Consider the following 114271-nt stretch of genomic DNA (forward strand, 5'->3'; position numbering starts at 1 on the left):
CTGGCCAGGTGGCTGTGCCAGGAGAGCCTTGCCTCTCTCTGCATACTCCTTCTTTGGCCGCTACATGACCCAAACCCGGCGTATGCTTGACGCATAGCCGGCTTTCTCGACAAGCTGAGCTGGGCAACCCTGTTATGGGTTGCCCAGCTTTTTTGTTTTCTGGCAGATTACCTAGGAGAGGCTGGATTACCGGCCGTGAATCTGACGACAGAATTCGACAAAATACGCACAAATTATATGATACATTCGAAAAAGGGACAAACTCTACATTTTTTCCTCAATATTCCGATTATCAATAATTGTATCAATAATGGATGCAATTAGATTTTGTTCAAGTGGCGTACAGGTCATAATCAGACGGGCTAAGCGTGCATATTCCACTTCGTTGTGGGGCTGCAATGGATAAACAATACGATCCGCAGAAATTCCAATAGATTGAATGATCCGGATAAGGACATCTGCTTTCGGGATTTTCTCACCGAGTTCGATTGCAGCCAAATAGCGCGTAGAAATATTTGCGCGCTCAGCAATTGTCTCTCTTATATATCCATGCCGCTGCCGCTCTTCCCGTATAATTTTGCCACAGCTGGCAAATTCATCTTTTGTTACCACCAATGGTTCACCTCCAAGTGACATTCTAGTTTTCGATTCATTTGGATTGAATGCTCCGTTAGTGTAAATAAAATTACTCAATTAGTTCAAATGAGCAAAGAGGGGGATTCCACGTGACTTCGCACTAATTTCTGATTTCATGCCAGAATACATAAATCAATGCGAATTCACTTTACATTTTCACGAAGTATGTTCCTACAATGAACTGTTGGTTCAGAAATATCGACACCAGTCTGCACAGCAAGATATTTGCTGTGCAGTTTTTTGTGCTGCGGATTGGGCAAATTCTTAGACCGCTTTCGGGGAAAGGAGCGAAAGGGGAAAAAACCGCCTCCGCGGGCATGGAGGGAGGTGACATTATGGCATCCCCTCAAACCAAGGTGCGGTATCAATTTGAGGCTTTCTGTAAGAAAGTGATTAACGGTGAGCGGTGCGATTACCTTCGAGAACTCATGCGCCGTTCTTCGTGGGAGTCTTCATTTTCTGATTTGCCGCCGGCTATCCTGGACAGGCTCTATTCAGAAAACGATGATCCAGCGGAATACTATATTTTTCGCATCTGCGGACATGTTATCCCTATCCGAAATGATCGACTGGCAGATGCATTGCTGACATTCGGTGATGAACAATACAGCATTTTGCTGCTCTACTACTCTCTCCAACTCAAGGATCGTGAGATTGCTCCGCTGCTGGGTATTTCACGCTCCAAAGTACAGCGCGACAGAAAGACGCTGTTTGAAGAACTGAAATCCAAGATGGGGGAGTGATACCATGCGGAAAAGTAAAATACCCGAAGATAGACTGCTGCCCTATGAGATCATCTGTGCCGCAACAGAAGGTGACCCGGACGCAATGGCCGAGGTACTCCGGCACTTTGATGGTTACATATCATACCAGGCTACTCGTATCTTCTACGATGAATACGGGCGCTCCTACCGTGGAGTCGATGCAGAGCTGAAACAACGTATCCAGGACAAACTGGCCGCCCGCATTATGGAGCGGTTCAGTCTTGAGTGAAATATCCCCAAAGGCCCAGGGTGGGTATGTGGCATCCCCTCCATTTGCCCGCCCTGGGCATATTACACTCCATAATGTAAATTATGTTGCAAAACCGGCCGGCAATCCGTGTAGTAAGGTAGGTGGATGCAACATAATTGATGTGTCCTCCGAGAAATCTTAATGCGACATAATTTATGGGTTCAGGAGGATCGAATGATGTTGGATGAATTTTGTGAGTACCTGCGTCAGCAGGGAAAGTCAGAGAACACGGTCAAGGCATACTGCCAAGGTATGAAGGAGTATATGCGGTGGCATGAGGAAACCTTTGGAAAAGAGATGAAGGTGCTGCTTCGAGCCAACGTGCTGGACTATATCTCTTACCTGCGTACGGTGAAGGGCTTGAGCAATCGCTCGGTCAACGCCAAGCTGGCCAGCCTTCACAGTTTCAATCTCTATCAGATTTTTGCTGGCTATGTAAAAGAGGTGATCCTGAGTAAGCAGGATTACTTGAAGGTACAACTGGCCTACGCCAGCCCCAGTACTGTGGACCGCGGGGAGGTAGAGCGATTCCGACAGGAGATCCTGGAGAGCAACGGCGCCCGGGATTATGCTATCGTCACCATACTGGCCTACGCTGGATTGCGGATCAGCGAGTGTCTGGAACTTAAAATGGAGGATGTCTCACTGCAGGCCCGGGAAATCACAGTACGTCACGGAAAAGGTGACAAGTTGAGGGTAGTGTACTTCGGTGACAAGGTGGTGAATGCGGTACGTGAGTATCTCAGGAGTCGAACGAAGACAGATAACCCCTATCTGTTCCCAGGACGCGGTAATGGCCATCTGACCCGCGGACAAGTCAATCGGATCTTCAACGCACACTCCAATGCGATTACGCCCCACACCCTCCGGCATTTCTTCTGCTCTAATGCACTGGAAAATGGGTATAGCATCGGTGAACTAGCAAATCAAGCGGGGCATTCCAATGTTCATACCACACTGCTCTATACCAACCCTACCCGTGAAAAGATGAAGGAGAAGGCCAATCTTTTATAATAACTTGTAACATGAATTATTGAATTGTAACTTATATGATGTTACAATGTCAATAATAATGTTACAAGGAGGGGCGGTTATGGAACTGAGTGTTCTGGAGAAATTCCTGCATATCCCATGTTTGGTAGCTGGCTATGATAAGGAGGAAAATCTGCCACTCTATCTACGGGGGCTGTACCGCCTGCAGGTTGTGGAGGTGGCTGGCATTTCCTTTTTGGCAGCGGCGCCAGAAGATATGGTATCCGCTGCTGCCCTGAAAAATCATCGCAAGCAGCTGATGGAGCATACTGGCATGGAGTGCGCCTTCGTACTGGAGGGGAGATCCACTTATCTGCGCGACAGGTTGCTGGAGAGCGGTGTGCCGTTCATCTGCCCGGGAAAAGAGATATACCTGCCTTTCTTGGGAATCGCGCTTGAGCATGAACGTCGGAAGAAGAGGGAGGCACCAGAGAAGATCTCCTTCCTCACTCAAAAGATGTTACTCACTATTTTATATGAGGGAGTGGAGAACGGCAGTGCCGCAGAAATGGCGGCCCGGCTCGGTGTCAGCCGCATGACAGGGACACGATGCTTTGATGAAGTTGAGGCGATGATTCCCCAACTGATTCAGAGAAAAGGCCGTCGTCGGGTTATCAGTTGGACGGGAACAAAGCGGAAGTATATTGAGCTGGTTCGTCCGGTGTTGAGGACGCCTGTGTTGCGGGAATACCGCTTGGCAACGCAAGTGGGGGAGACACTGCCCGTTTCTGGTCTTAGTGCGCTGTGCTGCTGCACCATGCTTAATGACGATCCGTACCCCACCTGTATGGCAACCAGGGATGTGGCGTCCAAACTGGGTTTGGGAAAGTTACCTCAGATGCCGCGGGCGGAGATGCCTGCCCAGTGTATTCAAGTGGTGGCCTACCAATATCCCTTTTCTGCCGGCGGCCAGGCTGTCATGGACCCGGTGTCCGTGTCTCTGGCCATCCCAGACGCTCTCCGGAAGGAGCCTCGGGTGGAGCAGGCCATAGAAGAAATGATGGAGGAATATGTGTACCATGAAGGGTCTTGATGTGTTTCGCAGTTACTTCAGTGCCTACCAGGATCAGTACGTGCTGATTGGGGGTGCTGCCTGCGATATTCTGTTTGAACAGGCAAACGCACCTTTCCGAGCAACCAAGGATTTGGATATGGTACTGGTTGTGGAGGCGCTGACCCCGGAGTTTGGACGGCAGTTTTGGCGCTTTATCCGGGATGGTGGCTATGAGCATAGAGCAAAGAGCAACGGCAGCCCCCAGTTCTATCGGTTTGACAAACCTAAGGCAGTAGGATTTCCTTTTATGATTGAGTTGTTCTCACGCATACCCGGCGTATTCCGTGGAGAATTGGAGGGGCCGTGTACCCCGATGCCGCTGGGTGAAGAGATTTCCAGCCTGTCTGCCATTTTGCTGGATGCGGACTACTATGAACTTTTGCTGCAGGGCAGGGTGGAGGTAGACAGCCTGATGGTTCTGTCACCGCCCTGCCTCATTCTTTTCAAGGCCAAGGCCTTTCTGGAACTTCGGGCCAGGCGCGCAGAGGGGGCACATGTGGATCAGAGCAGTATCCAAAAGCACAAGAATGATATTGTCCGTCTGGCAACGATCCTGACCGGTCGGGAGCGATGCGAACTCCCAGGTGCAATCCAACAGGATCTGGAGCGGTTTCTCACAATACTGGCTGAGGAACCGGTTGATCTGAAATCTATGCGTTTAGGGCGTCTGCAGATGGTCGATGTCATCACACGGCTGCGGCAGGTATTTGTGAGTCAAGCCACAGTGGCTGGGGTGAAATGACACTACATTATATATAAGGTAGTAAAAAAGGAAAACGGCCCAGCTGAGGACAGAAGACAAGATGGGTAAATTGGTATCAAAAGGACTGATTGGAGGGAATGCAATGTCTCGCAAAGTCTTACAAATTGGCTATGTGCCTGAGCGTGATCGTCTGACCTGGGATGGTTGGGATATTCATTGTGGTCAGAGTCTGGATGTGCTGCTCCCGGACAGACTAAGCGGAGGCACATGGCAGACAGTCTCCTTTGAATATAATGACGATGGATGGTATATGACCAAGCTTCCGGGTGTGTCCCCGGTGGGCTTGTGGGCGTGCGAGAGTGGGGAGAGTCGATATGAATAGCCATTATACCGTTGAACAGCTGAAGGAAGATGTGGAGCAGACCATCGGTATCAGAGCAAAGGACATAGAGAAGATTCAATTCTGTGGTTTATGGCATATCCGGTTTCGAGCCTTTGGTACAGACTTTTATTATTATCGTGCAGATTCAGATGACACAGTACATTTAGTTGAGTCGCCCTGGCAATGGGAGTGAAGATAATAGAAAGAAGCCCGCCTGAAAAGGCTGGCTTCTTCTTTTTAGTATGTGTATATTGCTATATAAATTTAATAAAAATTTGTTGTAAGGAATCAGCGATCTCGTGCATTTAGTATATAGGTGCGAAGAGCCACTGTCCAAATATGAGAGGAGGTGTCGTAAATGGGAAAGCGGCTTGGAGTGGTAATACTTATGGTACTGATGTTCGTTTCCACAAGTGCACAAGCGATGGAGACACGTGCCGTGAGCGACAAAGTCTCACTTCTCTATGATGGATCAACAGCTATTTGCAGTGCTACTTGTAAAGGAGCGAACACGAGCGACAAGGTTGAGGCAACATTGACACTTGTATGCAAAGGAGAAACAGTGGCATCGTGGAGCAAATCAGGAGTTTACAGTATTGCTCTATCTGAGAAATGCAAAGTAGTTCCAGGCAGGACATACACTCTGAAACTGAATTACACTATCAATGGAGTAGCAAAACCCGAAAAGTCGGTGACGAAGGTATGCCAATAGGAGTCAATTGAAGAAAACAGTTTCAGAAATGCAGAAGTTTTGGTGGAAGTAGGCAGCAATGATTGAATGGTTGTAGGTACAATATGAGCAAAAAGTTTCCAATCAAGGCTATTGTAAGCATATTCTGTGTCGCCATCCCTACTCTTGTTGGAATTGTTTTGGTAGTGAACGATTCCTTTAAGCCAGAGAACACCCATGAAAGGAATTTATCTGAGCTTGCATTTGATGATCTGGATATGAACACCTCCGTGGGGGTTGGATTCAACCTTGCGTATGAAAATGATGATTTTATCATTTTTTACGGGACTGATGGCCTGTTTTGCTATGATTTATCAGAGAAAGAAATCATTTTCAGCGTCGATTTTATTAAAGTATCCGGGACAACTGGTGCAGTTCAGGGGACTGCTGGGACAGATGTAAGCGTTTCTCAGGATGGTCAAAGAATGATTCTCGTTTATTCTGATATGGATACGCCCGATGCCGTATATGATGCCTATTATATTTCAATTCCGACTTTGACATATCATTGCGGTGAATACTATCCAATGGAGGACGCTTTTAATCCTGAAAATGCAGTCGGATATGTTTTGCCGGGGGCTGTTTATTCCCATACCCGATACATTCGTGGCGATTCGTCTTGGGATGTCTTTGATGGATATAAAGTTGGATAATGTACCGTATGCCTCGCCCCCTCCACATCAGCGGAGGGGGCGATTATTTACTCTTGATGTATGCAGGGAAAGAAGATATACTAAATGCGTAATAGTTGCGTAAATGGCTCCCGCACGAGTATTACGGGTAACCGGCAAACCTTTAGACGCAAAAAAGGCCGTCATCTCAGTGCACAAGCAATGAGATGGCGGCCTGTATTTTCACTATGGTTTAGGCCTGTTACATTCCTGGGAGGTGCTCACCGGAAGGAGAAATTCTGAGCAGATGTCATTCGTATGGCTCAACCAGGTGTGTTGTGCAGGAACCAAACCAAGTAGCGGAAGGGATCCAGACCGTTCTGCTTTGCGGTCTCAATAATGTTGCAGATCAAAGCACTGGAAGGAATGCCAGTCGGGGGGTGGAAAAAACGCCAGTTCTTCCGGCCCATGATAAAGGGCTTTATGCTGCGTTCGGCGCAGTCATTGGAGAACTCCAGCCTGCCGTCCTCCAAATAGCGCGTCAGGTAGGGCCACGGTTCCAGAAGTGAGCGAAGCGCCTTGTCCAGAGCGTCTTGGCCTAAAGCTATCGACCAGGGTTTTAGGAATAAACGACTTAGTTGCCCTTTTCCGTGTCCAATATGTAGGTAATGCTAAAGCGTGTTAGCCGATTGACGAGTTTCTGATTGGAATCGGCATGAGGGAACTTTTCTTGAACAATTTGAATGGTATTTGTCTATAAATATATTTATAGTTAATATGAGTTTGGCAGGTGACTTAATTGCTGGTGTTTCTATTATCTGCAATAGAGACGGACGAAGACCGCGCTTTATTTGTAGATTTATATGAGAAGTATCATGACAGAATGGAGCAGGCGGCGCTTCGCATAGTTAAAAATTCACACGACGCAGAGGATGCAGTACAAAATGCGTATTTGCAGATTATCCGTAATCTTGATAAAGTTTCAGAGATTCCATGTAAGAATCGGGGGTTCTGGTGCATCTCTATAGTAAAGAACGAAGCGCTTACCATTTTGCGAAAGAAGAAAAAGCTCGTATTGAGTGAGGAGTTAGAAGAGAAGCCGATAGCTGTTTCCGAAGAAACACTCAGCTATAAGGAAATCGTTCAACTATTCGCTAAATTGCCAGAGACCTATCGCGCCGTACTAGAAATGAGATTGATTCTGGGGTACAGCGGGAAAGAGATCGCAGATCGCATGGGTCTTACAGAAAATGCAGTTAATGTACGAATCAATCGTGGTCGTGCAATACTCCGCAAAATTGCTGAGAAGGAGGGAATACATCCATGACAGACAAGGAATTGGACAGTGTGATGCGACAGATACTGTTGGATGCGATTGCATTGGACGAGGAAAGCTGCGAGGACAGAATTCCCTTTGAGCCATCGCTTAAATATCAGCACCAGACTGCGTTAATGCTCAAAGATCCTATACGTTGGGAGAAGAATAGGAGCCGGCCTGTATGGAAAAAATATGGGCAACGAGTTGCGGCCATTCTGCTTGTGGCCTTTATCAGTTTTGGTAGTGTGATGGTGGCCAGTCCGACTGCGAGGGCGATGGTGCTTCAGTGGTTTAGGGAATGGTATGAAACATATATTAGCTATCGCTACACACAAGAAGGCTCAGTACCAGAAACAATGCCGGAATATGAGATTACAGCATTACCGGAAGGATATAAAGAAAATATCAGTGAACGTGTTGAATGGTCGAATTTCGTACAATATAGATATGAAAATGCGGATGGATCACCTATTATCTTTGACTATATTTACATGGAGACTGGTGCTATAAGTAATATTGAAACGGAAGGTACGGAAACTATTGAAGTGATGGTTAATGGTTGCGAGGGCGTAATTTTCCTTCCGGCGAGTCCTGAGAAGAAAGATTGTACGCTTACATGGATCAATGCAGAAGAAAATCTTCAATTTACAATTCATGCATCCATGAACCAGAGTGAAATATTGCACATGGCCGAGAGTGTGAAATTGATTCAGAAGGCGAAATAGATAATAGAATTAAATATGTTGTAAGAATTTAGCCCCCTCTTGCATCTATTGGGTAGAAGCGCAGCTACTTTGCCCAAATGTGAGAGGGGGTGACTTATATAGGAAACGGCTTGGAGCGGTAAATATTTTTGCTGTATGATGAAAGGAGACTATTATGAAAAGGTCATTAGCTATGGTACTCGCCGTTCTCACGCTTCTTACAGTATTGTATGTTCCTGCATCTGCTAAGGAGACTGTCATTGATGATGATACCCTCCGTGTCGAGGCAACGGCGCTGCTGTCTGATTTGCTGGAACAACAGTATAAGGCAAATGAAACAGGAACTCTCATTGATACGAGCGAGATCCTGTCCAATACTCCTGGAACAGAATTATATAAGCAGTATCTGTATTGGTATAGCGGTTTGACCGCTGCAACACAGGAGTATTGGACAGAGTATGATTATGATCTGAGATTTGACTCCATTGAGAATGGCACGGCCGTGTTCACTGCTGACTTGTCTTATGGGCGGGCAGGTACAATTGGCCGGAGCGAAGGATATGGCTTTGAGTACCGTGTCCAAATCGAAGAACAAGATGGCAAATATTATATTTCCTACATTGATAGTGGGGAAATGAACTTTGATGGATTCAAGACTCTGATTTCGAGAGGTCGCAACGAGGAAGGAATTGCCTTGGCATCTGAAGATATTAACACAGTATCAGTTAATACATTAGACGCGCTGATTGCCGATTATGTAGAGTTAACGGAGAAAGATGCAGCGGCAGTTATCGATCCAGATGATGTGGTGGATATGGACGCACAGCACGCAGAGTATCTTGCGAGTCTTGAGAATGGCGTGACCATTGAGCCGGCCTCAACATCTTATTCGTATGATGGTGAGCGTGGTCGTAGGTATGCAGACCTTTACTATACAACAGGTAACGATGCTTGTTTCTACAAAGCCAAGGCGAACTGCACAAACTGGGTGTCGCAGTGTGTATGGGCGGCATATGGTGGATGGACCGATGGGGACACTGTTTCCACTATGCAGGCAAATATTGCCAATAGGAAGAGGATGCAGCCCAGTACGACGATGGATAACTGGTTTGGGCACAAAAACGGGATCAGTAATCCTTGGGGAAATGTAAGCAATTTCTATAATTTCGTGACTGGGTCTCCGGCAACTGGTCCGAAGGCCACTGGAAAAAATGACGGCAAGAAGTGGTCTGGGAACTTCGTGTCTACTGAGATTGTGACTGGACAGGTCTTACAGGTTAGGAATGGAAGTTCCGGGAAATACGCTCATTCTGTCTATGTCACAGGGGGAAGGAATGACTCCATCAAGAACATTTATATTACTCAGAACTCCCCGTATAGCAAAATTAAGCTTGATGAGCTCATTCGAAACTGGGGCGCAGATTCTTCCTGCTACTTACGGCAGCTCAAGTTCACATCTGCAAATTTCGACAAGTAAGTGAAGGTAATAGATAACTGGGAATGGCTGCGCCATTCCCAGTATCTTCAAGTTTAATGGGAGAGTATTGAAATGAGAGATATTAAGGTTGCAGCAGTTTTTCTGGTGCTTTTGATACTATTATCTGGATGTCAGAATGGTGATAAACCTGGAAAAACATCAGATATAGATGACGTAAAAACATGGTTTGAGGGGTATGCTTCGGACTATGAGATTGTAGATGTGCAGACTCATGAAAGCGGGAAGTATATATTGTTAACGACATTTACCCCGCCTGGAGAGACGGAGCACTATACAATGGTGCGGGCTTATGTGGTGAGTAAAGATAAGAATAGCTATGCTGTAGATGCGATAAAAGATGCATATGAAGCAGGAAGCGTAGGATTTTCAGCAGAGCTGCTAGGTGTAGAGGATGTTGCAGTGATTTTTGGCGATATAGGCAATTCACTGTATGACTTTAAGACTGATACAGTACAAGAGGTTTCCTTCACTGAAGTTGTTGTAAAAACTTCTGATGGAGAGGAAAAGACTATCTCTGTTACCAATGATAAACCATACATCGGGATTATTGGTGCAGACACTGAAATTACAGACATTATCTTTAAGACGGATATAGGAGACATCCTTTTTTCCGATTATTACAGCGAACCACTAGACTCTAGCCCCGAAAATGCATAACAATTTATAATCATGAAAAAGAAGGTGTTTGAGTCATGCGCAATATGAGAAAGGCAGTCGCGGCAGCTATTTTAGTATTTGCGATGTCCTTAACCCTAGTCCCTGCGGCATTTGCCTTGGAGCCCCAGGAGCAGAAGAAAGAGATTGTTACCTCTCATAGTGAGAATTGGATGGGGCCAAATAAATGGGTTGAGATCACTGAATACGATTTGGGAGATGGATTTACGGCAATAAAGACAGTTGTTGATGAATATTCTGTTGGCCTAGAGAGAGCTTCCGGAACAAAAGAACAGACCTCTACATATGAATTGAAACATAAGAAAGAGTTAGTAGCTACAGTTACAGCAAGAGGAAAATTCTCCTATGATGGAAAGACTGCAAAAGTTGTTAGTAGCAGCTACAGTAGATCTATAGAGCCCGGTTATACAGAAACGCAGTGGAGTACGTCAAAGCAAGATTCCAGTCTTTTAACGGGATATGCTCGTGTAACTGCTATTTTGATGGTGGAAAATGATGATACCGGGAGGAGCTTTACTGGTGTTGCTGAGGTAACCTGCAGCAAAGACGGAAAGTGAGGAACCATGTGATGCTCTCCATTACAAAAGGTAAGCGAATTGTTACTATACTACTGATTTGTGTTTTCGCAATTCTCAGTGCTCTCAGTCTGAACCACAAATATCGAGGAGAGGTGCTGCATCATAATCTGGAGCAGATTACGCCATTTCATACGATCGAAACAACGGTATATGACTTGGGGGGTAATGTTACTGCAACAGAAACTGTTGAAACCCAAAATACGGTTATTAGTGTTCGGCATTCTGATAGGCACCTCTTTTCTGAAGAACAATGGAATGTAATTTTATCTGGCATTGAAGATGGCAGCATTTTCTGGGAAGACTAACATACATAGGAGATTTAGATATGGGTAGAATGAAAAAACGCATGATAGCAACAGCTATGGTGGCGATTATGTCCATAAGCTTGGTGCCTGCGGCCTTTGCAGCAGATCCTCAGGAGCAGAAACTGGAGAGTGTCATTTCTCATAGTGAGCGTTGGGTGGATTCAAACAAAAAGGTCGAGATTACCGAATACGATCTGGGAGATGGCTTTACAGCAATAGAAACGGTTCTTGATGAATACAATGTGGGCCTAACGAGAAACTCTGGGACTAAAACGCAGGAAAAAACCGTAGAGATAAAAAATGGAACAAGTGTTGCCGCGACAATTACAGTTTCTGGAACCTTCACGTATGACGGGAAAAAAGCAACAGTTACAAGTTATAGCCATAGTAGAACTGTAAAACCCGGTTATACTGAAACGGGCTGGGGAGCGTCTAAGGGTAACTCTGGCCTCCTCAATGATGCGTATGTGAGTGCGAAATTGACCGTTAAGCAAACAAGTACGTCCAAGTCGTTTTCAAAAACTGCAGAAATTACTTGTAGCAAGAATGGCGATTGACTCCGCCGACCAATAGTGACGAAAGGGCACTGACTTATAGTGCCCTTTCGCTTTTTATGGTGTGCTGAAAAATATGAATAATGGCAGCAGATTGAGCATAATCTTTGCTATTCGTTGATCAAGAAGAAGGGCGGGGTAGGTTGTTCTACTTGCATTCGTGACTTCAATCCGGTATAATGCAAGAGTAAAGTATCCGCAATTTGCCACTGGCAAATACAGTTACCGTGTTTCAGAGCATCCGGAGACCAACTTGGTCTTTGGGTGCATTTTTGTTTTCCAGAAATAAACAACTTCATATACCAGGAGTGTGACACTCACAAGGCACATGTGGCTTTTTAGCCCATGTGCCTTTTTATATATATGCCCGAGCAGCGGAGCTGCAAATTACAAGAAGTAGCTGAAAAGGAATGTCAAAAACAATCAAAATGGAGGTAATGAAGCATGAGTAATCAGAAAATGAACAAACCGTATGGGGGCAATATGGGAATAGCAGCCCTAACTTCCGACAAAACAAGAGACTTGGCAAGGGAAAGCCAACTTGCGCAGCTGCTGGAGGATGACAAGTTAGTCTGTGCCCATGTGTATGACGATGACGGGTATACTGAGTATCTGTTCCATGGGAGTCCTGAAAACATTGCCAATTTTATTGGGGCCCGGCCGCTGGTCCATCAGATTGTGCTGACGGATCGGGAAGAGAGTCCATTCTTGTGGACGATTGGCTATTTTATCGACCGGTGCCCGGATAAAGTTCTGCTGGAGGAGGTCAAAAAGGCGCTGATCCCTATCCAAATGTGTGAAGTGGAAGCGCAGCCCGTTTTCAGCCCGAGCATTGGAGAAGTTGTGGGATATATGATGCGCCAGCAGTTGCCTGAGGCACAAGGAGGTGTAGCCTGTGATCCCTAAGATTACGCAGGAGCGCCCTAATATCTCAGAGCGTTTTTGGTGTTCAGTCTGCGGCCGGGCACTACCCGCCCCAGGGCAAGGAACTGCGGCGTATCCCAAAGATCCGTGGAAGTTTTGCCCTGGCTGTGGTGAGCCGATTGAATACGAGAAGGCTGAGCATATCCAATGGCGCGAACAGAACTGCGTGAGATGTGGCCAGGCTTTGGTTTACCAGGTACAGTGTAATAGTCCGTATTTCGTGGCTACCTCGGCGTATGTAGGGGCACCCCTTTGCAATAACTGCCTGGAGGAGCATTGTATGCAAACCAACTGTCTGCAGTGTGACATAGGTGAGTGGCCAAACTGCCGCTATTCTAACATCAAGCGCCAGGGGATGCAGAAAGCAAGAGAGGAGGGCGCCACCAATGTCTGGACAGAGTAGAGAGATCATTGATCGCTTCGCAGGTCCTTACGCATTCTTGAGCAATTTTCACCCCTGCCGTGTGACATTCTATGGTTTATCGTTTCCATCGGTGGAGGCAGCATTCCAGGCGGCTAAGTGTGCTAACGCTCAGGATCGGGCGCAGTTTCAGGATATGACACCCGCTCAGGCAAAGCGACGTGGCCGCCAGATTCAGATGCGAGATGATTGGGATGCTCGAAAGCTGACCATCATGCACAACTTGCTTGTCCACAAGTTCAATGAGAATCCTGAACTGATCTCCAAGTTACTAGCCACCGGCGGAGCTGTCTTGGTAGAGGGCAATACCTGGCACGATAACTATTGGGGCTGCTGTACCTGTTCTCGTTGTGCGGGCAGGCGTGGACGGAACAATCTAGGGCGCCTACTCATGAAACTGCGTGCAGAATATATGGCAGTATGGCAGAGGGGGCCAGTAGAATAATGAAGTATTGCATTACCATGGAGCAAACCAGACGCATTGCAGTCTATTTTGAAGCTGATTGTAATGAGGATGCGGAGGTAAAAGCTATTCAGATCAATCGAAGCACGTCTTCCGAAGATTTTGAAAGTGGTGATGAAGAGAGAGATTATGCGCTCTACAACCAAGATACTGGTCAAACGATTGTAGAATGGGATTGATTTGGAAAAAATCGATCCCAATGGGTGCATAGTAAACTGGTACTGAAAAGGAAATTAAAGATGGATCTGATTCAGAAGAGTATCCAAAACTGTGACAGCGCATTTTTATATCAACTTCTTGATCGTATGAAATCTGACTGCCAATACTATTTTGGAAGTGGGAGGATTTATGGATCACATCTGTGGGGACGTGAGGAAAAGCGGCATATCGCCTACATGAAAGAAATCTGGGAATCCTTCTCACCGAGTGAAAAACCAGAATGGCTTACATACGAAGATATTCTTGCATATGAGCGCCGTCTTGACTCGCGGTATAAACTGCAGCAGGATGTACTCGATGAAATTGCCTCGGAACTTGGCTTATGTGCATGGCGCCCTTGCTACCATTCCGATGCGAGAGACAAGAATACAGTTCTGTTCTATTCGGTAGATGACTTTAGGAGTAATCAAGAGAGGAGTCTTACATTAGCAACAGGACGTGAATTCTATATGGATCCCAGAAGACGGGAGTTCAAACAACCAACATTTGTTTTCGAGAACTCAGATGTTAAAGGTAACCTAAATTACGATTATGCTTGTATGGGTGCAATATGCCTGTGCTCATCCCGATGGAGTCAGGTGCTGAAGGACAGGATTCGTATGAGCATTTTTGAAGAGAAGGGCCATCAGGCACACGATGAAGATGTGCGGCGGTTAAAGTCAGGCAGCGTCCGTGACATTGATAATGGAGGAACGAGCAGATGAACAAATACAATATGATCCTTCGGATTACCAGCGAGATACTGGATCGCTACCGCAATTCAATCCCGAGAAAGGCTTTTATCCAGTCAATGGAGCAAGTGAACGAACTGGTGCTGGGCCCCGCGGAGAGGTTGCCACAAGCAGTGAATCCTGGCCTGCAGTTGATTCGAGCCTCAGAGCTGGAAGCTGATCAGATTTCCCAACTCATTAGTGGAGCCTGCCCACCCTTTTCTCTGGATCATAGCGATTTCGTATGTCAGGAGCATGATTGTCAAGAGTGCTGGAAGGCTTGGTTATTGACTGGGATGCCGCCCAAGGGGGAGGTGTAACCGGTGAAGCCATTCAACAGCAGTACTCTGCTCCGGCCTCTGACTGATGCAGAGCTGCAGCTGGAAGCTCCAGAATGGGAAGATGATGATACCATCACCTTCTATATCCCTTGTTGGTTCGACGTAGATGACGTTTTCTCTGGACTCCATGTGGTTACGGATGAAAATGACGACTACATTAACCTCTACTGTGCCTGCGATATTAAGAAGCGGGTTGTTCGCCTGTTCTTTGTTTATGCCAACAACAGTGGAGCAGCGGCTGGTGAGCAGGATTTTGAGGTTGATGTATCGATGGATCCGGAAACAGCAGATATTTTGCTGAACAAGGTGTTTACCGCACTGAGAATTGAGCGGGAATAGACATTCGGTTAGAGCATGAGGCGGGAAAAGTATCGCTTTTTCCCCCCCAATTTGCATGGATTCCATAATTGATCAGGCTAGGAGTGTGAAAATGTTTGAAAGAAACAGCGTAGGACAACTGGCGGTACCGGCGACAAAGACGAGAAAATATGCTTTCTTCAGGTTCAAAACGGGAAGGCGACTTGCTGGTGAATGCGGTTATTGTTCTGGCCAGGTCGATCAACGGACGGGTGAGATCTTGGCGACCATTTCTTATGGGCCATTCCAATACCGTGAAGTATTCAAGTTGAGCCTATCTGCCTCTGTCAACTCGTTTCCCAACACAATAGAGGACAAAATCATTTGTGCGGCAAAAAAGGCTGCGCGGTTAGGAGGTCGCATGACTCGGAGAAGAGTCGTCTTCGTTCGAAAGGACGGACGCAGGTACATCACAGAGGAATTCAACGGCGATAAATCAGAATACGACGCTCGGGAAGACTGCTTGGACAGCTGTGATTTGGACTGGCCGGAGATCCGTGCGCTTTTCATCGCAGCAGATACCTACCCGAAATTTATCAAGGCCAATCTGAAAGCACAAGCTGCCTACCACTCATTCTTGACTGGCGAAGGTACTTCTGGTGTGGTGCGAAACCTTCGTAAAGGCAGAGAAGTGCCGCCGGCCGACAGCGTTCTGTTTATTTATGAGAGACCCACTGCGGACGGCGTCCGGTTTAAGGAACAGGAGATGATGGGGACATGAGTACAGAGTATATCCGAGAGGTCAATATCCGGGAGGGAAAGGTCTATCTGACCTCGAAGAGCAGTAACGACGATATTCCTTATCATGCTTGGTGCTGCGAGAGTCTGACCCGTATTTATAGCGAGGAGGGGCAACAAGGGCTGGATCGGGAAATTCTGAGGATGCTTTGCGAATATGCAACATTGAATGGTACCCATCCGAGCATCACCCGATACCGTCACGCCCTCAAGGCGCCCCAGAAGAGGATTATCTGCCAAGAGATTAACAAGGCAATCCAGGCTGCGTATGAACTGCTCCCGCCAGAGGATCAGGCGCACCCGCTCACAGCTCAGTCCGAGGCGGCAAAGGCATACAGGATGATGGAAAGGCAACTGCTTGATCAGAAGTATACGGCACTGGCCAAGCTATGCGGAATGTCCAAGGATTAGGCTCTTGAAATCTCTATCTGAATTCGTTATAATGCCAGTGTAAAGTATCCGTTGTTTGCCACTTGCAGACACAGTAACCGTGTTTCACAGCTCCCAGAGGTTTGCATAACCTTTGGGAGCTTTTTTATTATATGTGGGCTTACTGGTTCCAAAACTAAATACTGAGCCGAGAAAGGCACCAAGCGCATGGGTCACATTGGATCCATGCGCTTGTTTTTATATAGATAGTATCAAAAGATTGAAAGATGTAAGGAGGTGCATTATTCAATGCAAAGAAACCCGCATACAAATGATTCTTTGCGATCCATCGTAAAAAAACATCAGCTGTCATTGGAGCAGGCTATCTGCAGATTAGCGCAGGCCGTTGGAAATCGACCGCCAGAGCGGGAGGATATTTCCGCCTTTTTTCAGGCGCTTATTTCTGGAGACTGGGATGCCTATGAGGAAGCGACAGCCCATGAAAGCGCAGAACTGAGAAAACAAGATCGGGAAATTTTGCAGTTGCAGGAGAAGCTCAGAGAGCAGTTGGATGAAGACGGTCAAGATTTGTTTGTTCGGTATGAAGCTATGTTGAACAGCCGGATGACATCTGAACTGGATCATGCCTACCTGGTCGGTTATCAAACCGCTATCAGATTCCTCCTGATGGGAATTCTGCCGACGGAAGCGGTGCTCACTCACAACTCACAGAATGCTTCAGAGGAAGGAGAAGACAACTATGAAACCTGATTGGATCATCCATTATATTCTGGATGCCTGGCCCAGCAGCCATACGCATGGACTATCCCGGTATGGTGGCCTGGAGTTAGAGCTGAACTTGCCTGTGTCTCAGGAAAAAGCCATGATGATACTTAATTTACTTGGAATGGAGATCGCGGAAAAAGGCAAGCATTATCGTTCCGGTGACCGCGAAAGCGATGTTTTTTTGCTTCCGGTCTACTTTTTTGAGACGGCCCCTGCAGTCCCAGATGCTTATTTTACCAGAGTGCTGCGAGTGCTGCTTTGTGATCCTGATGGAAAATACCCCTGGGAACCGGACTGCGCACCCGGCTATGCAGAGCAACTGAGTATGGGTGAAAAGCGCGAAATGACACAGCTTGTCCGGCAGCGGTATGATGCTACACATCCATGAGCAGCATTGCTGAAGAAAGTATTGATTCTTGCAAAGGAGCTAAATGAAGTGCATTTTACCGTGTTGACGTCCATATTATTGTCGGAGAATGCTGGACAGGACTGCAAACTCCCAGCATCTTTACCGCTTAATACCCTCGTTGCAGCAATGCGTCGTTCCAGAAATGGAGACAAGGCGCTTCTGGACACCTTGGATAGTACCATTGTGAACGAGCAGGTCCAGTTTGAAAATAATGTCGAAAGTATAGTGCTGGAACAGCTGTACCCATATTGGGCGAACATTGAAGATACTGCCTATCTGGAGTTCAATGACTGCACAGAGCAGTGTAAAGAGGAGTATGCTACCGGCGGAGAGGACAAGGTTCAGTTAGTCAATGGCCAGTGGGTATCCGTATATGATTCCAGGTTCTCCGACACGTATGAAGTGTTTGAGGGGAAGATCTACAAGCGTGCTTTTGGCCCGCTGCACCATCGTAAGCGGACTAAAAAAGCAAAGCGGATGAAATTGGCGAACATTCCCTTCCGCGTGCAGTATTCCGATTACAGAGAATATGCTGAAGAATACTGGGGCTTTAAGAGGAAGGAAGGAGCGGATGCCTATGGCTTCTACACGAACCCCAATACTGAGTTTGACTGGTTTCAGATCGGCGGTCGCTGGCCGGACAGATTCCTTGTCAAGGCAGATTGCCGCGACGTTTTTTCGGGCGACTTGAGTTTTTTCCTTGGAGACGAACCTGCTGAGGCAGCCCCTGACGGGTACTGTTGGGTCACAGGAGCACGAAAAAAGGATATCGCATGGGATCTTATGAAGGAACTGTTCATTCAGAGAGAGCGTGAGACTTTTTTGTCATGCGAGAAGTGGTACCAGTCTGGTAAACTCCCGTCAGACCGACATGATTTGTCTATCACGGAAAAAGGCATTACATCTTGGGGGAAATTGATCTATGACAAGGGCCAAACGCTGGAGGAGCATCTGCGTAGCAAGGCTCTGTCTGAAGAGTACCGATATCCATTGACAACGTATGCAGTGCTGGACGATGGTGTGTGGAACGACCTCTATGAGATGAAATGCGTCAGTGAGGACAACGGCAACGGAAATAATCAGCTATGGCATCAGGTGGTGGAAAAGTATATCGCATCGCTGCCTGAAGAGGCAATGCTGGTATCTCTGGACTGCCATATTTGAGGCACCATAAAAAAACATATAGGGCTGGGAGTGCAGAAGAGCATCCCGGCCCTATTGCTTTCAATTTGGAGGAACTTATGAAGTACAAGAAGGATCTCGATGATCCAGTTTTGAAAATAGCCGATGTTACCCGCGGACGTATCAGTAGGCGCGAGGTGTTTCGTGATTTCATCGCTTACTGCGCACATCGAATCAGCGTCATGACTGACCCCGTCCATTTGGAGCGCATCAAATACCTCAATGAGCTAATCGAGAGGTATACCACGCCTGAGAGGGAAGTGTTCGAGCAAACGCTTCATCACCTTATCCATACGGTAATGCAGAATATTGAGCACTGCGCCTATAAAGATCTGCTGAGTATTCCATTCTTCGAATGCAGTGCGGAAAACCGCGCGCTCAAGCAGGATTTCACGCCCCCGGATATTGCAGAACTGTTGTCTCAGCTTATCTATGGAGAAACTCCTGAGCTTCCAAACGAAGGCTATTATACGCTGAATGATCCGACCTGTGGCAGTGGCAGCCTGTTGCTTGCTTCAGTGGATTGTTTGGCCAGAAAAGGTATCAATCCGAGTGAACAGCTCGTCATCCAGGCATCCGATTTGGATATCACTTGCGTGCAGATGACTTACATCCAGCTTGCGCTCTATGGAGTTCCTGCGGTCGTAATTCGTGGCGATGTGTTGACACTCCGGGAATACGACCGCTGGTACACACCGGCTTATCTTCTCGGAAAATGGGTTTGGCGAGCGCCGCAGCCCTTTGGCGCCAGAATGAACGAAAGCGATGAACGCCTCAAAATGTTGGAGGAACCAATGTATGCTGCTTTCCGGTTGGCAGAACAGTTTATGAGGAAAGGAAAAGAATGTTGATGAAACAATGTGATCTTATGAGAGTCCAACATTATAAAGAGGAGTTTCCGGCAGGAACACGCGTTCTGTTGGTTCACATGAACAAGGACCCGCGGCCAGTTCCGGACAACACAAAGGGAACAGTGTGTTTGGTGGATGATATCGGCCAAATCCATTGCTTCTTCGAGAATGGAACAAGCCACACTCTGATCCCTGGCGTGGATATTTTCCGTAAGTTGTAAGAGGGTAGGGGAGAGTGACATGAAAAATGCTGCTTTGATTCGTGAGGTGCGCGGTGTGATGACAAAGTTTGAACCTCTTACAGAGGAAATTGTTGCCGTATGCACACAAGATGGCCTGACTTATGAGGAGCTATCCGATGCTCTTTACTCCTACGGTTTGCGTATTGACAAGGTCGTACATGATTCTACGAGAAAGATTTTCAACACCTTCTATGCTGACTATGATATGGGCCTGTATGCGGAGGTCATTCTGCAAAGACAATATATTTTCGGGGCTGGCCAGGCGGAGTTTGAAAAACTGGCCGAACATGGTGGGAAGTGCCGCTCATTGGCCAAACAGGACTGGAAGGGGTACTATCTGAAGGATGTCCCGTTGGCAATGCTGATCTATGACTTCCAGCTGCGGTATAAATCCATCCCTCGTGAAACCGTTTTTTCGGTGTGGCACAGCATCTACAAGCGGATTGACTACTCAAATGGGATGTGGCCACTGCCAGTGCTACGAGAAGTGTTCCAGTGTGCGCCGGCGCCTCAACTGCCTGCTCTGGAATCGGATGGTCTAATAACGGTCTACCGTGGTATGGGCGCATTGTCGCTGCCGCCGGATCAGGCAGTTTCCTGGAGCACTCACCCTGGAAATGCACTGTGGTTTGCCGTCCACTCCGGACGGGGTACCAAGATTGCAGTGGCTCGGGTGAGGCCTGATCAGATCGTGGCTCACTACCCCTCCTATGCGGAGGAGAATGAAGTTATTGTCCTACCAGGAGCCATAACTGAGTATCGGTATGAGGATATGATCCCAGCTGTAGAAGAAACGGTGCCGAGGCTGATGGCGCCGGCACTGCAGTCCTACTTGGAATTTGGAAAGCAGGTGCGTACCCTTGGCTACGAACGGGAGGTACTATTTGAAGTCCATGGGCTGCTCCATATCTTGAGGGTTCTATTCCTATCTCTCATCTATATTTACAATTCTGGTGATGCTCTTTCTGAGTCGGATCGTCAGATCCTGATTTACTTCAGTTTGCTCCATGATCTGGGCCGAGTGACTGAGGATGTGGACGATGTCCATGGAGAGCGGTCTGTCGAACAGATCCATAAGCGAGGCATCCGATTGCGTGGGATTCGGTTGAGTCGGAAGGAGTATAGGATTGCCGAACTCATCATTGCCCAGCACTGTCGTGATGACGACACCGGCATTGCGGCAATCATGGCTGAGCCTGGGTTGTCCAGGAAAGAAAAAGAACACACAATTCATCTATATCACATCTGTAAGGATATGGATGGCCTGGACCGGGTGAGGTTCAATGGCCTTGACTATCGCATACTGCGCACACGATATGCGCGCCGGCTCCCTCTGGTGGCCGGCTGCCTTCTGGAGGAAGATCTCCTGACACCGCTGGATATGGAAAACCCATGGGCATGAAAAACGGGGTAGAGATCCTTTGTTGGTCTCTACCCCGTTTTGTCCTGTCACGCTGAAAACTACTCCACATAGGCACTGATGATATTGCGCAGAAGCTCAGTACGATTGATGCGACCAGCCAGACGACTGTTTTCAATACTATGACTTCAAGTAGAAAACTCAAATGGGGGACTATTGACAAAATAATGAAGGTTTACTATCATTGAGGATCATATGAATACTTGCTTGTTTGAAGGGCGGATTATCCCACTTTGAGGTTGTTGTGAAAAACATTTGTGAGGAGAAATAATGGATGCATTTTTTAGAAGTGAATGTTGAAAAATTCAGTTGTCTCCATTTCGAATTACCAGTCCATTTCATAGGCTTAGACGGTGACCAGATCCTTCAGATAGTTGTTGAGCATGGGGACCCCGTGAACGGAAGATTGCCATTTAATGTCTGGTGTAGTTTTCGTGGAAGCAGAATCAGAGGCTTTTTGATGGCGGCAACTGTTGCAGAGACGGACTCGCAGATAGACACAATCATGGAGTATTTGCAAAACTCATATGAGTTCGCTGAGATGGCAAAGAAGTTTGTAGAACATTTTTCAAGATAAATTGAAAGCCTGCTGCACCAGAGTGCAGCAGGCTTTCAATTTGCTGGTATAGATAAGTTTTGCCAAGATTTTTTCTGTAGTCTGCAACTTCTTCATATCTCATCTGTGAGGCGTCCTTATAAAGTGCCACCAGAAATCACACTTACAGAACCACATTGGATGCTCGACGCGCTTATCTTCGGCTCGTTTGATGACTGCGATTCTTGCCCTTGGTTCTTCGAACTTCCCTATGCTGCAGCACCTTGTCGGAAAAGGAGCCTGGCGAAATAGGGCGGAGATAGAAAGCTCAGTTATTCCTGGCCTTTTTTCTCCCACTTGGAAAGCAGCTGGCGCATGAATGGTGAGGTGTATCCCGCTTTTGCAAGGACACATCACAACATGGAGAGCCTGATCGAGGAGATACGCCGGCAGGTGATTCATGATGACCGCCGGTATGAAGATAAGGCGCGAGCCCTTCTGAAAGCCTTTGAAGAGCATGACCCGGACGGCGTACTGTGTGCCTTGAGTGGTCGGGGTCTTCATGAGAATGGCGTCGCTGCTGGCATTTGGCCGGATGGTGAGATAGGCAAACAACCTGACGAGAGAGCGTAAATCATGCAGCAAAAAATGCGGCCTGGGCTGATTCACAGCCCGGGCCGCGTCCGCAATGATAGAAATTGCATCAAAAACAATAAGAATGGAGGATGCTCGTATGGCGAGCGAAAATGTGACGAAAACTGTGTCGCTGAAGGACTACATCATCGACATGGGGAACGTGGCTGTGAAGGGAATAGCCCAATACGAAGTCGTATTGGAAAACAACACCGACTTCATCATCAAGCGGCGTACAGCAACAACGGATCGGGAACTGGTGATTCTGGTAAGCAAGGGCCTCTACTACATCAAGGACTGCAAAACCGGACACATTGAAGAACTGAAGGAGCAAAGTCTGAACTCATTCCTCAGGGATCTGAAGGATGGGATGATTGTATTACATCAGGTACACTGGCTGAGTAATCTCTACCGTGAATCTGTTGGCCTGATCATGCAGGTTATCAATGACGAATGCCTGACAGACATGTGCCGCCATAATGTCCTGGTCAAAAGCTTTGACCCCAGCTGGTACACACGGTACTGGAAGCAGAACAGCAAGCTCTTTACCCGCATCTACAATATGTTTCCCAGTATGGTGGACCGAAAAAAATACCAGGCGTGTATTCCCGTCATCTTTTGGATAGAGGAGCAGTACGGGGCCAATGAAGCAGTGTACTTTGCAGAAAAGCTGGTGCAGTCTGGCATTATGGAACTGGATTTCAATGACTATGGGAGGTACTTCAATGAACATGAGGTGTCGTATGACCCTGGGTGTTTTCTCAAGGTTATGGTATCGCCCTTCCGTATCAATTTGCGCCGGTTCATCGACTATATCCTGTTTGACCTGTATGCCCAGGGCTATGCGAAAGTGACCAAGAGTTTCTTCAACGAATACCTGGATTACCTGCAGATGCAGCAGGATTTCTATGGAAAGGTAAAAGAAAAGTACCCTGCGCACTTCAAGACCGAGCATGATGTTATGGCACTCAAGGTCAATCAAGCCAAATTGCTTGCTGCATGCGAAAACTTTGAGCAGCAAAATGAGTCCATCAAGGACCTGGCCTACTCTGGAAGCGGATACTGTATTGTGATTCCCACAAAGCCGGAGGAACTGGCGGAAGAGGGGATTAACCTCAGCCACTGTGTTGGCCAGTATATTGAGCGCGTAGCAGGAGGGGAGTGCCACATTCTTTTCCTGCGGCGCCGGGGTACTCCGGAGCGGTCTTTGGTGACCTTACAGCTGAGTGGCAAACAGATTTGCCAAGCGCAAGGATTCAATCGACGTCCGATTACAGACCAGGAGCGCAGATTCCTGATGCAGTGGGGAAGAGAAAAGGATATTCAGATTGCAGTCTAATCTGTGAAGAAGGGAAATGAAAATGAAAGCTATTCGTATTGGTGATAAGTATCAAGTGTATGGAGATTCCTTGCAGGCCTATGATAGCATCCCGCCATATACCTACAATGTTCGGTTTGATGAGATGACGGGCTTCTATTTGAAGGCTCGCTCCAAACTGACAGTAAATGAAAAGATTTATGGTGTCCATCCCGAGAAAGCCGAAAAGGTACTCAAGTCGTTCTCTATGTTTGAGCGTAACTTGGGCGTCATCCTGAGCGGTGAAAAGGGAATTGGCAAATCTCTGTTTGCTCGGTTACTGGCAGGTAAGGCACAGGATGCCGGGTACCCAGTCTTAGTCATTGACCAGTTCATCCCGGGCATCTCCAACTACATTCAGTCCATCGACCAAGAGGCAGTCTTCCTCTTTGACGAGTTTGACAAGACCTTTGGGGGAGTACGTCCTGGTGATAACGAAACAGATCCCCAGGCATCCCTTTTGAGTATGTTCGACGGTACCGCTGATGGGAAGAAGTTGTTCATTATTACTTGCAACAGCCTTCACAAATTGAACGACTATCTTGTGAACAGGCCCGGCCGGTTCCATTATCATTTCCGATTCGGATATCCTGATATCAAGGCAGTCCAAGAATACCTCGTTGATAAACTGGATGCCGAGTACCACAGTGAGATTCCGAAAGTCGTACTCTTTTCTCAAAAGGTAGCTTTGAATTATGACTGCTTGCGGGCGATTGCATTTGAACTTAATCTGGGTCTGCCCTTTGAGCAAGCTATTCAGGACCTCAACATTATCAATATGGGAAGCGAACGATATGACGTTGTCCTCGAATACCGTAACGGTATGGCATTGGTTGCATTCAACGTAAGTCTGAATCTGTTTGCCACAGAGCATCCGAAGTACCTTTGGCTCGAAGATGAGGAAGAACGCAGTGTTGCTTGTGTTGAATTTGATCCACGCATGATTAAATATGATGAATCTCGACAGATTTCTCTGGTCCCAGGGGAAAAGATCAAGCTGAGTTATAACGACCACTTGGAGGACCCGACAATCGTGCAAAAGTTCAAAGATATGATTCCGGACTACCTCTCCATAACCAGGGTGGGTGAACAGCAACTCCATTACTGGACTGGTACTTCGGACAACAAGCAGCTGGGCCGCAACAGAAGGGTGTTTCAAAGCAGGCACAACGAGGTGCCGTTCTGAGCATACATATTATGCTTTGCTTTCCTGGAGAAACCGTGTGGGGATTGAGCAAAATATTAACTGATATCTGGGAGTTACATACAATTCACAATTTATATGGGGATCACAGGTACGTGCCTGTGGTCCCCATTTTTTGAATGACGTAAGGATAGGAGGAAGTCACTTGATAATGACGAATCATTCTAAGATGTTGACCAGTGTTGTATCATATCCTGAGCGCGGACAGGGCGGAAACAACCGCTACCGAGGTAACTGCTCCCCGAAACTGATTGAGGACTTGATTGCTCACTTCCGGCCGCATGAAATCTGTGACTATATGTGTGGTAGCAATACTACCGCCGATGCCGCCCATTCTATGGGAATTACCAGCCATACCTACGACCTGCACAGCGGATTTGACTTGCTTCACACGGATATCCAGGAACGTCCTGAGTTCATCTTCTGGCATCCTCCGTACTGGGACATCATCCAGTATTCAGATGTAATGTATCGGGCCAGTGAGGTGCAGCAGCGTTATGGCTACAATCCATGCCTGTTTGATCTCTCCCGTATTCCTACTTGGGAGGGGTTTGTGCAGGCGATGAATTACTGCATGATGAAGCAGTTTTGCGCGTTGGAGCAGGGAGGTCGGATGGCCGTACTGGTGGGTGACATCAAAAAGAAAGGAAAACTCTTCAGTATGCTCTTTGAGCTGACGAAGCCCGGCGTACTGGAGAACGTCATCATAAAAACTCAGCATAACTGCATGTCTGATAAGCGAGTTTACAGTGGGAGCTTTATCCCCATTGTGCATGAGTACGTCCTCCTGGTGCGGAAAGATGCGCCTCTGGCTGTTCCGTTGCTGATGACCTACCGAGTTCAGGGTGATATGCGAGATATGCCAGGAGCCACGTGGAGGGACATCGTTGCCGGTGTGCTGGAGAGTTGCAGCGGTTCTGCGTCTCTGGAGGAAATCTATCGTCTCGTGGGAACTCACAAACGGGCTCAAAACAATCAGTGGTGGAAGGAGAAGGTGCGGCAGACCCTGCAAATCAATCCAAAGACCTTTGAGCATACGGGACGGGGAACATGGCGCCTTCTCCATGTAGCGTAGACCATATTTGATTGCCTGTGCGATAGGATACAGGGACTTCAATCGTTGTTCGCCTGTTGACTATACAGCATGACAATGGTATAATTCTTTCATACAGTATCAGTGCAACACCCAAGGTGTGCATAGTAGACCGTGTTTCCAAGTGCCATTTGCAGAAATGCAGATGGCACTTTTTTTGTTTCAGGCCCAATATCACGGCATAGACAGCGTTCCTTTACAGGAGCGCTGTTTTTGCATATATAGCGGTGAAAGCCGCAAAAAATGAAAGGAGATCAGAAAACTATGGTGAAATCGTGTTGTGACAGCTATCACACCCAGTTCAGCGACTTTTCCTCTATGCTCAGCTACCATGAGCAGGTCCGCAAGAGCAGCGTGTGGGAGCGCACCGAAGTCAAGAAGCTGCAGGTGGCGGCGCTGGACAAGAACTCTCCTCTGTATGAGGATACGGACAGCTTTGATCCCTCCGTCTCCCGCGAAGCGGTGGAGGACACGGCGGAGAACCTGAAGTTGGCCATCAAGCTCCGGGACAAGTTTTTCCCCCTGCGTGATACCGCCTATAAGAGCCTGCTGGACCGGGCAAAGATCGGTGGATCCGCACTGCCCAAGCTCTCTCGGGAGAAGTTGGCCGACGTGATCAATTCCTGCTTGGCCCTTCACAAAGACAGTGCCCTGCTCCTGGTGCGGGACGAGAAGGTATCCGCAGCCCATTCCGGAGACAGTCGGGACTACTCCATCCTGGAGATCGACCAGCTGCTGGACGGGCTTCAGAGCAAGATGGATGAGCGTTTCCCGGGGAATCAGTTTTCTTCCGGGTACGTGGATCACGCCATCACGAGTGCGTCCTGGACACTTCCTGGACAGAGGGAGGAACTCTTGGATACCTACATCAATCTACTGGCTGCGGAGGGCAAGGCGTCCATGGCGGCCAAGCTGATGCCCGGTATCCGTTTTTCCACATCTGATACCGGAATGGCCTCGGCAAAGGTGTCGGCTCTGCTGGTCGGACTGCAGTATCCCATCCACATTGGAGGTATGATCGCCGTAGAGCACCGCCGGCAGTCCAAGGTGCCCGACTTTGTCGGAAGCCTGGATATGCTCTTTGCTCAGTTTGGGGACTCCGTTTCCCGACTGACCAGCCTGCTCTCTGTTCACCTTGAGCATCCGGTCAACGCAATGACCGCAGTGTGTAAGCGGCTGGCGTTGCCCAAAAAGGCGGCGCTGGAGGCTATCGACATGTACGAAATGGCTGTTGGTAGCGACGAGGCCACCGCTCATGAGGTGTTCGTGGCCATGCAAATCCTATCCGTCCGCCAGTGGATACAGAGATGCTGGAGTTTGATGGGAAGTTCTGGACACTGTCTGGCCAGCGCATCTCCTATATGCGCGACAAAACCAAGGACGAGAGATACTTCATGCTGACACTTTTCGCCATTGCAAAAGAGCTGGAGAGGAGTGGCAACACAAGCCCCATGGTTGAGGCGGACCTTGCGGTTGGCTTGCCGCCAGAACATTATGCTCTGCGGCAACGGTTCGCAGACTATTTTAAGCGAGGGCGGGTGAACTTTGTTTTCAACGTCACTCCAATCTGCTTGATTATCCGACATGTGTTCGTATATCCCCAGGCCTATGCTGCTGTGGTCCCGCAGGCAGGGCGGTTGAAAGATATTCCGCGTACCTTCATCATTGACATTGGCGGTTATACTACGGATGTGATGCTGCTGCGCAACGCGGCTCCGGACCTGCAGTTTTGTCGCAGTTTGGAGATGGGTGTGATTCCCATGTCCAATGATATCATCAGTCGGGTGAGCGCCATGTATGACATCAAAATCGAAGATGACCATATTGCGGATATCATCCAAGGGCGTCCCACCATCCTGCCGCAGGAAGTGAGGGAAGTAGTCTTCGCAAAGGTGCGCAGCTACGCCTATGACATTCTGGACAAACTGCGTGAGCTGCAGGTAGATCTGCGAGCAAATCCTGCCATCTTTATCGGTGGTGGTTCAATCCTTTTCCGATCCTTTGTGGAAGAGTCGCCTTTGGTTGCACATGCAGACTTTGTGACGGATCCCAAGGCGAACGCCATAGGCTATGGGATGCTGGCCACTGCGCAGCTGCGACGGATGGCCCCACAGAATCACGGAGGGGAGTTATTTGCGCAGGGATGATAAATACCGATTCTCTCTCGGATGGGGCAGAGATACTGCTGAGAAAATTGCTGTTGGCGACTTTCTTGAGAAGCTGAAGAATCGCAAGAGCGATCTCATTGTCCAGGCGGTCTGGGAGTATATTGGAAATCATCCCGAAGTGATGGCGGAGAACGCAAAGATTGTGATTACTGTCCGATCCACACCAACAGACGAGCAGACCTTTGCAAAAATCCAGAGCATGATTGACGCTGCATTGGAAAGTCTCAAGGACAATATGAAGTATCAGATAGAGCAGGAAAATCGGAGCGGGCAAGAGGAGCCCACAGGTCCAAACCAGCAGGATCTGGATGATATGCTCGACAATCTAACAATTTTCGACCAGTAATCAGAGCGGCCCTATGCCTTCCAGAGGCGTAGGGCTGCTCTTTTGTGGCAAAACAGGCGACGAGAAACGGGGAATGAGGTGAAGACGAAATGTTCTTCCGGGAAGGCATCCTGATGCACCTTGACAAACAGGCGTGCTGCGCCTCATATTCAGCAACGGGTACGTTTCGTGTATGGAGAGCCGCGCAGGCAGACCGGGCCATGATCCCGCAGGGGGAAAGGAGAGATGGGGGAGCCGGATGCCGTGTGCAGACGAACTGTGGCGGTTTGTTGGCCATGACCCATACTCGTTAATCATGATACGTCGCTTTGGCCGTGATCCGAGCGGTAGCCATTCCGTCGCAGGTTGCGGGAAGTGCCAATAGCTCGGGGAGTAAGTCTCGCGGAGCGGCCTTGCCAGCTGCCGCCCGTTGCTTTTCTTTTGACTTTTACAAAAAGGAGTTGAGGAAATGGAAAAGCAAGCGGTACCAATTTGGGAGAAGGCCAATTTGACGATTGAAGAGGCGGCTGCCTACTTTGGAATTGGGACAAATAAGCTGCGAGAGATAACCAGCAACCCGGACTGTGGATTTGTTATTTGGATAGGAACAAAAAGGCTGATCAAACGAAAAAAGTTTGAAAAGTATTTGGAAGATGTCGATACATTGTAAGCAATAAAAAAGGAGGTCTGGACATGGCTTGAGCCGTGGCCAGACTGTCTTTTTATATAGCAAACTGTAACTGGTGTACTGGTAATTTCCGTAAAAAACAAAATTAGATTAAATTCAATAGAAAAATGTGATGAAATCCCGCCAGAGTTACCGGAAATAGGTTGAATCTTGAAAAGTAGTATCTGATGTGGTAGAATAAAATGCTATATCAGATTCCTTTTCTCGTGATAGAAGGGGAATTACTATGCCAAGTAAACGAAAAGACAGCAAAGGCAGAATCCTTAGAAATGGGGAGGTGCAAAGGCGAGACGGTATGTATATGTTCCGATATACCGATCCGGATGGAAAACGGAAAGCGGTATATAGTTGGAAACTGGTCAGTACTGATAAGGTGCCGGAGGGTAAAAAATGCGTGATGGCCCTTCGGGACCTTGAAAGACAGATCCAGAGAGATCTTGAGGATGGTATACGTGCCGGCGAAGCAAACACAATAACGGTTAACGCGCTGTTCAAATCCTTCATGGACTTGCGCAGTGATCTCAAGGAAACCACAAGATGTAATTACATTTGCTTATACGACAAGCATGTTCGGGATGAACTTGGCGGACGCAAAATCCGGAGTGTCAAGTTTTCTGACATTCAGAGATTGTATATGCATATGGTCCAAGATCTTGGCCTCAAGGCAAGTACGGTTCAAAGTGTCCATTCCATACTGTACCAAATGTTTGAGAGTGCTGTAATGGACAATCTTATTCGTGTGAATCCTGCAGCGAATGTTTTGAAAAGCTTGCGTAAGATGCTGCTGGTTGAACAGGAAAAGCGTCACGCATTAACGGAAGAAGAACAGGCGAAATTGATTGAGTATGTTTATCAGTCGCGGATTTATTGTCGCCTGGGTACACTATTCACTGTTCTTCTTGGTACTGGTATGCGGATCGGTGAAGCACTTGGACTTAGATGGAGTGATTGCGATTTCGATAAAAAGTTAATCAGTGTAAATCACACCCTACTATATAGGCAAAGCGAAAATGGGGGATACAGGTACCGAATTTCTGAGCCAAAGACAAAAGCGGGTCTAAGAGTTATCCCAATGCTATCAGAAGTGAAAGAAGCGCTTTTGGCTGAAAAGGCGAAGAGAAGAAACCCCAATTTAGAGCCCTTCTCTATTGGAGAATACACCGGTTTTATTTTCCTCAATAGTCATGGTAAGGTTTTTACTCCGGCGTATGTGTTTGATGCCATACAAAACATCACGAGTGCATTTAATAGGGAAGAGTACTTCAAAGCCGAGCAAGAAAACAGAGAACCGTGTTATTTGCCAAAGTTCAGTGCCCACATATTGCGCCACACTTTCTGCACAAGGTTCTGCGAAAATGAAAAAGACCTCAAGATAATCCAAGATGTGATGGGCCATAGAAATATTCGGACAACGATGGATGTCTATAATGAGGCAACCGAGTCCAGAAAGATCGCAAGTTTTCAAAGCCTGGAAGGCAAAATCAAGGTCATGTAGGTTTACACCATTTTGCCGCAGCCAACACCATTTTGCACCAGGATTTACACCACTACATCGGTAAGTTATAGAAAACTATGAGGGGTTATGTAAGCACCAAAAGCCTGGAACCCCTTGAAATAAAGGGGATAAGAGGTTATGAGAAGAAAGAGGTGTGCTTATGTACCTTAAAGCGCTGGAGATCCAGGGATTCAAATCATTCCCGGATAAAACGGTCCTCTCCTTCGGGGAGGACATCACCGCTATCGTTGGTCCCAACGGCAGCGGAAAATCGAATATCTCCGACGCCATCCGCTGGGTCATGGGGGAGCAATCCACCAAGGCCCTCCGGGGCGGTAAGATGGAGGATGTGATCTTCGGCGGTACCGCCCTGCGCAAGCAGCAGGGCTTTGCCGAGGTGTCCCTGGTGCTGGACAATACCGACCATATCTTCCCGCTGGAGGAGAGCGAGGTCATGGTCACTCGCCGGTACTACCGCTCCGGCGAGAGTGAGTACTACATCAACCGCCGTTCCGTCCGCCTGAAGGACGTGAACGAGCTGTTCATGGACACCGGCCTGGGCCGGGAGGGCTATTCCATCATCGGTCAGGGCCGTATCGACGAGATCCTGTCGGTGAAGAGCGGCGACCGCCGGGAGATTTTTGAGGAGGCCGCCGGTATCTCCAGGTTCCGCCACCGGAAGGAGGAGGCCGAGCGCAAGCTGGAGCGTACCCAGGAGAACCTGGTACGCATCACCGACAAGATCGACGAGTTGGAGCTCCAGGTGGAGCCCCTGCGCCAGCAGAGCGAAAAGGCCAAAAAATTCCTCATCCTGCGGGACGAGCTGCGTGGGCTGGAGATTTCCCTGTGGCTGGACCAGCTGGAGAAGATCCGGTCTGCTTCCCGCAAGACCCTGTCCGACTACGAGAATGCCCTCCGCCAGAAAGGGGAGGTCCAGCAACAGGTGGAGGACTTGTACGCCGCCGCTGAGGCATTCTCCGCTCAGATGCGGGACAAGGACGTGGAGACCGAAGGCGTCCGTTTCCAGATGATGCAGCGGGAGGCCGACGCCAACAGCCTGGAAAACGCCATCGCCGTCCTCAAAACCAACATTCAGAACAACCTGGAGAACCGGGATCGTATCCAGCGGGAGCTGGAGCAGCAGGAGGGCCGGGCCGACTCCATCGCCGCCCAGATCGGGGAGCGTAAGACCCGGTTGGAGGAGCTGGAAGGCCAGACTGCCGGACTGCGTCAGCAGTTGACAGACCGCCAGAATGAGGCTGCCTCCGCCAGCCGCTCTGCCGGGGCCATTGCCCAGGAGCTGGAGGATCTGCGCCGGAAGGAGGCGGTGGAGAACGCCTCCGCCGCCGACGCAAAGGCCCTCATCTCCGCCCTGGCCGCTGCCGCCCAGGAGGTGCTGGACCGGGACGAGGCCATGCGTCAGGAGATGGCCGCCGGTGAGGATCGGCTCCAGGAGGCGGAGGAGACCCGCCGTCAGGCCGCTCAGGAGCTGGACCAGGCCAGAGAGGACCGGGACAGCTTACAGAACATCATCAGCGGTTACGCCCTGCGGCTGGAGACCCGGCAGCGGAAGGCCAGGGAGGCGGAGGAGCGCCACGTCAAACTCCAGATGGAGGACAACGCCCTGAACTCCCGCATCCATATGCTCTCCGAGATGGAAAAGATGTATGAGGGCTACTCCAAAGCGGTAAAGCTGGTGATGGGGGAGGCCAAGAAGGGCCAGCTTCGGGGGATCCACGGCCCGGTGGCCGGGCTCATCCACGTGCCCGACGCCTGCACCGTGGCCATCGAGATCGCCCTGGGGGGCGCTATGCAGCATATCGTGGTGGAGCGGGAGGAGGACGGCAAAGCCGCCATCCAGTACCTGAAACGCCGGGACGGCGGTCGGAGCACCTTCCTGCCCCTGACCTCCATGCGGCCTTCCGACTTCCGGGATCAGGGCGTGCGCAGGGAGCCCGGCTTTGTGGGCCTGGGCAACGAACTCATCCAGTTTGACCCCCGGTATGAGAAGATCTTTTCCAACCTGCTGGGCCGCACCGTGGTGGCCGAGGATATGGACAAGGCCATCGCCATGGCCCGGAAATATAACTACCGTTTCAAGATCGTCACTCTGGACGGCCAGGTGCTCAACCCTGGCGGCTCCATGACCGGCGGCTCGGCGTCCCGCAGCGCGGGCATCCTGAGCCGGGCCAACGAGTTGGAGCGGCTGGCGCAGCAGCGCACTGGCGTAGCCCAGCAGTTGGCCGACGCGGCCCGCGCCATGGAGGAGGCCAAGCGGGAGGCCACCGCCGCTGCCTATGAGATGGAGACCGCCCAAGCCCAGCAGCGCCGCCATGAGGACGACATCCTTAAGCTGGAGGAGCGCCTGGGCCATCTGGATACCCAGCTGGCCGATTTGAAGAAACAGCGGGCCGATCAGAAGAGTGAGCTGGAACAGCTCCAGGCCCGTTCCGCACAGATCGAGGCGGACACCCGTGCCGCTCGTGCCCGGGTGGAGTCCCTGGAGGGGGCTGCCGCCGCCCTGCGGGCCGAGGCAGAGGGTAAGGCAAGAGGCCAGAGCGAAGCCCAGGAGAAGGCCACGGCTCTGGGGGAGGCCATTGCCGAACTGAATATGCGCCTGGCCGCCCTGGAGGCGGAAGCCCAGGCCGCCCGGAAGTCCATGACCGAACTGGAGGAACTGCGCCGGGATCTGACCGGCGACAAGGCCGAGCGGGAAAAGATGCTCTCCCAGTTCCAGGAGAAGAACGCCGATCTGGAGCAGGAGATCGCGGAGAAGGAGCGGCAGCTCCAGACCATCCGACAGGAGAACCAGGATCGTCAGGCCGCCATCAGCCGCATCAACGACGAGAAGCTGGCCCTGGAGGCCCAGCGCAACCAGGCGGACAAGGACGCCCGGGACAAGAACAGCGCCCTGCTCAACCTGGAGCGGGAGGTGTCGGTGCTGGAGCAGAAGAAGGCTGCCGCAGCCATGGAGGAGAAGAACCTGTTGGACAAGCTGTGGGAGACCTACGAGCTGTCCCACCAGGCGGCCATGGCCCAGCGGGTGGAGCTGGAGAGCGTCCCCAAGGCCCAGCGCCGAGTGGGCGAGCTGAAAAAATCCATCTCTGCTTTGGGCAACATCAACCTGGACGCCATCGACGAGTTCCAGCGCATCAACGAGCGCTATACCTACCTTACCGACCAGCGGGACGATGTGCAGAAGTCCAAGAAAGAGCTGGAGGGCATTATCGCCGATATCACCGAGGAGATGCGTGCCATCTTTGCCAAACAGTTTGCCATCCTCAACGAGTCCTTTCAGCAGACCTTTACCGAGCTCTTCGGAGGAGGTAAAGCCACCCTGGAACTGGAGGACCCGGAGGATATCCTGAACTGCGGCATCGAGATCAGGGTGCAGCCCCCGGGCAAGGCATTGAAGGTGCTCTCCCTGCTGTCCGGCGGCGAGAAGGCCTTCGTGGCCATTGCCCTCTACTTTGCCATCCTCAAGGTGCGACCCACTCCCTTTGTGGTGATGGATGAGATCGAGGCCGCCCTGGACGACGCCAACGTGGTGCGCTTTGCTCACTATATGCGCCAGATGGCGGACAAGACCCAGTTTATCGTCATCACCCACCGCCGCGGTACCATGGAGGAAGCGGATGTGCTCTACGGCGTCACCATGCAGGAGCAGGGCGTCAGCCGGATGTTGACTATCAATCTCAATGATGTGGAAAAAGAGCTGCATATCAAGTAAGTCGGCAGCTTTATCAACAACCGAAAGGAACCAAAATCAATATGGGCTTTTTTGCGAAGATTAAGGCGGGTCTGACCCGCACCAAGGAGAACATCGGCCACTCCATCGACCAGCTGTTTGCCGGTGAGCTCAACGACGACTTCTACGACGAGCTGGAGGAAACCCTGATCCTGGGCGACATGGGCGTGGACACCACCCTGAAGGCGGTGGAGACCCTGCGCCGCCGGGTGAAGGAGGAGAAAATCAAGGATATGGACTCTGCTCGTGCCTGCCTGCGGCGGGTGCTTACCGAGATGCTCCAGGTGGGCGAGCCGGAGCTCCATCTCACCACCACCCCCTCGGTGGCCCTGTTTATCGGTGTGAACGGCGTGGGTAAGACCACCACCATCGGCAAGCTGTCCGCCAAGATGAAGGGGGAGGGCAAGCGCGTGCTGATGGCTGCCGCGGATACCTTCCGGGCTGCCGCCGCGGATCAGCTGGAGATCTGGAGCCAGCGCTCCGGCGTGGAGATCGTCCGCCAGCACGAGGGGGCTGATCCCGCCGCCGTGGTGTTTGACGCCCTCACCGCCGCCAAGGCCAGAGGTACCGATGTGATCCTCATCGATACCGCCGGGCGGCTGCACAACAAGCAGAACCTGATGAATGAGCTGAACAAGATCTCCCGGGTGGTGGACCGGGAGCTGCCCGGCTGCGACCGGGAGACCCTGCTGGTGCTGGACGCCACCACCGGTCAGAACGGCCTGATCCAGGCCAAGCAGTTCAAGGAGGCCGCCGGCATTACCGGCATCGTCCTCACCAAGCTGGACGGCTCCGCCAAGGGCGGTATCGTCATTGCCATCGCCCAGGAGCTCCAGGTGCCGGTGAAGTATATCGGCGTGGGCGAGGGTATCGACGACCTTATGCCCTTTGAAGCGGAGGCCTTTGTGGAAGCGCTGATTTAATGGAGGTTATAACAATGGCCAGAATTGACGGACGGGCGGCGGACCAGCTGCGGCCTGTAGAGATCATTCCTAACTTCAACAAATTTGCTGAGGGTTCCTGCCTCATCCGCTGCGGCAACACTCAGGTGCTGTGCTGCGCTAGCGTGGAGGAGCGCACCCCGCCCCACGTTCCCGAGGGGGAGGGCTGGGTCACCGCCGAGTACTCCATGCTGCCCCGGGCCAACCGTGAGAGATCCAAGCGGGACGTATCCAAGCTGAAGCTGTCTCCCCGCTCCGCGGAGATTCAGCGGCTGGTGGGCCGGTCCCTCCGGGCCTGCGTGGATATGAAAAAGCTGGGTGAGCGCACCGTGACCATCGACTGCGATGTGCTCCAGGGAGACGGCGGCACCCGTACTGCCAGCGTTACCGGCGGCTATGTGGCCCTGGCCCTGGCGCTCAAGAAGGTGGGCGCTGCCGACGCTCTGGTGGATCAGGTGGCAGCAGTGTCTGCCGGTATTGTGGACGACCAGCTGCTGCTGGACCTGTGCTATGAGGAGGATTCCTCCGCCCAGGTGGATCTGAACTGCGTCATGACCGGGGATGGCAAACTGGTGGAGCTCCAGGGCACCGGCGAGGGCCGGGCCTTTACCGTGGAGGAGCAGCGGGCGCTGGTGGACCTATGTGCCAAGGGCATCGCCCAGCTCCAGACCATCCAGAAAAACGTACTGGAGGGCTGAGACATGAAAATGGTATTGGCCAGCAAGAACGCCCACAAGCTGGTGGAAATGAAGGCCATCCTCTCCCAGCTGGGGGTGGACGTGGTGCTGGAGTCCGAAGTGGGCGTGGATGTGGACGTGGAGGAGACGGGCACTACCTTTGAGGAGAATGCCTATCTGAAGGCCCATGCGGTATGTGAGGCCTCCGGTCTGCCCGCCATTGCCGACGATTCCGGTCTGTGTGTGGACGCCCTCAACGGCGCCCCCGGCGTATACTCCGCCCGCTACGGCGGTCCCGAGCTGGACGACGTAGGCCGGTATAAGCTGCTGCTGGAGAACCTGCGGGGTCAGCTGGACCGGCGGGGCAAATTTGTATCCTGCATCTGCTGTTGCTTCCCCAACGGGGACAAGGTGGAGGCCAGAGGAGAGTGCCCCGGCACCATTGCTTACGCCCCCAGGGGTGAGGGCGGCTTCGGCTACGACCCTGTGTTCTTTATCCCGGGGCTGAAAAAGACCTTTGCGGAACTGACTGCCGAGGAGAAGAACGCCATTTCCCATCGGGGAAATGCGCTGAACAAATTTAAAACAGAATTGGAGAACTATCTGAATGGAACTGACCAGTAAACAGCGGGCCCAGCTGCGGGGCCTGGCAAACAACATCGACACCATCCTCCATGTAGGCAAGGACGGCATCGGAGAAAACCTGGTGAAGCAGGCCGATGATGCCCTGGAGGCCCGGGAGCTCATCAAGGGCAAGGTCCTGGAGAACTGTATGCTCACCAGCCGGGAGGCGGCGGAAGAACTGGCTGCGGCCACCCGTAGTGACGTGGTGCAGGTGATCGGAACAAAATTTGTTCTGTATCGTCCGACCCACAAAAAGGATAAGAAAGACAAGATCATTCTGGTATCGGATAAAAAGCGGAAAGCATAATAAACGAGGGGGCATGGTCATGAAGCTGGGCATCTATGGCGGGACCTTCAATCCGCCCCATTTGGGGCATCTGACCTCGGCTCAGGCGGCGATGGACGTTCTGGAGCTGGACCGTTTGCAGTTTGTCCCGGCGGCGCTGCCGCCCCACAAGGAACTGCCTGAGGACAGTCCCGGACCCCGGGAGCGGCTGGCTATGGTGGAGCTGGCGGCGGACAGTCTGCTGCTGCCCGATCGGATTGGGGTCAATGCTCTGGAGCTTTCCCGACCCGGGAAAAGCTACACTGCGGATACGCTGGAGCAGATCCACGCCCAGTATCCCAACGCGGAGCTGTGGCTGATGATGGGTACCGATATGTTTCTTACCCTGCAAAACTGGTGGGAGCCCCAACGGATCACCCGACTGGCGGGAATATGTACCTTTGCCCGCACCCAGAGTGACAGCGGCGAGGCCCTGAATATCCAGGCAGAGTATCTGCAAAAAACCTTCGGGGCCAAGACCTGTGTGCTCCAGCTGCCCCATATTGTAGATGTATCCTCCACCCAGCTGCGGGAGCTGCTGGCCCGGGGAGAGGGACAGGAGTATCTGTCTCCGGCGGTATATGGATATATCATCCGCCACGGCCTGTACGGGGTCCATTTTGACCTGAAGCATCTGCCGGACCGGGAACTGCGGGCCTGCGCCTGCTCCATGATCCGGGCCAAGCGGATTGCCCACATTCGGGGCACCGAAGAAGAGGCGGTGCGTCTGGCCCGCCGCTGGGGCGCCGACGAGGAAAAGGCCCGCCGGGCAGGTATCCTCCATGATATTACAAAATATCTGGAGATGGACGAACAGTTGCAATTATGCCATAAATATGGTATCGTACTGGATGATTTGGAACAGCGTGCTGTTAAGCTGCTCCATTCCAAAACCGGGGCGTGTGTGGCCCGGGATGTGTATGGAGTGAGCGACGATATTTACAATGCGATTTTCTGGCATACCACCGGCAAAGCGGATATGACGCTGCTGGAGAAGATTCTGTACATCGCCGACTACATGGAACCCAACCGGGACTTCCCGGGCGTGGAGAAGCTGCGGAAACTGGCTTATGAGGATCTGGACCAGGCAGTGCTGCTGGGCTGTGAGATGAGCATTCAGGAGATGAAGGACCGGGGCCTGCCGGTCCACAGCAACACGCTGCAGGCCAGGGATTGGCTGAGGAGCAAATCCAGCAGAAAGGAACCTTGAGATGAACCCGGAAGAGAAAAAGAACAGCCGCGGCGGCGCCCGGCTCGCGAAAGAGCAAAAGCCGCCCAAAGCCCCCAAGCAGAAAAAACCAAAGCCCCAGCGCACGCCCAGGGAAAAGATCCTGCGCATCTTGTTTATCATCTTTACAGTGATCGCAGCCCTGATCGTGATCCTGTTTGTGGCCTATAAGCTGCTGGTGGTCAAGCCGGAGATTCCCAATGTAGCGCCCCCCGATGCGGAGGAATCTGCCGGAATGGAGATGACGGGACCGAAACTGTCCGGCGACCGGAAAGAGGAGTTCTACACCTTCCTGGTGGTGGGACGGGATACCGGCGGCGGCGGCAACACCGACACCATTATGGTCATGTCCTACGACATTCCCAATCAGCAGCTCAATGTGCTGAATATTCCCCGTGATACTATGGTCAATGTGCCCTGGGACGTGAAGAAGATCAATTCCGTCTACAACTGGGCTTCCAACTACGACAGGGATGGCATCGATTATCTGAAGGAGGAGATCTCCTACCTTATTGGGTTCCAGCCCGACTTCACCATGGTGGTGGAATGGGAGGCTGTGGGTGAGCTGGTGGATGCTATCGGGCCCGTGTGGTTTGATGTACCCTACGACATGAATTATGATGATGGTACCCAGGACCTCTACATCCATCTGGAGGCCGGCTACCAGGAGATCGACGGCGACGAGGCCATGCAGCTGCTGCGCTGGCGAAAAAACAACAAGATTGAAAACGGCAAGCTGATCGTCTACGGCGGTTACCCTTCCGGCGATCTGGGCCGTATCCAGACCCAGCAGGATTTCCTGAAGGCGGTCATTGAGACCTGTCTTCAAAACCTGACGATTGACAAGATCCCTGCTCTGGCTCAGATTTTCTTCGATAATGTGGATACCCGCGGCACCCTTACTGTGAATAACCTGGCCTGGTTTGCCCAGGAGGCCATTCTGGGTGGGCTGAGCATGGAGAACGTCAACTTTATGACCCTGCCCTGCGAGGGCGTCTACGTCTATAGCCGGACGGTGGGCAACAAGCAGTCCTATGTGACCCCCATCCAGGATCAGACCCTGGAAATGATCAACACCTATTTCAACCCCTATCTGGAGGACATCCGGTTGGATCAGCTGGATCTGATGAGCGTCAATGACGACGGGTCTCTGTCCTCCACCAGCGGCCATGTGGAGGACACCTATGCGGCTAAGCCTCAGGGCGGCAGCTCCAGCAGTTCGTCCGGTTCTTCCAGTTCGAACAGTTCCAGCGGCTCGGGTAGCTCCAACACAACGACCAAGCCCAGCAGCACGCCCAAGCCGGAAGTGACTTCCACGCCCAGGCCCAGTAACAGTCCGGCAGCCAGTGCGCAGCCCTCCGCGACCCCGGCTTCCACACCCAGTCCCACGGCCAGTGCGCAGCCCTCTGCGACCCCGGCGCCTACCCCAACTCCGGCCCCTACGCCGGCAGCCACACCCGCTCCTGAATCGACACCGGAGATTGGTCCGGGCATGGAGCCTGTGGAGTAAAGGAGAGATTTTATGTTAACACCTAAGGAAATTGCCCTGCTGGCCGCCAAAGCGCTGGACAGTAAGAAGGGCCTGGATATTAAGGTGCTGGAGACCGGTCATCTGACCACGCTGGCCGACTATTTCGTGCTGTGCTCCGCCACCTCCACCACCCAGATCAAGGCCCTGGCCGACGTCTGTGAGAAGGAACTGAAAGACGCCGGCGAGCCCCCCCATCATGTGGAGGGCCACCGGGGCGGCATCTGGATCCTGCTGGACTTCTCCTCCGTGGTGGTCCACATCTTCAACGAGGAGGCCAGAGAGTTTTACGATCTGGAGCGCCTGTGGAGCGACGCCACCCCTGTGGACCTGTCCGGTGTGCTCACGGAAAACTAAAGCAGTAAAAAAGTGTCGCGGGATTTCCCGCGACACTTTTTTATTTTATGATGACTGGGCTGGAGGTCCACTCCAAGCCGCAGGGCCTGGGTATAGGGAAGCACAGACCGTACAGGTCGGTGTATCGGACTTCCGCCTCAAAGAGCTGGCGGGCCGGACCGGTCAGGTCCCTGGCCTGAGCGGGCTTGGTCAGAATGGGGAGGGGACAGGTTCTTTTCATCTCCTTCAGAAGTGCCTGTCCCCGGCTGTTGAGCCCCAGCACCCGCACATAGGGGGGCAGCGCGGGACGATCCGTGGTCACCCCTAAAAAGGCGGACAGAGCCAGCCGCCGGAGCCGGGCGTGGGTATAGCGCTTGGTTTTGGCAAGGGAGTAGAATTCATCCAGGGAGAGGGCCTGTCGGGCGGCGCGGACCAGACGTTCCGGCAGGCCTTCTGCCGCGCCGCTGTCAGGGAGGGCGGCCCAGTCTGAGGCGTCCATGGTGCGCAGTTTGGCCAGAATGGCCCGCTCGATATGGGACAGGGAGGATATCGCCCCCATCTGGTCCAGAGCGTTGGGGCGTACCAGCAGGGCGGCTTCCTCTTGCTGTCCGCTCCGCAGTAGTCGCCGGATCTGGGTAGCGGAAGCGAAACCCTCCACCGTCCGGCTGCTGTTATGCTCCGCCCCCCGGCGGGATACCGTTACTACCTCCATGGAGGCGGACAGATGGCGGAGGGCCCGCAGGTATTCCACCCCCAGGTTGTTGTTTGGGGTGGACAGGCAGGAGCAATTTGCAGCCTCTTGCCGGGCGGCAGGGAAGGACAACCCTCTGCCCAGAGCAGCCCGCAGCCTGGCGGGGAAGTCCGAGGCATCCAGAGCCTCCGCTGCCTGGCACAGTTCATCAGTGCTGCCGCACTCGCTGCCAAAGGAGAGGGTATCTACCACCCCGGTGGCAGCCAGAATCGACACCGCTCCCCGGGCAAAGGCCTCTGCTGAGGCCATGGCCCAGGGGGTGGGCAGCTCCAGCACCAAATCGGCGCCCCCCTCCAGAGCCAGTCCAGCCCGGGTCCATTTGTCCGTAACGGCGCAATCCGCCCCCTGCACCCAGTGGCCGCTCATGACGCACACCACCGGCCGGTCCTCCTCCAGCAGGCGGCGGGTCTGGGCGATGTGCCAGGCGTGGCCCAGGTGGAATGGATTGTATTCCGCAACGATGCCTACAGCGGTCATGGCTTTTCCTCCAGAACGAGAGTAAAATTTTTCTCCCTTTCAGTCAAAATGCGGGTTGTTCTTTGTGAAAAAAAGGGATAAAATAAAATCGATATGTTTCTGTTATTGTACTACGGGAACGCCTGGCTCTCAAGCCATAGTTTATCAGCAAATATAAGGAGAGATGGAACCATGAAAGTTCTGGTCATCAACGCTGGCAGCTCTTCCCTCAAGTATCAGCTCATGGACCCCGCCACCCGTGAGGTGCTGGCCAAGGGCCTGTGTGAGCGCATCGGCATCGACGGCCGCCTGACCCATAAGGTCCCCGCCAAGGACGCCAAGTGTGAGTTCGAGATCCCCATGCCCACCCATGCCGAGGCCATTCAGGCCGTGCTGGACGCTCTGCTCTCCAGCGAGCACGGCGTGATCAAGAGCGCCTCTGAGATCGACGCTGTGGGTCACCGCGTGGTGCACGGCGGCGAGAAGTTCGCCTCCTCCGTGCTCATTACCGATGAGGTCATGGCTGCTCTGGAGGAGTGCATCCCCCTGGCCCCTCTCCACAATCCTGCCAACATCACCGGCATCCGCGCCTGCCAGAAGGTCATGCCCGGTGTGCCCATGGTGGGCGTGTTTGACACCGCCTTCCATCAGACCATGCCCGCCAAGAGCTACATCTATGCTCTGCCCTACGAGTACTATGAGAAGGACAAGGTCCGCCGCTACGGCTTCCACGGCACCTCTCACCGCTACGTTTCCGCCCGGGCCGCCGCCATGCTGGGCAAGCCCATCGAGGAGTTGAAGATCATCACCTGCCACCTGGGCAACGGCTCCTCCGTGGCCGCTGTGGACTGCGGTAAGAGCGTGGATACCTCCATGGGTTTCACTCCCCTGGCCGGTCTGCCTATGGGCACCCGCTCCGGCGATCTGGACGCCGGCATTATGGAGTACCTGATGAACAAGTACGGCTACGACATGAAGGAAATGATGACCATCCTGAATAAGAAGTCCGGCGTACTGGGCATTTCAGGTATATCCTCCGACTTCCGCGACGTTGAGAACGCTGCCAACGAGGGCAACCAGCGGGCCGCTCTGGCTCTGGAGGCCTTCCAGTATGGCGTGAAGAAACTCATCGGCGCCTATGCTGCCGCCATGGGCGGTGTGGACGCCATCGTGTTCACCGCCGGCGTGGGCGAGAACGATGCCAACACCCGTCTGGCTGCCGCTTCCGGACTGGAGTTCATGGGCGTGAAGATGGACGCCGAGGCCAACAGGGTCCGCGGAAAGGAGACCGTGATCTCCGCCGCCGACTCCAAGGTGAAGGTGCTGCTCATCCCCACCGACGAGGAGCTCATGATCGCCATGGATACCGCCGCCATCGTGGGCAAGTAAGGGAAATAGAATATCCTTTCCTTTCAAAGGGGCGCTGCCATACAGCGCCCCTTTTTGCGTCAAAAACGGGAAAACGGCAGGATCGCGTTGCTGCCGCCCCTATTCTTTTAGAAAAATTTCATCTTTTTTTTATGGAAGCTTTGGGAAGGGTCTGCTATCCTGTCTGACGGAATGGTTGGGAACAAATTGTGAATTCTGCGCCCGCCCTGTTGACATATGACAGCTTGTCGGATTAAGATAATACGACAGGTTGTCAGGTCTGGAGGGAAGCACTGTGCCAAGTACGACCTTTTTTCATCTGCCGGCAGAAAAGCGGGAGCGCCTGCTGGCGGCGGCCCAGGCGGAATTTGTCCGGGTGCCCTACGAAGATGCCTCCATCAACCGGATGATCCGGGAGGCAGGTATCCCACGGGGCAGCTTCTATATGTACTTTACCGATAAGGAGGACCTGTTCCGCTATCTGATGGAGTCCTATGGACAGCAGCTGGTGGAGCAGGTGGAGGAATGGCTGGACCGGGACGGCGGCGATTTGTTTCAGGCCTTTCTGGACCTGTTTGACTATCTGCAGGCCAACCGGAACAGCGATGATTTCCGGGAGATGGCGGCCATCCTCCGCCGCAATCAGCGGCTTCAGCCGGGATTGATCCTCAACCGGCAGGGGCCCTGTGCCATTGTGGACCGCCTGCGGGACAAGATTGACCTGTCCCGGCTGGATCTGCGCACCGACACCGATCTGCCTGATCTGTTTCATCTGCTGATCTCCGCGGTAGCGGGGACCATGCTGACGGCAGAGCAGGACGGCGGCGTGGAGCAGGCCAGAGCCAGGCTGATTCGTATTTTGGGGATCTTACAGCGGGGCGTAGCTGCAAAAGAGGCTGTGCCCGGCCGGGGACAGCAATGAAAAGGAGAAACGACCATGGAAGCAACCCAAGTAAAATCGGAAACCACAGCGGCGCCCAAGGAGGATCAGAAAAAACTTCCGGAGTTTAAGGCGCCCAAAAAGAAGCGCAAGTGGGTCAAGCGGGTGATTGCTCTGGTGGTGATCGTGGTGATCATTGCCTTCCTGCTCTCCCGCTGTATGGGTGCGGGCAAGCAGATCATCAGCAGTGCCTATTTGCCCTACACGGCCTCCATGGAGGATATGACGGTGTCCGTGTCGGGTACCGGTACCATTGAACCCATCCAGTCCTACAACGTGACCACCCTGGTCAGCGGCGAGATCCTGGAGGCCCCCTTCGAGGAGGGCCAGACGGTACATAAGGGCGACGTGCTCTTCCGCATCGACGCCAAGGATGTGGAGAATAACATTGAGCAGCTCCAGCTCAATGTCCGCTCGGCTCAGCTGGCCCTGGACGACCTGCTCAAGACCCAGAGCGACAACCAGAAGGACCGGAACATCACCGCCAAGGATGCCGGCATCATCACCGAACTGCACGTGGAGCAGGGGGACACCGTTACGGTGGGTACTGTGATCGCCGACGTGCTGGACCGGGATCACATGAAGCTGAAGGTACCCTTCCATGCGGCGGACGCCGCCGGCTTCTATGTGGGACAGACTGCCACGGTGACTGTGAACGGCACCAGCTCCACCCTGACCGGCACAGTGGCTGAGATCGCTGCCACCGACGAGGTGGGAGCGGGCGGCACTCTGGTGCGCCAGGTAACCATTCAGGTCAACAACCCGGGTGTTCTATCCGAGACCAGCCAGGGTACCGCCTCCATTGGCGGAGCGGCCTGCGCGGCCAGTTCCAACTTTACCTATGCGGCCTCCGCCCAGATCACAGCAAAGGCCTCCGGTGACCTGGACATCCTCAATGTGAAGGAGGGGGACCGGGTCAGCGTGGGGCAGATCATCGGCGTGATTGCCGAGGCGGATTTGGACATCCAGATCGAAAACGCCAGAATTGCGCTGGAAAATGCCCAGCTCTCCCTGAAAAACGCCCAGGAGAAGCTGGACGACTATACCATCACTTCCACCATCGACGGTCAGGTCATTGAAAAGAACCTGGATGTGGGGGACAACATCAACGGTATGTCCAGCTCCGGCACCACCGTAACCTATCCCGCCGTGATCTATGACCGCTCCCAGCTCACCTTTGAGATGGATATTGACGAACAGGACATCAGCCAGATCCAGGTGGGCCAGAAGGTGGAGATCACCGCCGATGCTCTGGACGGGCAGAGCTTCACCGGTGTGGTGGATAAGATCAACATCAACGGCACCACCGCCAGCGGACACACCAGCTATCCGGTCACTGTTCTGGTGGATGGCTCTCCTGAAGAACTGTATCCCGGCATGAACGTTTCCGCCAAGATCATTGTGGAAGAGGTGGGCAATGTGCTCGTCCTGCCGGTGGAGGCTGTGGAGCGGGGGAATACCGTCCTGGTGGCCAAAGAGGGCTGCCTGGATGAAAAGGGAAATGTAGTGGATGTTACTGCCACAGAAGAGCGGCAGGTAACCCTGGGCCGCAACGACGACAACTACATCGAGATTGTGGACGGCCTGGAGGAGGGGGAAGTGATCCTGGCTCCCAGCCCTCAGGGGTCCAATATGATGGAAGCTATGATGGGGATGGGTTAAGCCATGGAACACCTCATTGAACTCAAAGACGTCTATAAGATCTACCAGATGGGTGAGGAGACCGTCCACGCTCTGGACGGCATCTCCCTGACGGTGGATCAGGGGGAATTTGTGGCGATTGTGGGCCAGTCGGGCTCCGGCAAGTCTACTGCCATGAATATCATCGGCTGTCTGGATGTGCCCACCTCCGGTACCTATCATTTGGGCGGGGTGGATGTTTCCACCATGGACGACGACCAGCAGGCCGAGATCCGCAACAAGATGCTGGGCTTTATCTTCCAGCAGTATAACCTCATACCCAAGCTCAACGTGCTGGAAAATGTGGAGCTGCCGCTGCTGTATGCCGGTGTGCCCGGCAGCGAGCGCCGGGAGCGGGCCCTTCAGGCTCTGGAACGGGTGGGACTGGCGGATAAGCGGAAGAATCTGCCCAGCCAGCTCTCCGGTGGTCAGCAGCAGCGGGTCTCCATTGCCCGCGCTCTGGCGGGAAATCCGTCGGTGATCCTGGCCGACGAACCCACCGGCGCTCTGGATTCCCGCACCGGCCGGGAGGTGTTGGGCTTCCTTCAGAAGCTCAACGCAGAGGGAGACACCGTGGTCCTCATCACCCATGACAATTCCATTGCGGTAAGGGCCAAACGCATCGTCCGTCTTCAGGATGGACGAATCATCTATGACGGGGACGCCCACGATCCCAGAGCCGTGGTCCAGCCCGATCTGGAGGAGGAACACGGCGGAGCCAGGGAGGTGCTGAATCTATGAAGATAGGACAGTCCTTCCGGCTGGCCATCAAGAGCCTGATGACCAGTAAGGTGCGGGCGCTGCTTACCATGCTGGGTATCATCATCGGCGTGGCAGCGGTGATTGTTATTGTTTCCCTGGGCAACGGGATGCAACAGTACATGAACAGCCAGTTTGAGCAGATCGGCGTCAATATGATCCAGGTGGGGATCTATTCTTACGGCGGCAACCGGGAGGCCACGCCGGACGATTTTTACACACTGGCAGAGAAATATCCTCAGTACATCGATTCGGTGAGTCCCTACCTCAGCGCTACCACCATTGTCCGCCGGGGTGCCCAGGAGTATGAGCGCACCAAGGTCTACGGCGTCAGCGAAACCATGTACAACAGCGAGAAGGGGCAGACAGCTACCGGCGACAAGCTGGAGGAAGGCCGCTTCCTCAGCTATGTGGATGTGGAAAAGAATCAAAAGGTGTGCGTGATCGGCAGCTACCTCAATGAAAATATGTTCGCCGGTCAGGGCCTGGGACAGACCCTGACAATAGGGGGCGTACCCTATACTGTCATCGGCACACTGGCCCAGAAGGCGGATTCCACCGAGGGCAGCGGAGACGACCAGATCTATCTGCCTTACGGGCTGGTGGAACAGATCAACGCCGCCGGCGGCAGTATGGGCATGAATTCCTATCTGGTTACCAGTACCAGCAAGGACACCTCCTCCGCCGCCAAGGGTGTCATTGAGAATATGCTCTTTCGCATCTATGGGGACAGCAGTGCCTATCTGGTCATGACCTCGGCGGAAATGATGGACATGATGGACTCCATGCTGGGGGTGCTCATGACCATTCTGGTGGTTATTGCCGCTATTTCCCTGGTGGTGGGCGGCATCGGCATCATGAATATCATGCTGGTATCGGTGACCGAGCGCACCCGGGAGATCGGCATCCGGAAATCTCTGGGGGCCAAGGGCCGGGATATCCGCAGCCAGTTTATCATTGAGGCGGGTACCACCTCCGCCATCGGCGGCGTGATCGGTATCCTGTTGGGTATCCTGCTGGCCAATCTGTTTACAGCGGTAGTAGGAACGCTGATGAGCGACGCCGAGGGCTTCGCCGCTATCCCCAATCTCAGCGGCATCCTGGTGTCCTTTGGCGTGTCGGTGGGCATCGGCGTCCTGTTCGGTTACCTGCCTGCCAACAAGGCGGCCAAACTCAACCCCATCGATGCCCTGCGGTACGACTGACAGGTGGGGATGAACCTCTTGCCTCCTGCCTTTAGGGGGTATATACTTACAGTAACGAAGGCCTTTTCCGTGGGAAGGAGAAAAAAGATGAAGCATCGACTGTTATCCGGACTGATGGCCCTGATATTGGTCCTGGGGCTGGCCCCCGGGGCGCTGGCGGCCCCTCCGGCCGAGGCGGAGGCTGCCCAGGTACTGGCTGCGCTGGACATTATGGTAGGAGATGAAAATGGTGATCTGGCCCTGGACCGTACCATTACCCGGGCGGAATTCACCAAAATGACAGTGGCTGCCTCCACCAGCCGGGATACGGTGGGGGATACGGTAGCTGTCAAGCCCTATCCGGACGTGCCCCAGACCCACTGGGCGGCCCCCTATGTGAAAGCCGCTGTGGACCTGGGCCTGGTTCAGGGCGATCTGTACGGCAACTTCAACCCCGACCAGAAGATCACTCTGGCGGAAGGGGTCACCATGGTACTGCGGCTGCTGGGCTATACCGACAACGACTTTACCGGCGTTTGGCCCGCAGGCCAGATGGCTCAGTACCGGGCCCTGGATCTGGATGAGGGCGTGACCTGTGGGCAGAGTGAGAATATGACCCGTCGGGACGCTCTGTACCTGTTCTACAATCTGATGGTCACCAAGAACAAATCGGGGGTCTACCACCTGAATGTGCTGGAACCCACCCTGAATCTGGTGAATGCCGCCGGTGAGCTGGACCGGGTGGCTCTCATCAACTCTGCCATGGAGGGGCCGGTGGTGGCCTCCGCCAACTGGCAGGACGCCCTGCCCTTTCATGCTTCCACTGCCACGGTATACCGCAACAGCAAGGGGGCCACACTGGGCAGCATTCAGGAGCAGGATGTGCTCTACTGGTCCAAGTCCATGCGGACGGTGTGGGCTTACTCGGATAAGGCCACCGGTACCCTGGAGGCCCTCAGCCCCTCCGCTTCCGCCCCTACTTCGGTGACGGTGGCGGGCAAGACCTATGCCATCGAGACCACCTCCGCCGCCTATGCGCTGTCCGACCTGGGCAGCTATGCGGTGGGCGATCAGGTCACCCTGCTGCTGGGCCGCAACGGCGGCGTGGCCGCTCTGGGTGAGGCGCCCAGCGAGGGTGCGCTGATTTACGGCGTGATCACCAAGGTGGAAAATCTACCCTATGACGACGGAAATAACAGTACCTATACCGCCCGCACGGTAACGGTGGCGGCCACTGACGGCAGCAGCTACCGCTATCAGTGCAGTGAAAAGAGCCTGGAGGAGGGGGACCTGGTCCAGGTCATCACCGGCGACAGCCAGGTCCAGGTGAAGCGGCTGAGTACCGCCAAGCTGACCGGCAAGGTCAATTCCGATGGCACCAAGCTGGGTAGCTATGTGCTGGCGGATGATGTGCAGATCATTGATACCTATGAATCCCGCACTCCCATCCGGGTCTATCCCAGCCGCTTGGCGGGGGTGGAGCTGACCGGCAGCATGGTGCGCTACTATGCCCTCAACAGCGCCGGAGAGATCAGCCATCTGATCCTGGACGATGTGACCGGTGATCTGCATCAGTACGGCATCATTACCGATGTGAATGAGGTCAATGTAAGCCTGCCCACCGGCGGTTTCCAGATTTCTTCCGCTTACACTTATGATGTGGGCGGTCAGGAGCTGATGTTTGGCTCCGACTCCAAGATCTACAATCTGAAAACCGGTCCCTGCCAGGTCAAGATGGACAGTGATACCAATGTGGAGCGCCTGTACAACCTGAATGAGCGGAAGCTGGACAGCGTTAGCGTCGGCGGGAACTTTGCCGTGGGCACTGACCGGCGGCAGTATGCGCTTTCCGAGCAGGTGGTGGTCTACGTCTATGATAAGGGCGAGTATCTGCGCTCCAGCCTGTCCAAGGTGACGGAAGGAGACTATGCTCTCACCGGCTGGTACGACAAGAGCGAGAGTGCCGGCGGCCGGATCCGCGTGATCGTGGCCCGGTAAGCGCCCAGAGAAAATCCCCCGCCCCGCGGAGTTTATCTGGCTCTGTGGGGCGGGGGTCTTTAGAATACAGAAATTTCCGCTCGGTGTGTATAACCCCTCTCCGGCCTGTCCAAAATAAGGCTCGGAGGTGCTGAAGAGCATGAAAAAATCATTCTACCACCGTTTCAGCGACTTTATCGAGGGAAAGGGATTTTACATCGTCCTGGCTCTCTGTCTTGCGGCCATCGGGCTTTCCGGCTGGTTCCTGTTCTCCTCCCTGACCGGGGAGCAGGAGGAGCAGCCTGTAGGCGGTACAGCCAGCATCACGGTGACCCCTGCCCCTACACCGGTTGCTACTGTAACGCCGGTGAAGCCCACCGTGACCGCAACCCCCAGACCCACGGCCACGGTTCCCGCCGTGGCCGCCCCCCCCTCAGCCACAGTCCAGCCCACCCCCACGCCTAAGAGCGCCCCCACCTCTCTCACCTGGCCGGTGCAGGGAGAGGTGCTCACCAACTACAGCGTGGAGACCCTGGCCTATGACGTGACCATGGCTGACTGGCGCACCCACGCCGGTGTGGATATTGCCGCCGCCGCCGGCACGGAGGTCCGGGCTCCCGCCTCCGGTGTGGTGGTTGAGGTGACCGAGGATGTGATGCTGGGCACCACTGTGGTCATCGACCACGGCGGCGACCTGACCACAACCTGCGCCAACCTGGCCTCCGTTCCCACAGTGGAAGTGGGGGATGAGGTGACGGTAGGAGATATCATCGGCTCGGTGGGGAACACTGCCATTGCCGAGAGTGCCCTGGCCAGCCATCTGCATTTCAGTGTGGAGCGGGAGGGCCAGAGCGTGGACCCTATGGAACTGCTGAACGGATAACGGAAAAGAGCGCGCTGCGGAGTGCAGCGCGCTCTTTCTATTGTCAGCGATGCAGCTGATCCCCGGAGCCACGGGTGATCTTGACCACCAGGCCGCTGAGGGCCAGCAGGCCGATCAGGTTGGGCAGTACCATCAGGCCGTTGAACATATCGGACAGACTCCAGACCAGATCCACTTTCAGGGTGGAACCTACCACGATAAAGACCACCACGATGACGGCGTATCCCTTGGCCGCCGTCTTGCCGAACAGGGCCTTCACGTTGACCTCGCCGAAGAAATACCAGCCGATGATGGTGGAGAAGGCGAAGAACAGCATACAGATGGCCACAAAGGCGTTGCCGAAGGAGCCGAAGGCGGCGTTGAAGGCGGCCTGGGCCAGAGCAGTACCCTGGAGGGGGCCGTTCACAGGCTGGAGCATACCGGAGGAGATGATGACCAGGGCGGTCAGGGTGAGCACCACAAAGGTGTCGATAAATACGCCCATCATGGCAATGATGCCCTGATCCTGGGGTTTTTCCACCTTGGCCATGGCGTGGGCGTGGGGGGTGGAGCCCATACCGGCTTCGTTGGAGAACAGGCCCCGGGCCACGCCGTACCGCATGGCCTCCCGCACACTCAGGCCCAGAGCGCCGCCAAACACCGCCTGGGGATCAAAGGCGCACACAAAGATGGAGCGCAGGGCGGAGAGCAGGGTCTCGTGGTTGATGCACAGGATGATGATGCAGCCTACAATGTAGAAGAAGGCCATAATAGGGACGATCTTCTCGGTGAAGGAGGCGATGCGCCGCACACCGCCCAGGAAGATAAAGGCGGCAATAACGGCCACCACAACGCCTACCACCAGCTTGGGAATACCGAAGGCGGTATGGAAGGCGTCGCCGATGGAATTGGACTGGACCATATTGCCCATAAAGCCAAGGGCAAGGATGATGGCGATGGCAAAGAAGCCGGACAGGAACTTGCCGAACTTGCCCCGGAAGGCCGCCCGGATGTAGTACAGGGGGCCGCCGGTGACATGGCCGTCGGCGTCGGTGGTACGGAACCGCTGGGCCAGCACCGCCTCGGAATAGATGGTGGCCATACCGAAGAAGGCGGACAGCCACATCCAGAAGATGGCGCCGGGGCCGCCGGAATACAGGGCGGTGGCGCAGCCGGTGATGTTGCCGGTGCCCACCTGGGCGGCAATGGCGGTGGTCAGAGCCTGGAAGGAGGACATACCCTCCTTGCCCGCCCGGGCGCCCTTCATGGAGAAGCCGCCGAACAGCCGACGCATTCCTTCGCCGAATTTACGCAGCTGGATAAAGCCCAGCCGCACCGTAAAGAAAATACCGGTGGCTACCAGCAAAAAGAGCAGCGCATAGTCCCACAGCACGGTGTTGACCGCGCCAACCAGTCCTTCGATCCATTCCATTGTACTCTCTCCTCGTCTCTTGGAATTGCGGCAAAGAAAAGGGCCAAACCGCACACACTGCGGTTTGGCCCTGAAATACAAGCAGAAAGACATCCGGTGAACCGGATGCCGCTGTTCTTCACTCTGTCCTTTTGCCTGAGAGATTCGTGCCCCATGGGGCACGTTGCACCTTCGGCATCCCCGCTGGGGGGGACTTCTCCAGAGCCACATCCATCCACAGTCCTCATTTCCCGGGGGAAACGCCTGAGAGTTTTGCTCCTTCGGCAAGCCGTCGGCTTTTTCCTGTGGACTTCCTTTGTCGCTATGCGGCGGACGAATGTCCGTCCGATTTGATATGCAGAACTATAGCACGGGATGGGGGACTTGTCAAGCCCTTCCAAACGGTCGAAAGAGGATGGGAAAAAGAGGAAAAACTGCGACAGAAACCGTGCACCTTCTCCATGTCGGCAGGCATATACTGATATGTACATCACCGGGAAGGAGGGAGCCAAATGAAGCAGTACCCGCATGATGACACCATTCAGCGCACCGGTCCCAGCGGAGACGTAGATGATCTGATCTTCTGTACCGATCCGGCCTGGTCCGCCAGCAGCCGATAAAAACCGCCCGCCTTCGGGCGGTTTTTTGGTGCCCCTCTCTTTACATCGGCCCTGCCGTTGGGTATAATAATATGGCTATTTTACGGAAATGAGAGTGGATCTATGTTACAGTTTGATGAATATAAGGTAAAGCTCAACAACCTGCGGCCCGAGCTGGACGAGCTGGAGCAGGCGTTGGGCCTGGAGGCCGCCCGGCGGGAGGCCGAGATGCTGGAGTCGGAGTCCGCCTCCGACGGCTTCTGGGACAACCTGGAGAAGGCCCAGAAGGTGCAGCAGCGAGTGAAGAACCTGCGGGACAAGATTGAGGGCCAGGAGAAGCGCCAGAGCCAGTGGGAGGACCTGATGACCCTGTGCGAGCTGGGCAATGAGATGGAGGACGAGAGCTTGGTGCCCGAGCTGGAGGAGGGCTTTGCCAAGCTGCAGGCCGACATGGAGGAGGCCAAGCTGTCCACCCTCTTCACCGGCGAGTACGACAACTCCAACGCCATCCTTACCTTCCACGCCGGCGCCGGCGGTACTGAGGCCCAGGACTGGGCCCAGATGCTCTTCCGGATGTACACCCGCTGGGCCGAGCGTCACGGCTTCACCTGCAAGACACTGGACTACCTGGACGGCGACGAGGCCGGTCTGAAGAGCGCCACCATCCTCATCGAGGGTGAGAACGCCTACGGCCACCTGCGCAGCGAGCACGGCGTGCACCGTCTGGTGCGGGTATCCCCCTTTGACGCCAATGCCCGGCGGCAGACCTCCTTTGCCGCCATCGAGGTTATGCCCGACCTGCCCGAGGACGCCGACGTGGAGATTCGGCCCGAGGACTACGAGATGCAGGTGTTCCGTTCCTCCGGCGCCGGCGGTCAGCACATCAACAAGACCTCTTCTGCCGTCCGACTGATCCACCATGCCACCGGTATCGTGGTGTCCTGTCAGACCGAGCGCAGCCAGTTCCAGAACAAGGACACCTGTCTGCGGATGCTGCGGGCCAAGCTGGTGGAGCTGAAGATGCAGCAGCACGCCGAGAAGATCTCCGACATCAAGGGCGTCCAGCTCAAGATCGAGTGGGGCAGCCAGATCCGGTCCTATGTGTTCATGCCCTATCAGTTGGTGAAGGACAACCGCACCGGCTACGAGACCAGCAACGTCAACGGCGTCATGGACGGCGATCTGGACGGCTTTATCAACGCCTATCTGAAGGCGGAGGCTACCGGCAACTGGGCGGAGAAATAATCCGCCGAAGGAAAAGGAGAATTTGCCATGCGCAAGGTACTCTATCTGCTCAACTATGCGGGCAAGGCGGGGACGGAGCGGTATGTGGAAACTCTGGTGAAGTACCTCTCGGCCGACGGATTGGTGCAGCCCTTCTTTGCCTATAACGAGGGCGGGCTGCTGGTGGAGCGGCTGGAGGCCATGGGGGTCCCCTGCCGCCAGGTCACCATGCGCCGCCGGTTCGATAAGCAGGCCGCCAGAGCGCTGGCCGACCTGTGCCGGGAGTGGGATATTGATCTCATCCACTGCCACTACCTGCGGGAACACTATACTGCCCTGCTGGCTAAAAAGTACAACAAAAAAATCCGGGTGGTGTACACCAACCACTTTGTGTTGGCCAACGACTTCATCACCCGGCTGTCCAACCGCTGGATGGACAAGCGGCAGGACCAGATGATCGCCGTGTGCAACAAGGGCAAGGAGCAGCTCATTGCCAACGGCTGGAGCGCCGACCGGATCCAGGTCATCTTCAACGCGGTGGATCTGGAAGCCTGGGCGGGGGACCGCTCGGAATCCACCCTTCGCTCCGAACTGGGTCTGCCCGAGGACCGGTTTGTCATGCTGTGCGCCTCCCGCTTTGCCGACGACAAGGGACACAAGTACCTCATTGACTCGGTGAAGCGGCTGACCGAGCTGACGGACAAGCCCTTTACCCTGGTGCTGGCGGGAGACGGCCCTCTGCTGGAACCCTCCAAGGCCCAGGTCAAGGAGCTGGGGCTGGAGGAGCAGGTGAAGTTCATCGGCTTCCGCAAGGATATCAAGAACCTGTACAAGGGCTCCGATCTGTACGTCAACTCCTCTCAGCATGAGGCACTGTCCTTCCTCATCATCGAGGCTATGGCCGCCGGTCTGCCGGTGATTGCTACCGATATGGGCGGCAATTCGGACATTGTAAATGACGAGGCGGGCTGCGGCCTGCTGGTGACCTATGACGACCCCGACTCCATGGCGGGGGCCATGAAGCGGTTCCTGGAGGACCCGGATTTCAGAGCGGCCTGCCGGGAAAACGCCCTGCGGACCATCGAGGAGAAGTTTGAGATCCACAAGATGGCCAAGGTTACCTACGGTGTGTACGAAAAAGCCCTTCACGACTGATTCCAAGGAGTAAAAACCTGATGTCTATCGCAAAAAACAGCCTGTTTCTTCGTTTTTTCCTGGCCTTCTGGCTGGGACTCAGACAGGCCTGGGCGGGCAGTCTGCCCGGACGGGCCTGCGCGGGCCTGGAGCGGTGGTTCACCCGGCAGCTGCGGGGGAGCGTTCTCTTCCGCTTTGTCTGGCGGGAGGGAGTCATCCCAAAGGCCTGGCCGGACAGCCTGATCTGTAGGCTGCTCACCGCTATCATCAACATCCCCTGTGCCATCTGTAAGTGGCTCTACAAGATCGGCCGCCCGGTATGGGACGGCAGCTTGTTCTGCCGCTTCCTGGGTGCCGTGGGCGGGGCCGGATTCTTTTTCCTGGGCCTGTTCATGCTGGTGATGCTGGTGGCCCCCCATGAGATGTGGAACAACACCTATGGCCTGCTGGGCGCGGTGGCTGTCACCGGCCTGTTCGTCATCGGCAGCGCCTCCCGGGCAAAGGACCGGCTGGAGCTGGACACCCTGGGGCCCTATATGAGCCTCTATATGGCCTTTATCTGCATTGCTCTGGCCGGGTCCATCTCTACCCGCCTGTCCATGCGCTTCTTTGCCTTCCACATTACAGCCTTCCTGCTGGTGCTGCTGGTGGTAAGCTCCGTGCGGAAATATGAGCAGCTCCAGCTGATGGTGGCCTTGGCGGTGCTGGGTATCTCCATCGCCTCCATTTACGGCTGCTACCAGGGATATATCGGCGTGGAGGTGGTGGCCTCCCAGCAGGATATGACCGTCAACGCCGGTATGCCCGGCCGGGTCTATTCTGTCTTTGACAACCCCAACAACTTTGCCGAGCAGCTGGTCATGCTGCTGCCTCTGGAGCTGGCCCTCTTCCTCAACTCCCACTGGCGGGGCAAGATACTCTCCCTGCTCGCCCTGTGCGTGGGCGTGGTGGCCATCGGCCTTACCTACGGCCGCTCCTGCTGGATCGGGCTGGCCCTGGCGGTGGTGGTGTTCCTGGCCCTCATCGACTGGCGGTGGGTGCCCCTGTTCATTGTGGCCGGACTGGTGGCCATCCCCTTCCTGCCGGAGACCATCTACAACCGGATCCTCACCATCACCAACACCGAGGACAGCTCCACCCAGTACCGCTTCGAGATCTACTCCACTACCAGCAACCTGATGCGGGACCACTGGGTCAAGGGTATAGGATTGGGTACCGATGTGATGAAAGAGGTATTCCAGACCTATCCCACCAACTTTGACGGCACTTATCCCATCCATACCCACAACAACTATTTGCAGATGTGGGCGGAGACCGGTATCTGGGGCGTGATTTCCTTCCTGGCCCTGCTGCTCTACCAGCTTAAGAGCGGCGTGAAGGCCTTCCGGGCTGCTCTGGATAAGCGCACCAAGCGGATGCTGGCGGCGGCCCTGGGCGCCTTCTGCGGCATCCTGGTGGTGAGTGTGGCGGAGTATACCTGGTTCTACCCCCGCAATATGTTCACCTACTGGTTCCTCTTCGGCGTCATCGCTGCCTGCGTCAAGTTGGTCAGACAGCAACAGAAAAAGGCATAACGAATAGAAGCACAAAAAAGCGTCTGCCTCGGCAGACGCTTTTTTTATACTTTCTTGTTAGCAGGGTTCCCGAGTCATCATTTCCAGAATCACATGGTCGGTCTCCCGCATCCCCTGGCGGCCCAGTTCGCCCACGTTCTGAATGGTGTGCTCCACGCCGTCGCTGATGATGCCGTCGCCGGTGCGGAACTCCTGGCCGTTCTGGTACATCTGATAGCCAAAGATACCGGCCTCCACCGCCATACTGATCTTGGCGGCGCAGCTGGATTTGGCGCCGTCGCACACCACGCCGGAGTGGAAGGCCAGGGCATTGACGATGGTGTGCTTCACTTGATCGTAACCGCCGCCCAGCAGGTAGCAGATACCGGCCCCGGCGCCTGCGCCGGCGCTCACCGCACCGCAGAAGGCGGACAGACGGCCGATATAAGTCTTTTGGTGGATGGTGCACAGGTCGGACACTGCCAGCGCCCGGTACATCCGCTCTTCCGGAATGCCCAGGGAGCGGGCGTACTCAATGACGGGCACCGAGGCGGTGATGCCCTGGTTGCCGCTGCCCGAGACAATGACCACCGGCATCTCACAGCCGTTCATCCGGGCGTCGGAGCCGGCGGCGGCCTTGGCCCGGGCCCGCCGCTCCAGAGAGGCCTCGGTGCTCATGAGTACCTTGCCCACGTTGGCCCCGTAGGCGTGGAGCAGGCCCTCCTCCGCGATGGCCATGTTGCACTGGATCTGGGGGTCCAGCAGGGGACGCAGGTCGTCTACATCCACGCTGTCGGCAAAGTCCACGATTTCCTGAATAGAGAGAATGGAGCGGTCGGTGAGGGCGGTTTCCTGCTCGCCCTCCACCGGAATGTCGATCTCCTTCACGCCGTCCTTTTCCAGCAGCACGATGTTGGTGTGGTAGTTGACGATGCGCAGGGTGACGGTATGGCCGCCGCCAGTAAGAGTGACGGTATAGTCGAAGGTCAGGGGAGTATCGGCCAGATGGACCCCGATGGGGTGGGAGCGGAGGAAGTCAGTCATTTCTGCCTTCTGTTCCTCCGTCACCACGGAAATAACCTCCAGCACTTTGTCCGGGTTGCCAGCCACCAGCCCGGCGGTGACAGCGGCAGGGATGCCCTTTAATCCGCCGGTGTTGGGGACAATGACGCTCTTCACATTTTTGATCAGATTGCCGCTGACCTGGACAGAGACGGTTTCGGGCAGGCAGCCCAGGGCCCGACGAGCCACCGCCGCGCCGTAGGCCAGCGCGATGGGCTCTGTGCAGCCCATGGCGGGGACCAACTCTTCCCGCAGAATTTGCAGATAAGCTTGATAATGGGGGTCGGTTTTCTTCATGAACAGATCTTCCTTCCTGCGGGCTCCCCAAGAAGCGCGCTTTCTCCTGTTATCTACATGATATCCGACCTTCCCCCAGTTGTAAAGAGGTCCTTTCCATCTCAGGAAAGGACCTCTTTATTTTGGCGGAAGTTTGAAATTCAAAAAATCTTTTTCTTCGGTGTACGCAACCGTCCAACTTTTGGGGGTGGAACCGCTAAAAGTGAAGAGACCATGGAGTCTCTTCCAACAGCGAGCGGGGCGGATACAGGGCTGGGGCGGCCGCTCCGGGAAAGAGGAGGTGAACAGGATGGCCAGATTGCAGGAATTATCCGGGCAGTATCGGGAGGCGGCCGCCCGGCTGAGGTTGGGCCTGGAGGCGGCTAAGCAGCGTCTGGAAAGCCAGGAGGGAACAGAACGACAGGTGACCAATCGGGAGATCCTGATGCTGCGGCAGATGCTGCGGGAGATGCGGGAACTGCGGCAGCTGGCGGAGGAATACTACACCCGGCCCAGAAGCGGAAAATATACCACCGCCGACCTGACCGCGCCCCGAATCAACGAGGAAAAGCGATGAGCAGAGCCAGAGAGATCAGAGAACGAATCAAGGTACTGCGGGAGCAGAAGGTAGCCCTTCAAACGGAGCTGGATGGGGCGCAGGGGAGAGAGAAGAAAGCCCTCCGGCTGGAACTGGCCCGGGCCGAGGAGGATCTGACGAATTGCGCCCGGCAGCTGCGGGAACTGATGCCCCGGCACAGGATCAGTCGAGGTACCACCTGGGCCGGGGTGGACGGCTGGCGGTGGGACAGAATGCAGTATAAGACCTGGGCGGAGGTGGAAGGCGCGGAGGCGCCGGAGGGCCCCACGGAACAGGACAAGATGCGCCTGGCGGTACGGACGGCCCGGACGGGGATCACGCCTGTCCAGAAAGCTTATCTGGCAGGTATCGACGGTGGCAATCCTCAGGCCCAGGTGGCCCGGGAGGCGGGGCGGAACCGCTCCACTGTATGCCGTACGCTGCAACGGGGGCAAAAACGGATTGCGGAGGACGCTAAGTTCCTCTATCGGCTGCTGGACTGCCAGGAGGGAGGCCCTCTGGTGGTGGACCTGGGGGAGCGGTCGGTGCTGAAAGCAGTGCTGGACCGGCTTACCCTCCGGCAGCAGACCTATTTGTATCTCTATTATGGCGAGTGGCTCTCCCTGCGGGAGATCGGAACTTTGCTGGGGGTGGACCATGCCTCGGTACTGCGGTCCATCCGGTGCGGACTAAAGAGGCTGGAAAGTTTGACCCTGGGAGAACAGGTGGAGGTACGGGGACTGGAGAGCCTGGAGGAGCGGCTGATGGCCCACTTCAATGACCTGCCTCCGGAGGAGACACGGGAGAAGCGTACTTATCAAAAGCGAGGTGTTCCGGCTGCCGATCACAAGCCGATATCGCTGACACAGCGGCTGCTTCGTCTGGTGCGGGGCGGACAGATACGGATTGTAGAGGCGGGTGCGCCTGATCTGTCCCTCGGGACGGATGGCTGGAGCAGCGGCAGGCTGCTGGACTGGCTGAGGGAGCAGGGGGAGGGGCGGAAGGAAAAACGGGCTTGGCTGCGCAAGTTGTTGTATCACTTACTAACATGGATGAGGAGGGATCTGGATGTTGACCATCATTGAGATCAAGGCCAGAGCGGACGGCGGTCACGGCTTACAGAGCCAGAGCCACCGAACGGAGTGCTGGCTGGAGGGGTGGGTTGCGGTGCCGCCCCAGCTGGAACAGGCGGCGTGGGACTGCTGCGGCTACTGCGAACTGGACATTCAGGACGGCATTCTGGTGGGGCTGACCCCCGGTCAGGTGCCGGAACCGGAACCCACACCGGAGCCTGAACCTACGGAATTGGAGCAGCTGCGGGCGGATGTGGACTTTCTGGCCATTATGACGGGGGTGGAACTGTGAACGTGTACGAGTTGGCCAAAAAATATTATCCCAGACTGTGGGATGAGCAGCGTATACAGGCCCTGGCAGAGGCAGGCAAGCTGACAGAGGAAGAAGCTGCGGCAATTCTCAGCCAGACGGAAAAAGCATAGAGCATGATCGTGTAAACAGCCGCCCCGTGAACCGCTTCTGTGGAAGCAGGCTCACGGGGCGGCTGTTTTGTTTTTTACAGGGATAACAGGACGGAGGGACGGTCCTCTCCAGGCGGGGTACAGAAGCGGACAAACTCCTCCATCTCCCGGGTGGCCCATTTCTCCCGGTGATAGAAGATCTGGCCATACATTACCGCCTTGAGGTCGCTGACATCCACAATGGCCAACTTTCCTTGGCGCACCGGTTCTTCCACCAGAAAACGGGGCAGGAAGGACAGCCCTTCCGTCTCCTCCAGAACTCGAAGAAGGAAGGAGGCGTAGCTGCTCTCCAATGCAGGGATAATGGCCTGGCCGAAGGCGGCCAGTCGCTGGTCCAGCAGCCGCCGGTAGTTGGCGTCCCGCTCCGTCAGATAGAAGGGCTTGTCCAGCAGGTCCACCAGCTTGTGGGAGCGACCGCTCAGCGCAGCGCCCAACGAAGCGGAGGCGACCACCACTACCTCCTCCTGCAGCTCCAGCATTTTGCACCAGCTGTTGTTGTAGAGCGGTTCATCCAGAATGTAGATGATATCCAACTCACCCCGCTCCATTTTGGTGATGATCTCCTCCGGCGTACCCGTGGTGATCTGGATGCTCACCTGGGGATGCCGTATCCGGAAATTCCGGATGATACCGGGCAGTCGGGCATAGCAGAGGGATTCCAGTGTCCCGATATGGAGCTGGCCCCGCAGGGTTTCATCCTCACCGGCCAGAGCCAGCTTGGCTTTGGATACATCCTGAATGATGCTGATGGCGCTGTCCAGAAAGACCTTCCCCTGTCCGGTGAGACACACCCGCTTTCCCATACGGTCAAAGAGCCGGACCCGCAGTTCCTCCTCCAGAAGGCGGATTTGTACCGTGACGGCGGACTGGGAATATCCCAAACTGGCCGCCGCTTTGGAGAAACTTTGAAATTGGGCCACCCGGATGAATGTGGTCAGCTGACGCAGCTCCATAATGCAAGCCTCCTGCCATACCGGTGAGTTTGATATTAAGAAAATTCAATTATATGATAAATTAGATTTATTTGATTTAATTATTGTGCAATGTTATACTAAGGCCCTCCAAAAGTCAATAGGGAAATGGACAAAATAGAGAAAGTTAAGGGAGGAACTTATATGGCAAAGAAAAAGATTAAAATCGGCCTGATCCCGAAGCTCATCATTGCAATTATCCTTGGTATCTTGTTTGGCTCCTATATGCCGGAGTGGTTCAACCGTGTGATTGTGACCTGCTCCTCGATTTTCAGCACATTCCTGTCCTTCATCATCCCGCTGATGATTGTGGCCTATGTGACCATGGGCATTGCCAACCTGCGCAGCGGCGCCGGTAAGCTTCTGCTCATTACAGTGGCCCTGTCCTATGTGTCTACGCTGGTGGCGGGTTCCGCCTCCTATCTGGTTTCCTCCAACCTTTTCCCCTCCTTCATGAGTGAGGGCGCCCTGGACCAGATTGCCCAGACGGCGGATGTTTCTCTGGAAAGCTATTTTTCTCTGTCCATTCCTCCACTGCTGGATACCCTGTCCGCTGTTACCCTGGCCTTTGTGCTGGGGCTGTGTCTGTCCAATATGCGGGGCAAGGAGATTGGTGACAGCCTTTACCACGGTATGGAGGATTTCTCCGCCATTATTGATAAGGTGCTCCATGTGGTCATCATCCCCCTGCTGCCCCTCTACATCTGCGGCACCTTTACCAACATGACTGCCTCCGGAAAGACGTTCGCCATTCTGGGCATCCTGTGGAAGGTGTTCCTGGTGGTCATCGCCATGCACCTGATCTATATCTGCATCCAGTTTATTGTGGCAGGTGCAGTATCCAAGAAGAATCCCTTCGCTCTGATTCGCAACCAGATCCCCGGCTACGCCACCGCCATCGGCACTCAGTCCTCCGCTGCCACCATCCCCGTCAACCTGGAGTGCGCCAAGAAGGACGGCATTCTGGAGGAGATCCGCAATTTTGTGGTGCCGCTGTGCGCCAACATCCATATGGCCGGTTCCATGATCACCATCACCGCCTGTGCCACCGCCGTGTGCCTGATGTACCAGCTGCCCATCAGCCTGGACACTGTGGTGCCCTTCATCATGACTCTGGGCATTGCCATGGTGGCCTCCCCCGGCGCCCCCGGCGGCTCCATCATGACCGCGCTGCCCTTCCTGTACATGGTGTTCGGTACCGAGGCCGGCGATGTGAACGGCCCCATCTGTGCCATCATGGTGGCCCTCTATATTACCCAGGATTCCTTTGGCACCGCCTGTAACGTATCCGGTGACAACGCCATCGGTACCATTGTCAATGCCATCTACCAGAAATTCATTCTGAAGGCGCCTGCCGCCTCGGAGGAGTGATTCTATGTCGTTCATCAGCGTATTCGACGTATTGGGACCCAATATGATTGGTCCGTCCAGCTCCCACACTGCCGGTGCGGTGCTTATTGCCAACGTGGCTCACAAGCTGCTGGCGCCGCCTCTGAAGAAGGTGGACTTTACCCTCTACGGCTCCTTTGCCAAGACCTACCACGGCCACGGCACGGACCGGGCCCTGCTGGGCGGTATCATGGGTTTCTCCACCGATGATCTGTGCATTCGGGACTCCTTCCGCATTGCCAACGAGCGGGGCCTTGCCTTCTCTTTTACTCCCAATGAGGTGGAGACCGACATCCACCCCAACACCGTGGACATCCGCATGGAGAACGCTGCCGGACAGGTCATGACCGTCCGGGGCGAGTCCCTGGGAGGCGGCAAGATGCACATCGTGCGCATCAACGGCGTCCGTGTGGACTTCAGCGGCGAGTACGCCTCGGTGGTGGTGATCCAGCAGGACAAGCCCGGCGTGGTGGCCCACCTGACCAAGGTGCTCAGTGACCGCAACGTGAACATCGCCTTTATGCGTCTGTTCCGGGAGGGCAAGGGAGATACCGCTTACAGCATCATCGAGTCGGACGGTACTCTGCCCGAAGGCATCGATGAGGAGCTGCGGGCCAATCCCTATATCCAGGACGTTATGATCGTCCAGTCGTAAGGAGGTAGGAACATGGACTTTAAAAATGCCAATGAGCTGCTGGCGCTGTGCCGGCAGGAGGGGTGTTCCATCTCTGAGATCATGCGTCGCCGGGAGTGTATCCTGGGGGAGACCACGGTGGATACGGTGACCCGGCGCATGAAACGGGCATTGGAGATCATGCGGGAGTCAGCCACTATTCCGCTGACCAGCCCTGTCCGCTCCATGGGCGGACTCATCGGCGGCGAGGCCAGGCATCTGGCCGCCCACGCCGCCAAGAAGAAGGATATCTGCGGACCTGTACTTCAGAAGGCCATTACCTACGCCATGGCGGTGCTGGAGGTCAACGCCTCCATGGGCCTGATCGTGGCCGCCCCTACCGCTGGTTCCTCCGGCGTGGTGCCCGGCCTGCTGCTGGCCCTTCAGGATACCTATCACATCTCGGACGCCCGGATCATAGACGGACTGTTCAACGCCGGCGCCATCGGATACCTGGCCATGCGGAATGCTACCGTGGCCGGTGCGGTGGGCGGCTGCCAGGCGGAGGTGGGCATTGCCGCTGCTATGGCTGCCTCTGCTGCCGTGGAGCTGATGGGCGGCGAGCCGGAGCAGTGCATCAGCGCGGCCTCCACCGTGCTGATGAATATGCTGGGCCTGGTGTGCGACCCGGTGGGCGGTCTGGTGGAGTACCCCTGTCAGAACCGCAACGCCGCCGGGGTAGCAAACGCGCTGGTGGCCGCCGAGATCGCCTTGAGCGGGATTCAGCAGCTGATCCCCTTTGACGAGATGCTGGCCGCCATGTACCGGGTGGGCCGCTACCTGCCCGCCGAGCTGCGGGAGACCGCACAGGGCGGCTGTGCCACCACCCCTTCCGCCTGCGAGCGGTGCGGGTGCTGCGGCTGACAACTTAATACAAAATAAACATGGCCGCCCGTCAGGGCGGCCATGTTTTGCATCTTGAAAGGGAAATAGGGGCTTACTCCAGCACCGCGCCCCGGGAGGCGGAGGTGACCAGCTTGGCGTACCGGGCGAGATACCCCGTTTTGACTTTGGGCTCGGGGCATACCCACTTGGCCTTGCGCTGGGCCAGGGTGGCCTCGTCCACCTGAACCTCGATCTTGCAGGAGGGGATGTCGATGGAGATGATGTCGCCCTCCTCTACCAGGGCGATGGGGCCGCCCTGAGCAGCCTCGGGGCAGACGTGGCCGATAGCGGCGCCTCGGGTGGCTCCGGAGAACCGGCCATCGGTGATGAGAGCCACGCTTTCGCCCAGACCCATACCCACGATAGCGGAGGTGGGGTTGAGCATCTCGCGCATACCGGGACCGCCCTTGGGGCCCTCGTAGCGGATGACTACCACGTCGCCGGGGACAATCTTGCCGGCGTAGATGGCGGAAATAGCCTCCTCCTCGCTGTCAAAGACACGGGCGGGGCCGGTGTGGGCCATCATCTCAGGAGCCACAGCGGAGCGCTTCACCACGCAGCCCTCAGGGGCCAGATTGCCCTTGAGCACGGCAATGCCGCCGTCGGGGGAGTAGGGATTCTCGATGGGGCGGATGAGCTCCGGATTGCGGTTGGTGACGCCCTCCAGATTCTCCTCCAGAGTCTTACCGGTGCAGGTCATGACGCTGGTGTCCAGCAGGCCTTTCTTGGTCAGCTCCTTCATCACGGCGTACACGCCGCCGGCACCCTCCAGATCCTCCATGTAGGTGTCGCCGGCGGGAGCCAGGTGGCACAGGTTGGGGGTCTTGGAGGAGATCTCGTTGCTCATGTCCAGATCCAGCTCGATGCCGCACTCATGGGCGATGGCGGGCAGGTGGAGCATGGTGTTGGTGGAGCAGCCCAGGGCCATATCCACCGCTTCGGCGTTGTGGAAGGCGGCAGGGGTCATGATGTCCCGGGGACGGATGTTGTTCTTCACCAGTTCCATAATCTGCATACCGGCGTGCTTGGCCAGCCGCAGCCGGGCGGACCACACGGCGGGAATGGTACCGTTGCCCCGCAGGCCCATGCCGATGGCCTCGGTGAGGCAGTTCATGGAGTTGGCGGTGTACATACCGGAACAGGAACCGCAGGTGGGGCAGGCGTTGTTCTCGTAGTCCTCCACGCCGCACTCGTCCAGCTTGCCGGCCTTGTAGGCGCCCACCGCCTCAAACATATGGCTCAGGCAGGAGCGGCGGCCGTCGTTGAGCCGGCCGGCCAGCATGGGACCGCCGGAGCAGAAGATGGTGGGAATGTTCACCCGGGCGGCGGCCATCAGCAGGCCGGGCACGTTCTTGTCGCAGTTGGGGATCATGACCAGACCGTCGAACTGATGGGCAATGGCCATGGCCTCGGTGGAGTCGGCGATCAGATCACGGGTGACCAGAGAATACTTCATGCCGATGTGGCCCATGGCGATGCCGTCGCACACGGCGATGGCGGGAAACTCCACCGGAGTGCCGCCGGCAGCCCGGATGCCGGCCTTGACTGCTTCGGCGATCTTGTCCAGATTCATGTGGCCGGGGACGATCTCATTGTAGGAGCACACCACGCCGATGAGGGGACGCTCCAGCTCCTCCTTGGTGTAGCCCAGAGCATAGAAAAGGGAGCGGTTGGGAGCGCGTTCCACGCCCTTGGTAACATTGTCGCTGCGCATGGGGAATGACCTCCTTCTATGTATCACTTGCGTTGTATGATAACGCTTGCATTGTCTGACTATATACTATATGATAGAGGCAGAACTGTCAAGGACTGACCAGAAGGGAAGTAGGGTATGGAGAAAAAAAGTTTGGCTCAGCAGACGGCGGAGGGATTGTACAGCCGTATCGTGGTGGAGAAGGGACTTAAGCCGGGGGAGAAGCTGCCCAACGAGGTGGAACTGGCCGGGGAGCTGGGGGTGAGCCGGGCCACCCTGCGGGAGGCCATCCGCACCCTGACTGCCCAGGGGGTGCTGGAGGTGCGCCGGGGCAAGGGTACCTTTGTGTCGGCGGCGGTGGAGGAAATGGACGACTTCGGCTTCTCCAGCCTGGAGCGGGTACGGGGGCAGTTGCGGGACCTGTTTGAGCTGCGCTCTATTTTTGAACCCAGGGCTGCCGCCCTGGCCTGCCAACGGGCCACAGAGGAGGAGCTGGCAAATATCCTGGCCCGGGGAGAGGAAGTAGAGCGGTGCATCCGGGCGGGGGAGGACCGGACCCAGGCCGACCGGGCCTTTCACGCCGCCATCGTCCGGGGCGCCCACAATGAGTTTCTGGTGCGGCTGCTTCCCCTCATCGATCAGGCGGTGTCCGCCGCTCTGACGGCGGGGGAGCACCAGGAGCAGCTGGCCGAGGACACTTGCCGGGACCACGCTCTGTTGATGGAATTTTTCCGCAAGCGGGATGGCGAGGGAGCGGGCTATGCCATGGCCATACATATGCGCCACTCCATGGATGTGATGGGGCTATAAAAAAGCGGCCCCCAGACGGGGGCCGCGCAAGGCGTTGGGTCACAGACTCCGAAGGTCCGTGTCCATCAGGAAGGGCATGGAAGTTTGGATCAGATCAATGCGCTGGTCAAAGGCTTCTGAATCAAAATTGTCGCCGGAATCAGACATGGCCTGGGCAAATTCCTGGTCGGAGGCGTCCAGCAGAGCGCATACCGGAGTAAGGAATTCCTCCCACTGTGCAGCGACTTCCATCAGGGCGTCATAGCCCTCCTGATAGTAGGGAGGGGGCGTCAGCTGGGACAGAGCATCCTTCACCTGATCGTAGGAAGCCTGGGCGGTGCGATAGGCCTCCCGATAGGGTTCCGTATCAAAACTGATGGTGAAGTTGATGGTCTGGAAGAACTCGTGGATACCGCTGGTGAACGCACCTACCGCCTCCAGGGCTTCCTGCTGGAATATCACAGCGTTCTGGACTTCAGCGGTCTGATAGGCGGTTCCGGCCAGAGTAGTGGTCAGTACCAGCTCTTCCGGATGCTCGGAGGCCTCCGGCGGGATCTCAACAATACAGTACAGGGTGAAATCCCGCAAAGGCGGCAGGGGGGTATGGCCGGCATAGGCGTTGCCGTTGCCCGCGATATCCTGATCAAATTCCGTATATTCATATTTTCCCTGGTAAAATACCTTATTAGAGAGTACGGTTTCCGGAATGAGATCGTCCTCCGTGGCGCCGGTATTTTTGATGTTGTAGATAGCGCACAGGTAGTCGCTGTCATCCTTGGCATCCAGACTGATATTTTCATCCACCACTGCGTCCAGAATGACCACCCCTTTCAGGGTGAGCTCAGCGGTTTCTGATGTGATGGTCTGGCCAGCGGTCAGTTCTTCCAGCGTCTGAGCCGGTGCGGCGGAAGGACTGTCAGGTGCTCCGCCGCAGGCGCACAGAGAGACAGAGAGTGCCAGAGCCAGGGCCCCAGGCAGCAGCCGGTGATATTTCATTGCATTTTCCTCCTCATCAGATTATATACACCTGTACTATAGCATGAGGGGAGGGAGTCTACAATGTGCTGGGAGCATAGTGGTGTTTGGGGGGATTGACGGAAGAGAAGGAGCCACCTATAATGAAACCACGATAAAAGGGGGTGGACAGGTGATCGACGAAAACGGCAGGGAAGTTGGCGGCTATGGGCTGCTGAGCCGCTACCGGGGAGAGCTGATGGGGATTGCCATGCTGTATGTCATGCTCTTCCACGCCTATGAGCTGAACGTGGCCTTCCTGCCTTTCAAATTGTTTCGGTCCATGGGCTTTGCGGGGGTGGACCTCTTTCTGGTGCTCTCCGGTATGGGAATCTGCTGTTCCCTGACCCGGCGGGAGCAGGAGTCCTACGGGCGCTACCTGGGCCGGCGGCTGCGGCGGTTGCTGCCCGCCTTCTGGCTGGTGGTGGGGATCTACAGTGCGGCCCTGGCCGCGGCCGGGCGGATCACCCCTGATGTGATCTTCTGGAATCTGTCCACCTTATCCTACTGGCTGAATGTGCCGGAGGGGTTCAACTGGTATATCTCCGCCATCCTGGTGTTCTATCTGGCGGCACCGTTCTATTTCAAGCTGTTCCGCCGCTGTGCCCATAAAGAGTGGCTGACCCTGTTCATCTATCTGATCAGCTACCTGCTCTATCGGGTAACCTGGGGGGCCGGGCTGCTGTATCTGCCGGATTTTCTGCTGCGTATTCCCGATTTTGCCATGGGCTTTCTGGTGGGCTCCTATGTGATGGAGGGCAAAAAACTCAATGCCCGGCACCTGGCGGTGTGGGTGACTTCAGCTGTTCTGGCACTGGCAGTTGTGGCCGGCTGGCTGGTCCAGCCGGTGATCTTCCCCCTGATTCTGGCGGTTGTGGTGGGTGTGATGCCTGTCTGCCTACTTCTGGGTAGAGTGCTGCACTGGTACCCCGGACGGTGGGTCCCTGCCTTCCTGCGTCTGGTGGGGGGGAGCAGCCTGGAGATCTACCTGCTCAACGTGGTGATCACCCGGGAGTTTGACCTACTGGCGCCCTGGCTGGACCATGATCCCAGACACATCGGCTTCTACCTCATTGCCTATACCTTTAATATCGCTTTGGGTGTGCTGCTCCACCGGGTACTGGAGCGGCTCATGAGGCGGTTTGCATCCTGAGTATAAAAAAGGTGGCCCTCCAGCCGGAGGGCCACCTTTTTTATATTGCAATTAGTTGGAAGCGGTATCCAGGTCGGTGTCGCCGCCCCAGATCATGTTCTTGCGCAGCTCCTCGCCTACGATTTCCATCTGGTGCTTTTTGAGGGCGGCGCGCTTGGAGTTGAAGAAGGTACGGCCGTTCTTGTTCTCGGCGATCCACTTGCCGGCGAAGGTGCCGTCCTGGATGTCGGCCAGCACGGCCTTCATGTTTTTCTTGGTCTCCTCGTAGGGCAGTACCCGGGGACCGGACACATACTCGCCGTACTCAGCGGTGTCGGAGATGGAGTAGTTCATGGCAGCCACGCCGCCCTTGTTGATCAGGTCGATGATGAGCTTCATCTCGTGGATGCACTCGAAGTAGGCGTTCTCGGGCTCGTAACCGGCCTCTACCAGGGTCTCGAAGCCGCACTTCATCAGATCCACCACGCCGCCGCACAGCACAGCCTGCTCACCGAACAGGTCGGTCTCGGTCTCGTCGTGGAAGGTGGTTTCCATGACGCCGGCGCGGGCGCCGCCGATACCGGCGATGTAGGCCAGGGCGATCTTATAGGCGTTGCCGGTGGCGTTCTGCTCCACGGCCACCAGGCAGGGCACGCCCTTGCCGTTGACGTAGGTGGAGCGGACGGTGTGGCCGGGGCCCTTGGGGGCAGCCATGAACACATCCACGCCGGCGGGAGGCACGATCTGCTGATAGCGGATGTTGAAGCCGTGGGCGAAAGCCAGGGCCTTGCCCTCGGTCATGTAGGGAGCGATATCCTTCTTGTAAACCTCAGCCTGAACCTCGTCGTTGATGAGGATCATCACAATGTCGCCCCACTGAGCGGCCTCAGCAACGGTTTTGACCTGGAGCCCGGCCTGCTCGGCCTTGGCCCAGCTCTTGGAACCCTCACGCAGGCCAACGCACACATCGCAGCCGGAATCCTTCAGGTTCATGGCGTGGGCGTGGCCCTGAGAGCCGTAGCCGATGATGGCGATCTTCTTGCCGTTCAGGTAGGACAGATCACAGTCCTTCTCGTAATACATCTTAGCCATAGTCTTTGCACTCCTTTGTCAAATGAAGGTTTTTTCTTGTCCACGATGATAACACAGCGGGGAAGAAAAGAATGATAAGTGTGATACAATCTCAGAAAAGATTTCGGCGTGGCTTGTATTTCTAAAATATTACAGGAAATTCTTCCCGAGATTAAATTCGGTTTGCTCCTTGGTCTCGTCCTCAATGGTATAGGCGCCCCGCTCCAGGGCCAGTTCCCAAACGTGCAGGCACGTTTGGGACCCCTCCAGGCGGATTTAACCTCCTCGGCGGAAGTGAATTCCGCCTGCGGCAAGGTTTTGCTGCGCAAAACGCTTGGACGCCGCACAGCGGCGGGCCGCCGGTAGCGGCCTGGTGGCCCTTCTTAAAGGAAGTTTTTGCCCAGGTTGAACTCGGTTTGCTCCTTGGTCTCGTCCTCAATGGTATAGGCGCCCCGCTCCAGGGCCACCATGCCGGTGCGGACCAGCTCCAGGATGCCGAAGGCCTCCAGCAGCTTCTGCATGGCCTCCGCCTTGGTCTCATCGCCGATGAGGGCCAGGGTCAGGGATTTCAGAGATACGTCGATGATGGAGGCCCGGAAAATGTTGGCGATCTGGATGACCTCGTTGCGGATGTCGTGGGTCTCCGCCTTCACCTTGAACATCACCAGCTCACGGCGGATGGAACGCTCCGGCTTCAGCTCCTGCACGGAGTAGACGGGATACTGCTTACGCAGCTGGTTCATGATCTGCTCGATCATGGGGGCGTCGGCCCACACCTCAATGGTGATACGGGACACCGTGGGATCGTCGGTGGTGCCCACGGCCAGAGACTCGATGTTATAGCCCTTTCGGGAGAACAGCCGGGAGACCTGGGACAGGACGCCGGCGGCGTTTTCAACCAGCACCGAAAGGGTGCGGCGGGTGGCATTCATTTCATTCATATTCCACACCCTCCTTAGTCCAGAATGAAGTCAGTGACCGGCGTACCGGCGGAGATCATGGGATGGACCATGGCGTCCTTGTCGATGGCGCACTCGATCACATAGGGACGGCCGGAGGCCACGGCACGACGGAAAGCGGCCTCAAATTCCGGCTGGGTGGCTGCACGCTCACCCTGGATGCCGTAGGCCTCCGCCAGCTTCACAAAGTCGGGGCCCCGGTCCAGGTCGGTCTGGGAGAAACGTTTGTGATAAATCAGGTTCTGCCACTGGCGTACCATACCCAGGGTCCGGTTGTTGAAGATCACGGTAATGACCGGGATGTTATAGTGCTCGGCAGTACACAGCTCATGGCAGTTCATGCGGAAGCAGCCGTCGCCGGTGCACTGGACCACCACCTTGCCCGGGTTGCCCACGGCGGCGCCCATGGCGGCACCCAGGCCGAAGCCCATGGTGCCGAAGCCGCCGGAGGTGATCAGCTGGCCGGGGCGGGAGAAGTGGTAGTACTGGGCGCACCACATCTGGTGCTGGCCCACGTCGGTGGTAATGATGGCGTCCCCGTCGGTGACCGCCTGAATGGTCTCCAGAATCTCATGGGGGTGGAGAATGTCGTCCTTCTTCAGGGGGATCTCCTTGTGGGAGAACACCCACTCCTTCCACTCGGGATAGTCGTGGGCGGGCAGCTTGGTGTTGAGCAGCTCCAGCACCCGACGGGCGTCGCCGATGATGTGGTGGTCGGTGACCACGTTCTTATCGATCTCGGCGCGGTCAATATCGATGTGGACGATTTTGGCGTTGGGGGCGAAGGTGGCGGGGTCGGTGGCCACCCGGTCGGAGAAGCGGCAGCCAATGGCGATGAGCAGGTCGCACTGATCGCTGGCGTGGTTGGAGGCGTGGGAGCCGTGCATTCCGATCATGCCGGTGAACAGCGGGTGGTCACCGGGGCAGGCACCGCCGCCCATAATGGTGGAGGCCACCGGAGCATTGAGGGTCTCAATGAACTTCCGGAACTGAGGCACAGCGCCCTTGGAGCGGATCACGCCGCCACCCACCAGCACCAGGGGACGGCGGGCCTCCTCGATCATGTCCAGCAGGGTCTGGATGTCGCCGGCGTCGGGCTCGGGAGCCTTCAGCTCGTGGCTGGCCCGGCGGAGCATGGCGGCCAGACGGCCGTGGTTGGGGTGCTCAGACAGGGGCAGGGGCTCATACTCCGCCTCAGCGGCGGTGACGTTCTTGGCGATGTCCACCAGAACCGGACCGGGGCGGCCGGTGCGGGCAATGGCAAAGGCCTCACGGATCACGTCGGCCAGCTGGTTGGGGTCCTTCACCAGGTAGTTGCACTTGGTGATGGGCATGGAGATACCGGTGATATCCACCTCCTGGAAGGAGTCCTTGCCGATCAGGTTCTCGCTGACATTACAGGTAATGAACACCACGGGGGAGGAGTCGTAGTAGGCGGTGGCAATGCCGGTGGTCAGGTTGGTGGCGCCGGGGCCGGAGGTGGCGAAACACACACCCACCTTGCCGGTAGCCCGGGCATAGCCGTCAGCGGCGTGGGAGGCGCCCTGTTCGTGGGCGGTGAGGATGTGACGGATCTTATCCTTATAGCCGTGCAGCTCGAACTCGTCGTATACATTTAGAATGGTGCCGCCGGGGTAACCGAATACGGTATCCACCCCCTGCTCCAGCAGACATTCCATCAGGATCTGGGCTGTTTTCATTCTCATGGTGGAAAAGACCTCCTTTGGCTGGTATGGGAGAAAAACAACATGGCGGCTTCGTCCCATAGGACGAAGCCGCCATAACACTCCGTGGTACCACCTAACTTCGCGGGCATACCCGCGCACTCATGCCCCGGTAACGGAGGGTAACCGTCCCCGCCTACTGCCTTCGGCGGAGCCGCTCCCGGGTGACCTTCCGATGCGGCCTCACGGGAGCTTACACCAACCGCTCCCTCTCTGCGCTTATGCGCCGCCCGTACTGTCCCGGTCATCGCATTTGAAGCGTCCATCCCAGAGGATGAACTGCAAGTTGTAGGTATAATCATAGCTTTCCCGGTGGGTTTTGTCAATCTGCCATTTGAAACTTCTGCATTTTAAACAAGTAAAGTACCGTGGCAGGGGGACAGAATCCACGGTTCCGCCAATTGGAAAACTGGCTGGTATAGTTTTTCAAAAAGGAGGAAAAGCAAGGAAGAATTCAGCTTTTTGATAAAACTGGTGAGTTTAAATGAAAAAACGGTGAGAAATTTGACGGTTTTAACTGGACAATTTGTGTGCTTTGCGATATGATAATTCTGTTTGAGATACCGGTCAAACAACTCAGAAAAATGGCCCGTGTGTGGGTCAGATTTGCGAGGTGGACCTATGAAGCAAAGCTTTTACGGCGGCGTGCATCCCCATGACCGGAAGGAGCTGGCACGCCACAAGGAGATAGCGCCTCTGAGCGCTGCTCCCAAGCAGGTGGTCATCGCTATGTCCATGCATATCGGTGCTCCCTGTAAGCCCATCGTTGCTGTGGGCGATCACGTTAAGGTGGGTCAGAAGATCGGCGAGATCGCCGGTCTGGGCGCCCCCATCCACGCTTCGGTCTCCGGCGAGGTCAAGGCGGTGGAGCCCCGTCCCTATGTGGGCGGCGGCAAGTGTATGTCGGTGGTGATCGAGAACGACTTCCAGGATACCTGGGGCTCCGAGCTCGTTCCCCATCTCGATTACACCAAGCTGAGCACCGATGAGATCGTCAACATTGTGAAGGAGGCTGGCCTTACCGGTATGGGCGGCGCCGGCTTCCCCACCCATGTGAAGATCAGCTCGGGTATTGGCAAGGTGGACACCGTGATCCTCAACGGCGCCGAGTGTGAGCCCTACATCACCGCCGACCATCGCCTCATGCTGGAACATGGTGAGAAGGTTGTAGGCGGTCTGCGCATCCTCATGCAGGCCTTCGGCCTCAAGAGCGGCGTGATCGGTGTGGAGGCCAACAAGGAGGATGCCATCGAGCACCTGCGTGCTCTGGTGGGCGGCAAGGGTGACATCACTGTGGAGTCTCTGCGGACCCGGTACCCCCAGGGTGCTGAGAAGCAGCTGATCCAGCGCATCACCGGTCGTGAGGTGCCTCCCGGAGGCCTGCCCGCCCATGTGGGCTGCGCCGTGTTCAACGTGGGCACCGCTGCTGCTGTGTACGATGCCGTGGTGGAGGGCAAGCCCGTCACCCACCGTGTGATCACCGTCACCGGCGACGCCATCCAGGAGCCCAAGAACCTGATGGTGCCTCTGGGCGTATCCTTCCAGGAACTCATCGACGAGGCCAAGGGCTTTAAGGAGGAGCCTGAGCGCATCCTCACCGGCGGCCCCATGATGGGCATCGCTCAGTATGATCTGAACGTGACGTGCATCAAGGGCACCAACGCCGTGCTCTGCCTCACCAAGCATGAGGCCGCTCCCGTGGTGGAGGAAGAGGTCTGCCTGCGCTGCGGCCGCTGCGTCAACGTCTGCCCCATGCACCTGACTCCCGTGTATATGCACCTGTATGCCGAGAAAGGTATGTGGAAAGAGGCGGAGGCCCTCAACGTCATGGACTGCATCGAGTGCGGTTCCTGCAACTACATCTGCCCCGCCCGCATCCATCTGGTCCAGTCCTTCCGCGTGACCAAGGGTGAGCTGCGGAATCTGGCGGCCAAGGAAAAAGCGGCAAAGGAGGCGGCCAAAGCATGAATGAGGAAAAGAAGCTGAATCTGACGGTGGCCTCGTCCCCCCACGTGGCCTCCCCCATCGATACCCAGAACCTGATGCGCGATGTGCTCATCGCGCTGGTGCCCGCCCTGGTCATGGGCGTGGTGTTCTTCGGCCCCCGTGCTCTCGTTGCCACTCTGATCTCTGTGGTGGCCTGCGAGTTCTTTGAGTGGGGCTACCGCAAGCTGATGAAGAAGTCCTGCGCCAACAAGGACCTGTCCGCTGCCGTTACCGGCGTGCTGCTGGCCTTCGTGTGCGCCCCCACTCTGCCTTACTGGATGCTGATCATCGGCGATTTCTTCGCCATCGTGGTGGTCAAGCAGCTCTTCGGCGGCCTGGGCCAGAACTTCATGAACCCCGCCCTGGGCGGCCGTGCCTTCCTGATGCTGTGCTATCCTGTAGCCATGACCACCTGGGCACCCCAGGGCATCGGTACGCAGTACTGGCCTGACCTACTGGGTGGCACTACCACCATGGCCGGCGCCGACATCGTTTCCGGCGCCACCCCCCTGTCCGCCGATTTCATGCACAAGGGCCTGCTGCCCACCGATGTTTCCCTGCTGGATGCCTTTGTGGGCAACAAGATGGGCTGTATTGGTGAGATCTCCGCGCTCATGCTGCTGCTGGGCGGCCTGTACCTGATCTGGCGGGGCGTGATCCGTGCCCGCATCCCCGTGGCCTACATCGCCACTGTGGCCGTGCTTACCTTTGCCTTCCCCATGGGCGGCAATGACCGGCTGACCTGGATGCTCTATCAGCTGTGCACCGGCGGCCTGATGCTGGGTGCCTTCTTCATGGCCACCGATTATGTGACCAGCCCCGTTACCAAGAAGGGCGAGGTCATCTTCGGCATCGGCTGCGGTCTGCTCACCGTGTTTATCCGCTACTTCGGCGGCTATCCCGAGGGCGTGTCCTACTCCATCCTGATCATGAACTGCTGCGTGTGGCTCATCGATAAGGTGGGTAAGCCCAACCGCTACGGCGTCACCAAGGAAATGAAGGCTGCCGCCAAGGCCGCCCAAAAAGCCGGGAAGGAGGGCTAAACCATGAGCGAAACTGTAACCAAGAAGAAAGAGCCCGGCATGGCGACCCTTGTCATTGTGCTCTTTGCCATCTGCGCCGTTACCGCTCTGCTGCTGGGCCTGACCAACGAGGTCACCAAGCCCTACATTGCGGCCAATAACGAAAAGACCACCCAGGAGGCCATGGCTGCCGTGCTGCCTGCCGACAGCTATGAGAAGGTTACCGATCAGTACACCGGCGGCGATGCCACCGTGGAAGACGTCTACAGCGCCGGCGACGCCGGCTATGTGGTGCAGGTCAAGCCCGCCACTTCCTTCAGCGGCAACCTGACCATCATGGTGGGCGTGGACGCCACCGGAGCCTGCTCCGGTGTGTCCATCGTTAAGACCGGCGAGACCTCCGGCCTGGGTTCCAATGCCAGCAAGGAGGATTTCCGTGCCCAGTTCGTTGGTGCCACTGGTGAGGTCAATGTGACCAAGGATGGTGGCACCATCGACGCGCTCACCGGCGCCACCATCACCTCCCGAGGCGTATGCGAGGCGGTTTCCTCCGCTATTGCCGCCGCGGCCAGCATGGGTTAAGGAGGGAACGAACCATGAATGCAAGAAAACAACTGATGGACGGTCTGTTCTATCAGAACCCCGTTACCGTCCAGCTGCTGGGTATGTGTTCCACCATGGCCATCACCACCACCCTGTTCAACGGACTAGGCATGGGTGTGTCTGTGCTGGTGATCCTGACCCTGGCTAATATCATTATCGCTGCTCTGCGTAAGATTATTCCAAACAATATCCGTATTGCCTGCTTCATCGTGGTCATTGCCGGTTTCGTGACCATCGTGGACCTGATGCTCCAGGCATTCGTACCTGCCCTGTCGGCCAGCCTGGGTCTGTTTATCCCCCTGATCGTGGTAAACTGTATCATTCTGGGTCGGGCCGAGTCCTTCGCCTACAAGAACGGCATCGGTGCTTCCGCCATGGACGGTATCTTCCAGGGCCTGGGCTATACCATGATCCTGGTAATCATGTGTGTTATCCGTGAGTTCCTGGGCAATGGCACGATCATGGGCGGCCTGCTGGAGATCGGCAAGGACGGCAACCTGGTCTTCGGCCTGGGTACCGCCGCCGGCATTCGCATCCTGCCCGAGGGCATCCCCGCTCTGGGCATGATTCTCCCCGTGGGCGGCTTTATCACGCTGGCCGTGCTTATCGCTGCCATGCAGTACATCCTGAACAAGCCCAAGAAGGGCGAGAAAAAGGCTGAGGAGGTGGCCAAGTAATGGATTGGGCAAACCTGTTTACCGTGGCCCTTGGCGCCATCCTGGTCAATAACTTTATCGTGGCTCAGTTCCTGGGCATCTGCCCCTTTATGGGCGTGTCCAAGAAGGTGGAGACGGCCTCCGGCATGGGCCTGGCGGTCACCTTCGTCATGGGTCTGGCTTCCGCTATCTGCTGGCCCATCAATGAGCTGATTCTGGTGCCTCTGGGGCTGACCTTCATGCAGACTGTGACCTACATCCTGGTCATCGCCGCCCTGGTGCAGTTCATTGAGATGTTCCTGAAGAAGTCCATGCCCTCCCTCTATGAAGCCCTGGGCGTGTACCTGCCCCTGATTACCACCAACTGCGCCGTGCTGGGCGTGGTGCTGCAGAACACCCAGAACAGCTACGATTTTATTACCAGCGTGGTATACGGCGTCACTGGCGGTATCGGCTTCCTGCTGGTCATCGTGATCTTCGCCTCCATCCGTGAGCGGATGGAGTTCTCCAAGTGTCCCAAGGCCTTTGAGGGCTTCCCCATTGCCCTGATGGCCGCCGGCTTGGTGGCCCTGGCCTTCATGGGCTTCTCCGGTCTGAAGGTCTTTGGTTAAGGGAGGCGGATGAATCATGGATATGAATACTGTTATCTTTGCCGTTGTGGTCCTGGCTGTGCTGGGCGCCATCTTCGGCCTGGTGCTGGCCATCGCCGCCAAGGTGTTCGCTGTTGAGGTGGACCCCAAGGAGGAGGCTGTGCTGGCCTGTCTGCCCGGCGCCAACTGCGGCGGCTGCGGCTTCCCCGGCTGCTCCGGTTATGCTGCCGCTGTGGCCAAGGGCAAAGCCCCTGTCAATGCCTGCGCCGCCGGCGGCGAGGCTGTCGCCGCTCAGATCGGTGAGATTATGGGCGTATCTGCCGGCGCTGCTGTCAAGATGATCGCTCAGGTTCACTGCACCGGCTGCGGTCAGAACTACAAGCAGTACAACTATGTGGGCCTCCACGACTGCGTGGCCGCTTCCAAGCTGCCCGGCGGCGGTGATCTGGGCTGCTCTTACGGCTGCCTGGGTTTGGGCTCCTGTGAGAAGGTCTGCCCCTTTGACGCGATCCACGTTGTTGACGGCGTGGCCAAGGTGGACGAGAAGAAGTGTAAGTCCTGTAGCAAGTGCGTGGACGTGTGCCCCCGCCACATCATCGCTCTGGAGCCCTACAAGACCAAGCGTCACGTCACCATTCCATGCTCCTCTCACGACAAGGGCGCGGACGCCCGGAAGGTATGCGACAACGGCTGTATCGGCTGTTCTCTGTGCATGAAGAACTGCCCCAGGGAGGCCATCACCATGGTCAACAACCTGGCCGTCATCGACTACGAGAAGTGCATTGGCTGCGGCATCTGCGCTCAGAAGTGCCCCCGCAAGCTGATCATTGTGGATGGCAAGGTGCCCGAGGTGAAAGCCGCGCCTCCCAAGGCTGCCCCTGCTGCTGCCCCCAAGGCCGAGGTTCCTGCCGAGCCCAAGGAGTAATTCCAAGCACAAAAAACAGGACCTGCGAAAGCAGGTCCTGTTTTTTGTTGCTCAGGTGCTTAGTGCTGGCCCAGCTGGAAGGAGGCGCACTCGGTGGAGGCGCACTTGGTGGCGTTGGGCTCGCAGCAGCCGACCTTGATCTCATTCAGGGTGCAGTAGTTCTGGCCGCCGCAGTGATGGGCACAGTTGGTGACGGAGCACTTGATGCTGTTGTTAGGGGTCTGGTTCATTGCAAATTCCTCCTTGTTACCGTGGTACGCTCCTAGTATGGGCGGAATGGAGGAACTCTATGCAGGTATGTAGTAAAAAAATCTGCCAAAAGGGGAGAGTAGGTGGAAAAACAGAGGAGTAAAAGCAGCTTAATTCTGTGTGGGATCGTCCTGATCTGCCGTTGTTTCCACATCGTCCACCACAGTGGGGATAAACTGGGGAGCAAATTTGCCCTTGCCGCGGTTTTTCACATAAAAGAAGCCGATGGTGGAAAAGACCACAGCGCCAATAAAATTCACGAACAGATCCTTCATAGTGTCGATAATGCCGATGTCCAGATAGCCGCCCAGCCCCAGAGATTGCTGGGCGCCGTCGGCAGTGACCACAATCACATCTGTAATATGTTTGATGGAGACAGGGTGATTGCCTCCGGTGGGGTCCAGCATCACCGAGCCAATGGAATTGACCACGGTATCCTTCTGCATATCCAGCAGGAAGAGCTGGTCCATCGAGAACTCAAAGAACTCCCAAAGCACGCCGATGGTCATAGAGAAGCAAAAGGCTACCACAGCCAGATAGACCGGAGAGAGGCTGAATTTTAGTTTTTCATTCCGGTTGAGGATGTCCAGCAGAGAGAAGCCGATGGCAGCGCACAGGAAACCGTTGAGGGTATGAAGCATGGTGTCCCAGTAGGGATACTGGATGTAGTAGGCTTGGATCTCACCAAGGATTTCTGCGGCAAAGATGAAAAGTAAGATGATAATTTCCAGCGTGTCCGGAATCTCCACACGAATGGTGCGCTCCAGGAAGGAAGGCAGCGTAAAGAGAAACAGGGTGAGAACACACAGAAACACGTTCTCAAAATTACCCTTGAAGGACTGGGCCACGATGGCCACAATAACCAGGGCCCGGAGAATGATATAGACTGCGGTCACACCGGGTTTGGCCTTTACCTCTTCTTTCAGCGCCTGTCGGCGCTGTCCCTTGGGGTGATGCTCTTTTTTCATGTTGTTACCTCCTGACCGACAGCGGGAAGTTGGGCCGCAGACAGCTCCCGATAGAGCTGGGCGGAGTGGGGCAGGGATTCCTGCTCATCCGGGCGCAGGGGCCGGACCGCTTTGGCAGGGGAACCCATCACCAGGCTGCCTGGCGGGATTACCGTGTTCTGGGTGACCAGCGCCCCGGCCGCCACCAGACTGCCTGCACCGATGACGCAGCCGTTGAGCAGGATGGCGCCCATACCGATGAGGCATCCGTCTTCTATTGTGCATCCATGGAGGATGGCGCCGTGGCCTACAGTTACATCCCGACCGATGACAGTGGGAAAGTCCGGGTCGCCGTGGACCACCGCCTGGTCCTGCACGTTGGAGCCTGCGCCCAGGCGGATGGAGCACTCATCGCCCCGCAGAACCGCGCCGTACCAGATGCTGGCAGCGGGGCCGACAGATACCTTGCCCACAAGGGTGGCATTGGCGGCGATTCTGGCCTCCGGGTGGAGCTGAGGAACATGGTTATCCAGAGAATGGATCATAGAAAGTGGGGCCTCCTTATCCGGATATATGGTATGCACACCATTATAGCCTGCCCCACATCAGCCCGCAAGTCAAATCTGCGTCACTGGTGCATAGACTGGGTTGGAGGTGAGCGCATGGAACTCAAACGCAATCAGATTACAGTAGGGGAGCTGCTGGACCATCCGGGCAGCCGGGCGGTGCTTCAGCGCCGGTTCCCTATGCTCTTCAAGCATCCCATCCTGGGGGCTGCCCGCTCCATCACCCTGGAGCAGATCCTCTCGGTAGCCCAGGCTTACGTATCCCAGAAGAAGATTGACGAGACTCTGAATGACCTGAGACGGGCATGAGGGACGCCCCCTTTCAGATACAAAAATCTGAAAGGGGGCGTTTTTCACGCTGGCTTTCGTCGGAACAGCCGGACATACCAGCGTAGAGAACCGGTATCCCGTGTTCGGCGCAGCAGAAGGGCGGTGAGTACCGTATCTACGCACAACAAAGCCGCAGCGGGTGGTGTGGCCCAGGTTGGAATGGCGGCAGCCAGCCAGGCAATCGTTGGATGGAGCAAATAATAGAGGGCCAGAGTCAATGCGCCCCAGTACAGGGAGAAACGGAGGCAGATGTGCCGGCCCAGATGCAGGGGCAAATGGGAGTAATCCCAGAAGGACACCAGAAAGACTTTTTCATAAAAAAGACCCGCCAGAAGCTCTGCCGCCGTACAGATCAGAACCGCGGCGGGGAACAGCAGAAGAGGCTGAGCCCGTACACGCTCCGGCAGCAGGAGCAGACCCAGCGCGCCCAGCCCATAGACCGGGCAGATGGGAAGAAGCAGGCGGCACTTCCGGTCCTGCTTGGATTCACCACTCAGCCGGGCATAGCCTACCTCGATGAGAAAGCCGACAAAGCTATAAATTAGAAAGATCCAAAACAGCGACATGGCATAGCCTCCTTTGCTTTTTAGTGTGGGCATAACCTGAGCAAAGGATACCTGTCAGTCTTTACACAGAGCCGGGCAGATTGAACGGCGTAGATGTCAAGGAGAAGTGGGAAAAAAGTAGGAAATTTGTCCATTCTGCTCTTGCCGGAACGGGGGGGAATATGATACGATAGAAAAAATTCAAAAGGGGAAATGAAGCGTCATGCGGCATTTGATCGACTTTGGAGACCTGTCAAGGGCGGAGTGGGATTCCCTGTACCAGCGGTGCAGTGATATTATGGACCACCCCGCCGATTTTATGGACGCCTGCCGGGGGCGGGTGATGGCCAGCCTGTTCTATGAGCCCTCTACCCGCACCAACTTTTCCTTCCAGACCGCTATGCTGCGGGTGGGCGGTACCGTGTTCGGCTTTGCCGATCCTAAATCTACCTCAACCGCCAAGGGCGAGACCCTGAAGGACACCATCAAGATGGTGTCCGGCTACGCCGATGTGGTGGTCATGCGTAACCCCAAGGAGGGCGCCGCCAAGGCTGCTTCTCTTTACTCTGATGTACCGGTGATCAACGCCGGCGACGGCGGCCATATGCACCCCACCCAGACCACCGCCGACCTGACCACCATCACCCGCCTGCGGGGCGGTGTGGACGGTCTGTCCGTGGGCCTGTGCGGTGACCTGAAGAACGGCCGTACCGTTCACTCCCTCATCAAGGCTCTGGCCAAGTTCAAGGGCATCAAATTCTTCCTCATTGCGCCCCGTGAGCTGGCGGTGCCCGAATATATGCGAGCCTTCATGCGGGAGAATGATATGTGGTTTACCGAGGTCACCGGCCTGGAGGCCGTCATTCCCCAGCTGGATGTGCTCTATATGACCCGTATCCAGCGGGAGCGCTTTGTGGACCCCCTGGAGTACGAGCGGTGCAAGGGCATTTACGTCCTCACCCGCCGGAAGCTGGACCGGGCCCGGAAGGACCTGCTGGTGATGCATCCCCTGCCCCGTGTGGACGAGATCGCCATCGACGTGGATGACGATCCCCGGGCGGTCTACTTTGAACAGGCCCGCTATGGTATGTATGCCCGTATGGCGCTGCTCACCGACCTGGCCAATCAGGACCGTATGAGCCCCGGCGCGGTGGAGATCGGTACCAAGCCGGTGTGCTCCAACCCCAACTGCATCACCCAGACCGAGCACTATCTGCCCCCCCTGGTGAAGCAGAACGGCGGCGTGGATTGCTGCGCTTACTGCGACAAGGAACTGCGGTAAGCCAGAGGCTTGACATTTTCCCGAAAAGTGCATATACTATGTCCCAAAGGCTAAGATGGGAAGGAGTACCCCCGCGAAAGGTACAGAGAGGAGCCGGTTTGGTGCAAGGCTCTCCGGCGGTGGGGGGAAGGTCGTCCCAGAGCTCTGCCCCTGAACCACAGTAGGGGGCGGCGGAATCCTCCCGTTACAGAGGCAATGAGTGTCCTCATTTGAGGAAATTCAGGTGGTACCGCGGACTAACAGGTTCGCCCTGAGCAACAGCTTGGGGCGAACCTTTTTTGCCCCGAAAAGGAGTGTAACAGATGAAGAAAGAACTTCCCAAGGTCTATGAACCCCAGGAGGTGGAGGGCCGCGTCTACGAGATGTGGGAGAAAAACGGCTGCTTTGAGGGCCACCGTGATCCCGATAAAAAGCCCTTCACCATCGTCATGCCGCCCCCCAACGTCACCGGCCAGCTCCACATGGGCCACGCCATGGACTCCACCCTCCAGGATATCCTGATCCGCTTCAAGCGGATGCAGGGCTACGCCGCCCTGTGGGTGCCCGGCACCGACCACGCCGGCATCGCCACCCAGATCAAGGTGGAGGAGGAGCTGCGCAAGAACGAGGGTCTGTCCCGCTACGACCTGGGCCGGGAGAAATTCCTGGAGCGGGTGTGGGACTGGAAGCACAAGTACGGCAACCGCATTGTGGAGCAGCAGAAGAAGCTGGGCGCCTCCTGCGACTGGTCCCGTGCCCGGTTCACCATGGACGAGGGCCTCAGCAAGGCCGTCCGCCATGTGTTCGTGTCCCTGTACAAGAAGGGCCTGATCTACAAGGGTTCCCGCATCATCAACTGGTGCCCCCACTGCGTCACTGCCCTCAGTGACGCCGAGGTGGAGTATCAGGACAAGCCGGGCAACTTCTGGCACATCCGCTACCCCATCCAGGGAGAGGAGGGCCGGTACGTCATCGTGGCCACCACCCGGCCCGAGACCATGCTGGGCGACACCGGCGTGGCGGTCAACCCCAACGACGAGCGGTACAAGGACATTGTGGGCAAAAAGTGCATTCTGCCCCTGGTGGGCCGTGAGATGCCCATCGTGGCCGACGAGTATGTGGACATGGAGTTCGGCACCGGATGCGTGAAGATGACTCCCGCCCACGACCCCAACGACTTTGAGGTGGGCCTGCGGCAGAACCTGGAGACCATCCGTGTGCTGGACGACAACGGCAAGGTGGTGGAGGGCTACGGCCGCTACTCCGGCATGGACCGCTACGAGGCCCGGAAGGCCATTGTGGCCGACCTGGAGGAGCAGGGGTATCTGGTCAAGGTGGAGCCCCACCAGCACAACGTTGGTACCTGCTACCGCTGCCACAACGACGTGGAGCCTCTCATCTCCGCCCAGTGGTTTGTCAAGATGAAGCCCCTGGCCGAGGAGGCCCTGCGGGTGGTCAACGAGGGTGAGGTCAAGTTCGTCCCCGACCGCTTCTCCAAGATCTACACCAACTGGATGGAGAACGTTCATGACTGGTGTATCTCCCGCCAGCTGTGGTGGGGCCACCAGATCCCCGCCTGGAGCTGCCAGGAGTGCGGCCACATCACCGTGTCCGAGGACGATCCCACCGAGTGCGAGCACTGCCATTCCCACAACATCAAGCAGGAGGAGGACGTGCTGGATACCTGGTTTTCCTCTGCCCTGTGGCCCTTCTCCACCCTGGGCTGGCCTGAGGAGACCGAGGACTACAAGTATTTCTATCCCACCGACGTGCTGGTCACCGGCTACGACATCATCTTCTTCTGGGTGGCCCGCATGATCTTCTCCGGCTGTGAGCATACCGGCAAGCCCCCCTTCCACACCGTGTTCATCCACGGTCTGGTGCGGGACGACAAGGGCCGCAAGATGTCCAAGTCCCTGGGCAACGGCATTGATCCCCTGGAGATGGCCAACCAGTACGGCGCCGACGCCCTGCGCTTCAACCTGGTGACCGGCAACTCCCCCGGAAACGATATGCGCTTCTACACCGAGCGGTGCGAGGCCATGCGCAACTTCGCCAACAAGATCTGGAACGCTTCCCGCTTCCTGATGATGAACCTGACCATCGACAAGTGCGAGCTGCCTGAGAAGCTGGAGCTGGAGGACAAGTGGATCCTGTCCAAGCTGAACAGCGTCATCCCCGAGATCACGGAGAACATGGAGCGCTACGAGCTGGGCGTGGCCGCCCAGAAGGTGTACGACTTCATCTGGGATTCCTACTGCGACTGGTATATCGAGCTGACCAAGACCCGCCTCCAGGGCGAGGACGAGGACTCCAAGGTGCGGGCTCAGCAGGTGCTGTGCTATGTGCTCACCCAGATCCTCAAGCTGCTCCATCCCTTTATGCCCTTCATCACCGAGGAAATCTGGCAGGCCCTGCCCCATGAGGGCGACTACCTGATGCTCCAGCAGTGGCCGGAGCACCACGCCAACCTGGACTTCCCCGAGGAAGAGAAGGCTATGGAGCTCATCATGGACGCCATTCGGGCCATCCGTGCCCGTCGGGCCGAGATGAACGTGCCCCCCTCCAAGAAGGCACAGCTCACCGTCTCCACTCTGGAGCAGGCTGTGTTCCACCAGGGCACTCCCTTCCTGAAGCGTCTGGCCTATGCCAGCGACGTGAAGGTGGTGGAGGCCACCGATACGGTGGACACCCAGGGTATGGTGACCATCGCCACCCATGCGGCCCGGCTGTATCTGCCCCTGGCTGAGCTGGTGGATCTGGAGAAGGAGAAGGCCCGCATCCAGAAGGAGCTGGACAAGAACCGCAAGGAGCTGGACAAGCTGGAGACCAAGCTGAATAACCCCGGCTTTGTAAACAAGGCCCCCGCCCAGGTAGTGGAGGCCGAGCGGGAGCGGGCGAATAAGCTGAAGGCTCTGCTGGTCAAGCTGGAAGAATCTGCGGCTGCGCTGGGCTGATAAAATTCTCGAAAAACAGAGAAACGCCGCCATCGAACGCGGATGGCGGCGTTTCTGTGCCCATATTGTCATACTTTGTTACACAACTGTGGTTGTGCTCCAGAGCAGAATCGGATAAAATGTACAGTAATATTGTACGGCCCAGTTTGACCCAGGCCGTGGAAAGGAGGTTGGAGCGTTGAAAAGACTGATCCCATTGCTGGCGGTGTTGCTGCTGCTGGGCGGATGTACCGGGTCCTGTCAGGATACCAGGGCGGTATCTACCGCGCTGCCCAGTGCCGCATCCACGCCTGAGGTGGAGCAGAGCGCCGAACCTACCCCCTCCGCGGAGCCCTCACCCATCCCAACGGCCCAGCCCACTGTTATGCCGGAACCTACGGCCTCTGTGGAGCCGGAGCCCTCTGCGGAGCCTTCGCCTACCCCCACGGCCTATGACGGACCTAACGATGAGGAGGTATTGTCCGCCTACCGGGCGGCGGTGCAGGCCTTCTGGTGGTTCCAGGTGGAGCCCATGACCTTTGATGAAACGGACAGCCGCGAGGTAGACGGTGCCACCTATTATCGGGTAGACTATCCCGGCATTGACAGCACGGTCAGCCTGCGGGGTTACCTCAAGAGCCTCTTTTCCGACGATCTGGTGGAAAAGCTGCTGCCTTATGACGGAACCCAGTATGTGGACATCGACGGCGTCCTCTACGTCCAGGACGGCGGCCGGGGCACCGACATCACCAGGGGTGCCGAGACGACCCAGGTCCTGCGGGACGGAGACCCAAACCGCTGTACCGTCCGGGTGACGGTGGAAGTGCTGGACCCGGAGCAGGACGGCGCGGTGGTGGATACCCTGACGTTTGACTTCCCCTACGAAAAAGTGGGGGAGAAGTGGATCTTTACCGATTTTTCCCTGGTCCGGTGAGTCCTTCGACAAAATATATACCCCATCTGTGATAGGATCGCAGTATACCAAAAATTGGTATACTGCGATTTTTTTGTACAGGGGGGATATGCCATGGCAGTGACCTGCAAAGCAGAGAATCGGGCGCTGTACGCGGCCATTGACGGCGAGGTGGACCACCACCGGGCCAGACAGATTTTAGGCGAGTTGGTACGGCAGATCGACCTGACCATGCCCCGTCATCTGACGGTGGATCTGGGGGGCGTCAGCTTTATGGATAGTTCGGGGATCGCCGTACTGCTGCGGGCCAGCCGACGGATGAGCGAGCTGGAAGGGACCATGGAGGTGGTCCATGTGCCTGAGCAGGCAGGCAAGGTGCTTCGGGCAGCCGGGCTGGACCGGTTGATCAAATTTGAATGACGGAGGAAGTACATAATGAAACCGATGAATGAGGCCACGGTGGTCTTTCTCAGCCGGTCGGCCAACGAGGGCTTTGCCCGTACCACGGCGGCCTGCTTTGCCGCTCAGCTGGACCCCACCCTGGAGGAGATCAATGACATCAAGACGGCGGTGAGCGAGGGAGTAACCAACTGCATCGTCCACGCCTATCCGGACAAGCTGGGGCTGGTCCAGATGCGGCTGCGGCTCTTTGAGGATCACACCCTGGAGATCCAGATCAAGGATAAGGGCGTGGGCATCTCCGATGTGGAGCAGGCCCGACGCCCCATGTTTACCACCGGCGGAGAGGAGCGCAGCGGTATGGGCTTTACCATTATGGAGAGTTTTATGGACGGAGTGAAGGTACGCTCCACCCCGGGGAAGGGAACGGTGGTGACCATGCGCCGCAGGATCTCCCGCCGGCTGGGAGGGGCGCAATGAATGTGGCGGATACCCCCGACCTGCTGGAGGAGGCCCGCCGGGGGGACAACGAGGCCTGTGCCAGGCTCATTGAGGAGAATGGTGGGCTGATCTGGTCCATTGTGCGCCGCTACTACGGCCGGGGAGTGGAGCCGGAGGACCTGTATCAACTGGGTTGCCTGGGCTTTGTGAAGGCGGTGCGGGGCTTCGATCCCGCCTTTGGCTGTCAGTTCTCCACCTATGCCGTGCCCAAGATCGCCGGTGAGATCCGGCGCTACCTGCGGGACGACGGCGCTATTAAAGTCAGCCGCGGTCTGAAAGAGCGGGGGATGGCCATCCGGGCGGCCAGGGAACGGCTGTCGGCCTCCCTGGGCCGGGAACCCACCTTGTCCCAGCTGTCCGAGGCCACCGGGCTGGAGCCGGAGGAGATTGCAGCCGCTGAGGAGGCGGGGCTGCCGGTGGCCTCCCTCCAGATGGAGACGGGGGACGGCCTGACCCTGGAGAGTGTGTTGGGCACCGAGGGTATCGAGGAGGGTATCGTGGAGCGTGAGGCCCTGCGTACCGCCATCGCCGCCCTGCCTGACCGGGAGCAGCAGGTGATCCTGCTGCGCTACTACCGGGGTATGACTCAGGACCGGGCGGCCCGGATGCTGGGGGTGAGCCAGGTCCAGGTATCCCGCATTGAGCGCCGGGCGGTGGAGCGGCTGCGAAAGAGACTGGAGGAGTGAGGGATGCGGACAAGCTGAGGGAGGCTGGCGTGTATTTGTCCTGTGCTGAGCATGACTTTGTTTGGATGAGAGGAACTTCATGGTGGTTTTTCTCGTCCAAAGGGAGTATAATGACCAAACAGAACAAAAAACGCAAGGAAGATGGATTGATATGGAAGATATTCTTTATATTGTCGTTCCCTGCTACAACGAAGAAGAAGTGCTGCCAGAGACCTCACGCAGGCTGAAAGAAAAGCTGGAGGCCCTGATGGCTGCCGGAACTATTTCCCGGGAGAGCCGGGTTCTTTTTGTCAACGACGGTTCCAAGGACAAGACCTGGCAGCTCATTGAGGAGCTGCACCAGAGCAGCCCCATCTTCTCCGGCGTGGACCTGAGCCGCAACCGGGGCCATCAGAACGCCCTGTTGGCAGGGCTGATGACCGCCAAGGAGCGGTGCGACATGGCCATCTCCATGGACGCCGACCTCCAGGACGACATCGATGCGGTGGACGCCATGGTGGAGCAGTATTATGCCGGGTGTGACATCGTATATGGCGTGCGCTCTTCCCGGAAGAAAGACACCTTCTTCAAGCGCTTTACCGCCGAGGGCTTTTACAGGCTGATGAACTCCATGGGGGCGGAGACGGTGTTCAACCACGCCGACTACCGCCTTATGTCCCGCCGGGCCCTGGAGGGGCTGGCGGAGTTCAAGGAAGTCAACCTGTTCCTCCGGGGGATCGTGCCCATGATCGGCTACCGCACCGGCACTGTGGAGTATGAGCGGGGAGAGCGCTTTGCCGGTGAGAGCAAGTACCCCCTGAAAAAGATGCTCTCCTTTGCCATGGAGGGCATCACCTCCCTGTCGGTGAAGCCCATCCGCATGATCACCGGTTTGGGTTTCCTGGTGTTTCTGGTGAGTATCGCCATGCTCATCTACTCCATCGTCCGCTGGGCCATGGGTGAGACCATTTTGGGCTGGGCCAGTCTGATCTGCTCCGTGTGGGCCATCGGGGGACTGATCCTGCTCTCTTTGGGCGTCATTGGTGAGTACATCGGCAAGGTCTATCTGGAGACTAAGGAGCGGCCCCGCTTCCTGATCCGTGAGGTATTGGAGGACAAGCATGGCAAAGCTGATTGATAATTCCATCCCCAAGTTCCTGCTGGTGGGGGTGGGCAACACCCTGCTGTCCATGGTGCTCATGTTCCTGCTGGAGGGGCTGGGCTACTGGCCCTCCACCGCCATCGCCTATGTGGCGGGTGCAGTGATGAGCTTTTTCCTCAACCGCCACTTTACCTTCCATAGCGAGGAGACCTTCCTGCGCTCAGCGGTAAAGTTTGCCATCAACGTGGCGGTGTGCTATGTGATTGCCTATGCCCTGGCCCAGCCCATCGCCGGTTGGGTGCTGGGTAATACCGGCATGGATCCCATCTGGCAAGAGCGCCTCACCAAGCTGGGCGGTATGGCCTTGTACACCATCCTCAATTATTTCGGCCAGCGGTTCTTTGCCTTCCAGAAAAAGAAGCATTAAATTTATGTGAAATCCCCCGGCGTTCTCTTGCGTCCGCCGGGAAATGGGGGTAGAATAGGGCCAGCATTTCAGCCACTATACCGCAAGGAGGTAGGAAAATGGCCTTTTTTGACGATTTGAAGGATAAAGCCACCGACCTGGGTCGGGCCGGCATGGCCAAGTCCAAGCAGCTGATGGAGATCACCAAGCTGTCCCTCAACAATTCCGGAGAGGAGGACGCCATCCGCAAGGCCTATCTGGAGATCGGCAAGCTCTACTATGCCGAGCGGGGAGGTGCGCCGGAGCCGGGCTACGCCGCCCTCTGCCAGCGGATCACCACCGCCAAGATCAACATTGAGGAGAACAAGGCCCGTATCGCTCAGATCAAGAAGGACGGGACCCTGTCTGACGAGGATATTTCCCAGGCAGCCGCTCAGGCTGCCCGCGACCATACCGAGGAATAAAATAACCAAAGCCCTCCGCCGGTTCGGCGGAGGGCTTTTCTTATGCCCTGTAACTGGATTGTAACTGGACAAATATCTACTTCAAATGTAGTATAATGATATCCACTACAAATGAAGTTGGTGATAGAGATGAAACGACTGCCCGATACTGAGTTAGAAGTGATGAAGGCCCTGTGGGCCTCCGGGCCGGATACTCCGCGCTCCGCCTTGGAGACTGCCTTGGAAGGCTTTTGCTGGGCTTCCAATACGGTGAATACCTATTTAACCCGCCTGGTGGAGAAGGGCTTTGTAGCCGTTCGCCGGGAGGGGAAGAGCAACCTGTACACCCCGCTGGTCAGCCGGGAGGACTACCTGGCCTTTGACAGTCAGGCGGTACTGTCCAAACTGTACGGCAGCTCCCCCCGCAATTTCCTGGCGGCTCTGGCCAAGAACGGCCTGGAGGAGCGGGATCTGGACGATCTGCGGGATCTGTTGGATGAACTGAGCGGGGAGAAGCAGAGATGACAGACTTTTTGACCTCCATGGCGGGCGTGAGCCTGGGAGGCGGGGCGGTAATCCTGCTGTTGGTGGTGTTGGCCAAACTGACCCGGGGACGGTACGGCGCCCGGTGGCGATGCTGGGCCTGGCTGCTGCTGGCCCTCCGACTGGCGGTCCCCCTGCCGCTGCTGCCCGCCGGGGCAGAGACCGCTCCCATACAGATCCAGGTGCCGCCGGACCGGGTGATCTACCAGCCGATGCGGACACCCCGGCCCAGTGCGGCTCAGCCCTCCCAGCCGGTTCAGACGGCGGCTCCATCTGCGGCACCCTCGTCTGTCCCGGTCTCCACCCCTGCGCCCGAGGTTCTGCCCACAGAGCAGACCCAGCCCGCCCCCATCACGGTGGGCGGTATTCTGCTGGCCCTATGGGTAACCGGTGGTGCGGCAGTGCTGGGGTGGAATCTCATAGCCCATTTCCGGTTTAAAAGATACCTGGCCCGGTGGTGCCGCCCGGTGGAGGATGCGGGCACTATCCGCCTGTTCAACGGCCTGTGCGACAGCCTCTCCCTCCACCGCAGGCCCATGTTGCGGCTGTGTCCCGGTCTGGCGGTACCTATGCTGGCGGGGCTGTTCAGGCCGGTGCTGCTGCTGCCGGAGGAGACCGGAGGTGAGAGCTTGCGCTACGCCCTGCTCCATGAGCTGATCCACTACCGCCGCCGGGACATCTGGCTGAAAACCCTGGTGCTGTGGGTGAACGCCGTCCACTGGTTCAATCCACTGGTGTGGCTGATGGTGCGCTCCGTGGAGCGGGACACTGAGCTGGCCTGCGACGAGGGGGCCCTGAAGCGGCTGCCCCAGGAGGAACACGCCGCCTACGGCAGAGCGATTTTGCAGGCCGTGGCTGCCCTGAGAAAGGAGAAAGCATGACATTACCAAAGACCCGGCTGTCCACAGCCATGAGCGGCTCGGCCAGGGAGACCGAAGGACGGGTCCGCAATCTCTTTGTCAAGCACAGACGGCCCGCCCTGGCCCTGGTGATGGCGGTGGGATTTGCCATCGGCCTGTGCGGCTCCCTGGTGGCCTGCCGTGCCCAGGTTGGCCAGGAGCAGCGGCTGGATGCCCTGTATGATGCCGCTGAGGTCAGTTTTGATGGGAAACCTCAGCGGGAGGAGCTGGCCTGTATCCAGGGCCAGGGGGGCACCCTGGTAGCCGGCCATTTTTACGACGACTATCCCCACTGTGCCCTGGTCATCGGCGTAGAGGATGACCGGGGCCAGCTTACTGGGCCGGTGTTTTCCGCCACCTCCAGCGGCGGAAGACCCCAGGTTTCCACCTTCCGAAAGGACGATGTGGACTATCTCCTCTACACCGTCAACGGCGGAGGGCAGGGTTACACCTATGGAGAGGGGGGCCTGCTGGCCTTTGACGGCACCGACTTTACCTGGGTCTGGCCCATGAAGGGGGATCTGCGGCAGGAGGACGCCCAGGTCTGGATGGAGTACCAGAACTACTGGGAGGATCAAATACCCCTGCCCTGTCCCGGCGGGGTAGAGATCTTTCAGGGTGCGGATAACTGGCGCCTGTATGGCCAGGGTCCCCAATGGTCCTTTCGGGAGCGGCTCCAGCTGACGGGGGGGTACCATGCCCCTGAGCGGGTTATGAATGAGCTGCGCAGGGTTGTGGAGAGCCGCACCAGAGACCAGGATAACCCCTGGCAGGCCAGCAATACCTCCGCCCAGTGGCAGATCGTCCAGGTGACGCCGGGGGAGGAGACCCTGTGCGGACAGCGGTACACCCTGCTGGCCTGCTCTGTTTTGACGGGAGAGGAGTGGCTGGGAATGGAGGTGCTGCTCTGCCCCACGTTCTGGAGTGGTGAGGAGCAGCTCTGGCCCAATCTCATCCGGGTGGTCACAGGGAGCGAGGAGGAGGTGCGGCAGGCCCTGTCGGAGGAAAACCGGCAGGTGGAGACCGAGCGGATTACCATGACCACTGCCACCGGGAGAAACCTGTCCCTGGAGCTGGAACTGGAGCCGCTGGACCAGCAGCCCTATTGTCTGGCAATCGAGCAGATCCGGGTCTATGAGGGTGACACACCGCTTCAGTTCATGGCGGTGGAGGACGATGTGTATACGCCGGACAGCTTCTACCAGGGCCTGTTTCTGATCCGGGACCCCAATATTGGGGAGCCGGATATCCGGGACCTGAATTTTGACGGTTCCCCCGATTTGGGCCTGCTGGCGGAGTCGAGCTTTCCCCACAATGTGAGCTATGTGTGGTTCTTGTGGGACGAGGAGACGAGCCGGTTTTCCTTTTCCACCTACCTGTTTTCCAATCCCACCCTGGACGTGGAGAACCGACAGGTGGTGGAACACATCCGGGGGGATGTGGGCCGTCCGGAGGAGGCGGTGTATGTCTGGACTGAAGACGGTACCCTGGAGCAAATCAGCTACAGACAGCTCAGCTGGTCATGAGAGAGGAGGGCCATTATGAACGTGCCCCATACCCGGCTGTCTACCCGCATGAGCGGGTCGGCCAAAGAGACCGAGCAGCGCCTGCGTAATCTCTTTGCCCGGCACAAGCGGCCTGCCCTGCTTTTGGTGGCGGTGGTAGCCCTGGCTATCGGCCTGTGCGGAGGGCTGGTGGCCTGCCGGAGTACCACGCAGGCCGGAAGTTTCACGATGGACACCCAGTATTATGACGCCCTGGGCAACTACATTGAGATCCCCAGACTGACGGCGGAGGGGGAGGGCGCCCAGGCGGTGAACCAGGCCCTGACCGCCCTCAAAAGCCAGTACCAGACCGTCATGGCCGCCCCTGTGAATACGGCAGGGGGCCAGCGGTGCCTGTTTTATCCTGCGGTCACCGAACGGTACGATAACCTGATCTTCTATCTGGACTCTGCCAGCTCTGGCAACGACGGTGATATCTACACCCTGGTCTACGACCGGCAGGAGGATCGGGTGGTCACCCTGACGGAGGCCCTGGAATTGGCGGGTACCACGGAGGATGCCCTCTGCCGGGGAGCGGAGGAGTACCTGAACGGGGAACTGGCGGGGACGGAGGTGGCTCTGGCTGCCCGAGATGGGGCGGTGACCGGGTTCCGCATCCGGGATGACGGGGGCGTGGAGTTCTACCTTACCTGTATGACCGACGATGCCGATCCGGCGGTGGACGCTGTGGATGGCTGGCAGCACCTGCTGGTGTATGCGGACGATAGCTGGCGCCACTACAACTGCAAGGCCACCTTGATGCTCACGGAGGAACTGCTTATTCCGGCGGAGGAGCTGGCCGGCTTTGATGCCCCTCTGTGGTATCAGTGGGGCCCATCCGGCGGAGAACCGGAAGGGGGCTTTGTGATGGAACAGATTCCTCCCCAGGTGGAGGAACAAGTCCTGCAATATATGAAAGATTCTCTGGGCTATTCCGAACCGCCTATGGAACTGATCCTCTGTGCCAGCTTCCATGATTTGAGTCGGTTGGATCTGGCGGAAGAATGGCGGGATATGGACGCTCTGGAGTGCTATGGAATTACCTATGGCGCCAACGGTACCTATGTGGGCGAAGATCTGCTCTTTTTCCGTAAGGGCGAGCAGTATACCTTCGTCGGATCGCTGGGAGAGTATGATTCCGAACAGGTGGAGCCCACTCGGTTGGCTGCTGTAGGCACCTATAATTATCGGATTATGTACTGGATGCTGGAGCAGGGCATCCTTACCGCCTTCCCCGAGGCGGATGCCATGCTGCGGGACACGCCCATGCCGCTGGCGGCCCGGAGCGCTACGGTGGCCTATTTTTACAGCAACAGGCCGGCGGATATGTCGATTTTCTTTGCCGACCAGGCGCCGCTCCAGCCGGAAGGACGCACCATGCGGATCGATGAAGCAAGCTACCTGGGCCTGCGGCAGCTTTACGAGACCTACGGTGTGGTCTATCAGCTAAGGTGCAGCGGCTGGGAGAATGGAGACTGGTATGCCTACCCGGAACCCCTGTGGCTGGTGTTCCAGCTGGGCCAGGGAGGAGACATGACTACCGTCCTGGGTGAAAGTGTGCCCAGGGAAACGGTGGAGCAGGCTGCGCTGGAGCAGGGATACCATCTGGTGGATGGGACAGTGGCCCTGTGGCGGGACGGATACCCCAACCCGGCGGGGCCGGGCAGTGAGGTGGGCTTTTTCTGGGAGGAGCCTGTGGTTACCGTCCTGGAGGACGCGGACCCCATCTACCAGGAGGGGGACTGGTGGCAGCAAATGGAGTGGGAGGGCCTTTCGACCCTGTGCTACCGCAATGCCGACGGCAGCTACGCCATCCAGCGGCTGGAGACCACACGAACCGACCTCTCTACCGACCGGGGCATCCGGGTGGGTTCCACCCGGGCGGAGGTGGAGGCGGCCTACGGGGAAAAGCTGTCCCGTACCGACTATTGGAGCCTGTATCCCGGGGAAGATTATCTGTGGTACTGTGCGGATCCGGAGGGCTGGGGGGCAGCCATCCTCTTCTTCTTTGATGGGGACCAGGTGAGCCGTATCGTACTCAACAATATGTTTAGTTGACATAAAACGAAGGGGCCTGCCGCGGCTGCGGCAGGCCCCTTTCTCATCAGGTGGTAAGGGTGGTGGAACGGCGCTGAGAGAGCCACAGTCCCGCCAGGATGAGGACGATGGCACCCAGGGTGAAAAGGGTCACCGGCTCCCCCAGGATGAGGAAGGAGGCGGCCACGGTGATCACCGGCATCAGGTAGAGATACACATTGGTGGCTACCGGGCCAATGAGGGCGGAGGCCCGATTCCAGGCCAGGAAGCACAGAGCGGAGGCCACCACGCCCAGGTACACCGTATTGCCCAACATCACCGGTTGGGCAAACCGGGTCAGATCAAAGGTGATGCCGGTACCCAGGCAGAAGGGGAGGGTAAAGAGGACACCCCAGAAAAAGACCTTCCGGGTGACCAGCAGATCGTTGAGGCCCTGACGCTGGGCGGACTCCAGACACAGACCGTAGACGCCCCAACTGATAGCGGAGCCCAGAGCCAACAGACAGCCGATGGGGTTGAAGTCAAAGGATTCCCCCTCCGCCAGGGAGATGAGGGCGATACCTGCCATGGCGAGAACAAAGCCCACAAAGAAGGAGGCTCCAGGCCGGGTGGTTCAACGGCACAGCCACAGCAGCGGCGCGGTAAACATGGGTGCGGAGGAGACGATGAGGCCTACGGTGGAGGCCATGGAAAAGGTGAGGGCGTAATTCTCCAGCAGAGAGTAGAAGGTGAGCCCCGACAGGGCGGCCCCCAGGAAAGGCAGCTCAGATCGGAAACTGCGGGGGAGATGGGGCTTTGGAGCACAGAGAAAGAGAATGGCCCAGGCCAGCACAAAGCGGAAGATGAGGATCTCTACCGGATGGAAGGCATCCAAAAGTACCTTGGTGGAGATATAGGTGGTACCCCACACAATGGAGACAGCCAGGGCCAGCAGATGGCCAAAGGCGGGAGAACGGCTCAAAATGGGCACGCTCCCTTCTGGTTTAATAGGAAAGAAACACCCCGCCTGCTGACGCAGGCGGGGCGAAAACTTTGATATGATCTTTACCTGCCAAGCAAAAATCACAGAATGCGGCGGGCAGCGATATACACGTTGGCGTAGTGGCCGGTCATCAGCTGATCGATCTGCACCTGATACTTGTTGGTAGAGGCGTGGATGAACTGGCCGTTGCCGATGTAGATGCCCACATGAGAGGCGGGGTAAGAGGTATTGTAACGGAAGAATACCAGATCGCCGGGCTGCAGCTCACTCTTGGATACCGCCACACCGTTGGACAGCTGGGTAGAAGCGGTGCGGTTCAGAGTGTAGCCGAAGTGGCGATATATGTAGCTGGTGAAGCCGGAGCAGTCAAAGCAGCTGGGGCCATTGCCGCCATAGACATAGGGCACACCCAGGAACTGCTTGGCGTAGCTGACGATCTGCTGACCCATGCTGCTGTCGGAAGCCACAGCCACGGCGGTGGTGCCGTCGCCGCGGGAACCGGCGGAGTCCTTGCAGGTCACCATATACTCGCTGCTGACATAGCCAACAGCACCGCTGGAGGTCTTGATCTTGTACCAGCCATTATTGATACCCACGATGGTGACAACCGCGTTGTCGTTAAGGGTGGTCACCTTGCTGTAGGTGGTGCCAGGCCCGCTGCGCACGTTCAGGGTGGAGCCGCCGGTCTGAACCAGACCGTAACCGATGGTCACATCGGCCTGAGCGGAGACCGTCAGGTATTCGCCGGACATATAGCCTTCCACGGTGTTGTAGTCCACCTTGTACCAACCGTTGCCGGCGTCCTCCAGAATGACGACGGTGTCACCCTCGGAAGCAGTAGCCAGGATGGTGGAAGTGGTGTTGGCCTCGTTGCGAAGGCGAAGGGCGTCGGTATTGACGGTGCCCACGCCGCTGGCGGCGGAAGCGCCGATCATACAGACGGCGGAAACGGCGACGGTCAGGAGCGTGGTGCGCAGAAGCTTGGCAGGTGTTATCATTGGTAGAATTCCTCCGTTCTGATCGTTGGGTGGGTAGGAACTTATTTGCCGGACAGAGCCCGGTCCAGCCAGACGGAAGCCACGTCCATAGCGGCGTACAGGCTGTCTTTCTCGGTCTTCTTAACCACACGGTCCCGGCTCTTCAGGTCAGGGTCGGTGAGCTGAAGCTGAACGGATACCCGGGTGGCCATGTCCAGATCCTGATCCTTCTTCTGATCCAGAACCTGAAGCATAATGATATATTTTTCGGCCATGCTGCCGTAATAGATCAGACTGTCTTTCCGGCGCAGCGGATGGCCCTTGTAAGTCAGAGGGATGCTTTGCGTAGCCATTTTGGCCTCCTTTTGGAAGTTGTTACTGCTTTTTAAAAACTGTAACCAAATTGTAACACATTGTTTCCAAGTCGTCAACCGCTTTTCCGGGATTTCTTGTTTTTTTCGCCCAAACCCTGAGGCAGACAGGGGGAAGAGGCATACAAATGCCGGATCAGCAGGACTGCTGTAAAGATGAGTCCGGCCAGTACCATCAGGCTCTCCAACAGCATGGTGAACATCTGACCACCCAGGGTGAGGATCAGGGTATATTTCATCCGCAGGTAGGTCAGATAGGCACTGAGGGAGGAGAGCTGGACCAGCACTGCCGGAGGCAGGCCCGTGGGACGGGTGCAGGCCCAGACCAGGGTGAGCACATCGGCCAGGAAGTAATAGCGGTCGTGCATATAGGGGAGAAAGAAAGGCACGCCCAGCGTAAGCGTGATGCCGAAGAACAGCAGAGCCCCATCGTCCAGCCGGTCCCGGAACAAGAAGGCCAGCACCAGCAGCAGCAAAACCAGGGCAAAGGCCGCCAGAATGCCCAAGCGGGCGCCGAAAGCCTCGTCAATTTGAGTGCCGTAGGGGACCATGGAGAAGATGGAGGCGCAGTTGTAGTTCAGTGCCCCTGCGCCCTCCTGCGTCTGGCCCACATAGACTCCCAGGATATCCCTCAGCGGTTTGCCCAGCAGCAGAGCAGGGATGCAGGTAACGGCATAGGCCAGGGGGAAGCACAACAGGTCCCGGAAGCGGGTGCGCCGGGCGATCCAAAGCACTGCCCACAGGGGGAGGATGAACACCGTTTGGAGTTTAAAGGAGAAGGCCACGCCCAGCAGGGCGGCGGAGGCCTTGGGTCGGTTCTCCAGCGCATCAGCCAGGGCATGGAGGGTGAGCGCGCCGTACAGTGCGTCGCACTGTTCCCACAGAGAGCCGTTGAGCACCACAGTGGGCAGCAGCAGCAGGACGCAGAAGCATACCAGGGGACGGATGCTGTCTTTGCCGGTGAAGTGACGTACCAGCCGCAGGCCGCCCCAGGCCAGCAGCACATCAAACAGGATGGAGAAGAGCTTGATGAGGTACAGGTCGGGGACCGGCAGGTAGGAGATGGCGGCCAGGAAATAGAGGTAGGGCACATTATAGTTGCCGATGGGCAGCTTGATGGCAGCGAAGCCGCCGTTGTCCCGGAAGGTGGCCACCCACTGGGACAGGAAGATCTCGTAGTCATCTGCCGCATAGTCCAGCAGGATTGCCCGGAGGAAGAAGGCCAGGCCGATGGGCAGCAGCAGGGTACATAGCCGGTCCAGGGAACAGCCCGACCGGTGGAGCAGCCACAGCGCCAGTACGGCCAGGGCGGTCAACAGTACAAAGACGGCGGCTTTTGCCCCTGGACCGCCCCGGGACAGTTCAGAGATTGGAAACAGGGCAAAAAACAGCAGCGCCAGACCGCCGGCACCGGCGAACAAGGAGAGAGGGGAGCATCGTTTCATCGTGATACCTCATTGTCGGTCGGATGGGACAGGGACAACGATAGAAAAAGGGGGCGCTGCATGGCTGCAACGCCCCCCAAAAACATTGGGATTAAAGATCCGCGCTGTCGGTCAGAATGGGCTCCTCAACAACGGGAGCGTCGTCAACGACTTCGGCAATCTCTTCGACGGCCTCGCCGCTCTGGGCGGTACCCTCGTCGTCCATCTGGTCGTATTTGCGGTACATGGACAGGCCGGAGCCGGCGGGGATCAGCTTACCGATGATGACGTTCTCCTTCAGGCCCAGCAGGTGGTCCACCTTACCCTTGATAGCGGCCTCGGTAAGGACCTTGGTGGTCTCCTGGAAGGAGGCGGCGGACAGGAAGGAGTCGGTGGCCAGAGATGCCTTGGTGATACCCATGAGCAGACGGGTGCAGGTGGGCAGCCGCAGCTCCATACCGTCGTTGGTCTCACCGGCGTCGATGCGGGCCTGAACAGCGGCCTTGGCATCCTCGAACTCGATGAGCTCGATGGTGGAGCCGGAGAGCAGGTCGGAGTCGCCGGCGTCCTCCACACGGACCTTCCGCATCATCTGGCGGCAGATAACCTCGATGTGCTTGTCGTTGATATCCACGCCCTGCTGACGGTAGGGCTTCTGCACTTCCTGGATCAGATAGTCGTACACAGCGTGGATGCCCCGGACACGGAGCACGTCCTGGGGATAGAGGGCGCCTTCGGTGAGGGCGAAGCCCTTCTCCACGGTGTCGCCGTTCTTCACACGCAGGCCGGCATAGGGCAGCGTATAGGTGACGACCTCGCCGTCATCGGCGGTGATGGTCACATTGCACATGGAGTTGCGCTTGGCCTCCTCCAGAGTGACCTTGCCGCCCACCTCGGCCAGCTGAGCCATCTTCTTGGGCTTGCGGGATTCGAACAGCTCCTCAACACGGGGAAGACCCTGGGTGATATCGCCGCCGGCCACGCCGCCGGTGTGGAAGGTACGCATGGTCAGCTGGGTACCGGGCTCACCGATGGACTGAGCGGCGATGATACCAACGGCCTCGCCGGCGCCCACAGGCTCGCCGATGGCCAGGTTAATGCCGTAGCACTTGGAACATACGCCGCTGCGGGCACGGCAGGTGAGCACGGAGCGGATCTTGACCTGATGGATGCCGTGAGCCTCCAGCAGCTTGGCGTCGTCGGCAGTCATCATGGTGTGGTGGTCGATAAGCACCTCGCCGGTCTGAGGATCGCAGATGTCCTCCACCGGATAGCGGCCCTTCAGACGCTCGCCGAAGGTCTCGATGACCTGGCCGTTCTCCACGATCTCGCTGACCATGATGCCGTCGTCGGTGCCGCAGTCGTCCTCACGGATGATGACTTCCTGAGACACGTCCACCAGACGGCGGGTCAGGTAACCGGAGTCGGCGGTACGCAGAGCGGTATCGGCCATACCCTTTCGGGCGCCTCGGGAGGAGATGAAGTACTCCAGCACGGACAGGCCTTCACGGAAGTTGGACTTGATGGGGATCTCGATGGTGCGGCCGGAGGTGTCGGCCATCAGGCCACGCATACCGGCCAGCTGACGGATCTGAGCGGAGCTACCACGGGCGCCGGAGTCGGCCATCATCCAGATGGGGTTGTAGCGGTCCAGGCCGGCCATCAGGGCGTCGGTCACGTCCTTGGTGGTCTTTTCCCAGGCCTCAACCACCAGGCGATACCGCTCCTCGTTGGTCAGGAAGCCGCGCTTGTACTGGCGCTCGATCTTCACGATCTCCTTCTCGGTGTTCTCGATGAGACCGTACTTCTTCTCGGGGATGGTCATGTCGTAGATGGACACGGTGAGGGAGCCCCGGGTGGAGAACTTGTAGCCCTTGGCCTTGATGGTGTCCAGCACGCCGGCGGACACGGTGAAGCCGTGCTTGACGATGCACTTGTCGATGATCTTGCCCAGCTGCTTCTTGCCGGTGACGAAGTTGATCTCGGGCTCAAACATCTGCTCGGGATCGGTACGGTCCACAAAGCCCAGATCCTGAGGAATACCCTCGTTGAAGATCAGGCGGCCAACGGTGGTGCGCACCAGCTTATAGCGGGTCTCGCCGTCTACCTCGGCGGAACGACGGACCAGGATGGGCACATGGAGCTCCAGCTCGCCCTCGTCGTAGGCCAGACGGGCCTCGATGTCGCTGCCGAAGACATGGAGCACCTCGCGGGGCAGCTGGCCGTCCTCGGTCTCGGCACAGATACCGGCGTAGGTGGGGATATCGTCCAGAGAGCCGGGGTTCTTGACCCACACCAGGTCGCCGGGATTCAGAGTGCCGGCGTCCAGAGCGGCCTTGACGGCGGCAACGTCGTCATAGGTCTCCTCGGCGGTGTGCTCGGCGTACTTCTCGTAGGTCAGGTAGTAGGAACCCAGCACCATGTCCTGAGTAGGCACGGTGACGGGGCCGCCGTCCTGAGGACGCAGCAGGTTGTTGGCGGAGAGCATCAGCACCCGGGCCTCGGTCTGGGCCTCGGCGGACAGAGGCACGTGGACGGCCATCTGGTCGCCGTCGAAGTCAGCGTTGAAGGCGGTACACACCAGGGGGTGCAGCTTGATGGCGCGGCCTTCCACCAGCACGGGCTCGAAGGCCTGGATGCCCAGGCGGTGCAGGGTAGGCGCACGGTTCAGCATAACGGGGTGGTCCTTGATGACGAACTCCAGGGCGTCCCAGACCTCAGCCTTGCCCTTGTCCACCATCTTCTTGGCGGACTTGATGTTGTTGGCCAGACCATCCTCCACCAGCTTCTTCATGACGAAGGGACGGAACAGCTCGATGGCCATCTCCTTGGGCAGACCGCACTGATAGATCTTCAGCTCGGGGCCAACCACGATAACGGAACGGCCGGAGTAGTCCACACGCTTACCCAGCAGGTTCTGACGGAAACGGCCCTGCTTACCTTTCAGCATATCGGACAGAGACTTCAGCGCACGGTTGTTGGCGCCGGTAACGGCGCGGCCGCGGCGGCCGTTGTCGATGAGGGCGTCCACAGCCTCCTGCAGCATCCGCTTCTCGTTGCGGACGATGATGTCGGGGGCGTTGAGCTGGATCAGGCGCTTCAGACGGTTGTTGCGGTTGATGACCCGGCGGTACAGGTCGTTCAGGTCGGAGGTGGCGAACCGGCCGCCGTCCAGCTGCACCATGGGGCGCAGCTCGGGGGGAATGACGGGCAGCACGTCAATGATCATCCACTCAGGCTTGTTGCCGGAGATGCGGAAGGCGTCCACCACTTCCAGACGCTTGACGATGCGGGCCTTCTTTTGGCCGGAGGCGTCCTTCAGCTCGGCGCGGAGCTGGGTGGAGAGCTCCTCCAGGTTGATGTCCTGGAGCAGCTTCTTCACGGCCTCGGCGCCCATGCCGGCCTCAAAGTCGTCCTCATACTTCTCCCGCATATCGCGGTACTCCTTCTCGGAGAGGATCTGGTTCTTGGCCAGGGGGGAGAAGCCGGGATCGGTCACAATATAGCTGGCGAAGTAGAGCACCTTCTCCAGAATGCGGGGGCTGATATCCAGCAGCAGACCCATCCGGGAGGGGATACCCTTAAAGTACCAGATGTGGGACACGGGGGCGGCCAGCTCAATGTGGCCCATGCGCTCACGGCGCACCTTGGCCCGGGTGACCTCCACGCCGCAGCGGTCACAGATCTTGCCCTTGTAGCGGATCTTCTTGTACTTGCCGCAGTGGCACTCCCAGTCCTTGGTGGGCCCGAAGATGCGCTCGCAGAACAGGCCGTCCCGCTCAGGCTTCAGGGTGCGGTAGTTGATGGTCTCCGGCTTCTTGACCTCGCCATAGGACCACTCGCGGATCTGCTCCGGGGAGGCGATGCCAATCTTAATGGCGTCAAATTCAGCGTAACTCATGTTTCTGCTCGACCTCCCTTACTTATTCCATATCGTCATCATCGGAGTAATCGTCCTCCGAATCGGAAAAATCATCGCTGTCGTCGGCAACGGCCAGATCATCGTCGTCGCTGCCTTCCTTGAGGGTGTAGCCCGCGGCGGCAAAGTCGGACTCTCCGCCGGCGTTGTAGCCGTAGAAGTCGTCGTCATCGTCGCGGAACTTGCCGGGCTGGTAGGTATCCTCGTCGTCGTCCTTCAGCTCGATCTCGTTGCCCTGGTCGTCCAGCACCTTCATATCCAGGCACAGGGACTGCAGCTCCTTGACCAGAACCTTGAAGGACTCAGGCACGCCGGGCTTGGGCACGTTGTGGCCCTTGACGATGGACTCGTAGGTGCGCACACGGCCGGTGACGTCGTCGGACTTGACGGTGAGGATCTCCTGCAGGGTGTAGGCGGCGCCGTAAGCCTCCAGGGCCCACACCTCCATTTCGCCGAAGCGCTGGCCGCCGAACTGGGCCTTGCCGCCCAGAGGCTGCTGGGTGACCAGGGAGTAGGGGCCGGTGGAACGGGCGTGGATCTTATCGTCAACCAGGTGGTGCAGCTTGAGGAAGTAGACGTAGCCCACGGTGACGGGGTTGTCGAACCGCTCGCCGGTGCGGCCGTCGTACAGCCAGCTCTTGCCGTCGGGGCGCAGACCGGCCATCTTCAGGGTCTCGGCGATGTCCTTCTCGTCGGCGCCGTTGAAGACGGGGGTGGCCACCTTCCAGCCCAGGGTCTTGGCGGCGTAGCCCAGATGGACCTCCAGCACCTGACCGATGTTCATACGGGAAGGCACGCCCAGGGGGTTCAACACGATGTCCAGAGGAGTGCCGTCGGGCAGGAAGGGCATATCCTCCTGGGGCAGGATGCGGGACACAACACCCTTGTTACCGTGACGGCCGGCCATCTTGTCGCCCACGGAGATCTTACGCTTCTGGGCGATATAGACGCGGACCACCATGTTGACGCCGGGGGAGAGCTCGTCGCCCGCCTCGCGGGTAAAGACCTTCACGTCCACGATGATGCCGCTCTCGCCGTGAGGCACCTTCAGGGAGGTGTCACGGACCTCGCGGGCCTTCTCACCGAAGATGGCGCGCAGCAGGCGCTCCTCGGCGGTGAGGTCGGTCTCGCCCTTGGGGGTGACCTTGCCCACCAGGATGTCGCCGGCACGGACCTCGGCGCCCACCCGGATGATGCCGCGCTCGTCCAGGTCCTTCAGGGCGTCGTCGCCCACGTTGGGGATGTCCCGGGTGATCTCCTCGGGACCCAGCTTGGTGTCGCGGGACTCAGTCTCGTACTCCTCGATGTGGATGGAGGTGAACACGTCCTCCTTCACCATGCGCTCGTTGAGCAGGATGGCGTCCTCGTAGTTGTAACCTTCCCAGGTCATAAAGCCCATGAGGATGTTCTTACCCAGGGCGATCTCGCCGTTGGAGGTGGAGGGGCCGTCCGCGATGACCTCGCCCTTCTCCACCCGCTGGCCGGCGTTGACAATGGGACGCTGGTTGATGCAGGTGCCGTGGTTGGAGCGCAGGTACTTGGTCAGCTTGTACTCCTCCACCCGGCCGCTGTCATAGCGAACGGTGACGTACTGAGCAGACACCTTGGTGACCACACCGTCCTCCTCGGCCAGAATGGCGACCTCAGAGTCGATACAGTTCTTGTGCTCCTGACCGGTGGCCACGATGGGGGCCTGGGTGGTCAGCAGAGGCACGGCCTGACGCTGCATGTTGGCGCCCATCAGAGCACGGTTGGCGTCGTCGTTCTCCAGGAAGGGGATCATGGCGGTAGCGATGGAGAACATCATCTTGGGGGACACGTCCATGTAGTCCACCTGATCCCGGTCCACATCGATGATCTCGTTGCGGTGACGGCAGGTGATACGGGCGTTCTTCAGACAGCCGTTCTCGTCCAGAGGCTCGGTGGCCTGGGCGATGGTGAACTCGTCCTCCATGTCGGCGGTCATATACTCCACCTGGTCGGTGACCTTGCCGGTGGCCTTATCCACCTTGCGGTAGGGAGCCTCGATGAAGCCGTAGCGGTTGATGCGGGCGTAGGAGGCCAGGTAGGAGATCAGGCCGATGTTGGGACCTTCGGGGGTCTCAATGGGGCACAGACGACCGTAGTGGGAGTAGTGAACGTCTCGCACATCGAAGGAGGCACGGTCACGGGACAGACCGCCGGGGCCCAGAGCGGACATACGGCGCTTGTGGGTTAGCTCGGCCAGAGGGTTGGTCTGGTCCATGAACTGGCTCAGGGGGGAGGAACCGAAGAACTCCTTGATCGCGGCGGTAACGGGACGGATGTTGATCAGGGACTGGGGGGTGACGATGTCCAGGTCCTGAATGGTCATGCGCTCCCGGATGACGCGCTCCATGCGGGAGAAGCCGATGCGGAACTGGTTCTGCAGCAGCTCGCCCACGCAGCGCAGACGACGGTTGCCCAGGTGGTCAATGTCGTCGGCGTTGCCCACGCCATGGGCCAGGCAGTTGAGGTAGTTGATGGACGCCATGATGTCGTCCACAATGATGTGCTTGGGAACCAGGTCATCGATGCGGTCCTTGACAGCCTCTTTCAGCTCCTCGCCGGAGTAGTTCTGCAGCAGCTCCTGCAGAACGGAGAAGCGGACCTTCTCGGTGATGCCGCACTCAGCGGGATCAAAGTCCACAAAGCCGGCCATATCCACCATGTTGTTGGAGAACACCTTCAGCTGAACGCCGCCGTCCAGGTCCAGGATGGCCTCGTTGACGCCCTTGGCCTCCAGCTCACGGGCCCGCTCGCGGGTGAGCACCTCGCCGGGCTCAGCCAGGATCTCGCCGGTGGTGGGATCGACCACGGGCATGGCCAGCTTCTGGCCGGACAGACGGGACCAGATGGCCAGCTTCTTGTTGAACTTGTAGCGGCCCACAGCGGACAGGTCGTACCGGCGGGGGTCGAAGAAGAGGGCGTTGAGCAGGCTCTCAGCGGAGTCCACCGTGGGGGGCTCGCCGGGACGCAGCTTGCGGTAGATCTCCAGCAGGGCCTCCTCATAGGTCTTGCAGGCGTCCTTCTCCAGAGTAGCCACGATGCGGGGGTCATCGCCGAACAGGTCCAGGATCTCCTGATCGGTCTTGGGACCCACGGCCCGGATCAGGCAGGTGATGGGCAGCTTGCGGTTCTTGTCGATGCGGACATAGAAGATGTCGCTGAGATCGGTCTCATACTCCAGCCAGGCACCGCGGTAGGGGATGACGGTAGTGGCGTACACCACATTGCCGGTCTTATCCTCAGTGCGGGCGTAATAGATGCCGGGGGAACGGACGATCTGGGAGACGATGACGCGCTCGGCGCCGTTGATGACAAAGGTACCGGCCTTGGTCATCAGAGGGAAATCTCCCATGAAGATCTCCTGCTCCTTCATCTCGTCGGTCTCTTTGTTGCGCAGGCGCACCCACACCTTGATGGGAGCGGCGTACGTGGCGTCACGGGCCTTACATTCCTCCACGTTGTACTTGGGAGGCTCATCCATGGAGTAGTCGATGAAGGAGAGCTCCAGATTACCGGCATAGTCGGTAATGGAGGCCACATCCTTGAAGACCTCCCTCAGGCCTGTCTCCAGGAACCACTGATAGGAGTTCTTCTGCACCTCCAGCAGGTTGGGCATTTCCAGGATCTCTTCATGGCGGGCGAAGCTTTTGCGGAGGGTCTTGCCGAAGTAGACGTCCTTGACCATCGTAGAAAAAACACCTCGATTTCATTGTCTGGAACCGCCGCCACGGGGGGACGATTCCGGCGAAGGCTGCTGCTTTCCGTCAAATCATACAAAAGGGGCGGTGGAGCACCGGGTGCGAACACCCGGATGCGTGGATAAAAATATTCTGATATCCTCTTGCGCTTTCCGCCCTGCTGTGTTAAACTGACCACACAGTGGGGCAGAATGTTCTGACGCAATCGGAAGTTAAGAGCGTTTTAGTATACCATGAAATCATAGGAAAAGTCAACGGCTGTTTGGTGAAAATCTGGAGAAATCCAGATTTTTTTCATGTCTGCGGCAGGATGGAGGAGAGCAGGATGCAGGACAGAGAGGTGGCGGAACAGATCGCGGATGTGATCCGCCTGTGTGAGGACACGGACGGGCTGCTCGTTGCCAACCGGGACGGCATTGTGGAGTTCCAGCGGATTTTTGTGGACAATCTCTGGAAGTCGGGGGAGACGGTGGGACTGCACATTTTTGAACTGTACCCCGAGCTGGATGAGGAGAGCAGTACTATCATTCAGGCGCTGAGGACTGGAAAACCTACTTATAATGTACTGCAGGACATCAACAACCGCCGTGGCGAGCGGGTGCTGTTGGAATCCACCACCATCCCCATTGTGGTGGATGGACAGGTAGCGTGTGTCATCGACTCCTCCAAATTCCACTCCATTGATCAGCGGGTTATCCGGGGGAAGGGAGGCATTTCCACCCTGGACCGCATCATCACCCAGGACCCGGCTATGTTGGCCCTGAAGAAACGCATCCGGGACGTGGCGCCCCTGGATTCCTCCGTGCTCATTTACGGTGAGACGGGCACCGGAAAGGAATTGGTGGCAGAGTCCCTCCACAGCGAGGGACGGCGTTCCGGCAGGCCCTTTGTCTCCCAGAACTGCGCGGCGATTCCGGCCAATTTGCTGGAGAGTCTGTTCTTCGGTACCGAAAAGGGCTGCTATACCGGCGCCCTGACCCGGAAGGGCCTGCTGGAGGAGGCTGACGGCGGCACTCTGTTTCTGGACGAGATCAACTCTATGGAGACCGGCCTCCAGGCTAAACTGTTGAAGGTATTGGAGGAGAAAAAGGTCCGCCGCCTGGGCGGCAACCGGGACATCCCCTTTGACGTGCGTATTGTGGCAGCGGTGAATGAGGAGCCCGCCAGGCTTATCCGAGAGCACCGGCTGCGGGAGGATCTGTACTACCGTCTGGGTGTGGTTCGGATCACGCTGCCTCCTTTGCGGAAGCGGGTTGGAGATATCCCTCTGCTCATCCGCTATTTTATCGACCAGTACAACCGAAAAATGAAGCGCAGCATCCAGGGAGTCAGTGCTCAGGCGTTACGCCGGCTGGAACGGTATAGCTGGCCCGGAAACGTGCGGGAGCTGCAGAATGTGATCGAGGGGGCCTTTGCTTCCGCACGTTCCGAGCTGCTGGTGCTGGACCACATGGAGGACGCCCTGGAGTATCAGGAGGTATCCCTGGCGGAAGAGAGCCGGGAGGGAGATATTGACCCGGGCTTTTCACTGACCAAGGCGCTGGAACAGTATGAAAGGGAGCTGCTGCACAAGGCTATGGAACAATCCTCCTCCATCTCGCAGGCTGCCCGTCTGCTGGGCCTGTCCAGACAGAACCTGAAATATAAACTGCAAAAATATAACCTGTAAAAAATTTTGCATCCGCAAAAAATTTTGCCTGCAATAAGGGAGACTCTTCCCATAGAGAGCAGCAAGGACCGCCCCGTTTGTCGGCGGAAAGAGGAGCAGAAGCCCTTCTTTCTGCATGAAAAGACAAATAGGGCGGTCTTTTTGTATTCTGACCTCCGGTTGGCACGGAATTTGCTCCTTGTGAAAGAGGAAACAGACTGAATGGGAAGAAAGGAAGATCGATATGCGAACCCTTCGCTATAACGGAACGATTCTTTCGATGGATCAGACCATAAGCCGATATGAGGCCATTGGTGTTCAAGATGGGAAAATTGTGTTTTTGGGGACAAATCAGGAGGCGCTGACCCAGCGATGGGATGAGAAAAAGGACCTTAACGGCGCCTGTGTGCTGCCTGGCTTTAACGATACCCATATGCACCTGCTCCACTATGCCATGTTCCGCCGGAATGTGCCTCTGATGGGCGTTAAAAACATCGATGAAGTGGTGGCGCGTTGTAAGGCCCGGATTGAGACGGAGCATCCCGGTTACCTCATCGGCATGGGCTGGAATCAGGAGACTATGGAAGAGGGACGGCTGCTGACGAAAGAGGACATGGACCGCATCTCCACTGAGATCCCGGTGTGTATGCTGCGGACCTGCATCCATATCGCCGCCTGCAATACGGTGATGCTGGAGAAGATTCGTGCCCTGAAAAATGTGGAGCCCGAGGTGATGGCTCTGGTGGATTTTGAGCACGGTATCCTGCGGGAGAACGCCGCCCGCCTCTACATGGACGTGCTGCCCCAGGCGGACGACGCCTATGTGCGTCAGCTGATCCGGGAAGGGCAAAAGGAGCTGAATGCCGCCGGCATCACCTGTATCCACTCTGATGATCTGATGGCTATCGCCGGTATGGACCCCATCCGGCTCATCGGTATTTTCCGGGAGATGGAGGCCGACGGGGAACTGACCGTGCGGGTGTATGAACAGTGCCTGGTGGAGCCGGAGGACTTTGAACGGCTCAGGGGCGTGCGCAGCGACCCGGATGACCGGGACAGTCTCTTCCGTACCGGACCACGGAAGCTGCTCCAGGATGGTTCTCTGGGCGCCAAGTCCGCCGAGATGATAGACGGATATGTGGATGACCGGGAGAACCACGGTATTCCTATTTATACAGAAGAGGAGTTGTGCAGCCGCATCCGGGCGGCCCACGATATCCACATGGACGTGGCGGTCCATGCCATCGGCGACCTGGCCCTGAAAAAGGTGTGTGACGCCATGGAGAAAGCGGAGCAGGCCAATCCCTGGACGGATCACCGCCACGGCATCGTCCACGCCCAGACCACCACCCCCGCCCTGCTGGAGCGGATGAAGGAACTGGGTCTACAGGCCTATATCCAGCCCATCTTCATCGACGCCGATATGAACATCATTGCCGAGCGGGTGGGAGAGGAGCACGCCCGGGACTGCTACAACTGGAAGGCCATGCTGGACCTGGGCCTGCACGTCAGCGGCGGTTCCGACTGCCCGGTGGAGCCCTTCAACGTGCTGGATAATATGCGCGCCGCCATCACCCGGCAGAACCGGGCTGGCACCAAGACCTATCTGCCCGAGCAGGCGCTTACCGTGGAGCAGGCCATTCGGCTCTTTACCTCGGATGCCGCCTGGCCCAGCCGGGACGAGGGGGTGCGGGGTACCCTGGAGGAGGGCAAGCAGGCCGACCTAGTGGTGCTGGATCAGGATCTGTTTGAGGTCCAGCCCAGCCGCTTCCCCCAGGTGAAGGTATTGGAGACCGTACTCAACGGCGTCACAGTCTATCAGGCGTAACGCGGTGCTCCGCGTGGACCATAGAAAGGAGAGCTCCCTATGAACGAGATGCTGGAAAAGGCCCGTGCTATTGAGAAGCAGATCATCGCCGACCGGCGCTGTCTGCATCAGATCCCCGAAGTGGGTGTCTATACCCCCAAAACGGCGGAGTATGTGAAAAAACGGCTGGATGAGATGGGCATACCCCATCATGACTGCGGCATCCACACCAAGGAGGAGCGGGAGAAGATGGTATTCGCCGGTTATCCCGACGCCCCCGAATCCACCGGCGTGGTGGGACTCATCGGCAAGGACGGTCCCTGTATCCTGCTGCGGGCTGATATGGACGGCCTGCCCATGGAGGAGACCACCGGCCTGGAGTTTGCATCCAAGGGCAACACCGCCCATATGTGCGGCCATGATGCCCACGCCGCCATGCTGCTGGGCGCCGCTCAGATCCTGAAGGATATGGAGGACGAGCTGCCCGGCACCGTGAAGCTGATGTTCCAGCCCGGTGAGGAGATGGGCTACGGTTCCCGCACCATGGTGGACGACGGTCTGCTGGAGAACCCCAAGGTGGACGCCGCTATGGCGCTCCACGTGGGGTCCCAGGTGGAAGTCGGCAAGCTGAACTACTCTCCCGGCGTGGCCTCCGGAGCCATGGCCACCTTTATTGTCAGTATCCAGGGCAAGGGCGGCCACTCCTCCGAGCCCCAAAAGACCATCGACCCGGTGAACATTGCCACTCAGGTGTGCTCCGCCCTCAATATGCTCATTCCCCGGGAGGTGGACCCGGAGGCCTTTGCCACCATGACGGTGGGCGCCCTCAACGGCGGCCGGGCCTCCAACATCATCCCCGACACCGCGGAGATCATGGTGTCCTTCCGCACCCTCAGCCCGGAGGCCTACGACCACCTGATTGAGCGTATTCCTGAGATCCTGGAACACTACATCAAGGCCTGGCGGGGCACCTATGAGGTGCGGGTACTTAAGACCCCCAGCACCGTGTGCGACCCCAACTTCTCCGCGGAGATCGTTCCCTTCGCCGCTGAGATCCTGGGAGCGGAGAATGTGAAACCGGTGCCCCCCATGAAGGGGGCCGAGGACTTCGGCCATGTGACCCGCCATGTGCCCGGATTCTATGCCTTTATGGGGGCGGGCTCGCCGGAGGGCTACCCGCTGCATAATCCCAATATGGTACTGGATGAGAATGCCTTCGCCCTCGGAACCGCTATCCTGGCCAACTGCGCCGTAAAGTGGCTGAAAAAGAAGGCCCAAGGTTGAGCGGAGCGGTGCTGCGAGAGACCGGCAAGACAAGAGGAGGATAATATGTTATGGGAAACACATTAAATAAGAAGAGGGGCTTCAGTATGCCCCATGTGTATATTGTCATTCTGATCCTGATGCTCATCATTACGGCGTTAACTTACATCATCCCCGCCGGTTCCTACGTCCGGGACGCCAGCGGTACGGTGGACCCCAACAGCTTCAGTTTTGTGGAGCAGACCCCGGTGGGCTTTTTACAGTTCTTCACTGCCCTCCACCAGGGTTTTGTGGAGAGCGCCAGCATCATTGGCGCCGTACTGCTCATCAGCGGCTGCATCCAGATCATCAATAAGACCGGCGCCTTTTCCGCTGGTATTCAGTCCCTGATCCGCATCAGCGGCCGGGGCGGACTGGTCATGGTGATCATCTTCTTTACCCTGTTTACCGCCCTGGGCGTCATCGGTTATCTGGATGCCCTCTATCCCTTCTATCCGATCATTATCTCCTTGTTTATTACCTTGGGCTATGACAAGATGGTGGGTACTGCCATCATCCTGCTCTCCACTGCCGTAGGCTTTACCTGCGGTATGGTCAACCCCTACACCACCGGCGTAGCCCAGACCCTGGTGGGACTGCCCATGTACTCCGGCATTGCGTTCCGGGCAGTGGGCCTGGCAGTCTTTTTCGTCATTGCTCTGTTCTTCCTGGTCCGCTATTGCATCAAGATCAAGAAGGATCCCAAAAACAGCATCATGGGCGAGAACTACCTCCAGGAGCAGACTGCCCCCATGGAGTTTGAGGCGGGCCTGAAGTTCACCAAGGGCCGGATTGTCATTATCCTGGCCTTCCTGGCCACCATTGTGTTCTCCGTGGTGGGTTCTCTCCTGTGGATGTGGGGCCTGCCTGAGATTACCGCCTGCTATTTCCCGGTCACCATCCTGGGCATCATCCTGTCCCGCATAGATCTGACCGAGGCCTGCACCGAGTTCGGCAAGGGCATGGCCGGCGTCATTGCTCCCACCATGGTCATCGGCTTCAGCCGTGCCGTGTCTGTCCTGCTCACGGAGGGCAACATCACCGACACGATTATCCACGGTGTCTCCGGCCTGCTGGAGGGCAAGAGCCCCGTCATTACCCTGCTCATCATCTACGCCTTTGTCACCCTCTTTAACTTCTTTGTCTCCTCCGGCAGCGGCAAGGCTGTGGTCATGATGCCTATTCTCCAGCCCCTGGGTCAGGTGCTGGGTATCAACCAGCAGGTGATGGTACTGGCTTACCAGTACGGTGATGGATTCACCAACACCTTCTGGCCTACCGCCTCTCTGCTTCAGCTCTCCCTGTGCGGCATGGATTACGGCCACTGGTTCAAGTTTGCCTGGAAGATCTATGCCTGTCTGATTACCGCCGGCTTTATCCTGGTGGTGGTTGCAAATCAGATCGGCTACGGGCCCTTCTGAGTTTTCCTGAGACGTTCGGAAAAGGGGCGGCGCACCGGCCGGTGCGCCGCCCCTCGGCATTCCGACGGGAAACGCCTCGAAACAGCTGGAAAATCCAGTGATTTTCTAATTGACTTCGATTTTAGGGTATGATATAATCCGGAATTGCGCAGGTGTGCCTGCCAAAGGGGAAAAACGGTGAAAAAACCGCGAATCTCCGTGATTTCAAGGAACGGGAGGCTTACCGATGCTCACCCAACTCAAGCAGGGCACCAAAGTGGTGGGAGTCAAGCAGACCCGCCGTGCCATCGACGATGGGCGGGCCACCCGTGTTTTTCTCGCCCAGGACGCCGATCCGGCGCTCACCGGCCCGGTGGAGGCGCTGTGCGCCGAAAAGGGCGTGCCGGTGGAAAAGGTGGCGCAGATGAAGGAGCTGGGCTCCGCCTGCGGCATCGCCGTGGGCAGCGCCGTAGCCGCGCTGCTGCACTGATTTGGTTTTAACGGTATAATTTCTGATTATTCCGTTAAAATATATTTCTCAGAAACAAAGAAAGGAGGAAAACCATGCCTACGTTTAACCAGCTCGTTCGCAAGGGACGCGAGGCCGTGACCTACAAGTCCAATTCTCCTGCTATGCAGAAGGGCCTGAACACCCTGAAGAACCGCGAGACCGACCTGCCTTCTCCCCAGAAGAGAGGTGTGTGCACCGCTGTTCGTACCTCCACCCCGAAGAAGCCTAACTCCGCTCTCCGTAAGATCGCCCGTGTGCGTCTGACCAACGGCTACGAAGTGACCGCTTATATTCCCGGTGTTGGCCACAACCTGCAGGAGCACTCCGTGGTCATGATCCGCGGCGGCCGTGTTAAGGACCTGCCCGGCGTTCGTTACCACATCATCCGCGGCACTCTGGATGCTCAGGGCGTTGCCAACCGTATGCAGGGCCGTTCCAAGTACGGCGCCAAGCGGCCCAAGGCCGGCAAGAAGTAATTATAACGATTACTTCCAACCACGCTGCAAGCTTGCAGCAACATGAAATGAACTAACGCGCAATCGCGCAAGGCAGTTGTCCTTGCAGAGGCGCTTCCTATACAATAGGGGCGTTTTCCTGTGAGGCACTGGACAAGCAGGCACTTGTCTTACACGGGGGCGTTTGAAACGCCTTCGAGTACCTATGAAATCATACTATGAAGGAGGGAAGCAAAGTGCCCAGAAGAGGAAACGTACCCAAGCGGGAGGTTCTGCCCGATCCTATCTACAACTCCGTCCTGGTGACCAAGCTGGTCAACAGCATCATGCTGGACGGTAAAAAGGGCGTGGCCCAGAAGGTGGTCTACGGAGCTTTCGATATCATCAAGGAGAAGACCGATAAGGATCCCCTGGACGTGTTCACCACCGCTCTGGAGAACATCATGCCGTCCCTGGAGGTCAAGGCCCGCCGCGTGGGCGGCGCCACCTACCAGGTGCCCATCGAGGTTCGGCCCGAGCGCCGTCAGACCCTGGGTCTGCGGTGGCTCACCAACTACTCCCGCAGCCGCAGCGAGAAGACCATGAAGGAGCGTCTGGCCGGCGAGATCATGGATGCCTCCAACAACCTTGGCTCCGCAGTCAAGAAGCGTGAGGACACCCACAAGATGGCCGAGTCCAACAAGGCGTTCGCTCACTATCGCTGGTAAGGAGTTAGAGTATGCCTAGGAAAGTTACCTTAGAGAATACCAGAAATATCGGCATCATGGCTCACATCGATGCCGGTAAGACCACTACCACTGAGCGCATCCTCTACTACACCGGTGTTAACTACAAGATCGGTGAGACCCATGATGGTACCGCCACCATGGACTGGATGGCTCAGGAGCAGGAGCGCGGCATCACCATCACTTCCGCTGCTACCACCTGTTACTGGAAGGGGTCTAAGAACCAGTTCCCCCAGACCCGTATCAACATCATCGACACCCCGGGCCACGTGGACTTCACCGTAGAGGTGGAGCGCTCCCTGCGCGTGCTGGACGGTTCCGTGACCGTCATGTGCGCCAAGGGCGGCGTTGAGCCTCAGTCCGAGACCGTGTGGCGTCAGGCCGACCACTACAAAGTCCCCCGCATGATCTACGTCAACAAGATGGACATCATGGGCGCTGACTTCTACAACGTGCTCCGCATGATCCACGACCGCCTGAAGTGTAACGCCGTGCCCATCCAGCTCCCCATTGGCTCCGAGGATACCTTCAAGGGCATCATCGACCTGGTGGAGATGGACGCCGACATCTACTACGATGAGCTGGGCAAGGATATGCGCGTGGAGGAGATCCCCGCCGACATGATGGAGCTGGCTCAGGAGTACCGCACCAAGCTGGTGGACGCCTGCGCCGACATCGATGACGAGATCATGGAGCTGGCTCTGGAGGAGAAGCCCATCCCCGAGGATATGCTGCGCCGCGCTCTGCGTAAGGGTACCATCGAGAACCTGCTGGTTCCCGTGACCTGCGGTACCTCTTACCGCAACAAGGGCGTGCAGAAGCTGCTGGATGCCATCGTGGACTTCATGCCCTCTCCTCTGGACATCCCCGCCATCAAGGGCACCAACCCCGAGACCGACGAAGAGGACGAGCGTCCCGCCGACGACAACGCCCCCTTCTCCGCTCTGGCGTTCAAGATCATGACCGACCCCTATGTGGGCCGTCTGTCCTTCTTCCGTGTGTACTCCGGTAAGCTGTCTACTGGCTCTTCTGTGCTCAACAGCACCAAGAACCAGAAGGAGCGTATGGGCCGCATCCTGCAGATGCACGCCAACCACCGTGAGGACATCGAGGAGGTTTTCTCCGGCGATATCGCCGCCGCCGTGGGCCTGAAGAACACCACCACCGGCGACACCCTG

116 protein-coding genes, 2 riboswitches and 2 other annotated features (1 of these 120 cut by a window edge) are annotated in these 114271 nt (G+C 56.7%); of the genes, 93 read left to right on the forward strand and 23 right to left on the reverse strand.

Annotated features, from left to right (window positions below):
- Positions 1 to 264: 264 nt before the first annotated feature.
- The gene (locus B5G40_RS04890; protein ID WP_242959260.1) at positions 265 to 612 is read right to left on the reverse strand and encodes a helix-turn-helix domain-containing protein; all 348 of its coding nucleotides are present in this window, start codon (positions 610 to 612) and stop codon (positions 265 to 267) included.
- A gap of 200 nt (positions 613 to 812) precedes the next feature.
- Between B5G40_RS04890 and B5G40_RS04895 the strand changes: the two genes are divergently transcribed.
- The 8 genes from B5G40_RS04895 (at position 813) to B5G40_RS04930 (ending at position 6204) form a co-directional block, all read left to right on the forward strand.
- A complete protein-coding gene (locus B5G40_RS04895; protein ID WP_087398932.1) occupies positions 813 to 1379 on the forward strand; it encodes a sigma-70 family RNA polymerase sigma factor in 567 nt (188 codons plus the stop codon).
- A 4-nt stretch (positions 1380 to 1383) separates the two neighbouring features.
- The gene (locus B5G40_RS04900) at positions 1384 to 1629 is read left to right on the forward strand and encodes a helix-turn-helix domain-containing protein (RefSeq protein ID WP_087398933.1); all 246 of its coding nucleotides are present in this window, start codon (positions 1384 to 1386) and stop codon (positions 1627 to 1629) included.
- Positions 1630 to 1824: 195 nt separating this feature from the next.
- Entirely contained in the window at positions 1825 to 2664 is an 840-nt protein-coding gene (locus B5G40_RS04905; protein WP_242959244.1) for a tyrosine-type recombinase/integrase, read from the forward strand.
- 79 nt (positions 2665 to 2743) lie between these two features.
- The gene (locus B5G40_RS04910) at positions 2744 to 3715 is read left to right on the forward strand and encodes a hypothetical protein (protein WP_087398935.1); all 972 of its coding nucleotides are present in this window, start codon (positions 2744 to 2746) and stop codon (positions 3713 to 3715) included.
- Positions 3702 to 4478 carry a hypothetical protein gene (locus B5G40_RS04915; protein WP_087398936.1) on the forward strand — a complete coding sequence of 259 codons (777 nt, stop codon included), beginning with the start codon at positions 3702 to 3704 and terminating at the stop codon, positions 4476 to 4478. Before B5G40_RS04910 ends, B5G40_RS04915 begins: the two co-directional genes overlap by 14 nt.
- 335 nt (positions 4479 to 4813) lie before the next feature.
- The gene (locus tag B5G40_RS04925) at positions 4814 to 5014 is read left to right on the forward strand and encodes a hypothetical protein (RefSeq protein WP_087398938.1); all 201 of its coding nucleotides are present in this window, start codon (positions 4814 to 4816) and stop codon (positions 5012 to 5014) included.
- Between the two features lie 165 nt (positions 5015 to 5179).
- Entirely contained in the window at positions 5180 to 5533 is a 354-nt protein-coding gene (locus B5G40_RS16600) for a hypothetical protein (RefSeq protein WP_143383368.1), read from the forward strand.
- A gap of 83 nt (positions 5534 to 5616) precedes the next feature.
- On the forward strand, positions 5617 to 6204 hold the full coding sequence (locus B5G40_RS04930) for a hypothetical protein (protein ID WP_087398939.1): 588 nt from the start codon (positions 5617 to 5619) through the stop codon (positions 6202 to 6204).
- Positions 6205 to 6485: 281 nt separating this feature from the next.
- Here B5G40_RS04930 and B5G40_RS04935 read toward each other — a convergent pair whose 3' ends face one another.
- Complete coding sequence (locus B5G40_RS04935; protein ID WP_087398940.1) at positions 6486 to 6821, reverse strand: IS66 family transposase; 336 nt, start codon at positions 6819 to 6821, stop codon at positions 6486 to 6488.
- Positions 6822 to 6967: 146 nt separating this feature from the next.
- On the opposite strand from B5G40_RS04935, the gene B5G40_RS04940 reads away from it, so the two are divergent.
- From B5G40_RS04940 to B5G40_RS05040, 21 genes are all read left to right on the forward strand, one after another.
- Positions 6968 to 7489: an RNA polymerase sigma factor gene (locus B5G40_RS04940; protein WP_242959264.1), complete on the forward strand. Its 522-nt coding sequence runs from the start codon at positions 6968 to 6970 to the stop codon at positions 7487 to 7489.
- Positions 7486 to 8205 carry a DUF4367 domain-containing protein gene (locus tag B5G40_RS04945; protein WP_087398942.1) on the forward strand — a complete coding sequence of 240 codons (720 nt, stop codon included), beginning with the start codon at positions 7486 to 7488 and terminating at the stop codon, positions 8203 to 8205. Before B5G40_RS04940 ends, B5G40_RS04945 begins: the two co-directional genes overlap by 4 nt.
- 172 nt (positions 8206 to 8377) lie before the next feature.
- The gene (locus B5G40_RS04950) at positions 8378 to 9661 is read left to right on the forward strand and encodes an amidase domain-containing protein (protein ID WP_206407211.1); all 1284 of its coding nucleotides are present in this window, start codon (positions 8378 to 8380) and stop codon (positions 9659 to 9661) included.
- 72 nt (positions 9662 to 9733) lie between these two features.
- Positions 9734 to 10339 (forward strand): hypothetical protein, encoded by a 606-nt coding sequence (locus B5G40_RS04955; protein WP_087398944.1) that lies wholly within the window; start codon positions 9734 to 9736, stop codon positions 10337 to 10339.
- 44 nt (positions 10340 to 10383) lie between these two features.
- Complete coding sequence (locus B5G40_RS04960) at positions 10384 to 10914, forward strand: hypothetical protein (protein ID WP_143383369.1); 531 nt, start codon at positions 10384 to 10386, stop codon at positions 10912 to 10914.
- Positions 10915 to 10925: 11 nt separating this feature from the next.
- Positions 10926 to 11240, forward strand: coding sequence for a hypothetical protein (locus B5G40_RS16605; protein WP_206407212.1), 315 nt, complete (start codon positions 10926 to 10928; stop codon positions 11238 to 11240).
- Positions 11241 to 11260: 20 nt separating this feature from the next.
- The gene (locus tag B5G40_RS04965; RefSeq protein ID WP_087398946.1) at positions 11261 to 11797 is read left to right on the forward strand and encodes a hypothetical protein; all 537 of its coding nucleotides are present in this window, start codon (positions 11261 to 11263) and stop codon (positions 11795 to 11797) included.
- 441 nt (positions 11798 to 12238) lie between these two features.
- Positions 12239 to 12700, forward strand: a complete 462-nt coding sequence (locus B5G40_RS04970; protein WP_087398947.1) for a hypothetical protein — start codon at positions 12239 to 12241, stop codon at positions 12698 to 12700.
- Between the two features lie 404 nt (positions 12701 to 13104).
- The gene (locus B5G40_RS04980) at positions 13105 to 13584 is read left to right on the forward strand and encodes an NADAR family protein (protein WP_087398949.1); all 480 of its coding nucleotides are present in this window, start codon (positions 13105 to 13107) and stop codon (positions 13582 to 13584) included.
- Between the two features lie 17 nt (positions 13585 to 13601).
- Complete coding sequence (locus B5G40_RS04985) at positions 13602 to 13781, forward strand: hypothetical protein (RefSeq protein ID WP_143383371.1); 180 nt, start codon at positions 13602 to 13604, stop codon at positions 13779 to 13781.
- A 60-nt stretch (positions 13782 to 13841) separates the two neighbouring features.
- On the forward strand, positions 13842 to 14525 hold the full coding sequence (locus tag B5G40_RS16825) for an LPD11 domain-containing protein (RefSeq protein WP_158099482.1): 684 nt from the start codon (positions 13842 to 13844) through the stop codon (positions 14523 to 14525).
- Positions 14522 to 14851 carry a hypothetical protein gene (locus B5G40_RS04995; RefSeq protein ID WP_087398951.1) on the forward strand — a complete coding sequence of 110 codons (330 nt, stop codon included), beginning with the start codon at positions 14522 to 14524 and terminating at the stop codon, positions 14849 to 14851. Before B5G40_RS16825 ends, B5G40_RS04995 begins: the two co-directional genes overlap by 4 nt.
- A gap of 3 nt (positions 14852 to 14854) precedes the next feature.
- Complete coding sequence (locus B5G40_RS05000) at positions 14855 to 15211, forward strand: hypothetical protein (RefSeq protein ID WP_087398952.1); 357 nt, start codon at positions 14855 to 14857, stop codon at positions 15209 to 15211.
- 91 nt (positions 15212 to 15302) lie between these two features.
- Positions 15303 to 15950, forward strand: coding sequence for a hypothetical protein (locus B5G40_RS05005; RefSeq protein WP_087398953.1), 648 nt, complete (start codon positions 15303 to 15305; stop codon positions 15948 to 15950).
- A complete protein-coding gene (locus B5G40_RS05010) occupies positions 15947 to 16378 on the forward strand; it encodes a hypothetical protein (protein WP_087398954.1) in 432 nt (143 codons plus the stop codon). The genes B5G40_RS05005 and B5G40_RS05010 overlap by 4 nt, the downstream gene beginning before the upstream one ends.
- Positions 16379 to 16645: 267 nt before the next feature.
- Positions 16646 to 17107: a DUF6809 family protein gene (locus B5G40_RS05015; RefSeq protein ID WP_087398955.1), complete on the forward strand. Its 462-nt coding sequence runs from the start codon at positions 16646 to 16648 to the stop codon at positions 17105 to 17107.
- Complete coding sequence (locus B5G40_RS05020; protein ID WP_087398956.1) at positions 17097 to 17510, forward strand: DUF4262 domain-containing protein; 414 nt, start codon at positions 17097 to 17099, stop codon at positions 17508 to 17510. Before B5G40_RS05015 ends, B5G40_RS05020 begins: the two co-directional genes overlap by 11 nt.
- A 6-nt stretch (positions 17511 to 17516) precedes the next feature.
- Positions 17517 to 18695, forward strand: a complete 1179-nt coding sequence (locus B5G40_RS05025; protein ID WP_143383373.1) for a hypothetical protein — start codon at positions 17517 to 17519, stop codon at positions 18693 to 18695.
- A 77-nt stretch (positions 18696 to 18772) separates the two neighbouring features.
- Positions 18773 to 19564: an N-6 DNA methylase gene (locus tag B5G40_RS05030; protein WP_087398958.1), complete on the forward strand. Its 792-nt coding sequence runs from the start codon at positions 18773 to 18775 to the stop codon at positions 19562 to 19564.
- Between the two features lie 17 nt (positions 19565 to 19581).
- Positions 19582 to 19785, forward strand: a complete 204-nt coding sequence (locus B5G40_RS05035) for a DUF4314 domain-containing protein (RefSeq protein WP_206407213.1) — start codon at positions 19582 to 19584, stop codon at positions 19783 to 19785.
- 19 nt (positions 19786 to 19804) lie between these two features.
- Positions 19805 to 21208 carry a hypothetical protein gene (locus B5G40_RS05040; RefSeq protein WP_087398960.1) on the forward strand — a complete coding sequence of 468 codons (1404 nt, stop codon included), beginning with the start codon at positions 19805 to 19807 and terminating at the stop codon, positions 21206 to 21208.
- Between the two features lie 521 nt (positions 21209 to 21729).
- Here the strand turns inward: B5G40_RS05040 and B5G40_RS16830 are convergent.
- Positions 21730 to 21906 carry a hypothetical protein gene (locus B5G40_RS16830; RefSeq protein ID WP_158099483.1) on the reverse strand — a complete coding sequence of 59 codons (177 nt, stop codon included), beginning with the start codon at positions 21904 to 21906 and terminating at the stop codon, positions 21730 to 21732.
- 275 nt (positions 21907 to 22181) lie between these two features.
- Between B5G40_RS16830 and B5G40_RS05050 the strand changes: the two genes are divergently transcribed.
- The 17 genes from B5G40_RS05050 to rsfS all read left to right on the forward strand — a co-directional run bounded on the left by B5G40_RS05050 (position 22182) and on the right by rsfS (position 40152).
- Positions 22182 to 22394 (forward strand): hypothetical protein, encoded by a 213-nt coding sequence (locus B5G40_RS05050; RefSeq protein WP_143383374.1) that lies wholly within the window; start codon positions 22182 to 22184, stop codon positions 22392 to 22394.
- Positions 22395 to 22494: 100 nt separating this feature from the next.
- A complete protein-coding gene (locus B5G40_RS05055) occupies positions 22495 to 23733 on the forward strand; it encodes a PcfJ domain-containing protein (protein ID WP_158099484.1) in 1239 nt (412 codons plus the stop codon).
- 22 nt (positions 23734 to 23755) lie between these two features.
- Positions 23756 to 24937 (forward strand): AAA family ATPase, encoded by a 1182-nt coding sequence (locus B5G40_RS05060; RefSeq protein WP_087398963.1) that lies wholly within the window; start codon positions 23756 to 23758, stop codon positions 24935 to 24937.
- 169 nt (positions 24938 to 25106) lie between these two features.
- Complete coding sequence (locus B5G40_RS05065; RefSeq protein WP_087399030.1) at positions 25107 to 26030, forward strand: hypothetical protein; 924 nt, start codon at positions 25107 to 25109, stop codon at positions 26028 to 26030.
- A 282-nt stretch (positions 26031 to 26312) separates the two neighbouring features.
- On the forward strand, positions 26313 to 27449 hold the full coding sequence (locus B5G40_RS17285; protein WP_242959246.1) for a hypothetical protein: 1137 nt from the start codon (positions 26313 to 26315) through the stop codon (positions 27447 to 27449).
- Complete coding sequence (locus tag B5G40_RS05075; protein ID WP_242959247.1) at positions 27410 to 28195, forward strand: ParM/StbA family protein; 786 nt, start codon at positions 27410 to 27412, stop codon at positions 28193 to 28195. Before B5G40_RS17285 ends, B5G40_RS05075 begins: the two co-directional genes overlap by 40 nt.
- Positions 28182 to 28562: a hypothetical protein gene (locus B5G40_RS05080; protein ID WP_087398964.1), complete on the forward strand. Its 381-nt coding sequence runs from the start codon at positions 28182 to 28184 to the stop codon at positions 28560 to 28562. Before B5G40_RS05075 ends, B5G40_RS05080 begins: the two co-directional genes overlap by 14 nt.
- Positions 28563 to 29010: 448 nt before the next feature.
- A complete protein-coding gene (locus B5G40_RS05090) occupies positions 29011 to 29211 on the forward strand; it encodes an excisionase (RefSeq protein ID WP_087187674.1) in 201 nt (66 codons plus the stop codon).
- A gap of 244 nt (positions 29212 to 29455) precedes the next feature.
- Positions 29456 to 30724: a site-specific integrase gene (locus B5G40_RS05095; RefSeq protein ID WP_087398966.1), complete on the forward strand. Its 1269-nt coding sequence runs from the start codon at positions 29456 to 29458 to the stop codon at positions 30722 to 30724.
- Positions 30725 to 30884: 160 nt separating this feature from the next.
- Positions 30885 to 34454: a chromosome segregation protein SMC gene (gene smc / locus B5G40_RS05100; RefSeq protein ID WP_087398967.1), complete on the forward strand. Its 3570-nt coding sequence runs from the start codon at positions 30885 to 30887 to the stop codon at positions 34452 to 34454.
- A gap of 41 nt (positions 34455 to 34495) precedes the next feature.
- Complete coding sequence (gene ftsY, locus B5G40_RS05105) at positions 34496 to 35395, forward strand: signal recognition particle-docking protein FtsY (protein WP_087266948.1); 900 nt, start codon at positions 34496 to 34498, stop codon at positions 35393 to 35395.
- 14 nt (positions 35396 to 35409) lie between these two features.
- The gene (rph, locus tag B5G40_RS05110; protein ID WP_087398968.1) at positions 35410 to 36111 is read left to right on the forward strand and encodes a ribonuclease PH; all 702 of its coding nucleotides are present in this window, start codon (positions 35410 to 35412) and stop codon (positions 36109 to 36111) included.
- Between the two features lie 3 nt (positions 36112 to 36114).
- Positions 36115 to 36714 carry an XTP/dITP diphosphatase gene (locus B5G40_RS05115; RefSeq protein ID WP_087187679.1) on the forward strand — a complete coding sequence of 200 codons (600 nt, stop codon included), beginning with the start codon at positions 36115 to 36117 and terminating at the stop codon, positions 36712 to 36714.
- The gene (gene yhbY, locus B5G40_RS05120; RefSeq protein ID WP_087330839.1) at positions 36698 to 37021 is read left to right on the forward strand and encodes a ribosome assembly RNA-binding protein YhbY; all 324 of its coding nucleotides are present in this window, start codon (positions 36698 to 36700) and stop codon (positions 37019 to 37021) included. Before B5G40_RS05115 ends, yhbY begins: the two co-directional genes overlap by 17 nt.
- 19 nt (positions 37022 to 37040) lie before the next feature.
- Positions 37041 to 38249, forward strand: coding sequence for a bis(5'-nucleosyl)-tetraphosphatase (symmetrical) YqeK (yqeK, locus tag B5G40_RS05125; RefSeq protein ID WP_087398969.1), 1209 nt, complete (start codon positions 37041 to 37043; stop codon positions 38247 to 38249).
- Position 38250: 1 nt separating this feature from the next.
- Positions 38251 to 39777, forward strand: coding sequence for an LCP family protein (locus tag B5G40_RS05130; protein ID WP_087398970.1), 1527 nt, complete (start codon positions 38251 to 38253; stop codon positions 39775 to 39777).
- A gap of 12 nt (positions 39778 to 39789) precedes the next feature.
- Positions 39790 to 40152 carry a ribosome silencing factor gene (rsfS, locus tag B5G40_RS05135; protein ID WP_087266931.1) on the forward strand — a complete coding sequence of 121 codons (363 nt, stop codon included), beginning with the start codon at positions 39790 to 39792 and terminating at the stop codon, positions 40150 to 40152.
- 40 nt (positions 40153 to 40192) lie between these two features.
- Here rsfS and B5G40_RS05140 read toward each other — a convergent pair whose 3' ends face one another.
- Complete coding sequence (locus tag B5G40_RS05140; protein WP_087398971.1) at positions 40193 to 41359, reverse strand: tRNA(Met) cytidine acetate ligase; 1167 nt, start codon at positions 41357 to 41359, stop codon at positions 40193 to 40195.
- 171 nt (positions 41360 to 41530) lie between these two features.
- Here B5G40_RS05140 and B5G40_RS05145 point away from each other — a divergent pair, with 171 nt between their 5' ends.
- The 7 genes from B5G40_RS05145 (at position 41531) to B5G40_RS05175 (ending at position 50129) form a co-directional block, all read left to right on the forward strand.
- The gene (locus B5G40_RS05145; RefSeq protein WP_087398972.1) at positions 41531 to 42727 is read left to right on the forward strand and encodes an acetate/propionate family kinase; all 1197 of its coding nucleotides are present in this window, start codon (positions 41531 to 41533) and stop codon (positions 42725 to 42727) included.
- A gap of 274 nt (positions 42728 to 43001) precedes the next feature.
- Positions 43002 to 43628: a TetR/AcrR family transcriptional regulator gene (locus tag B5G40_RS05150; RefSeq protein WP_087330849.1), complete on the forward strand. Its 627-nt coding sequence runs from the start codon at positions 43002 to 43004 to the stop codon at positions 43626 to 43628.
- Positions 43629 to 43643: 15 nt separating this feature from the next.
- Entirely contained in the window at positions 43644 to 45308 is a 1665-nt protein-coding gene (locus tag B5G40_RS05155; RefSeq protein WP_087398973.1) for an HlyD family efflux transporter periplasmic adaptor subunit, read from the forward strand.
- A 3-nt stretch (positions 45309 to 45311) separates the two neighbouring features.
- On the forward strand, positions 45312 to 46067 hold the full coding sequence (locus tag B5G40_RS05160; protein WP_087398974.1) for an ABC transporter ATP-binding protein: 756 nt from the start codon (positions 45312 to 45314) through the stop codon (positions 46065 to 46067).
- Positions 46064 to 47290: an ABC transporter permease gene (locus B5G40_RS05165; RefSeq protein WP_087398975.1), complete on the forward strand. Its 1227-nt coding sequence runs from the start codon at positions 46064 to 46066 to the stop codon at positions 47288 to 47290. Before B5G40_RS05160 ends, B5G40_RS05165 begins: the two co-directional genes overlap by 4 nt.
- Before the next feature lie 87 nt (positions 47291 to 47377).
- Positions 47378 to 49267: an S-layer homology domain-containing protein gene (locus B5G40_RS05170; protein WP_087398976.1), complete on the forward strand. Its 1890-nt coding sequence runs from the start codon at positions 47378 to 47380 to the stop codon at positions 49265 to 49267.
- Positions 49268 to 49406: 139 nt separating this feature from the next.
- A complete protein-coding gene (locus tag B5G40_RS05175) occupies positions 49407 to 50129 on the forward strand; it encodes a peptidoglycan DD-metalloendopeptidase family protein (RefSeq protein WP_087398977.1) in 723 nt (240 codons plus the stop codon).
- Between the two features lie 43 nt (positions 50130 to 50172).
- Here the strand turns inward: B5G40_RS05175 and B5G40_RS05180 are convergent, their stop codons facing one another.
- Entirely contained in the window at positions 50173 to 51540 is a 1368-nt protein-coding gene (locus B5G40_RS05180; protein ID WP_087187692.1) for an alanine/glycine:cation symporter family protein, read from the reverse strand.
- Positions 51541 to 51654: 114 nt separating this feature from the next.
- Positions 51655 to 51747, reverse strand: a riboswitch (glycine riboswitch).
- Positions 51748 to 51835: riboswitch (glycine riboswitch) on the reverse strand. It abuts the riboswitch before it with no gap.
- 406 nt (positions 51836 to 52241) lie between these two features.
- On the opposite strand from B5G40_RS05180, the gene prfB reads away from it, so the two are divergent.
- From prfB to B5G40_RS05195, 3 genes are read left to right on the forward strand one after another with little or no spacing between them, the layout of a single operon-like run.
- The gene (gene prfB, locus B5G40_RS05185) at positions 52242 to 53363 is read left to right on the forward strand and encodes a peptide chain release factor 2 (protein ID WP_087266901.1); all 1122 of its coding nucleotides are present in this window, start codon (positions 52242 to 52244) and stop codon (positions 53361 to 53363) included.
- Between the two features lie 27 nt (positions 53364 to 53390).
- Complete coding sequence (locus tag B5G40_RS05190; RefSeq protein ID WP_087398978.1) at positions 53391 to 54497, forward strand: glycosyltransferase; 1107 nt, start codon at positions 53391 to 53393, stop codon at positions 54495 to 54497.
- A 20-nt stretch (positions 54498 to 54517) separates the two neighbouring features.
- Positions 54518 to 56050 carry an O-antigen ligase family protein gene (locus B5G40_RS05195; protein WP_087398979.1) on the forward strand — a complete coding sequence of 511 codons (1533 nt, stop codon included), beginning with the start codon at positions 54518 to 54520 and terminating at the stop codon, positions 56048 to 56050.
- A 57-nt stretch (positions 56051 to 56107) separates the two neighbouring features.
- Here B5G40_RS05195 and B5G40_RS05200 read toward each other — a convergent pair whose 3' ends face one another.
- Complete coding sequence (locus B5G40_RS05200; protein ID WP_343286725.1) at positions 56108 to 57394, reverse strand: serine dehydratase subunit alpha family protein; 1287 nt, start codon at positions 57392 to 57394, stop codon at positions 56108 to 56110.
- A gap of 283 nt (positions 57395 to 57677) precedes the next feature.
- Here B5G40_RS05200 and B5G40_RS05205 point away from each other — a divergent pair, with 283 nt between their 5' ends.
- Genes B5G40_RS05205 through B5G40_RS16610 form a run of 4 tightly spaced genes read left to right on the forward strand, consistent with a single transcriptional unit; the run spans position 57678 to position 59440 of the window.
- The gene (locus tag B5G40_RS05205; protein WP_087187697.1) at positions 57678 to 57944 is read left to right on the forward strand and encodes a hypothetical protein; all 267 of its coding nucleotides are present in this window, start codon (positions 57678 to 57680) and stop codon (positions 57942 to 57944) included.
- The gene (locus B5G40_RS05210; protein ID WP_087398981.1) at positions 57941 to 59029 is read left to right on the forward strand and encodes a hypothetical protein; all 1089 of its coding nucleotides are present in this window, start codon (positions 57941 to 57943) and stop codon (positions 59027 to 59029) included. The genes B5G40_RS05205 and B5G40_RS05210 overlap by 4 nt, the downstream gene beginning before the upstream one ends.
- Complete coding sequence (locus B5G40_RS05215) at positions 59013 to 59309, forward strand: toxin-antitoxin system toxin subunit (protein WP_242959249.1); 297 nt, start codon at positions 59013 to 59015, stop codon at positions 59307 to 59309. Before B5G40_RS05210 ends, B5G40_RS05215 begins: the two co-directional genes overlap by 17 nt.
- Positions 59306 to 59440: an XkdX family protein gene (locus B5G40_RS16610; RefSeq protein WP_140399779.1), complete on the forward strand. Its 135-nt coding sequence runs from the start codon at positions 59306 to 59308 to the stop codon at positions 59438 to 59440. The genes B5G40_RS05215 and B5G40_RS16610 overlap by 4 nt, the downstream gene beginning before the upstream one ends.
- A 74-nt stretch (positions 59441 to 59514) precedes the next feature.
- Here B5G40_RS16610 and B5G40_RS05220 read toward each other — a convergent pair whose 3' ends face one another.
- The gene (locus tag B5G40_RS05220; protein ID WP_087398982.1) at positions 59515 to 60432 is read right to left on the reverse strand and encodes a LysR family transcriptional regulator; all 918 of its coding nucleotides are present in this window, start codon (positions 60430 to 60432) and stop codon (positions 59515 to 59517) included.
- Positions 60433 to 60594: 162 nt separating this feature from the next.
- Here B5G40_RS05220 and B5G40_RS05225 point away from each other — a divergent pair, with 162 nt between their 5' ends.
- The 3 genes from B5G40_RS05225 to sdaAA are packed head-to-tail and all read left to right on the forward strand — an operon-like array spanning position 60595 to position 63376.
- Positions 60595 to 61821 (forward strand): dicarboxylate/amino acid:cation symporter, encoded by a 1227-nt coding sequence (locus tag B5G40_RS05225; protein ID WP_087328812.1) that lies wholly within the window; start codon positions 60595 to 60597, stop codon positions 61819 to 61821.
- A gap of 4 nt (positions 61822 to 61825) precedes the next feature.
- Positions 61826 to 62494: an L-serine ammonia-lyase, iron-sulfur-dependent subunit beta gene (gene sdaAB, locus B5G40_RS05230; RefSeq protein ID WP_087266883.1), complete on the forward strand. Its 669-nt coding sequence runs from the start codon at positions 61826 to 61828 to the stop codon at positions 62492 to 62494.
- 12 nt (positions 62495 to 62506) lie between these two features.
- Complete coding sequence (sdaAA, locus tag B5G40_RS05235) at positions 62507 to 63376, forward strand: L-serine ammonia-lyase, iron-sulfur-dependent, subunit alpha (RefSeq protein ID WP_087328813.1); 870 nt, start codon at positions 62507 to 62509, stop codon at positions 63374 to 63376.
- 73 nt (positions 63377 to 63449) lie between these two features.
- Here the strand turns inward: sdaAA and ilvD are convergent, their stop codons facing one another.
- Entirely contained in the window at positions 63450 to 65111 is a 1662-nt protein-coding gene (gene ilvD / locus B5G40_RS05240) for a dihydroxy-acid dehydratase (RefSeq protein WP_087398983.1), read from the reverse strand.
- 117 nt (positions 65112 to 65228) lie between these two features.
- Between ilvD and B5G40_RS05245 the strand changes: the two genes are divergently transcribed.
- Positions 65229 to 65900 carry a FadR/GntR family transcriptional regulator gene (locus B5G40_RS05245; protein ID WP_087328817.1) on the forward strand — a complete coding sequence of 224 codons (672 nt, stop codon included), beginning with the start codon at positions 65229 to 65231 and terminating at the stop codon, positions 65898 to 65900.
- Between the two features lie 39 nt (positions 65901 to 65939).
- On the opposite strand, the gene B5G40_RS05250 is transcribed toward B5G40_RS05245, so the two are convergent.
- Complete coding sequence (locus B5G40_RS05250) at positions 65940 to 66875, reverse strand: hypothetical protein (RefSeq protein ID WP_087398984.1); 936 nt, start codon at positions 66873 to 66875, stop codon at positions 65940 to 65942.
- Between the two features lie 151 nt (positions 66876 to 67026).
- On the opposite strand from B5G40_RS05250, the gene B5G40_RS05255 reads away from it, so the two are divergent.
- On the forward strand, positions 67027 to 68046 hold the full coding sequence (locus B5G40_RS05255; RefSeq protein ID WP_158099485.1) for an acyltransferase family protein: 1020 nt from the start codon (positions 67027 to 67029) through the stop codon (positions 68044 to 68046).
- A 51-nt stretch (positions 68047 to 68097) separates the two neighbouring features.
- Here the strand turns inward: B5G40_RS05255 and ilvC are convergent, their stop codons facing one another.
- The 3 genes from ilvC to ilvB form a co-directional block, all read right to left on the reverse strand.
- Positions 68098 to 69117 (reverse strand): ketol-acid reductoisomerase, encoded by a 1020-nt coding sequence (ilvC, locus tag B5G40_RS05260; protein WP_087266863.1) that lies wholly within the window; start codon positions 69115 to 69117, stop codon positions 68098 to 68100.
- 362 nt (positions 69118 to 69479) lie between these two features.
- The gene (gene ilvN / locus B5G40_RS05265) at positions 69480 to 70037 is read right to left on the reverse strand and encodes an acetolactate synthase small subunit (protein WP_087187708.1); all 558 of its coding nucleotides are present in this window, start codon (positions 70035 to 70037) and stop codon (positions 69480 to 69482) included.
- Between the two features lie 14 nt (positions 70038 to 70051).
- A complete protein-coding gene (gene ilvB, locus B5G40_RS05270; RefSeq protein WP_087187709.1) occupies positions 70052 to 71761 on the reverse strand; it encodes a biosynthetic-type acetolactate synthase large subunit in 1710 nt (569 codons plus the stop codon).
- A 56-nt stretch (positions 71762 to 71817) separates the two neighbouring features.
- Positions 71818 to 72036 (reverse strand) — a binding site (T-box leader).
- A gap of 364 nt (positions 72037 to 72400) precedes the next feature.
- Between ilvB and rsxC the strand changes: the two genes are divergently transcribed.
- The 6 genes from rsxC to B5G40_RS05300 are packed head-to-tail and all read left to right on the forward strand — an operon-like array spanning position 72401 to position 77561.
- Positions 72401 to 73747, forward strand: a complete 1347-nt coding sequence (rsxC, locus tag B5G40_RS05275; protein WP_087398986.1) for an electron transport complex subunit RsxC — start codon at positions 72401 to 72403, stop codon at positions 73745 to 73747.
- On the forward strand, positions 73744 to 74808 hold the full coding sequence (locus B5G40_RS05280; RefSeq protein WP_087187711.1) for an RnfABCDGE type electron transport complex subunit D: 1065 nt from the start codon (positions 73744 to 73746) through the stop codon (positions 74806 to 74808). The genes rsxC and B5G40_RS05280 overlap by 4 nt, the downstream gene beginning before the upstream one ends.
- Before the next feature lie 3 nt (positions 74809 to 74811).
- Positions 74812 to 75369 carry an RnfABCDGE type electron transport complex subunit G gene (locus B5G40_RS05285; RefSeq protein ID WP_087187712.1) on the forward strand — a complete coding sequence of 186 codons (558 nt, stop codon included), beginning with the start codon at positions 74812 to 74814 and terminating at the stop codon, positions 75367 to 75369.
- Between the two features lie 14 nt (positions 75370 to 75383).
- On the forward strand, positions 75384 to 76067 hold the full coding sequence (gene rsxE / locus B5G40_RS05290; RefSeq protein WP_087187713.1) for an electron transport complex subunit RsxE: 684 nt from the start codon (positions 75384 to 75386) through the stop codon (positions 76065 to 76067).
- Positions 76067 to 76657: an electron transport complex subunit RsxA gene (gene rsxA / locus B5G40_RS05295; RefSeq protein WP_087187714.1), complete on the forward strand. Its 591-nt coding sequence runs from the start codon at positions 76067 to 76069 to the stop codon at positions 76655 to 76657. Before rsxE ends, rsxA begins: the two co-directional genes overlap by 1 nt.
- A 22-nt stretch (positions 76658 to 76679) precedes the next feature.
- Positions 76680 to 77561, forward strand: a complete 882-nt coding sequence (locus B5G40_RS05300; protein WP_087399031.1) for an RnfABCDGE type electron transport complex subunit B — start codon at positions 76680 to 76682, stop codon at positions 77559 to 77561.
- A gap of 59 nt (positions 77562 to 77620) precedes the next feature.
- Here the strand turns inward: B5G40_RS05300 and B5G40_RS05305 are convergent, their stop codons facing one another.
- From B5G40_RS05305 to B5G40_RS05315, 3 genes are all read right to left on the reverse strand, one after another.
- Positions 77621 to 77791, reverse strand: a complete 171-nt coding sequence (locus B5G40_RS05305) for a DUF1540 domain-containing protein (protein WP_087187715.1) — start codon at positions 77789 to 77791, stop codon at positions 77621 to 77623.
- Positions 77792 to 77920: 129 nt separating this feature from the next.
- Entirely contained in the window at positions 77921 to 78778 is an 858-nt protein-coding gene (locus B5G40_RS05310; protein ID WP_087266847.1) for a hypothetical protein, read from the reverse strand.
- Positions 78775 to 79302 carry a gamma carbonic anhydrase family protein gene (locus B5G40_RS05315; protein WP_087266844.1) on the reverse strand — a complete coding sequence of 176 codons (528 nt, stop codon included), beginning with the start codon at positions 79300 to 79302 and terminating at the stop codon, positions 78775 to 78777. The genes B5G40_RS05310 and B5G40_RS05315 overlap by 4 nt, the downstream gene beginning before the upstream one ends.
- A 117-nt stretch (positions 79303 to 79419) precedes the next feature.
- Between B5G40_RS05315 and B5G40_RS05320 the strand changes: the two genes are divergently transcribed.
- On the forward strand, positions 79420 to 79632 hold the full coding sequence (locus tag B5G40_RS05320; protein WP_087187718.1) for a hypothetical protein: 213 nt from the start codon (positions 79420 to 79422) through the stop codon (positions 79630 to 79632).
- Between the two features lie 44 nt (positions 79633 to 79676).
- On the opposite strand, the gene B5G40_RS05325 is transcribed toward B5G40_RS05320, so the two are convergent.
- A complete protein-coding gene (locus tag B5G40_RS05325; RefSeq protein ID WP_087388318.1) occupies positions 79677 to 80219 on the reverse strand; it encodes a putative ABC transporter permease in 543 nt (180 codons plus the stop codon).
- Positions 80220 to 80421: 202 nt separating this feature from the next.
- Between B5G40_RS05325 and pyrB the strand changes: the two genes are divergently transcribed.
- The 13 genes from pyrB to B5G40_RS05390 all read left to right on the forward strand — a co-directional run bounded on the left by pyrB (position 80422) and on the right by B5G40_RS05390 (position 93868).
- Complete coding sequence (pyrB, locus tag B5G40_RS05330; protein WP_087187720.1) at positions 80422 to 81480, forward strand: aspartate carbamoyltransferase; 1059 nt, start codon at positions 80422 to 80424, stop codon at positions 81478 to 81480.
- A gap of 43 nt (positions 81481 to 81523) precedes the next feature.
- Positions 81524 to 81736, forward strand: a binding site (T-box leader).
- Positions 81737 to 81782: 46 nt separating this feature from the next.
- The gene (locus B5G40_RS05335; protein ID WP_087398987.1) at positions 81783 to 84416 is read left to right on the forward strand and encodes a valine--tRNA ligase; all 2634 of its coding nucleotides are present in this window, start codon (positions 81783 to 81785) and stop codon (positions 84414 to 84416) included.
- A gap of 178 nt (positions 84417 to 84594) precedes the next feature.
- Positions 84595 to 85329 carry a hypothetical protein gene (locus tag B5G40_RS05340; protein ID WP_087398988.1) on the forward strand — a complete coding sequence of 245 codons (735 nt, stop codon included), beginning with the start codon at positions 84595 to 84597 and terminating at the stop codon, positions 85327 to 85329.
- A gap of 93 nt (positions 85330 to 85422) precedes the next feature.
- Positions 85423 to 85728, forward strand: coding sequence for an STAS domain-containing protein (locus B5G40_RS05345; protein WP_087266830.1), 306 nt, complete (start codon positions 85423 to 85425; stop codon positions 85726 to 85728).
- A gap of 15 nt (positions 85729 to 85743) precedes the next feature.
- A complete protein-coding gene (gene spoIIAB, locus B5G40_RS05350) occupies positions 85744 to 86187 on the forward strand; it encodes an anti-sigma F factor (RefSeq protein ID WP_087328834.1) in 444 nt (147 codons plus the stop codon).
- On the forward strand, positions 86184 to 86894 hold the full coding sequence (locus tag B5G40_RS05355) for a sigma-70 family RNA polymerase sigma factor (protein ID WP_087398989.1): 711 nt from the start codon (positions 86184 to 86186) through the stop codon (positions 86892 to 86894). Before spoIIAB ends, B5G40_RS05355 begins: the two co-directional genes overlap by 4 nt.
- A gap of 151 nt (positions 86895 to 87045) precedes the next feature.
- The gene (locus B5G40_RS05360; protein WP_087398990.1) at positions 87046 to 88011 is read left to right on the forward strand and encodes a glycosyltransferase family 2 protein; all 966 of its coding nucleotides are present in this window, start codon (positions 87046 to 87048) and stop codon (positions 88009 to 88011) included.
- Entirely contained in the window at positions 87995 to 88402 is a 408-nt protein-coding gene (locus B5G40_RS05365; protein ID WP_087266817.1) for a GtrA family protein, read from the forward strand. The genes B5G40_RS05360 and B5G40_RS05365 overlap by 17 nt, the downstream gene beginning before the upstream one ends.
- A 98-nt stretch (positions 88403 to 88500) precedes the next feature.
- On the forward strand, positions 88501 to 88845 hold the full coding sequence (locus B5G40_RS05370) for a serine proteinase (RefSeq protein WP_242955335.1): 345 nt from the start codon (positions 88501 to 88503) through the stop codon (positions 88843 to 88845).
- 129 nt (positions 88846 to 88974) lie between these two features.
- Complete coding sequence (locus tag B5G40_RS05375; protein WP_087398991.1) at positions 88975 to 89349, forward strand: BlaI/MecI/CopY family transcriptional regulator; 375 nt, start codon at positions 88975 to 88977, stop codon at positions 89347 to 89349.
- Entirely contained in the window at positions 89346 to 90248 is a 903-nt protein-coding gene (locus B5G40_RS05380; RefSeq protein ID WP_087398992.1) for a M56 family metallopeptidase, read from the forward strand. The genes B5G40_RS05375 and B5G40_RS05380 overlap by 4 nt, the downstream gene beginning before the upstream one ends.
- Positions 90245 to 91792 carry an XAC2610-related protein gene (locus B5G40_RS05385; protein ID WP_087398993.1) on the forward strand — a complete coding sequence of 516 codons (1548 nt, stop codon included), beginning with the start codon at positions 90245 to 90247 and terminating at the stop codon, positions 91790 to 91792. The genes B5G40_RS05380 and B5G40_RS05385 overlap by 4 nt, the downstream gene beginning before the upstream one ends.
- Before the next feature lie 15 nt (positions 91793 to 91807).
- Complete coding sequence (locus B5G40_RS05390) at positions 91808 to 93868, forward strand: hypothetical protein (protein WP_087398994.1); 2061 nt, start codon at positions 91808 to 91810, stop codon at positions 93866 to 93868.
- 46 nt (positions 93869 to 93914) lie between these two features.
- Here the strand turns inward: B5G40_RS05390 and B5G40_RS05395 are convergent, their stop codons facing one another.
- The 7 genes from B5G40_RS05395 to rpoB form a co-directional block, all read right to left on the reverse strand.
- Positions 93915 to 94433, reverse strand: coding sequence for a DMT family transporter (locus B5G40_RS05395; RefSeq protein ID WP_087328842.1), 519 nt, complete (start codon positions 94431 to 94433; stop codon positions 93915 to 93917).
- A gap of 27 nt (positions 94434 to 94460) precedes the next feature.
- Entirely contained in the window at positions 94461 to 94808 is a 348-nt protein-coding gene (locus B5G40_RS05400; RefSeq protein WP_158099486.1) for a DMT family transporter, read from the reverse strand.
- A 101-nt stretch (positions 94809 to 94909) separates the two neighbouring features.
- On the reverse strand, positions 94910 to 95827 hold the full coding sequence (locus B5G40_RS05405; protein WP_087398995.1) for an SH3 domain-containing C40 family peptidase: 918 nt from the start codon (positions 95825 to 95827) through the stop codon (positions 94910 to 94912).
- 41 nt (positions 95828 to 95868) lie between these two features.
- Complete coding sequence (locus tag B5G40_RS05410) at positions 95869 to 96159, reverse strand: hypothetical protein (protein WP_087187735.1); 291 nt, start codon at positions 96157 to 96159, stop codon at positions 95869 to 95871.
- Between the two features lie 74 nt (positions 96160 to 96233).
- Complete coding sequence (locus B5G40_RS05415; RefSeq protein WP_206407214.1) at positions 96234 to 97622, reverse strand: conjugal transfer protein TraL; 1389 nt, start codon at positions 97620 to 97622, stop codon at positions 96234 to 96236.
- Between the two features lie 91 nt (positions 97623 to 97713).
- The gene (rpoC, locus tag B5G40_RS05420; RefSeq protein ID WP_087398996.1) at positions 97714 to 101502 is read right to left on the reverse strand and encodes a DNA-directed RNA polymerase subunit beta'; all 3789 of its coding nucleotides are present in this window, start codon (positions 101500 to 101502) and stop codon (positions 97714 to 97716) included.
- A gap of 22 nt (positions 101503 to 101524) precedes the next feature.
- On the reverse strand, positions 101525 to 105232 hold the full coding sequence (gene rpoB / locus B5G40_RS05425) for a DNA-directed RNA polymerase subunit beta (RefSeq protein ID WP_087328850.1): 3708 nt from the start codon (positions 105230 to 105232) through the stop codon (positions 101525 to 101527).
- A 338-nt stretch (positions 105233 to 105570) separates the two neighbouring features.
- Here rpoB and B5G40_RS05430 point away from each other — a divergent pair, with 338 nt between their 5' ends.
- From B5G40_RS05430 to fusA, 8 genes are all read left to right on the forward strand, one after another.
- Positions 105571 to 106914, forward strand: a complete 1344-nt coding sequence (locus B5G40_RS05430; RefSeq protein ID WP_087398997.1) for a sigma-54 interaction domain-containing protein — start codon at positions 105571 to 105573, stop codon at positions 106912 to 106914.
- A 223-nt stretch (positions 106915 to 107137) separates the two neighbouring features.
- Positions 107138 to 108721, forward strand: a complete 1584-nt coding sequence (locus B5G40_RS05435) for an amidohydrolase (RefSeq protein ID WP_087398998.1) — start codon at positions 107138 to 107140, stop codon at positions 108719 to 108721.
- Positions 108722 to 108760: 39 nt separating this feature from the next.
- Positions 108761 to 109984, forward strand: coding sequence for a M20 metallopeptidase family protein (locus B5G40_RS05440; RefSeq protein ID WP_087398999.1), 1224 nt, complete (start codon positions 108761 to 108763; stop codon positions 109982 to 109984).
- A 50-nt stretch (positions 109985 to 110034) separates the two neighbouring features.
- On the forward strand, positions 110035 to 111423 hold the full coding sequence (locus B5G40_RS05445) for a YfcC family protein (RefSeq protein ID WP_087388280.1): 1389 nt from the start codon (positions 110035 to 110037) through the stop codon (positions 111421 to 111423).
- 226 nt (positions 111424 to 111649) lie between these two features.
- On the forward strand, positions 111650 to 111892 hold the full coding sequence (locus B5G40_RS05450; protein WP_087399000.1) for a ribosomal L7Ae/L30e/S12e/Gadd45 family protein: 243 nt from the start codon (positions 111650 to 111652) through the stop codon (positions 111890 to 111892).
- A 74-nt stretch (positions 111893 to 111966) separates the two neighbouring features.
- Positions 111967 to 112389, forward strand: coding sequence for a 30S ribosomal protein S12 (gene rpsL / locus B5G40_RS05455; RefSeq protein WP_087187743.1), 423 nt, complete (start codon positions 111967 to 111969; stop codon positions 112387 to 112389).
- Positions 112390 to 112604: 215 nt separating this feature from the next.
- On the forward strand, positions 112605 to 113075 hold the full coding sequence (gene rpsG, locus B5G40_RS05460) for a 30S ribosomal protein S7 (RefSeq protein WP_191435189.1): 471 nt from the start codon (positions 112605 to 112607) through the stop codon (positions 113073 to 113075).
- 11 nt (positions 113076 to 113086) lie between these two features.
- Positions 113087 to 114271, forward strand: the 5' portion of a protein-coding gene (fusA, locus tag B5G40_RS05465) for an elongation factor G (protein WP_087187745.1). The gene runs 921 nt beyond the window's last position; 1185 of the gene's 2106 nt are visible here — the first part of the coding sequence; the start codon lies at positions 113087 to 113089; its stop codon lies beyond the right edge, outside the window.

Source organism: Flavonifractor sp. An9, from assembly GCF_002161245.1.
Classification (GTDB): domain Bacteria; phylum Bacillota; class Clostridia; order Oscillospirales; family Oscillospiraceae; genus Flavonifractor; species Flavonifractor avicola.

Bases quoted from the DNA above. Each gene is read 5' to 3' on its own strand.
- B5G40_RS04895 (WP_087398932.1), top strand. From the start codon at position 813: ATGAACTGTTGGTTCAGAAATATCGACACCAGTCTGCACAGCAAGATA.
- B5G40_RS04900 (WP_087398933.1), top strand. From the start codon at position 1,384: ATGCGGAAAAGTAAAATACCCGAAGATAGACTGCTGCCCTATGAGATC.
- B5G40_RS04905 (WP_242959244.1), top strand. From the start codon at position 1,825: ATGATGTTGGATGAATTTTGTGAGTACCTGCGTCAGCAGGGAAAGTCA.
- B5G40_RS04910 (WP_087398935.1), top strand. From the start codon at position 2,744: ATGGAACTGAGTGTTCTGGAGAAATTCCTGCATATCCCATGTTTGGTA.
- B5G40_RS04915 (WP_087398936.1), top strand. From the start codon at position 3,702: ATGAAGGGTCTTGATGTGTTTCGCAGTTACTTCAGTGCCTACCAGGAT.
- B5G40_RS04925 (WP_087398938.1), top strand. From the start codon at position 4,814: ATGAATAGCCATTATACCGTTGAACAGCTGAAGGAAGATGTGGAGCAG.
- B5G40_RS16600 (WP_143383368.1), top strand. From the start codon at position 5,180: ATGGGAAAGCGGCTTGGAGTGGTAATACTTATGGTACTGATGTTCGTT.
- B5G40_RS04930 (WP_087398939.1), top strand. From the start codon at position 5,617: ATGAGCAAAAAGTTTCCAATCAAGGCTATTGTAAGCATATTCTGTGTC.
- B5G40_RS04945 (WP_087398942.1), top strand. From the start codon at position 7,486: ATGACAGACAAGGAATTGGACAGTGTGATGCGACAGATACTGTTGGAT.
- B5G40_RS04950 (WP_206407211.1), top strand. From the start codon at position 8,378: ATGGTACTCGCCGTTCTCACGCTTCTTACAGTATTGTATGTTCCTGCA.
- B5G40_RS04955 (WP_087398944.1), top strand. From the start codon at position 9,734: ATGAGAGATATTAAGGTTGCAGCAGTTTTTCTGGTGCTTTTGATACTA.
- B5G40_RS04960 (WP_143383369.1), top strand. From the start codon at position 10,384: ATGAGAAAGGCAGTCGCGGCAGCTATTTTAGTATTTGCGATGTCCTTA.
- B5G40_RS16605 (WP_206407212.1), top strand. From the start codon at position 10,926: ATGCTCTCCATTACAAAAGGTAAGCGAATTGTTACTATACTACTGATT.
- B5G40_RS04965 (WP_087398946.1), top strand. From the start codon at position 11,261: ATGGGTAGAATGAAAAAACGCATGATAGCAACAGCTATGGTGGCGATT.
- B5G40_RS04970 (WP_087398947.1), top strand. From the start codon at position 12,239: ATGAGTAATCAGAAAATGAACAAACCGTATGGGGGCAATATGGGAATA.
- B5G40_RS04980 (WP_087398949.1), top strand. From the start codon at position 13,105: ATGTCTGGACAGAGTAGAGAGATCATTGATCGCTTCGCAGGTCCTTAC.
- B5G40_RS04985 (WP_143383371.1), top strand. From the start codon at position 13,602: ATGGAGCAAACCAGACGCATTGCAGTCTATTTTGAAGCTGATTGTAAT.
- B5G40_RS16825 (WP_158099482.1), top strand. From the start codon at position 13,842: ATGGATCTGATTCAGAAGAGTATCCAAAACTGTGACAGCGCATTTTTA.
- B5G40_RS04995 (WP_087398951.1), top strand. From the start codon at position 14,522: ATGAACAAATACAATATGATCCTTCGGATTACCAGCGAGATACTGGAT.
- B5G40_RS05005 (WP_087398953.1), top strand. From the start codon at position 15,303: ATGTTTGAAAGAAACAGCGTAGGACAACTGGCGGTACCGGCGACAAAG.
- B5G40_RS05010 (WP_087398954.1), top strand. From the start codon at position 15,947: ATGAGTACAGAGTATATCCGAGAGGTCAATATCCGGGAGGGAAAGGTC.
- B5G40_RS05015 (WP_087398955.1), top strand. From the start codon at position 16,646: ATGCAAAGAAACCCGCATACAAATGATTCTTTGCGATCCATCGTAAAA.
- B5G40_RS05020 (WP_087398956.1), top strand. From the start codon at position 17,097: ATGAAACCTGATTGGATCATCCATTATATTCTGGATGCCTGGCCCAGC.
- B5G40_RS05030 (WP_087398958.1), top strand. From the start codon at position 18,773: ATGAAGTACAAGAAGGATCTCGATGATCCAGTTTTGAAAATAGCCGAT.
- B5G40_RS05035 (WP_206407213.1), top strand. From the start codon at position 19,582: ATGAGAGTCCAACATTATAAAGAGGAGTTTCCGGCAGGAACACGCGTT.
- B5G40_RS05040 (WP_087398960.1), top strand. From the start codon at position 19,805: ATGAAAAATGCTGCTTTGATTCGTGAGGTGCGCGGTGTGATGACAAAG.
- B5G40_RS16830 (WP_158099483.1), bottom strand. From the start codon at position 21,906: ATGAGATATGAAGAAGTTGCAGACTACAGAAAAAATCTTGGCAAAACT.
- B5G40_RS05050 (WP_143383374.1), top strand. From the start codon at position 22,182: ATGGAGAGCCTGATCGAGGAGATACGCCGGCAGGTGATTCATGATGAC.
- B5G40_RS05055 (WP_158099484.1), top strand. From the start codon at position 22,495: ATGGCGAGCGAAAATGTGACGAAAACTGTGTCGCTGAAGGACTACATC.
- B5G40_RS05060 (WP_087398963.1), top strand. From the start codon at position 23,756: ATGAAAGCTATTCGTATTGGTGATAAGTATCAAGTGTATGGAGATTCC.
- B5G40_RS05065 (WP_087399030.1), top strand. From the start codon at position 25,107: ATGACGAATCATTCTAAGATGTTGACCAGTGTTGTATCATATCCTGAG.
- B5G40_RS17285 (WP_242959246.1), top strand. From the start codon at position 26,313: ATGGTGAAATCGTGTTGTGACAGCTATCACACCCAGTTCAGCGACTTT.
- B5G40_RS05075 (WP_242959247.1), top strand. From the start codon at position 27,410: ATGCGCGACAAAACCAAGGACGAGAGATACTTCATGCTGACACTTTTC.
- B5G40_RS05090 (WP_087187674.1), top strand. From the start codon at position 29,011: ATGGAAAAGCAAGCGGTACCAATTTGGGAGAAGGCCAATTTGACGATT.
- B5G40_RS05095 (WP_087398966.1), top strand. From the start codon at position 29,456: ATGCCAAGTAAACGAAAAGACAGCAAAGGCAGAATCCTTAGAAATGGG.
- smc (WP_087398967.1), top strand. From the start codon at position 30,885: ATGTACCTTAAAGCGCTGGAGATCCAGGGATTCAAATCATTCCCGGAT.
- ftsY (WP_087266948.1), top strand. From the start codon at position 34,496: ATGGGCTTTTTTGCGAAGATTAAGGCGGGTCTGACCCGCACCAAGGAG.
- rph (WP_087398968.1), top strand. From the start codon at position 35,410: ATGGCCAGAATTGACGGACGGGCGGCGGACCAGCTGCGGCCTGTAGAG.
- B5G40_RS05115 (WP_087187679.1), top strand. From the start codon at position 36,115: ATGAAAATGGTATTGGCCAGCAAGAACGCCCACAAGCTGGTGGAAATG.
- yhbY (WP_087330839.1), top strand. From the start codon at position 36,698: ATGGAACTGACCAGTAAACAGCGGGCCCAGCTGCGGGGCCTGGCAAAC.
- yqeK (WP_087398969.1), top strand. From the start codon at position 37,041: ATGAAGCTGGGCATCTATGGCGGGACCTTCAATCCGCCCCATTTGGGG.
- B5G40_RS05130 (WP_087398970.1), top strand. From the start codon at position 38,251: ATGAACCCGGAAGAGAAAAAGAACAGCCGCGGCGGCGCCCGGCTCGCG.
- rsfS (WP_087266931.1), top strand. From the start codon at position 39,790: ATGTTAACACCTAAGGAAATTGCCCTGCTGGCCGCCAAAGCGCTGGAC.
- B5G40_RS05140 (WP_087398971.1), bottom strand. From the start codon at position 41,359: ATGACCGCTGTAGGCATCGTTGCGGAATACAATCCATTCCACCTGGGC.
- B5G40_RS05145 (WP_087398972.1), top strand. From the start codon at position 41,531: ATGAAAGTTCTGGTCATCAACGCTGGCAGCTCTTCCCTCAAGTATCAG.
- B5G40_RS05155 (WP_087398973.1), top strand. From the start codon at position 43,644: ATGGAAGCAACCCAAGTAAAATCGGAAACCACAGCGGCGCCCAAGGAG.
- B5G40_RS05160 (WP_087398974.1), top strand. From the start codon at position 45,312: ATGGAACACCTCATTGAACTCAAAGACGTCTATAAGATCTACCAGATG.
- B5G40_RS05165 (WP_087398975.1), top strand. From the start codon at position 46,064: ATGAAGATAGGACAGTCCTTCCGGCTGGCCATCAAGAGCCTGATGACC.
- B5G40_RS05170 (WP_087398976.1), top strand. From the start codon at position 47,378: ATGAAGCATCGACTGTTATCCGGACTGATGGCCCTGATATTGGTCCTG.
- B5G40_RS05175 (WP_087398977.1), top strand. From the start codon at position 49,407: ATGAAAAAATCATTCTACCACCGTTTCAGCGACTTTATCGAGGGAAAG.
- B5G40_RS05180 (WP_087187692.1), bottom strand. From the start codon at position 51,540: ATGGAATGGATCGAAGGACTGGTTGGCGCGGTCAACACCGTGCTGTGG.
- prfB (WP_087266901.1), top strand. From the start codon at position 52,242: ATGTTACAGTTTGATGAATATAAGGTAAAGCTCAACAACCTGCGGCCC.
- B5G40_RS05190 (WP_087398978.1), top strand. From the start codon at position 53,391: ATGCGCAAGGTACTCTATCTGCTCAACTATGCGGGCAAGGCGGGGACG.
- B5G40_RS05195 (WP_087398979.1), top strand. From the start codon at position 54,518: ATGTCTATCGCAAAAAACAGCCTGTTTCTTCGTTTTTTCCTGGCCTTC.
- B5G40_RS05205 (WP_087187697.1), top strand. From the start codon at position 57,678: ATGGCCAGATTGCAGGAATTATCCGGGCAGTATCGGGAGGCGGCCGCC.
- B5G40_RS05210 (WP_087398981.1), top strand. From the start codon at position 57,941: ATGAGCAGAGCCAGAGAGATCAGAGAACGAATCAAGGTACTGCGGGAG.
- B5G40_RS05215 (WP_242959249.1), top strand. From the start codon at position 59,013: ATGTTGACCATCATTGAGATCAAGGCCAGAGCGGACGGCGGTCACGGC.
- B5G40_RS05220 (WP_087398982.1), bottom strand. From the start codon at position 60,432: ATGGAGCTGCGTCAGCTGACCACATTCATCCGGGTGGCCCAATTTCAA.
- B5G40_RS05225 (WP_087328812.1), top strand. From the start codon at position 60,595: ATGGCAAAGAAAAAGATTAAAATCGGCCTGATCCCGAAGCTCATCATT.
- sdaAB (WP_087266883.1), top strand. From the start codon at position 61,826: ATGTCGTTCATCAGCGTATTCGACGTATTGGGACCCAATATGATTGGT.
- sdaAA (WP_087328813.1), top strand. From the start codon at position 62,507: ATGGACTTTAAAAATGCCAATGAGCTGCTGGCGCTGTGCCGGCAGGAG.
- ilvD (WP_087398983.1), bottom strand. From the start codon at position 65,111: ATGCGCAGCGACAATGTTACCAAGGGCGTGGAACGCGCTCCCAACCGC.
- B5G40_RS05245 (WP_087328817.1), top strand. From the start codon at position 65,229: ATGGAGAAAAAAAGTTTGGCTCAGCAGACGGCGGAGGGATTGTACAGC.
- B5G40_RS05250 (WP_087398984.1), bottom strand. From the start codon at position 66,875: ATGAAATATCACCGGCTGCTGCCTGGGGCCCTGGCTCTGGCACTCTCT.
- ilvC (WP_087266863.1), bottom strand. From the start codon at position 69,117: ATGGCTAAGATGTATTACGAGAAGGACTGTGATCTGTCCTACCTGAAC.
- ilvN (WP_087187708.1), bottom strand. From the start codon at position 70,037: ATGAATGAAATGAATGCCACCCGCCGCACCCTTTCGGTGCTGGTTGAA.
- ilvB (WP_087187709.1), bottom strand. From the start codon at position 71,761: ATGAGAATGAAAACAGCCCAGATCCTGATGGAATGTCTGCTGGAGCAG.
- rsxC (WP_087398986.1), top strand. From the start codon at position 72,401: ATGAAGCAAAGCTTTTACGGCGGCGTGCATCCCCATGACCGGAAGGAG.
- B5G40_RS05280 (WP_087187711.1), top strand. From the start codon at position 73,744: ATGAATGAGGAAAAGAAGCTGAATCTGACGGTGGCCTCGTCCCCCCAC.
- B5G40_RS05285 (WP_087187712.1), top strand. From the start codon at position 74,812: ATGAGCGAAACTGTAACCAAGAAGAAAGAGCCCGGCATGGCGACCCTT.
- rsxE (WP_087187713.1), top strand. From the start codon at position 75,384: ATGAATGCAAGAAAACAACTGATGGACGGTCTGTTCTATCAGAACCCC.
- rsxA (WP_087187714.1), top strand. From the start codon at position 76,067: ATGGATTGGGCAAACCTGTTTACCGTGGCCCTTGGCGCCATCCTGGTC.
- B5G40_RS05300 (WP_087399031.1), top strand. From the start codon at position 76,680: ATGAATACTGTTATCTTTGCCGTTGTGGTCCTGGCTGTGCTGGGCGCC.
- B5G40_RS05305 (WP_087187715.1), bottom strand. From the start codon at position 77,791: ATGAACCAGACCCCTAACAACAGCATCAAGTGCTCCGTCACCAACTGT.
- B5G40_RS05310 (WP_087266847.1), bottom strand. From the start codon at position 78,778: ATGAAAAAAGAGCATCACCCCAAGGGACAGCGCCGACAGGCGCTGAAA.
- B5G40_RS05315 (WP_087266844.1), bottom strand. From the start codon at position 79,302: ATGATCCATTCTCTGGATAACCATGTTCCTCAGCTCCACCCGGAGGCC.
- B5G40_RS05320 (WP_087187718.1), top strand. From the start codon at position 79,420: ATGGAACTCAAACGCAATCAGATTACAGTAGGGGAGCTGCTGGACCAT.
- B5G40_RS05325 (WP_087388318.1), bottom strand. From the start codon at position 80,219: ATGTCGCTGTTTTGGATCTTTCTAATTTATAGCTTTGTCGGCTTTCTC.
- pyrB (WP_087187720.1), top strand. From the start codon at position 80,422: ATGCGGCATTTGATCGACTTTGGAGACCTGTCAAGGGCGGAGTGGGAT.
- B5G40_RS05335 (WP_087398987.1), top strand. From the start codon at position 81,783: ATGAAGAAAGAACTTCCCAAGGTCTATGAACCCCAGGAGGTGGAGGGC.
- B5G40_RS05345 (WP_087266830.1), top strand. From the start codon at position 85,423: ATGGCAGTGACCTGCAAAGCAGAGAATCGGGCGCTGTACGCGGCCATT.
- spoIIAB (WP_087328834.1), top strand. From the start codon at position 85,744: ATGAAACCGATGAATGAGGCCACGGTGGTCTTTCTCAGCCGGTCGGCC.
- B5G40_RS05355 (WP_087398989.1), top strand. From the start codon at position 86,184: ATGAATGTGGCGGATACCCCCGACCTGCTGGAGGAGGCCCGCCGGGGG.
- B5G40_RS05360 (WP_087398990.1), top strand. From the start codon at position 87,046: ATGGAAGATATTCTTTATATTGTCGTTCCCTGCTACAACGAAGAAGAA.
- B5G40_RS05365 (WP_087266817.1), top strand. From the start codon at position 87,995: ATGGCAAAGCTGATTGATAATTCCATCCCCAAGTTCCTGCTGGTGGGG.
- B5G40_RS05370 (WP_242955335.1), top strand. From the start codon at position 88,501: ATGGCCTTTTTTGACGATTTGAAGGATAAAGCCACCGACCTGGGTCGG.
- B5G40_RS05375 (WP_087398991.1), top strand. From the start codon at position 88,975: ATGAAACGACTGCCCGATACTGAGTTAGAAGTGATGAAGGCCCTGTGG.
- B5G40_RS05380 (WP_087398992.1), top strand. From the start codon at position 89,346: ATGACAGACTTTTTGACCTCCATGGCGGGCGTGAGCCTGGGAGGCGGG.
- B5G40_RS05385 (WP_087398993.1), top strand. From the start codon at position 90,245: ATGACATTACCAAAGACCCGGCTGTCCACAGCCATGAGCGGCTCGGCC.
- B5G40_RS05390 (WP_087398994.1), top strand. From the start codon at position 91,808: ATGAACGTGCCCCATACCCGGCTGTCTACCCGCATGAGCGGGTCGGCC.
- B5G40_RS05405 (WP_087398995.1), bottom strand. From the start codon at position 95,827: ATGATAACACCTGCCAAGCTTCTGCGCACCACGCTCCTGACCGTCGCC.
- B5G40_RS05410 (WP_087187735.1), bottom strand. From the start codon at position 96,159: ATGGCTACGCAAAGCATCCCTCTGACTTACAAGGGCCATCCGCTGCGC.
- B5G40_RS05415 (WP_206407214.1), bottom strand. From the start codon at position 97,622: ATGAAACGATGCTCCCCTCTCTCCTTGTTCGCCGGTGCCGGCGGTCTG.
- rpoC (WP_087398996.1), bottom strand. From the start codon at position 101,502: ATGAGTTACGCTGAATTTGACGCCATTAAGATTGGCATCGCCTCCCCG.
- rpoB (WP_087328850.1), bottom strand. From the start codon at position 105,232: ATGGTCAAGGACGTCTACTTCGGCAAGACCCTCCGCAAAAGCTTCGCC.
- B5G40_RS05430 (WP_087398997.1), top strand. From the start codon at position 105,571: ATGCAGGACAGAGAGGTGGCGGAACAGATCGCGGATGTGATCCGCCTG.
- B5G40_RS05435 (WP_087398998.1), top strand. From the start codon at position 107,138: ATGCGAACCCTTCGCTATAACGGAACGATTCTTTCGATGGATCAGACC.
- B5G40_RS05440 (WP_087398999.1), top strand. From the start codon at position 108,761: ATGAACGAGATGCTGGAAAAGGCCCGTGCTATTGAGAAGCAGATCATC.
- B5G40_RS05445 (WP_087388280.1), top strand. From the start codon at position 110,035: ATGGGAAACACATTAAATAAGAAGAGGGGCTTCAGTATGCCCCATGTG.
- B5G40_RS05450 (WP_087399000.1), top strand. From the start codon at position 111,650: ATGCTCACCCAACTCAAGCAGGGCACCAAAGTGGTGGGAGTCAAGCAG.
- rpsL (WP_087187743.1), top strand. From the start codon at position 111,967: ATGCCTACGTTTAACCAGCTCGTTCGCAAGGGACGCGAGGCCGTGACC.